This window comes from Streptomyces clavifer, assembly GCF_036345975.1.
GTDB lineage: Bacteria > Actinomycetota > Actinomycetes > Streptomycetales > Streptomycetaceae > Streptomyces > Streptomyces clavifer.
The window spans coordinates 6,929,952-7,045,294 of sequence record NZ_CP107793.1; the positions used below are offsets into that span (position 1 = coordinate 6,929,952).

At 72.0% G+C, this 115,343-nt stretch carries 88 protein-coding genes and 4 pseudogenes (1 of these 92 only partly in view); 41 read left to right on the plus strand and 51 right to left on the minus strand.

Annotated features, from left to right (window positions below):
* The 8 genes and pseudogenes from OG927_RS30065 to OG927_RS30100 form a co-directional block, all read right to left on the minus strand.
* Nucleotides 1-129, minus strand: the start of a protein-coding gene (locus OG927_RS30065) for a hypothetical protein (RefSeq protein WP_056800347.1). The gene continues 489 nt to the left of window position 1, outside the view; the window shows 129 of its 618 coding nt (coding positions 1-129); its start codon is at nucleotides 127-129; its stop codon lies off the left edge, out of view.
* A gap of 53 nt (nucleotides 130-182) precedes the next feature.
* A pseudogene (locus tag OG927_RS30070) lies at nucleotides 183-414 on the minus strand (RNA polymerase subunit sigma-24); the annotation flags it as partial.
* Nucleotides 415-456: 42 nt separating this feature from the next.
* Nucleotides 457-1,551: a hypothetical protein gene (locus OG927_RS30075; RefSeq protein WP_330321102.1), complete on the minus strand. Its 1,095-nt coding sequence runs from the start codon at nucleotides 1,549-1,551 to the stop codon at nucleotides 457-459.
* Nucleotides 1,552-1,626: 75 nt separating this feature from the next.
* Nucleotides 1,627-2,907, minus strand: coding sequence for a TRAP transporter large permease subunit (locus OG927_RS30080; RefSeq protein WP_124280389.1), 1,281 nt, complete (start codon nucleotides 2,905-2,907; stop codon nucleotides 1,627-1,629).
* 4 nt (nucleotides 2,908-2,911) lie between these two features.
* Entirely contained in the window at nucleotides 2,912-3,532 is a 621-nt protein-coding gene (locus tag OG927_RS30085; protein ID WP_330321103.1) for a hypothetical protein, read from the minus strand.
* Nucleotides 3,529-5,658: a hydantoinase/oxoprolinase family protein gene (locus OG927_RS30090; RefSeq protein WP_330321104.1), complete on the minus strand. Its 2,130-nt coding sequence runs from the start codon at nucleotides 5,656-5,658 to the stop codon at nucleotides 3,529-3,531. The genes OG927_RS30085 and OG927_RS30090 overlap by 4 nt, the downstream gene beginning before the upstream one ends.
* A gap of 190 nt (nucleotides 5,659-5,848) precedes the next feature.
* Nucleotides 5,849-7,462 carry an FAD-dependent oxidoreductase gene (locus OG927_RS30095; RefSeq protein WP_124280386.1) on the minus strand — a complete coding sequence of 538 codons (1,614 nt, stop codon included), beginning with the start codon at nucleotides 7,460-7,462 and terminating at the stop codon, nucleotides 5,849-5,851.
* A gap of 62 nt (nucleotides 7,463-7,524) precedes the next feature.
* Nucleotides 7,525-8,625, minus strand: coding sequence for a LacI family DNA-binding transcriptional regulator (locus OG927_RS30100; protein WP_124280385.1), 1,101 nt, complete (start codon nucleotides 8,623-8,625; stop codon nucleotides 7,525-7,527).
* A gap of 600 nt (nucleotides 8,626-9,225) precedes the next feature.
* On the opposite strand from OG927_RS30100, the gene OG927_RS30105 reads away from it, so the two are divergent.
* The 5 genes from OG927_RS30105 to OG927_RS30125 all read left to right on the plus strand — a co-directional run bounded on the left by OG927_RS30105 (nucleotide 9,226) and on the right by OG927_RS30125 (nucleotide 15,131).
* Nucleotides 9,226-9,900, plus strand: coding sequence for a Dps family protein (locus OG927_RS30105; RefSeq protein WP_056800326.1), 675 nt, complete (start codon nucleotides 9,226-9,228; stop codon nucleotides 9,898-9,900).
* 360 nt (nucleotides 9,901-10,260) lie between these two features.
* Nucleotides 10,261-11,553: a polyprenyl synthetase family protein gene (locus OG927_RS30110; protein WP_330321105.1), complete on the plus strand. Its 1,293-nt coding sequence runs from the start codon at nucleotides 10,261-10,263 to the stop codon at nucleotides 11,551-11,553.
* Between the two features lie 25 nt (nucleotides 11,554-11,578).
* Nucleotides 11,579-13,105, plus strand: a complete 1,527-nt coding sequence (locus OG927_RS30115) for a phytoene desaturase (protein ID WP_330321106.1) — start codon at nucleotides 11,579-11,581, stop codon at nucleotides 13,103-13,105.
* A complete protein-coding gene (locus tag OG927_RS30120) occupies nucleotides 13,102-14,133 on the plus strand; it encodes a phytoene/squalene synthase family protein (RefSeq protein ID WP_330321107.1) in 1,032 nt (343 codons plus the stop codon). The genes OG927_RS30115 and OG927_RS30120 overlap by 4 nt, the downstream gene beginning before the upstream one ends.
* A complete protein-coding gene (locus tag OG927_RS30125; protein ID WP_330321108.1) occupies nucleotides 14,130-15,131 on the plus strand; it encodes a DUF5914 domain-containing protein in 1,002 nt (333 codons plus the stop codon). Before OG927_RS30120 ends, OG927_RS30125 begins: the two co-directional genes overlap by 4 nt.
* A gap of 62 nt (nucleotides 15,132-15,193) precedes the next feature.
* Here the strand turns inward: OG927_RS30125 and OG927_RS30130 are convergent, their stop codons facing one another.
* The 9 genes from OG927_RS30130 to OG927_RS30170 form a co-directional block, all read right to left on the minus strand.
* Nucleotides 15,194-16,753, minus strand: coding sequence for an NAD(P)/FAD-dependent oxidoreductase (locus tag OG927_RS30130; protein WP_209471779.1), 1,560 nt, complete (start codon nucleotides 16,751-16,753; stop codon nucleotides 15,194-15,196).
* Entirely contained in the window at nucleotides 16,750-17,478 is a 729-nt protein-coding gene (locus OG927_RS30135; RefSeq protein ID WP_330321109.1) for a class I SAM-dependent methyltransferase, read from the minus strand. Before OG927_RS30135 ends, OG927_RS30130 begins: the two co-directional genes overlap by 4 nt.
* Nucleotides 17,475-18,716 carry a lycopene cyclase family protein gene (locus OG927_RS30140; protein WP_330321110.1) on the minus strand — a complete coding sequence of 414 codons (1,242 nt, stop codon included), beginning with the start codon at nucleotides 18,714-18,716 and terminating at the stop codon, nucleotides 17,475-17,477. The genes OG927_RS30135 and OG927_RS30140 overlap by 4 nt, the downstream gene beginning before the upstream one ends.
* A 156-nt stretch (nucleotides 18,717-18,872) precedes the next feature.
* Nucleotides 18,873-19,520, minus strand: a complete 648-nt coding sequence (locus OG927_RS30145) for a DedA family protein (protein ID WP_057573665.1) — start codon at nucleotides 19,518-19,520, stop codon at nucleotides 18,873-18,875.
* A gap of 211 nt (nucleotides 19,521-19,731) precedes the next feature.
* The gene (locus OG927_RS30150) at nucleotides 19,732-21,489 is read right to left on the minus strand and encodes a ThuA domain-containing protein (protein WP_330321111.1); all 1,758 of its coding nucleotides are present in this window, start codon (nucleotides 21,487-21,489) and stop codon (nucleotides 19,732-19,734) included.
* Nucleotides 21,486-24,308: a PQQ-dependent sugar dehydrogenase gene (locus OG927_RS30155; protein ID WP_330321112.1), complete on the minus strand. Its 2,823-nt coding sequence runs from the start codon at nucleotides 24,306-24,308 to the stop codon at nucleotides 21,486-21,488. The genes OG927_RS30150 and OG927_RS30155 overlap by 4 nt, the downstream gene beginning before the upstream one ends.
* A gap of 761 nt (nucleotides 24,309-25,069) precedes the next feature.
* Entirely contained in the window at nucleotides 25,070-25,336 is a 267-nt protein-coding gene (locus OG927_RS30160; RefSeq protein ID WP_056800306.1) for a DUF4235 domain-containing protein, read from the minus strand.
* Complete coding sequence (locus tag OG927_RS30165) at nucleotides 25,333-25,815, minus strand: DUF3618 domain-containing protein (protein ID WP_330321113.1); 483 nt, start codon at nucleotides 25,813-25,815, stop codon at nucleotides 25,333-25,335. Before OG927_RS30165 ends, OG927_RS30160 begins: the two co-directional genes overlap by 4 nt.
* Nucleotides 25,812-26,225: a phage holin family protein gene (locus OG927_RS30170; RefSeq protein ID WP_056800300.1), complete on the minus strand. Its 414-nt coding sequence runs from the start codon at nucleotides 26,223-26,225 to the stop codon at nucleotides 25,812-25,814. The genes OG927_RS30165 and OG927_RS30170 overlap by 4 nt, the downstream gene beginning before the upstream one ends.
* 532 nt (nucleotides 26,226-26,757) lie before the next feature.
* Between OG927_RS30170 and OG927_RS30175 the strand changes: the two genes are divergently transcribed.
* Nucleotides 26,758-27,909, plus strand: coding sequence for an AI-2E family transporter (locus tag OG927_RS30175; RefSeq protein ID WP_319109075.1), 1,152 nt, complete (start codon nucleotides 26,758-26,760; stop codon nucleotides 27,907-27,909).
* Nucleotides 27,910-28,202: 293 nt separating this feature from the next.
* Here the strand turns inward: OG927_RS30175 and OG927_RS30180 are convergent, their stop codons facing one another.
* Complete coding sequence (locus OG927_RS30180; RefSeq protein ID WP_330321114.1) at nucleotides 28,203-28,595, minus strand: ATP-binding protein; 393 nt, start codon at nucleotides 28,593-28,595, stop codon at nucleotides 28,203-28,205.
* Between the two features lie 697 nt (nucleotides 28,596-29,292).
* Nucleotides 29,293-41,511 (minus strand): non-ribosomal peptide synthetase/type I polyketide synthase, encoded by a 12,219-nt coding sequence (locus OG927_RS30185; protein ID WP_330321115.1) that lies wholly within the window; start codon nucleotides 41,509-41,511, stop codon nucleotides 29,293-29,295.
* A 345-nt stretch (nucleotides 41,512-41,856) separates the two neighbouring features.
* On the opposite strand from OG927_RS30185, the gene OG927_RS30190 reads away from it, so the two are divergent.
* The 3 genes from OG927_RS30190 to OG927_RS30200 all read left to right on the plus strand — a co-directional run bounded on the left by OG927_RS30190 (nucleotide 41,857) and on the right by OG927_RS30200 (nucleotide 45,574).
* Nucleotides 41,857-43,269, plus strand: a complete 1,413-nt coding sequence (locus OG927_RS30190; protein ID WP_056800290.1) for a family 2B encapsulin nanocompartment shell protein — start codon at nucleotides 41,857-41,859, stop codon at nucleotides 43,267-43,269.
* A gap of 105 nt (nucleotides 43,270-43,374) precedes the next feature.
* Nucleotides 43,375-44,676 carry a family 2 encapsulin nanocompartment cargo protein terpene cyclase gene (locus OG927_RS30195; RefSeq protein ID WP_330321116.1) on the plus strand — a complete coding sequence of 434 codons (1,302 nt, stop codon included), beginning with the start codon at nucleotides 43,375-43,377 and terminating at the stop codon, nucleotides 44,674-44,676.
* Nucleotides 44,677-44,692: 16 nt separating this feature from the next.
* Nucleotides 44,693-45,574, plus strand: coding sequence for a geranyl diphosphate 2-C-methyltransferase (locus OG927_RS30200; protein WP_079099432.1), 882 nt, complete (start codon nucleotides 44,693-44,695; stop codon nucleotides 45,572-45,574).
* A gap of 226 nt (nucleotides 45,575-45,800) precedes the next feature.
* Here OG927_RS30200 and OG927_RS30205 read toward each other — a convergent pair whose 3' ends face one another.
* A complete protein-coding gene (locus OG927_RS30205; RefSeq protein WP_056800280.1) occupies nucleotides 45,801-46,166 on the minus strand; it encodes a YybH family protein in 366 nt (121 codons plus the stop codon).
* A gap of 98 nt (nucleotides 46,167-46,264) precedes the next feature.
* Between OG927_RS30205 and OG927_RS30210 the strand changes: the two genes are divergently transcribed.
* Complete coding sequence (locus OG927_RS30210) at nucleotides 46,265-47,155, plus strand: LysR family transcriptional regulator (protein ID WP_319106517.1); 891 nt, start codon at nucleotides 46,265-46,267, stop codon at nucleotides 47,153-47,155.
* A gap of 152 nt (nucleotides 47,156-47,307) precedes the next feature.
* Complete coding sequence (locus OG927_RS30215) at nucleotides 47,308-47,691, plus strand: peptidoglycan-binding domain-containing protein (protein WP_056800274.1); 384 nt, start codon at nucleotides 47,308-47,310, stop codon at nucleotides 47,689-47,691.
* A 199-nt stretch (nucleotides 47,692-47,890) separates the two neighbouring features.
* On the opposite strand, the gene OG927_RS30220 is transcribed toward OG927_RS30215, so the two are convergent.
* Nucleotides 47,891-48,406 (minus strand): hypothetical protein, encoded by a 516-nt coding sequence (locus tag OG927_RS30220; RefSeq protein ID WP_124280371.1) that lies wholly within the window; start codon nucleotides 48,404-48,406, stop codon nucleotides 47,891-47,893.
* A gap of 872 nt (nucleotides 48,407-49,278) precedes the next feature.
* Here OG927_RS30220 and panD point away from each other — a divergent pair.
* Nucleotides 49,279-49,704 (plus strand): aspartate 1-decarboxylase, encoded by a 426-nt coding sequence (gene panD / locus OG927_RS30225; RefSeq protein ID WP_056800269.1) that lies wholly within the window; start codon nucleotides 49,279-49,281, stop codon nucleotides 49,702-49,704.
* 43 nt (nucleotides 49,705-49,747) lie between these two features.
* A complete protein-coding gene (locus tag OG927_RS30230) occupies nucleotides 49,748-50,104 on the plus strand; it encodes a GNAT family N-acetyltransferase (protein WP_209471762.1) in 357 nt (118 codons plus the stop codon).
* Between the two features lie 387 nt (nucleotides 50,105-50,491).
* On the opposite strand, the gene OG927_RS30235 is transcribed toward OG927_RS30230, so the two are convergent.
* From OG927_RS30235 to OG927_RS30265, 7 genes are all read right to left on the minus strand, one after another.
* Nucleotides 50,492-50,926 carry a hypothetical protein gene (locus tag OG927_RS30235; RefSeq protein WP_124280368.1) on the minus strand — a complete coding sequence of 145 codons (435 nt, stop codon included), beginning with the start codon at nucleotides 50,924-50,926 and terminating at the stop codon, nucleotides 50,492-50,494.
* Nucleotides 50,923-51,390, minus strand: a complete 468-nt coding sequence (locus OG927_RS30240; protein ID WP_330321368.1) for a MarR family winged helix-turn-helix transcriptional regulator — start codon at nucleotides 51,388-51,390, stop codon at nucleotides 50,923-50,925. Before OG927_RS30240 ends, OG927_RS30235 begins: the two co-directional genes overlap by 4 nt.
* A gap of 65 nt (nucleotides 51,391-51,455) precedes the next feature.
* The gene (locus OG927_RS30245) at nucleotides 51,456-52,838 is read right to left on the minus strand and encodes a type III PLP-dependent enzyme domain-containing protein (protein WP_330321117.1); all 1,383 of its coding nucleotides are present in this window, start codon (nucleotides 52,836-52,838) and stop codon (nucleotides 51,456-51,458) included.
* Between the two features lie 46 nt (nucleotides 52,839-52,884).
* The gene (locus OG927_RS30250) at nucleotides 52,885-53,682 is read right to left on the minus strand and encodes a family 1 encapsulin nanocompartment shell protein (RefSeq protein WP_056800248.1); all 798 of its coding nucleotides are present in this window, start codon (nucleotides 53,680-53,682) and stop codon (nucleotides 52,885-52,887) included.
* Nucleotides 53,679-54,734 (minus strand): Dyp-type peroxidase, encoded by a 1,056-nt coding sequence (locus OG927_RS30255; protein WP_056800244.1) that lies wholly within the window; start codon nucleotides 54,732-54,734, stop codon nucleotides 53,679-53,681. Before OG927_RS30255 ends, OG927_RS30250 begins: the two co-directional genes overlap by 4 nt.
* 178 nt (nucleotides 54,735-54,912) lie before the next feature.
* Entirely contained in the window at nucleotides 54,913-56,355 is a 1,443-nt protein-coding gene (gndA, locus tag OG927_RS30260) for an NADP-dependent phosphogluconate dehydrogenase (protein ID WP_056800241.1), read from the minus strand.
* Between the two features lie 75 nt (nucleotides 56,356-56,430).
* A complete protein-coding gene (locus tag OG927_RS30265; RefSeq protein WP_330321118.1) occupies nucleotides 56,431-56,904 on the minus strand; it encodes a DUF5709 domain-containing protein in 474 nt (157 codons plus the stop codon).
* A 271-nt stretch (nucleotides 56,905-57,175) separates the two neighbouring features.
* On the opposite strand from OG927_RS30265, the gene OG927_RS30270 reads away from it, so the two are divergent.
* The 11 genes from OG927_RS30270 to OG927_RS30320 all read left to right on the plus strand — a co-directional run bounded on the left by OG927_RS30270 (nucleotide 57,176) and on the right by OG927_RS30320 (nucleotide 70,334).
* Nucleotides 57,176-58,432 (plus strand): ATP-grasp domain-containing protein, encoded by a 1,257-nt coding sequence (locus OG927_RS30270; RefSeq protein WP_330321119.1) that lies wholly within the window; start codon nucleotides 57,176-57,178, stop codon nucleotides 58,430-58,432.
* Nucleotides 58,429-59,271, plus strand: a complete 843-nt coding sequence (locus tag OG927_RS30275; protein WP_056800230.1) for a hypothetical protein — start codon at nucleotides 58,429-58,431, stop codon at nucleotides 59,269-59,271. Before OG927_RS30270 ends, OG927_RS30275 begins: the two co-directional genes overlap by 4 nt.
* Nucleotides 59,268-60,353 (plus strand): PLP-dependent cysteine synthase family protein, encoded by a 1,086-nt coding sequence (locus OG927_RS30280; protein ID WP_330321120.1) that lies wholly within the window; start codon nucleotides 59,268-59,270, stop codon nucleotides 60,351-60,353. The genes OG927_RS30275 and OG927_RS30280 overlap by 4 nt, the downstream gene beginning before the upstream one ends.
* The gene (locus tag OG927_RS30285; RefSeq protein WP_209471754.1) at nucleotides 60,350-61,489 is read left to right on the plus strand and encodes an enolase C-terminal domain-like protein; all 1,140 of its coding nucleotides are present in this window, start codon (nucleotides 60,350-60,352) and stop codon (nucleotides 61,487-61,489) included. Before OG927_RS30280 ends, OG927_RS30285 begins: the two co-directional genes overlap by 4 nt.
* Nucleotides 61,486-62,763: an MFS transporter gene (locus tag OG927_RS30290; protein WP_056800221.1), complete on the plus strand. Its 1,278-nt coding sequence runs from the start codon at nucleotides 61,486-61,488 to the stop codon at nucleotides 62,761-62,763. The genes OG927_RS30285 and OG927_RS30290 overlap by 4 nt, the downstream gene beginning before the upstream one ends.
* Nucleotides 62,760-63,581, plus strand: a complete 822-nt coding sequence (locus OG927_RS30295; protein ID WP_330321121.1) for a class I SAM-dependent DNA methyltransferase — start codon at nucleotides 62,760-62,762, stop codon at nucleotides 63,579-63,581. Before OG927_RS30290 ends, OG927_RS30295 begins: the two co-directional genes overlap by 4 nt.
* Nucleotides 63,565-65,160, plus strand: coding sequence for an ABC transporter substrate-binding protein (locus OG927_RS30300; RefSeq protein WP_056800212.1), 1,596 nt, complete (start codon nucleotides 63,565-63,567; stop codon nucleotides 65,158-65,160). The genes OG927_RS30295 and OG927_RS30300 overlap by 17 nt, the downstream gene beginning before the upstream one ends.
* Nucleotides 65,157-66,110 carry an ABC transporter permease gene (locus tag OG927_RS30305; protein WP_056800209.1) on the plus strand — a complete coding sequence of 318 codons (954 nt, stop codon included), beginning with the start codon at nucleotides 65,157-65,159 and terminating at the stop codon, nucleotides 66,108-66,110. The genes OG927_RS30300 and OG927_RS30305 overlap by 4 nt, the downstream gene beginning before the upstream one ends.
* On the plus strand, nucleotides 66,107-66,976 hold the full coding sequence (locus tag OG927_RS30310) for an ABC transporter permease (protein WP_056800206.1): 870 nt from the start codon (nucleotides 66,107-66,109) through the stop codon (nucleotides 66,974-66,976). The genes OG927_RS30305 and OG927_RS30310 overlap by 4 nt, the downstream gene beginning before the upstream one ends.
* Nucleotides 66,973-68,517: an ABC transporter ATP-binding protein gene (locus tag OG927_RS30315; protein WP_330321122.1), complete on the plus strand. Its 1,545-nt coding sequence runs from the start codon at nucleotides 66,973-66,975 to the stop codon at nucleotides 68,515-68,517. Before OG927_RS30310 ends, OG927_RS30315 begins: the two co-directional genes overlap by 4 nt.
* Before the next feature lie 332 nt (nucleotides 68,518-68,849).
* Nucleotides 68,850-70,334: a UDP-N-acetylmuramoyl-L-alanyl-D-glutamate--2,6-diaminopimelate ligase gene (locus tag OG927_RS30320; RefSeq protein WP_330321123.1), complete on the plus strand. Its 1,485-nt coding sequence runs from the start codon at nucleotides 68,850-68,852 to the stop codon at nucleotides 70,332-70,334.
* A gap of 27 nt (nucleotides 70,335-70,361) precedes the next feature.
* Here OG927_RS30320 and OG927_RS30325 read toward each other — a convergent pair.
* Nucleotides 70,362-70,564, minus strand: a pseudogene (locus OG927_RS30325) (hypothetical protein); the annotation flags it as partial.
* Nucleotides 70,565-70,759: 195 nt separating this feature from the next.
* Between OG927_RS30325 and OG927_RS30330 the strand changes: the two are divergent.
* Complete coding sequence (locus OG927_RS30330) at nucleotides 70,760-72,271, plus strand: carboxylesterase/lipase family protein (protein WP_330321124.1); 1,512 nt, start codon at nucleotides 70,760-70,762, stop codon at nucleotides 72,269-72,271.
* 20 nt (nucleotides 72,272-72,291) lie between these two features.
* Here the strand turns inward: OG927_RS30330 and OG927_RS30335 are convergent, their stop codons facing one another.
* Entirely contained in the window at nucleotides 72,292-73,320 is a 1,029-nt protein-coding gene (locus OG927_RS30335) for an SCO7460 family lipoprotein (RefSeq protein ID WP_319103662.1), read from the minus strand.
* Between the two features lie 249 nt (nucleotides 73,321-73,569).
* On the opposite strand from OG927_RS30335, the gene OG927_RS30340 reads away from it, so the two are divergent.
* The 3 genes from OG927_RS30340 (at nucleotide 73,570) to OG927_RS30350 (ending at nucleotide 78,469) form a co-directional block, all read left to right on the plus strand.
* Nucleotides 73,570-74,703: a S1 family peptidase gene (locus OG927_RS30340; RefSeq protein ID WP_124281571.1), complete on the plus strand. Its 1,134-nt coding sequence runs from the start codon at nucleotides 73,570-73,572 to the stop codon at nucleotides 74,701-74,703.
* Nucleotides 74,704-75,483: 780 nt separating this feature from the next.
* Nucleotides 75,484-76,599: a DUF1996 domain-containing protein gene (locus tag OG927_RS30345; RefSeq protein ID WP_056800189.1), complete on the plus strand. Its 1,116-nt coding sequence runs from the start codon at nucleotides 75,484-75,486 to the stop codon at nucleotides 76,597-76,599.
* An 88-nt stretch (nucleotides 76,600-76,687) separates the two neighbouring features.
* On the plus strand, nucleotides 76,688-78,469 hold the full coding sequence (locus OG927_RS30350; protein WP_330321125.1) for a galactose-binding domain-containing protein: 1,782 nt from the start codon (nucleotides 76,688-76,690) through the stop codon (nucleotides 78,467-78,469).
* A 260-nt stretch (nucleotides 78,470-78,729) separates the two neighbouring features.
* On the opposite strand, the gene OG927_RS30355 is transcribed toward OG927_RS30350, so the two are convergent.
* From OG927_RS30355 to OG927_RS30380, 6 genes are all read right to left on the minus strand, one after another.
* Entirely contained in the window at nucleotides 78,730-79,029 is a 300-nt protein-coding gene (locus tag OG927_RS30355; protein ID WP_056800182.1) for a UBP-type zinc finger domain-containing protein, read from the minus strand.
* Nucleotides 79,030-79,532: 503 nt separating this feature from the next.
* Nucleotides 79,533-79,910 (minus strand): hypothetical protein, encoded by a 378-nt coding sequence (locus tag OG927_RS30360; RefSeq protein ID WP_056800178.1) that lies wholly within the window; start codon nucleotides 79,908-79,910, stop codon nucleotides 79,533-79,535.
* 131 nt (nucleotides 79,911-80,041) lie between these two features.
* Nucleotides 80,042-81,400 (minus strand): GH1 family beta-glucosidase, encoded by a 1,359-nt coding sequence (locus OG927_RS30365; protein ID WP_330321126.1) that lies wholly within the window; start codon nucleotides 81,398-81,400, stop codon nucleotides 80,042-80,044.
* 20 nt (nucleotides 81,401-81,420) lie between these two features.
* Entirely contained in the window at nucleotides 81,421-82,284 is an 864-nt protein-coding gene (locus OG927_RS30370; protein WP_079099429.1) for a carbohydrate ABC transporter permease, read from the minus strand.
* The gene (locus OG927_RS30375; protein WP_056800169.1) at nucleotides 82,277-83,284 is read right to left on the minus strand and encodes a carbohydrate ABC transporter permease; all 1,008 of its coding nucleotides are present in this window, start codon (nucleotides 83,282-83,284) and stop codon (nucleotides 82,277-82,279) included. The genes OG927_RS30370 and OG927_RS30375 overlap by 8 nt, the downstream gene beginning before the upstream one ends.
* Nucleotides 83,285-83,294: 10 nt before the next feature.
* On the minus strand, nucleotides 83,295-84,611 hold the full coding sequence (locus OG927_RS30380; RefSeq protein WP_330321127.1) for an ABC transporter substrate-binding protein: 1,317 nt from the start codon (nucleotides 84,609-84,611) through the stop codon (nucleotides 83,295-83,297).
* A 142-nt stretch (nucleotides 84,612-84,753) separates the two neighbouring features.
* Here OG927_RS30380 and OG927_RS30385 point away from each other — a divergent pair, with 142 nt between their 5' ends.
* On the plus strand, nucleotides 84,754-86,085 hold the full coding sequence (locus tag OG927_RS30385; RefSeq protein ID WP_199862786.1) for an ROK family transcriptional regulator: 1,332 nt from the start codon (nucleotides 84,754-84,756) through the stop codon (nucleotides 86,083-86,085).
* A 287-nt stretch (nucleotides 86,086-86,372) separates the two neighbouring features.
* Here the strand turns inward: OG927_RS30385 and OG927_RS30390 are convergent, their stop codons facing one another.
* From OG927_RS30390 to OG927_RS30405, 4 genes are all read right to left on the minus strand, one after another.
* Nucleotides 86,373-86,723: a cyclophilin-like fold protein gene (locus tag OG927_RS30390; RefSeq protein WP_319103947.1), complete on the minus strand. Its 351-nt coding sequence runs from the start codon at nucleotides 86,721-86,723 to the stop codon at nucleotides 86,373-86,375.
* A 164-nt stretch (nucleotides 86,724-86,887) separates the two neighbouring features.
* Nucleotides 86,888-87,553 carry an SDR family NAD(P)-dependent oxidoreductase gene (locus tag OG927_RS30395; RefSeq protein ID WP_124280361.1) on the minus strand — a complete coding sequence of 222 codons (666 nt, stop codon included), beginning with the start codon at nucleotides 87,551-87,553 and terminating at the stop codon, nucleotides 86,888-86,890.
* Nucleotides 87,554-87,628: 75 nt separating this feature from the next.
* Complete coding sequence (locus tag OG927_RS30400; RefSeq protein ID WP_056800158.1) at nucleotides 87,629-88,645, minus strand: zinc-dependent alcohol dehydrogenase family protein; 1,017 nt, start codon at nucleotides 88,643-88,645, stop codon at nucleotides 87,629-87,631.
* Nucleotides 88,646-88,835: 190 nt separating this feature from the next.
* Complete coding sequence (locus OG927_RS30405) at nucleotides 88,836-90,101, minus strand: MFS transporter (protein ID WP_056800155.1); 1,266 nt, start codon at nucleotides 90,099-90,101, stop codon at nucleotides 88,836-88,838.
* 137 nt (nucleotides 90,102-90,238) lie between these two features.
* Between OG927_RS30405 and OG927_RS30410 the strand changes: the two genes are divergently transcribed.
* Together OG927_RS30410 and OG927_RS30415 are read left to right on the plus strand one after the other, a co-directional pair.
* Complete coding sequence (locus OG927_RS30410) at nucleotides 90,239-91,165, plus strand: helix-turn-helix domain-containing protein (RefSeq protein WP_056800595.1); 927 nt, start codon at nucleotides 90,239-90,241, stop codon at nucleotides 91,163-91,165.
* A gap of 163 nt (nucleotides 91,166-91,328) precedes the next feature.
* Complete coding sequence (locus tag OG927_RS30415; protein ID WP_330321128.1) at nucleotides 91,329-92,855, plus strand: hypothetical protein; 1,527 nt, start codon at nucleotides 91,329-91,331, stop codon at nucleotides 92,853-92,855.
* A 321-nt stretch (nucleotides 92,856-93,176) separates the two neighbouring features.
* On the opposite strand, the gene OG927_RS30420 is transcribed toward OG927_RS30415, so the two are convergent.
* Nucleotides 93,177-94,274, minus strand: coding sequence for a LacI family DNA-binding transcriptional regulator (locus OG927_RS30420; RefSeq protein ID WP_124280357.1), 1,098 nt, complete (start codon nucleotides 94,272-94,274; stop codon nucleotides 93,177-93,179).
* Nucleotides 94,275-94,487: 213 nt separating this feature from the next.
* Between OG927_RS30420 and OG927_RS30425 the strand changes: the two genes are divergently transcribed.
* Entirely contained in the window at nucleotides 94,488-95,801 is a 1,314-nt protein-coding gene (locus tag OG927_RS30425; protein WP_124280356.1) for a peptidoglycan DD-metalloendopeptidase family protein, read from the plus strand.
* On the opposite strand, the gene OG927_RS30430 is transcribed toward OG927_RS30425, so the two are convergent.
* Nucleotides 95,771-96,910 (minus strand): DMT family transporter, encoded by a 1,140-nt coding sequence (locus OG927_RS30430; RefSeq protein WP_206431712.1) that lies wholly within the window; start codon nucleotides 96,908-96,910, stop codon nucleotides 95,771-95,773. The two genes, OG927_RS30425 and OG927_RS30430, sit on opposite strands and share 31 nt — an antisense overlap.
* A 251-nt stretch (nucleotides 96,911-97,161) precedes the next feature.
* On the opposite strand from OG927_RS30430, the pseudogene OG927_RS36060 reads away from it, so the two are divergent.
* Nucleotides 97,162-97,677 (plus strand): annotated as a pseudogene (locus OG927_RS36060) (DUF4158 domain-containing protein); the annotation flags it as partial.
* Nucleotides 97,678-97,695: 18 nt separating this feature from the next.
* Here the strand turns inward: OG927_RS36060 and OG927_RS30440 are convergent.
* Complete coding sequence (locus tag OG927_RS30440) at nucleotides 97,696-98,148, minus strand: Lrp/AsnC family transcriptional regulator (protein ID WP_330321369.1); 453 nt, start codon at nucleotides 98,146-98,148, stop codon at nucleotides 97,696-97,698.
* A 111-nt stretch (nucleotides 98,149-98,259) separates the two neighbouring features.
* Between OG927_RS30440 and OG927_RS30445 the strand changes: the two genes are divergently transcribed.
* Both OG927_RS30445 and OG927_RS30450 read left to right on the plus strand, forming a co-directional pair.
* Nucleotides 98,260-98,877 (plus strand): LysE family translocator, encoded by a 618-nt coding sequence (locus OG927_RS30445; RefSeq protein WP_330321129.1) that lies wholly within the window; start codon nucleotides 98,260-98,262, stop codon nucleotides 98,875-98,877.
* Nucleotides 98,878-98,966: 89 nt separating this feature from the next.
* Nucleotides 98,967-99,386: a PaaI family thioesterase gene (locus OG927_RS30450; protein ID WP_330321130.1), complete on the plus strand. Its 420-nt coding sequence runs from the start codon at nucleotides 98,967-98,969 to the stop codon at nucleotides 99,384-99,386.
* Nucleotides 99,387-99,477: 91 nt separating this feature from the next.
* On the opposite strand, the gene OG927_RS30455 is transcribed toward OG927_RS30450, so the two are convergent.
* A complete protein-coding gene (locus OG927_RS30455; RefSeq protein ID WP_330321131.1) occupies nucleotides 99,478-100,452 on the minus strand; it encodes a tyrosine-type recombinase/integrase in 975 nt (324 codons plus the stop codon).
* An 84-nt stretch (nucleotides 100,453-100,536) separates the two neighbouring features.
* Between OG927_RS30455 and OG927_RS30460 the strand changes: the two are divergent.
* Nucleotides 100,537-101,013: pseudogene (locus OG927_RS30460) on the plus strand (glycoside hydrolase domain-containing protein); the annotation flags it as partial.
* Between the two features lie 62 nt (nucleotides 101,014-101,075).
* Here the strand turns inward: OG927_RS30460 and OG927_RS30465 are convergent.
* The 5 genes from OG927_RS30465 to OG927_RS30485 all read right to left on the minus strand — a co-directional run bounded on the left by OG927_RS30465 (nucleotide 101,076) and on the right by OG927_RS30485 (nucleotide 105,976).
* Nucleotides 101,076-101,531 carry an ATP-binding protein gene (locus tag OG927_RS30465; protein ID WP_056800136.1) on the minus strand — a complete coding sequence of 152 codons (456 nt, stop codon included), beginning with the start codon at nucleotides 101,529-101,531 and terminating at the stop codon, nucleotides 101,076-101,078.
* A 101-nt stretch (nucleotides 101,532-101,632) separates the two neighbouring features.
* Nucleotides 101,633-102,076: a response regulator gene (locus OG927_RS30470; RefSeq protein ID WP_056800132.1), complete on the minus strand. Its 444-nt coding sequence runs from the start codon at nucleotides 102,074-102,076 to the stop codon at nucleotides 101,633-101,635.
* On the minus strand, nucleotides 102,073-103,707 hold the full coding sequence (locus OG927_RS30475) for a sensor histidine kinase (RefSeq protein WP_056800127.1): 1,635 nt from the start codon (nucleotides 103,705-103,707) through the stop codon (nucleotides 102,073-102,075). The genes OG927_RS30470 and OG927_RS30475 overlap by 4 nt, the downstream gene beginning before the upstream one ends.
* On the minus strand, nucleotides 103,704-104,924 hold the full coding sequence (locus OG927_RS30480) for a PP2C family protein-serine/threonine phosphatase (RefSeq protein WP_056800124.1): 1,221 nt from the start codon (nucleotides 104,922-104,924) through the stop codon (nucleotides 103,704-103,706). The genes OG927_RS30475 and OG927_RS30480 overlap by 4 nt, the downstream gene beginning before the upstream one ends.
* A 155-nt stretch (nucleotides 104,925-105,079) precedes the next feature.
* On the minus strand, nucleotides 105,080-105,976 hold the full coding sequence (locus OG927_RS30485; protein ID WP_056800591.1) for an RNA polymerase sigma factor SigF: 897 nt from the start codon (nucleotides 105,974-105,976) through the stop codon (nucleotides 105,080-105,082).
* A gap of 329 nt (nucleotides 105,977-106,305) precedes the next feature.
* On the opposite strand from OG927_RS30485, the gene OG927_RS30490 reads away from it, so the two are divergent.
* Together OG927_RS30490 and OG927_RS30495 are read left to right on the plus strand one after the other, a co-directional pair.
* Nucleotides 106,306-107,796, plus strand: coding sequence for an SDR family NAD(P)-dependent oxidoreductase (locus OG927_RS30490; protein ID WP_056800119.1), 1,491 nt, complete (start codon nucleotides 106,306-106,308; stop codon nucleotides 107,794-107,796).
* Between the two features lie 382 nt (nucleotides 107,797-108,178).
* Nucleotides 108,179-108,352 (plus strand): hypothetical protein, encoded by a 174-nt coding sequence (locus OG927_RS30495; RefSeq protein ID WP_164494063.1) that lies wholly within the window; start codon nucleotides 108,179-108,181, stop codon nucleotides 108,350-108,352.
* A gap of 74 nt (nucleotides 108,353-108,426) precedes the next feature.
* Here the strand turns inward: OG927_RS30495 and OG927_RS30500 are convergent, their stop codons facing one another.
* Nucleotides 108,427-109,863: a lipase maturation factor family protein gene (locus tag OG927_RS30500; RefSeq protein ID WP_056800116.1), complete on the minus strand. Its 1,437-nt coding sequence runs from the start codon at nucleotides 109,861-109,863 to the stop codon at nucleotides 108,427-108,429.
* Nucleotides 109,864-109,879: 16 nt separating this feature from the next.
* Nucleotides 109,880-110,392, minus strand: a complete 513-nt coding sequence (locus OG927_RS30505) for a DUF1990 family protein (RefSeq protein ID WP_056800113.1) — start codon at nucleotides 110,390-110,392, stop codon at nucleotides 109,880-109,882.
* Between the two features lie 223 nt (nucleotides 110,393-110,615).
* Between OG927_RS30505 and OG927_RS30510 the strand changes: the two genes are divergently transcribed.
* The 3 genes from OG927_RS30510 to OG927_RS30520 all read left to right on the plus strand — a co-directional run bounded on the left by OG927_RS30510 (nucleotide 110,616) and on the right by OG927_RS30520 (nucleotide 115,294).
* Nucleotides 110,616-112,682 (plus strand): SpoIIE family protein phosphatase, encoded by a 2,067-nt coding sequence (locus OG927_RS30510; protein WP_330321132.1) that lies wholly within the window; start codon nucleotides 110,616-110,618, stop codon nucleotides 112,680-112,682.
* Between the two features lie 122 nt (nucleotides 112,683-112,804).
* A complete protein-coding gene (locus OG927_RS30515; protein WP_124280353.1) occupies nucleotides 112,805-114,160 on the plus strand; it encodes a wax ester/triacylglycerol synthase family O-acyltransferase in 1,356 nt (451 codons plus the stop codon).
* Between the two features lie 138 nt (nucleotides 114,161-114,298).
* Nucleotides 114,299-115,294 (plus strand): aldo/keto reductase, encoded by a 996-nt coding sequence (locus OG927_RS30520; RefSeq protein WP_056800586.1) that lies wholly within the window; start codon nucleotides 114,299-114,301, stop codon nucleotides 115,292-115,294.
* Nucleotides 115,295-115,343: the final 49 nt, after the last annotated feature.

Genomic DNA, 115,343 nt, shown 5'->3' on the forward strand with positions numbered 1-115,343 from the left:
CAGGTCTCGGTTGACCGCGGCGAGCGCAGCCTCCAGCACGGGCCACCGGCCGGGCTCCGCGCGCCGGGGCTCCGGGAGATGCCGCCCGTCATGACCGGGGCCGATGCTGGAGTACGAGAAGAAGTTCACCGGGACATCGTCGCAGCCACGTACTCCTTCGCCGTCGGCCGAGGGCAGCCGTCTCACCCCCACGACCGCAGCTTCTGGGGATTGCGGACCGCCCAGATCCGGGTGACCCGGCCGTCGGCGACCGCGAACGAGGCCACCGTCATGACGGCGCCCGCACGCCGGGGCCACCAGGCCCGCCACACCGTTGACCGACCGCTCCTCCAGCTCGAGGCCGGGAGCCCTCCCGGCGACGGCGACCATGTACCGGGCGATGCGCGCGCCGCCTTCGACCGGGCGCAGGACGGCACGGGGTGCGACGGACCCGGACCGTCGCACCCCGCACCCTCGTCAGCCGCGTGCGACGGCGATGGAGCCCTGGAGCCGCTCGCCCGCCTCGTAGACCATGTACGGCACTCCCCGGTCCGTCCCGAAGCTCGGCGAGGCGCTGCGGCCGTTCTCCGGCGCGGCGGCGCCGGAGTCGTAGAAGACGCCGAGGTGGTCGCGGCGGGTGAAGTCGTTGCCGACCTCGGTGATCAGCAGATTGCCGCCGTTCTCCTTGCCGGTGTTGTAGACGACGTAGGTGCTCCCGTTCCGGCTCAGCAGGTGCGGGCCGCCGATGTTGTTCGAGCCGACGTCGGAATGGCGCACGAGCGGCTGCTGGTCGAAGGCCCAGTCGCGGCCGTCCTTCGACCAGCCCCAGGCGATGTCACGGTGGTTGGACTGGTTGTTGAGCATGAAGAGCATCACGTAGCGCGCGCCGCGCGAGGGCAGGTCGTGCCGGAAGACGCGGGCGTACGAGGTCTCGCTGCTGCCCGCCGGCATCATCGCCGTGGTGAGCACCACCTTGTCGTACGTGAAGGTGATGCCGTCCTTGGAACGGGCGAGCCGGGTCGTGCCGTTCTCGCCGTGGAAGTAGAGCCAGAGCTCCTTGACGTCCTCGTTCCAGAGGACGTGAGGGGACGCGACATGGCTGACCTTGTAGTGCGGCTGCCAGTTGTTGGAGACGATCGGATTCGCCCTGTACTCGGTGAACGGGCCCTCCAGGGAGTTGCCGTAGGCCAGGCAGATACCCCCGGGGGCGTCGTGCGGGCCGTAGTAGAGGTAGTAGCGGCCGAGCGGATTCGCCAGCTTGTCGTAGACGCCCCGGACGCACGGGAAGATGATCTCGCCGGTCGGGTTGTACTTCAACCGGGAAGGCGTCAGCAGCGTCTTCACGTAGCGGTAGTCGGGGAATCCTCCGGGGGCCGCCGCGACCGCTCCGGTACCTTCCCCGGCGAGGCCCGGGGCCGCGGCGGCACTGCCCGCGGCGCCGGTGGCGATCAGTCCGGCGGTGGCCGCGGCTCCGGCGACCGTGCCCCGCAGGAAGACCCTCCGGCTCGGCTGCCGCGCACCGGGAGCGGCCTGCGGGTCGTCGTGCTGTGCGTCGTGGTCGTGCTGTGTCATGTCGTGCTCCGTCCCGAGGAGTGAGAGATCACAGGTGACTGGGGGTGAGGCAGTGCAGGTGGCCGAGGGCGGAGGTCACAGGTAACTGGCGGCGGTGACACAGAATCCGCCCAGGGCGACGGCCCAGACGTACGGCAGGGTCCGCAGCATCACCTGCTGCGGGGTCACCCCGGCGTACTGGGCGCTCCAGACGGTCTGCGTGCTGGTGGGGTCCGACACCCCGAAGACCTGGTTGTACGAGGTGGCGAGGCCCAGTACGGCCACCGCCGGGTAGATGCCGGCCGCGATGAGGACACCGGCGATGCCCGCGCCGAGGCCGTAGACGTTCAGCGGTCCCCGGTACAGGCAGAGCGGTACGAGCAGGGTGAACACCACGACGAACAGCACCGGGTTCTGCGGGCTGACGGCCTTGACCAGCGGCTCCAGCGACTCCACGGCGCCCGGCAGCTTCACCGCGGCCAGCAGGATGCCGATGGCGATGAACAGCACGATGGGTGCCGCCGCGACCTCGAACGCGCCGTACAGCGTCCGCAGCAGCCGCTTGTTCATCTCGCGCGGCCGGGTGGTGGTGACCAGCGCGTACAGGACACCGGCCAGCATCGAGGGCAGGATCGCGACCTCGAAGCCGAGCGCGAGGACCAGGGGAACGAGCGGGGTGAGCAGTGCGTACCAGGGTGCGTCGCCCAACTGCCTGCGCCGCGACACGGGTGCGGCGGAAGCAGACCGCAGGGACCACGCGTGCTCCACTCCGCGTCGCCGCGTCTCGACGAGGACGAAGAGGACGGCGGCGGCCAACGCGAAGGGGAACAGCTTCATCATGAAGCCCCGCACCGTGTCGACGGGCAGTTCGAGAGCGGTGGAGAAGAACTGCCAGATGGGCAGCTCGAAGGGCATCCCGGCGGCGATGCCCATCAGGATCGTGCCGGCCGCGGTGACCTTGGGGATGCCGACGGCGATCATGGCGGGAATGCCGATGATGCCGGCGAGCATCGCGGCCGGGGCCGATCCGGTGACCGTTCCGACCAGGGTGGAGACGGCGAGGACGCCGAGGGCGACCACGACCGGCCGGTCCCCGCCGAACTCGACGATCTTGCGGACGAGGGTGCCCGCGATGCCGGTCTCGTCGAGGAGTCTGCCCAGCCAGGAACCGAGCAGGATCGCGATCATCGTGGCGGCGAGCATCGGCGCGCCGCCCTGGACGACCGTGTCCAGCACACTGTTCTCGCCGGTCAGTGGGGCACCCGCGACGAAGGCGATGACGACGGCGAGGATGACGAGCGCGAAGGCGGTGGGCAGTCTGCGGGTGAGCATCGCGGCGACTCCGGCCGCCATGACAAGAAGGATGACGACGCCCATGGCGTTACTTCTCTCTTCCGTGCGGGGATCCGTGCTGCGGCTCGGCAGCGGTGGCCAGGGCGGCCGTCAGCAGGAGCGGGCTGCGGCCCAGACCGCAGGCGGTACGGGCGTGGGAATGGGCGGCGATCTCGTCGGCGCCGGCGACATGGCCGTACAGGCGGTGACGGCCCGCGCGCAGCACGACATGGTCCAGAGCCAGCTTCAGGTCCTTCTTCGCCTGACCGTGGTGGAGCCGCTCGTGCACCGCCTCGTGCGCGATGGCCGCCGCCCGTACCGACCCGGCCGGGTACCAGTGGCGCCAGCCGAGCCGGTCCGTCAGCTCCTCGGCGAGAGCCAGGGTGTCCGTGAACAGTTCGACGGTCGGCACCGGCTTGGACGTGTAGCGCGCGAGGAGGCCCTTCGCCAGGCCGCCGTCGCTCTCCACCACCCGGGCCGTGGAGGCCGCGGGCGCGAGCGCCGAACCGTACGCGTCGGCCGCCCGCGCCCAGCGACGCAGCAGCTCCGGGTCGCGGCCCTCGTGCGTGGGGGTGTTCGCGAGCAGCCGCACACCGAACTCGACGTCGTCGAGAGCGGCGAGTTCCTCCATCGCCGCGCGTGCCCCCCGGCCGGGCGGGACGGCCGTCATGAGCGTATCTCCACGACGGCGACGACGGGCTCGTCGGCAGCGCGGGCGCGCAGTTCGCTGCGGGCGAGCGCGAGCAGCGGCTGAGGGTCCAGCACACCGGACAGGTCGGCGATCCGGGAGCCGAGCAGGAGTCGCAGTGCCGGGGCGCGGACACCGCCGTCGCCGTACGACGTGGCCTCCTTCACCAGACCGGCGAGGACTTCGGGGGCCCGCCCGACCGTGGTGGTCTCCACCCGGGCGTCCGGTGCGTGGAGCCGCACGACGCCGTCCGCGTCGACGACCCGCACCGGGTGGCGGTCCGGTCGGAACCGGCGGCGCACGTCGGTGCCGTACACGGTGTGGGCGGGGGTGCCCGCGAGTATCCGCACCGATGCCGGGTCTGCTCTCAGACTGTCGGCGGCGGCGCGCAGCCGGTCCGTCTCGTCGGCCCGGTGGGCGCGGTCCTGCGTACGCAGCTCGGTGGCGCCGGTCGCGACGGCCCGCACGGTGCTGGTCTGCGGATCGACCGTGACCTCCACCTCCACACCGTCGGCTGCGGCGCCCTGGGCGACGACAGCGGCCTCCGCCTCGGCGCGCACGGCCAGGATCTGCTCCTGGCCGGCCCCCGGGATGATGCGTTCGACCTGCTCCCGGATGAGGGCGAGGGCCACACCGATGGGGCTGATCACCTCGTTGTGACGGGCGATCCTGCCCTCCTGCCCGGTGACGGACGCGAGGTGGGGAGTGACGGAGGCAGCGCCTCCGCCTCCGCCGACGAGCACCGCGGTGTCCTTGTCCAGGCGGTAGTCGCGCATCATCGCGTCGACCACGGACCTGACCTGTGCGGTGCCCGCGTCCAGGATCCTCGCTGCCGCCGTGGCGACGTCCGTGCCGAGCAGGGCGGCCAGCGGGGCGATCGCGGCCTCGGCCACGGCCGGGTCGCACTGGGCGAAGTCCCCGTCCGGCACCCGTCCCAGGGCGTTGGCCGCGCAGGTCATGGTGACGGCGAAGCGCCCGCCTGCGGCGTCGATCACCGCGTAGTCGGCGGGGTCGTCGTCCATCGGGCGGATCGTGGTGACCTGCGCGTCGCGCAGGTCGTCCAAGCCGGCGAAGCAGGCGTACGACAGCCCCGCGATGTGCGCGCTGCGCGGTCCGACGCCGGTGATCCTGCCGCCCGCGACACGGACCATCGAGCCGCCGCCGACCCCGACGGTCCTGACGTCGAGCGCCGACAGGTACGACGTCCTGCCGAGAATGGTGGCGTGCCGGACGGCGACCTTGCCCCGCCGCACGACACTGATGTCCGTGGACGTGCCGCCGGTCTCCAGGAACAGGCCCTCGCTGATGCGCTCCTGCATGAGCGCGCCGGCGACCCCCGCCGCCGGCCCGGACAGCACGGTCAGCAGCGGTCTGCGCCGCATTTCGTCCAGCGACATCACTCCGCCGTCGCAGCGCATCACCATGAGCGGCGCGCTCACACCCGCCTTCGTGATGGAGGCGTCGACGAGGTCGGCGGTGGCGAGCATGCGCGGCAGGATCGCGGCGTTCACCACGGCGGTCCGGGTGCGCTTGTGGAGCCCGTACAGCGAGGTGATGTCGTGCGCGGCGGTCGTCGGCAGCCCCCGCTCCTCGGCCGCGGCGGCGACGGTGTCCTCTCCCTCGGGGCGGTCGACGCTGAACGGCTGGCTGGCGACGACGACTTCGGCGCCCTCCCGGACCAGCGCGTCGAGGGCGGCACCCACGGCGGGCGCGTCGTCCGGGTCGGCCACATGCCCGTAGACGAGCGGAAGCCGCTTGCCCGGGGTGAGTTCCAGCTTTCGGAACGCGGCCAGCCTGCGGGTGAGCGTCGCGCTCGGACCTGCGCCTATGCCGATCAGTCCGACAGTGGCGACGTCGCCCTCCAGGAGGGCGTTGGTAGCCTGTGTCGTGCCGTGGGCGAGGAAGGTCACGTCCTGCGGGGTGTGGCCGGTCTGTTCGAGCAGGCGGTCGAGAGCTTCGACGATGCCGTGGGCGACCCCGTCCTCGTGGTGGTGGCTGGTGGGAACCTTCACCTGCCCCAGCAGATTCAGGGTCGTGGCGTCTACGGCCACGGCGTCGGTGAAGGTTCCGCCCACGTCGATGCCGACGCGGATGCGGTGGGTGTTCATGGCTGGGCACCTCCTTGTGCGGGTGGGCAGGGGCGAGGGCGGCAGGGCCGGCCGTCGTGAGACGGCCGGGGCCCTGGGCCGGGCGGGTACAGGTGGAGCTGCGCCCGCCCGGCGCTCCGCCGTCACTCCGGGAGCCGTGCGGTGAAGCGGTGGTGTCGTCCGGGGCGGCGTGAGCCGCCCGGTGGTGGGATCAGTAGCCGCGGACGTCGGGCCAGTGGCGCTGTACGCCCTCGCGGTCCAGCACCCGGGCGAACGCGTCGAACCGCTTGTCCTCGGCCTGGACCCGGTGCGGCTCGACGTCCTCGGCGAGGCAGTGCGCGGCCAGTGCGCCCGCGACCTCGCCGATGTTCCATTCCACCGGGTGGAGCCGGTAGCAGCCGTTGGTGATGTGCGTGGTGCCGATGTTCTTCCCGGCGGGAAGCAGGTTGCGGACCCGGCGGGGTATCAGCGCACCGAGCGGGATCTCGAACGGCACGGAGCCGATGTCGATGTAGTTGTCGCCGCCGGTCGAGGGGTGCAGGTCGATGCGGTAGTTGCCGACGCCGACGGAGTCCGGGTACCGGGTGCCGCCGTACGGGCCGACGATGTCGATGGAGACGTCGTGTTCCGTGACGGTGGTGACCGCCTTGATCCGGCGCGACTCGCGTACGTACGGTGCTTTGGCCAGGCCGTCGGGGGTGCCGGTCACGTCCGGGCGCAGTCGCAGGCCCGGGAACCCCTGGCCGCCGTCCGCGCGCGGCGCCTCGGTCTGGAGCCAGTACAGGACCGACAGCGACAGCTGGCGGGCCTCGGCCAGGGCGGCGGCCGACGTCTCCTCGCCGCCGCCGATCAGGGGCTTCAGCCAGTAGTCGTTCAGCGGCCAGTTGACCAGGGTGATGTCTGAGTCGAAGGCGCCGGGCCGGTGGAGCTTGCGGGCCAGGATCCGGCGGAAGCCGAACAGTTCCTTGTCGCCGGCGTCGGCCGACTGGTCCGCGCTGACGTCGAGCGGATCGAGGTCCGGGTTGGGGACGAAGGTGCGCGGAACGGCTTCCAGACTGCGGGGATCGGGGGCGAGGAAGCCGAGCAGCGGGCCCGGCCAGAAGTCCGGCCGGTAGGAGCGCCAGAAGTCGTAGTCGGCAGGCCGGTCGATGGTGTGGTCCTCGCCCTCGTGGTGGGAGAGCGCGAAACACACCGTGATGCCCTGCTGGTTGAGGGGCTGGGCCTCCTCGGGGGCGTGCGGCTCGTCGAACTCGCTCCGCGCCTCGGCGCCGATCACGTGTTCGACCCCGGCCAGTTCGAGCAGCTCGCCCGTCTCGGTGGCGTCGATGACGTACCGGGCGCTGACCGTGCGACGTCCGCCGCCGCGGATGTCCGCCAGCGTGACAGACCGTACGGTGTCGTCCGCGCCCGCCTCCGCGGCGACGGGCCGGTGCTCCGTCAGGACTGTCAGACGGCCGGAGGAGCGGTGCGGTGCGAGCATCGCCTCCATGACGGCGAGCGCGACGCGCGGCTCGTGGCACAGCTTGCTGACGCGGCCGGCCCCCGGGTTCAGGGTGGTGAGGGCCAGGGCCTCGGAGCGCAGCGGATACCAGCGGCGGTAGTGGTCCCTGATGGACTCGCGCAGGGTGCGGTACGAGGCGGTGGTCCCGAACTCCTCGACCCACGGGTGCTCGTCCGGCGGGACCGCCTGCGAGGTGAGCTGGCCGCCGATCCAGTCCGTCTCCTCGGTGAGGACGACGGAGCGCCCCGCCCGGCAGGCGGCGAGGGCGGCGGCCACGCCGCCGAGGCCGGCGCCCACGATGAGGATGTCGGGTTCGGATGTCACGGTTCTCCTTGGAGTGCTGGATGTGCTTCGGTGCGGTGAAGCGATACCGGCCCGGGGCCGGGTCAGGGGCGGACGGGTGGCGGGCCCGCCGTCGAGCCGGGCCGGAAGGTGCAGGCCACGAGGGGTTCCCTCGTCTTCTCCCCGGACACCAGCGCGGCGAGCATGCGCACCGCGGCCGCGCCCAACTGGGGCCGGGGGACGTCGAATCCGGTGGGGGAGGGGCCGTCCGCCAGGTCCGGGGGCGGACTGCCGAGCAGTGCGAGCGAGGCGTCGCGCGGCGCGTCGATGCCGACGAAGTGCGCGGTGCCGTGCAGGGCCCGCCAGGCATCGCCGGTGTCGGTCTCCTCCGCGACGAACGCCGTCACCCCGTCGTCGAGCCAGCCGCGCAGACGCTCCGCGGTGAGGTCGCGCTCCGGGTCGGCGGAGCGGAAGACGGCCGCGGGGCCGCCGGGCAGCCCTGCCTCCTCGAGGCCCTTGAGGAAGCCGTGTTCACGGTCGGTGGACGCGGGGGCCTCGTCGTCCTCCCGTACGAGCACGATGCGCCGGTGTCCCAGGGCGGCGAGGTGCGCGACGACCTCCTGGCCGGCACTGATGTAGTCGGCCCCGACCCAGGCCAGCCCCTCCAGCTCGTCCCTGCGGCCCAGATGGACCACGGGGAAGCCGTCGGCGACCAGCCGCCGCAGCTCGTCGGCGGGCGCGTGGCGCCCCAGGAAGAGACAGCCGTCGGCGAGCCGCACCCGGTTGAGGGCGTGGGGCCCGGCTGCCCCGGCCCCGCCTGTGCTGGAACCGGTGAAGAGCACCAGGTCGTAGCCGCGGGCCGCCGCCTCCTGCTCGACGCCGACCAGGAACGGGTAGTACGAGTGCTGCACGTCGGTCGGGAAGGTGGAGGTGAAGCTGAAGACCCCGAGCAGGTTGTTGCGTGCGGCGGCCAGCCGGCTGGCCGCCGGATCGGGAACGTAGCCGAGGGTACGCACCGCGTCGAGGACCTTCTGCCGGGTCTCCTCGGAGATCGTGGCGCCCTGCTTCCGCGCCCCGAGCACCAGCGAGACCGTGGCCTGCGAGACCCCGGCGAGCCGCGCGACCTCGGCCTGCCGAGGCCGGGACGTGCGGCCCGCGGGTGCGGGCGTCCGGCCGGGCCTGGCCCGCTGCCTGGGTTCTTCCACGGTGTTCCTCCGGATCGTTAATGCGTATTACTAATGCGCATTAACGAGTACTGTGGACCTCCGGCCCGCAGCGGTCAAGAGATCGCGCAAGACTTCTTCCGGCCCTTCCGGGGACGGCAGTTCGGGGACTTCGGGAAGTGACCGCCGGACCCGGCACACGCGCGGTACCCGCCGCGCGGCACCTCTCCCGCCGCGGTGCGACCGGGGCCCAGGGGCCGCGCACGAGGACGCCACCACCCGTACGGGACGTGCCGGTAGGCCGCCGGCTCTCCACGGGGGGGCAGTCCCCGGGCACGCGCACGGCACCTGCCCGGGGGGCGCCCGAGGAGGAGCGGGCCACCTGTGCCGCGCTCCCGGCCGGCCGCACCCGCTGATCGCGTACGTCCCCGGGCCGCACCGACCACGTGCGGCCGACGGCACCCCGCGGCCCCACGTGCGGTCCACGGAGGGAGGTACCCGGGAGGACCGCACGTACCTCCCTGTGCCGCAGCCGTCCGAGGGTTACCGGGCGGGCAAGCGTGAGAGCGCGTCCGGGCAGGGCAGAAGAACGCTGAGAACCATCCCGGAGCACCATGAGCCGTTCATCGTTGAAGGAGCTATATGTCCCCCTCCGCTTCCGCCCCCCGCTACACCGTCCCCGGCCTCGGCCTCGACGAGGGGCGCCAGGTCATCGATCTGCTGACGCTGCGGCTGCACGCCCTCAACGACCTGGCACTCACCCTCAAGCACATCCACTGGAACGTGGTGGGCCCGCACTTCATCGCCGTCCACGAGATGCTCGACCCGCAGACCGCCGCCGTACGGGAGATGGCCGACTCGGCCGCCGAGCGCATCTCCGCGCTCGGCGGCGAACCGCACGGCACGCCCGGCGCCCTGGTCGCGGAGCGCACCTGGGACGACTACAGCGTGGGCCGCGCCGACGCCATCGCCCACCTCGGCGCGCTGGACCTGGTCTACACCGGCATCATCGAGGACCACCGCCGGGCCGTGCAGGAGGCGGGCGGGATCGACCCCATCACCGAGGACCTCCTCATCGAACACCTGAGGGGGCTTGAGCAGTTCCAGTGGTTCGTCCGGGCCCACCTGGAGAGCGGTTCCGGCTCGCTCTCGAACGCCGGTGCCACCACGGAGGAGCAGGCGGCCCGCCGTGCCGCGCCGCAGAAGGCCGCCGCGAAGCGCACGCCGGCCAAGAAGACGGCGCTGCCCCCGGCGGCGAAGAAGACCGTCAAGCGGGCGGCCAAGAAGACGACGGCGAGCAAGCGCACCACGCGCTGAGGGCCCGGCCCTCGCGATGCCCGGTGGCGGACCGCGTCCGGACACCTCCGGCTCCGGCTCCCTCCACGCCCGCGTGGAAGTGCTGCGTGGCTGAGCTCACCGCGGGGCACCGCCCCCGGTGGTACCCCCCGCCCGGTCCCGACGCGTACGCATGTTCCCGAGTGGGCCGAACGGGCGGGGGCGGCGGTCGCCCGGGTGTTTCACACTCGGGCGCGTCCTCTGCCGTGATCGTCTGTCAGCACCGGCCCCTCGTGTGCGTGTTCGCACCCCGCCCCGAACAGTCGATCCGTGCACCGCATCCGAAAGGCGTGCGGACGGCAAGGACGACGAACCGTTCGCGCCCCACCGGAAGGACGTGAGATGGCCCGTACCCAGGCCGTGGAGCACTCCTCCGACGAGCACCCCCCACCGGCGGGGCCCGTCGGCACCGGCCGGGTCGCTGCCCCGCACGCCTACGGCCCCGGACCGGACGACGGTCCGCCGCTCCACGAGGCCGGGGCCGTGGACGCCGATGTGGTCGGGGCCGTGCTGCGTACGGCCCGGACGATCCTGGGAGAACGGGTCAGGGAGGCCTCGGAGCTCGATCCCTCCTTCTCCGACGACCTTGCCCGGCGAGTGGCCGACTTCACGCTGGAGGGCGGCAAGCGGATCCGCCCCCGGCTCGTGTGGTGGGGGATGCGCGCCTGTGGCGGCGGGGACGCCGCGTCGGTCGAAGCCGCCCTGCGCATGGGGGTCGCGCTCGAACTCATCCAGACCTGCGCCCTCGTCCACGACGACGTGATGGACCGCTCGCGGCTGCGCCGGGGGCGGCCCGCCGTGCACATCGGTCTCGCCACCCGGGCGGGCCTCTCACCGGACTCCGAGTGGGGTGCGTCGTACGGCACCTCGGCCGCGGTACTGGTCGGGGACCTCGCGCTGGCCTGGGCCGACGACACCGTCGCCGACACCACGCCGGCCACCTCCGCGCACCACCGGATCCGGAGCATCTGGCGTGCGATGAGGACCGAGATGGTCGCCGGACAGTATCTGGACCTGCACGGCCAGGTCACCGGTGGTGGCTCCGCCGCCCGTGCCATACGGACTGCCTGCCTCAAGAGCGCCCTGTACTCGGTGGAGCGCCCGCTGGCGATCGGGGCGGCCCTCGCCGGTGCCGACGAGCGCACCACGGCAGCCCTGCGCTCGGCCGCCCGGGCCGCGGGCATCGCCTTCCAGCTCCGTGACGATCTCCTCGGGGTCTTCGGGGACCCGGCGCAGACCGGAAAGCCGTCCGGGGACGACATCCGCGAGGGCAAGCCGACCTACCTCCTGGCCGTCGCGCGGACCCGCGCCGCCGCCGCGGACGACAAGAAGGCGCTGGCCGTGCTCGACGGTGCGGTGGGCAACGGGGAACTTACCAGGGAAGGACTCGCCGCCGTACGCGGCGTGTTCGACGCGACCGGGGCGCGGGCCCATGTGGAGCGGAACGCGGACCGCCTCGGAGAGCACGCCGCGCGCCGGGTGGCCGAGACCGTCGACGTCCGTGCGCAGGGGGGCCGCCAACTGCTCGAGCTGCTGCGCACGATCTCCGCGGCCCCGGTCCACTCCGCCCCCGCCCCCGCCGCCTCCGGGGCCCGTGGCGGTGCGCCGCCGACCGGTCCGCCGCAAGGACCCTGACCACAGCAGAAGGAGGAGACGACAGGTGATCACGGTCAAGGGTCCCGTCGACCACGTGGTGGTGGTCGGCGCCGGGCTCGCGGGGCTGGCTGCGACGCTTCACCTCCTCGGCGCGGGCCGCCGGGTCACGGTGGTCGAACGGGAGGAGGTTCCCGGCGGCCGGGCGGGGCTCCTGGAGAAGGGCGGCTTCCGCATCGACACCGGCCCGACCGTGCTGACCATGCCGGACCTGGTGGAGGAGGCCTTCGCGGCGGTCGGCCACAGGATGGTCGACCGGCTGGACCTGGTCCGGCTCGACCCCGCGTACAGGGCCCGGTTCGCCGACGGGACACAGCTGGACGTCCACACCGACGGAGCCGCGATGGAAGCGGCGGTGGAGGAGTTCGCGGGGTCCGCGCAGGCGGCCGGCTACCGACGGCTGCGGATCTGGCTGGAGCGTCTCTACCGGGTGCAGATGCGGCGCTTCATCGACGCCAACTTCGACTCGCCGTTGCAGCTTCTGCACCCCGACCTGGTGCGGCTGGCCGCCCTCGGGGGCTTCGGCCGCCTCGACGCCCGGATCGGGCGCTTCGTGTCGGACGAACGGCTGCGCCGGGTCTTCTCGTTCCAGGCCCTGTACGCCGGTGTGCCGCCGGCCCGGGCACTGGCCGCCTACGCGGTCATCGCCTACATGGACACGATCGCCGGGGTGTACTTCCCGCGGGGCGGCATGCACGCCCTGCCCCGCGCGATGGCCGAGTCGGCGCGGGAGGCGGGCGCGGACCTCCGCTACGGCCGGACCGTCACCCGGCTCGAGCGCTCGGGCGAACGCGTCACCGCCGTGATCACCGACCAGGAGCGGATCCCCTGCGACGCCGTGGTGCTGACGCCCGACCTGCCCGTCAGCTACCGGCTGCTGGACCGCAGCCCGCGCCGGGCCCTGCCGCTGCGCCACTCGCCGTCGGCGGTGATCCTGCACGCGGGGACGGACCGCACCTGGCCGGACCTGGCGCATCACACGATCTCGTTCGGCGCGGCCTGGAAGGGCACCTTCCGTGAACTCACCCGGACCGGAAGGCTGATGTCGGATCCCTCGCTCCTCATCACCCGGCCCACCGCTGCCGACGCCTCGCTCGCCCCGCCGGGCAAGCACCTCCACTACGTGCTCGCGCCGTGCCCGAACACCGACATCGGACCGGGCGTCAGGCAGTGGGGTGAGCTGGCACCCCGCTACCGGGACGAGCTGCTGGCCGAACTCGAACGCCGGGAGATGCCCGGCCTCGGCGCGGCGATCGAGGAGGAAGCACTGATCACCCCCGCCGACTGGAGCGCCCAGGGCCACGCGGCGGGCACCCCGTTCTCCGTGGCCCACACCTTCCCCCAGACGGGCCCCTTCCGCCCGCGCAACCTGGTGCGCGGCACGGCCAACGCGGTCCTGGCGGGCTGCGGAACCACGCCGGGCGTCGGCGTACCGACCGTACTGATCTCCGGGAAGCTGGCCGCGGCGAGGATCACAGGGCCCCGCCCCACCCTCGACGCGGCGCGTTCCGTTCCGAAAGGGGCTCACGCATGACCGGCCGTGAACTCGACGCAGCGGGCATCCACGATCCCGCCCTCCGCGCGGCGTACACCCACTGCCGCGGGCTCAACGCGCGGCACGGCAGGACGTACTTCCTGGCGACGCGGCTGCTCCCCGTCGACCGCAGGCCGGCCGTCCACGCGCTGTACGGCTTCGCGCGGTGGGCGGACGACATCGTGGACGACCTGGAGAGCGGTGCCACCTCCGGAGAGCGGGCCCGCGCGCTGCTCGCTCTGGAGGCCCAGCTGGACGCGGGGCTGCGGCAGGGCGGGACCACCGAACCGGTGATCCTCGCGCTCGCCCACACCGCGGGCCGGTACGGCATCGACCACCGGCACTTCACCGAGTTCCTCTCGTCCATGCGCAGCGACCTGACGGTCGGCGGCTACGCCTCGTACGAGGAACTCGGGCGCTACATGCACGGGTCGGCCGCGGTCATCGGTCTGCAGATGCTGCCGGTGCTCGGCACGGTGGTGCCGAGGGAGGAGGCCGCGCCGCACGCGGCCGCGCTCGGCGTCGCGTTCCAGCTCACCAACTTCCTTCGGGACGTGGGTGAGGACCTCGACCGGGGCCGGCTGTACCTGCCCGCGGATCTGCTGACCGCGTACGGGGTGGACCGGCGGCGGTTCGAGTGGAGCCGCCGCACCGGGGCCCGGGACTCCCGGATCACCGACGTCCTGCGGGCCGCCGCGGCGCACAACCGCGCGGTGTACCGGCAGGCGCTGCCCGGACTGGCCATGCTGTCCCCGGTGTCGCGGCCCTGCATCCGCACGGCGTTCGTGCTCTACAGCGGCATCCTCGACGCGATCGAGGCAGACGGGTACGCCGTCCTGCACCGGCGGGCGGTGGTGTCCCGCGGCAGGCGGGCGACCGTGGCGTTCGACGGGCTGGTGCGCGCGGTCGCGTACCGCGTGTTGCACCGATCAGCGGGGGCGTCGTGGGGAGGGAGCGCGGAGACCGGCCGCGATGCCCGGTACCGGCCGCCCCGTGCGGTGCGGCCGGTGGAGGAGGGGGCGGCATGAGTGCTGCCGGCCGGTGGCGCGTCCCGCTGCGGCTGCGTCGCGACCCCGTCCCGTGGGAGCGGCAGGCCCCCACCTGGCGCGAGGCCCGGCCGGGGCTCATCGCCGACGCCCTGAAACGGGCCCGCGGCCGTCCGTCGGGAAACTGGTACGTGATCGGCGGCTCGCGCGCGCTCGCTCCCGGCAGTCCGGCCGGGGTCACCGTCGCGGGCACCGAAGTGGTCGCCTGGCGTGACGCCGGGGGCCGGCTCCGCGCGGGACCGGGTGCCTGCCCGCACCTGGGGGCGCCCCTGCGCGACAGCCCCGTGCGCTGCGGCACCCTGATCTGCCACTGGCACGGGATGGCCCTGGACGGCGGGCCGGTGGCGGGTTGGGAGCCCTACCCGGCCTTCGACGACGGCGTCCTGCTCTGGGTGCGGCTGGACGCGGTGGGCGGCGAGAGCCCGTCCGAACGGCCCTTCGTGCCGCCCCGCCCCGGGGTCCGGGAGGCCGTCGACGCCGTGTACGAGGGCGTGGGCAGGTGCGAGCCGGAGGACGTGGTGGCGAATCGCCTGGACCCGTGGCACGGGGCGTGGTTCCACCCCTATTCCTTCGTGGACCTGAAGGTGACCGGTACGCCCGGGGGCGGAGCGGACGACGACGGCTTCGCCGTCGACGTGTCGTTCAAGGTGGCCGGGCGGGTGGTGGTGCCGGTCCGGGCCCGCTTCACGGCGCCCGGGCCCCGTACGGTCGTGATGCACATCGTCGAGGGTGAGGGCGAGGGGTCGGTGGTGGAGACGCACGCCACGCCGCTCACCCCGGACGGCGACGGCAGGCCGCGCACCGCGGTGACCGAGGCACTGCTCGCCGCCTCCGACCGCAGGGGGTTCGCCGTCGCGCGGGCGACCGCGCGGCTGTGGCGCCCGCTGATGAGGGCCTCGGCCGGCCGGCTGTGGCGGGACGACCTGGCGTATGCGGAGAGGCGCTGGGAGCTGCGCGACAGCGGGCGGTTCCCTGGCTGACGGGGTGGGCCCGGGTGCGTGCGAACCCGGGCCGCCCGGCCGGCGGCTGCGGCCGGAACGCGTCAGCCGGCCTCCAGTGCGGCGAGCCGCCGCAGGACCGCGGAGCGGCCGGCCCGCGGTACGGTCCAGAGCGTCTGCCCGCGCACGCCCCAACGCTCCAGCAGGGCGCTCGCGGCGAGGAAACCACTTGTCGCGGCGCGTTCCATCAGGGCCACCGGCAGCTCCGTGCGGACCATGTCCCCGGCGACCGTGACGGCGGGGTCCGGGGTGCGTACGCCCGGCCGGTCGCGGTAGCCGCCGACCGGGAACATCGGGCAGTCCGCCCGCCATTCATGACGCTCGTCGACGATCCTGGCGCTCCGCGTCTCCGGGTAGACCTCGTACAGCCGCTGCAGCGCGGCCCTCTGTACGGCGGCGCGTTCGGCCTCCGGTGGCACGGCGTAGGCGTGCAGCTCGATGACCGAGCCCTTCGTACGGCGCGCCCACCGGGACGCCTCGCCCTCCCAGCGGTCCAGGACACTGACGTTGTCCAGCGGCCCGTAGCCGCTGGTCCCGAGGAAACCGGGCCGGTCGGCCGCCACCGGCCGGTCCAGCCACAGCCGCGAGACCAGGAACGGCGGGGCGGTGCGCAGCCGGCCGATCCGCGACCGCCACGCGGCGTCGCCCAGCCCGGGTGAGGCGGCGACGACCTGGCGCAGGCCGCCGCTGTCCAGGGCCAGGACGAGGGCGTCGTACCGCGTGGTGCGTGCGTCGGTGGCGATGTCGAGGCCGCCGTCGGCGCGCGGGGTCACCCGCCGGACCGGTGTCCCGGTACGCACGCGGGCGGCGTGGCCCTCCAGGTAGCGCCGCAGCGGGTCCCACAGCGCCGTCGGGAACGGCTCGTCGGGCACGTCGAAGAGCAGCCCTTCGCTGGAGCCGAGGAAGTAGATGTGGAACATCAGCACCAGCTCCGCCGCGGACAGTTCGCGCGGATCGGCGAAGAAGCTGCGAGAGAACACCTCGAAGGCCAGGTGGTGGGCCGCTTCCGGGAAGCGGATGCGCGTCAGGAGGTCGTGGGCGCTGATGCCGTCGAGCCGGTCGTAGACCCCGGGCACCCGGACGTCCAGCAGCGGCAGTGCGGCGCGGGGGTTCATGCGCAGAAGGTCCCGCAGGCCGAAGGTGGGACTCAGCGCGACGAACCCCAGGGCGCTGAGCGGAGGAGTGCGTGGCACCCGGGCGAAGCTGTCGCACAGCCCGGAGCTGTGCCACAGGGGGTAGTCCGGGAGCGGGGTCAGCGAGTCCAGCCCGGGATCCACCCGGCGCAGCAGGCCGCGCAGGTTGTAGTACTGCCGGAAGAACGCGTGGAAGCCGCGGCTCATGGTCACGGTCGTGCCGTCGGAGAGCCGCGTCGGCCAGCCCGACAGCCGTCCGCCGAGAGCCGGCTCGCGCTCGTACAGGGTGACGTGAGCGCCGCGCTCGGCGAGCAGCGTGGCCGCCGCGATCCCGGCGATCCCGCCGCCCACGACCGCCACCGCGGGCGCCTGCGCCGCGAACCGGGCTCGCCCTTGCGGCGCGTGCACGACGGCGGCCCGGCGGTCCCGGCCGCGCCGGTGGCCCGTACCCCTGGCCCGGAACTCTGTCATGCCCGTCCCTCCGCACTGCTGGTGGCCCGTGCGACGAAGGTGTGGGTGATCCCGGTCTGCCAGCCGGGCAGCGGGAGCACACGTACGGAGGAGAACCCGGCCCTGCGCAGGCGGCCCGCGAACGCGGGCGCCGTGTCGAAGCCGACGACGCTGCGCCGGAGGTGGTCGTAGAGCCCCGCGTCTCCGGCGAGACGTCCCGCGGGCAGCACGACGGCGCCGCAGACCGCGTGCCACACGAGGCGATGGACCGGCGAACCGCCGAGCGTGTACTCGTGCACGCCGAGCCGGCCGCCGGGGGTGAGCAGGCCGCTCACCGCGGCCAGCGTGGCGTCCGGGTCGGTGAGGTTGCGGAAGAGGTACCCCGCGAACACCGCGTCGAAGGAGCCCGGATCGAAGCGGCCGGCCAGCTCCTCCACCGGGGCGTGCAGGAACTCGACGGTGTCCGGCCAGCGCTTCCCGGCAGCCCGGTCCAGCATGCCCGCCGAGGCGTCGACGCCGGTGATCCGGGCGTGCGGGGCCGCGGCGAGGAGCGCGGCCGTGGAGGCGCCCGTACCGCACCCCAGGTCCAGCACACGCAGTCCGTCGCCGCCGTTCGGCAGCCCCAGACGGCGGGCGGAGCGGCGCAGATGGGCGTGGTAGCCGGGGCTGACCGCGACGAGGCGGTCGTAGGAGGCGGAGCCGCGATCGAAGGCGGCGGACAGTGCGGCGCCGCGCAACAGGGTCATGGGGTGCTCTCCTCGTGACCGGTTGGTCGGGGCGTGGGAGGGGCCGGATGTTCGGTGTCCGGTGCGCGTCTGGACCGGAAGGGGAGCTCGAGGGCGGTCCGCAGCATGGGGGCGACCGGTGTCCGCAGACCGATCAGGAGGTCTTCGTGGAGGCGGGTGCCGCCGTCCAGGAACCGGAGCAGCCGCTCACCGGGGACGTCTCGGAAGAGGCGGGTGAAGAACTCGGCGCCGTCGATGCGGCCGCTGTCCAGGGCACGCAGCATGACCGCGTCCATGGCGCGCGGCCGGGCACCGTGGGGCGCCGGCATCCGCAGGGCGCGGCCGGCCCGCACGGACGCGGCGACGGCCCGGCTCTGCCGCTGCACCGCCGCGAACGTGTAGCCGGTGGACGGGCGGGTGGCGCCTCCGGCGGTTCCGATGCGGAAGACCGACCGCCCGTCCTGGCGCGGGAAGCGGCCGTCCGTCATGGGGATGACGCCCCGCTCCTCGGCGATGATCCTGAACTCCCCGAGTCGCAGGACCTCTTGGGTGTAGTGGTCCAGCGCGCGCCGGTAGCCGTCGGGGTCCAGAGCGGCTCGTGAGAATTCGGTGTACTCGATCAGGGCGGTGTCGGGTCCCAGGGGCAGGACGTAGCCGAACGAGAGCCCTCGCGAGGGCTGGCGGGTGCGGAAGTCCATCAGGTCGGCGGTGGCCGGATCGAAGAGCGGACGCCCGGTGCGGACGAACCAGCCCGCGAAGTGCTGGAGCAGGACGGTGCGGGCCGGTGGCAGGCGGCTGGGCGGCCGTGAGTCGAAGACGCGGTGGGCGCGGAGAACCAGCTCGGCGCCCCGCCCGTCACGGGCGAGGACCTCGCCGCCGTCCGGCGTGCTGCGTACGGCGGTCACCGTCGCCTCCACCCTGCGGAACCCGGCCGCGCGGGAGAGCCGCCGGTGGACGTGCGCTTCGAAGGCGTCCGACCGCAGCATCTTGTACAGGAAGGGGGCGGGCCGGGTCTCGGTGGCCGTACCGTCGGCACCCCGCACCCGTAGCCGCTGCCAGGAGGCGGACAGAACGGAGTCGTACGCCCCGCCGGGAGGCTCCCAGAAGCACCAGGTCCGCGGGGCCGGGCGCAGGGGCCCGGGCGGGGCGTCGACCAGGACGACCGACAGGGGAGTGGCGGCGTCCGGCGCGCAGAGGCGGTACGCGAGGCTCAGTCCGGCCGCACCGCCACCCACGATGACGACTTCGGGGTCGGGCACGGCTCCCCTCTCGGTTGGCGGCTACCGATACTTCCGCACCGTGCGGCCCGTCGGAGGTGTACGACGCGCCGGTGTCCGGGGGGAATCACAGGGAACGGCCCCGGCGGACCGGGGCCGGGCAGGGGCGCAGGCCTTCGGCGGAGCCGACCGGTCGCGCTATTCGGTGCGTCCGGCCCTGACACCACCCTCCTGCTTGTGGGACCTTCGGGACACCCGGATCCAGACGAAGACCAGGAGCGCGATGACGGCTGCCGCGAGAACGACCTTGGAGTAGGCGGAGACGTAGGTGGAGACGACCTCCCACTGCGCTCCGAGGAAGTATCCGGCCAGCACGAAGGCCGTGTTCCACAGCGCGCTGCCCAGGGTGGTCAGCGTGAGGAAGATCGGCAGGGGCATGCGCTCGACGCCCGCCGGTACGGAGATCAGGCTGCGGAACACCGGGATCATCCGGCCGAAGAAGATCGCCTTGGTGCCGTGGCGTTCGAACCACGCCTCCGTCCTTTCGATGTCCGTGACCTTCACCAGCGGGATCTTGGCCGCGAGGGCGACCGTCCGGTCCCGGCCCAGTGCGGCGCCTATCCCGTACAGCGCGAGGGCGCCGACGACCGAACCGAGGGTCGTGAACACCAGGGCGGCGAGGAGGCTCATCCGGCCGGTGCTCGCGGCGAAGCCGGCCAGCGGGAGGATCACCTCGCTGGGCAACGGCGGAAAGAGGTTCTCCAGAGCGATGGCCAGTCCGGCTCCTGGAGCCCCGAGGGTGCCCATCAGGTCGTTCACCCACTGCGTCACGCCACTGTCGGTCATGCGGACCACGGTAGCGATCCCAACCTGAAGCGATCCTGAAGCGGCCGGGGGACCGCGACGCCGAGGTCGGGAAGCGGCACGGCGTGCCGCCTCCCTGGGAGAACGGCGGCGGGGCGCTTCGGCGTCGCGCCCCACCGCCGTCACCGGACCGCTGTCGCGGCCGGATCCGCCGGCACCGCCTCCCGAGGTGACGACGGAGTCGAGAGGCCGCTCAGCCGGGCAGGATCCACTTCTGGTTGGCGGCGGCGAGGCAGGTCCAGAGGTGGAGTCTGGTGCCGTCGGCCGAGGAGACGCCGGATGCGTCGAGGCATTTGCCGGACTGCGGGTTCTTCAGGGTTCCGTCGGGCTGCGGTACCCATTTCTGGGCGCCGGTGTTGTTGCAGCCGTAGAGCTGGACCTTGGTGCCGTCGGCGGTGGCGCCGCCGCTGATGTCCATGCACTTGCCGAGTGCGCGCAGTGTGTCGTCCGTGGCGTTCGTCCAGGTCTGGGCCGCCGACTGGTTGCAGGTCCAGAGCTGGATCTGTGTGCCGTCCGTGCTCGCCCCGTTGGCGACGTCGACGCACTTGCCGCCGAAGCCCGTGATGGCGCCGGCCTTCGGGCCGGTGGTACCTCCGAGTTCCTTGATGCGGATGTTGCGGAAGGACACGTCGTCGCCGTCGCCGTGGTTCTGCAGGCCGATATGTCCCTGTCGGAGGCTGCGGGTGGGGACGGTGTTGGTGAAGTCGTTGATCTCGACTCCGTTGAGGTACACCCGCAGGCGCTCGCCCTCGACCCGGATCTCGTAGGTGTTCCACTCGCCGGGAGGGTTCAGCGCCCTGTCGCGGGCGTTCGTTTCGGCGGACCTGAAGCCGTAGACGGAGCCTGTCGTGCGGTCCGGGGCGTCCGTGGCGTCGATCTGGATCTCGTACCCGTTGTCGACGGCCGACCAGGGGTCGTCCGAGGCCGGGAAGCCGACGAGGACACCGGAGTTGTCGTCACCGGCCTGCCGCCAGTCGAGCTTCAGTGAGTAGGAGGTGAACTCCTTGGCCTGGTACCACATCATTCCGAGACCGCCCTGTGAGGTGAGGGTGGAGTCGGCGTTCGCGAAGGAGCCCGGCCCGGCCTGCTTCCAGCCCGTCGTTCCCGCGGTCCCGAAGAGCGTGGTGTAGCCGGTCTCCGGGCGGCAGTCCGCCTCGGTCGTTCCGGCGGACCAGCGGATGCCGCCGAGCAGATGGCGGCGGAAGGACGGGTCGGCGTAGGACTCCTCGGTGTGGCCGCCACCGGTGTAGAAGGCGCGGCCGCCCTGATAGTCCTTGCACCAGGCGATGGGGTGGTCGCCGCCCATGGAACCGCCGCTGTAGCTGGACTCGTCGAGGGAGGCCAGCACATGGGCGGTGGTGCGCGGGTTGGTGCGGTAGTCGTACCACTCGTCGGTCCGCTGCCAGGCAGGGCCGAGATGGGCGGTGGCGTCGTGGGCGCGGTCCTCCACCTTCACCGTCGCGGGCTGGATCGCCGGATGCGACTGGAACAGGGAGCCTGCCAGCCCCGCGTACCAGCTCCAGTCGTATTCCGTGTCGGCTGCCGCGTGGATGCCGACGTAGCCTCCGCCCGCCGCGATGTAGCCCTCGAAAGCGGTCTGCTGGGCGGCGTTCAGCACGTCGCCCGTCGTGGAGAGGAAGACGACGCTCTCGTAGCCGTCCAGGTTGGCCGGGGTGAACGCGGTGGCGTCCTCCGTCGCCGTGACGGTGAAGTTGTTGGCGGTCCCCAGCGCGCGCAGGGCGGCGACGCCCTCGTCGATGGAGGAGTGGCGGAAACCGGCGGTCTTGGAGAAGACCAGCACGTCGTACGCGGGGTCGGCGACCGCAGGCGCCGGGCGGGCGGACGGGGCCGGTCCGGCCTCGGCTGCCGTGGAGGCGGTCGCGGGCAGAGCGGCTGCCGCGAGCAGGCCGCAGACGGCCCGGGCAGCGAGGTGTACGAGTCGTCCGCTCATGGCAGGATCCACTTCTGGTTGGCGGCGGCGAGGCAGGTCCAGAGGTGGAGCCTGGTGCCGTCGGCCGAGGAGACGCCGGATGCGTCGAGGCATTTGCCGGACTGCGGGTTCTTCAGGGTTCCGTCGGGCTGCGGTACCCATTTCTGGGCGCCGGTGTTGTTGCAGCCGTAGAGCTGGACCTTGGTGCCGTCGGCGGTGGCGCCGCCGCTGATGTCCATGCACTTGCCGAGTGCGCGCAGTGTGTCGTCCGTGGCGATCGTCCAGGTCTGGGCCGCCGACTGGTTGCAGGTCCAGAGCTGGATCTGTGTGCCGTCCGTGCTCGCCCCGTTGGCGACGTCGACGCACTTGCCGCCGAAGCCCGTGATCCGGCCGCTGCGTGCGGGCGTGTCACCGGTGCTGAACGTGAAGTCGTCGAGGTCGAAGAGGGATCCGCTGCCGCCCTTGAAGACGAGGTAGAGCGTGGTGGTGCCGGAAGGGCGGTCGGTGAGGTTCGCGGTCACGTTCCGGAACGTCTCCCAGCCGCCGGTGACGGGGACGGCCGCGGAGCCGATGAGGGTGCCGGTGGGGGAGCCGGTCCGGACCTCCAGGGTGCCCCCGCTGCCGCCGGAGGAGACCCTCGCGGTCAGCGAGGTGGCGTTGCCGAGGATGTACGGCTCGAAGGAGATCCAGTCACCGTTGTCGATGGTCCCGACCGTCTTCCCGCCGTTCGCCGCCGCTTTGTCGATGACCGTCACGCCGGCGGAGCCGCCGTAGTGCTCGGCCTGGCGCTTGCTGCCCTGGCTGATGTTCTGGTCGTGGGTGGTGAGGGCGGGCTGGCCGTTCGCCCCCTTGTCGGTGTATTCGGCGTCCCAGACGCCGAAGATGTTCGCGTTGGGGTCGTGTTCACCGTCGGCGATGGTCTGTACGGTGCCGGAGCAGCCGGTGGCGGAGGTCTGCGGGTGGCCGTGGCTGTCGTGGCCGACGATGAACGTGACCTTGACCCTGGAGCAGTCGATCGTGCCGTCCTCGGGGTCGGTGACGGTCACCTTGAAGGGGACGGCGGCGCCCGGGTCGATGATGGCGCCGTCGGCCGGAAGCTCCAGGCGGACCGTCGGCGCCGTGTTGCCGACGGTGACGACGACGGAGGCGGTCGCGGTGTTCCCGGTTCCGTCGGAGAGCGTCAGCTCCGCGGTGTAACGGCCGTTGGCGGTGTAGGTGTGCGCCGGGTTCGCCGCGGTCGAGGTGCCTCCGTCGCCGAACTTCCAGGCGTGGCCGAGGGGGTCGCCGTCGGGGTCGGAGCTGCCCGCGGAGGAGAACTGGACCGTGAGTGGGGCCTTGCCCGAGGTGCGGTCGGCGGTGGCCCTGGCGAGCGGTGAGCGCCCTCCGCTGACGTTCTCGATGCGGTAGAGCGCACTGTTGGCGTCACCGTTGAAGTACCCGGTGCCGTAGTCGAGGACGTACAGCGCACCGTCCGGACCGAACGCCATGTCCATGACCTGGGTGCCCTGCCAGGGGAACGCGTTGATCGACTGCACGGTTCCGTCGGCGCCCTGCTCGACGCGCTTGATCCACTTGCGGCCGAACTCACCGGCGAAGAAGTCGCCGTCGAAGCTCTCGGGGAACTTGACCGCGGAGGCCGACGCCGCGTCGTAGCGGTACACGGGGCCGCCCATGGGTGACTCCGAACCGCTGCCGAACTCGGGTACGGAGCCGCCGTCGTAGGGGATCCAGGCGGGCTGGGCCGGAGGCAGGTCGGTCAGGCCGGTGTTGTTCGGCGAGGTGTTCCTCGGCGCGGAACAGGAGAAGGCGGAGCCGGATGTGGAGGTGGCGAAGTCGTAGTCGACATAGGCGTTGTTCTTGCCGGTGCAGTAGGGCCAGCCGTAGTTGCCCGCTGTGGTGATCCGGTTGAACTCGACCTGGCCCGCGGGCCCCCGGGAGGCGTTGGCGGTCCCCGCGTCGGGGCCGTAGTCACCGACGTAGACGACACCGGTGGGCTTGTCGACGCTCATCCGGAACGGGTTGCGGAAGCCCATGGCGTAGATCTCCGGCCTGGTCCTCGCGGTGCCGGGAGCGAAGAGGTTGCCCGGCGGGACGGAGTAGCCGCCGTCCGCGCCGACCTTGATGCGCAGCACCTTGCCGCGCAGGTCGTTGGTGTTGCCCGACGAACGCTGGGCGTCGTAGGCGGGGTTGCGGTCGGACCGCTCGTCGAGGGGGGCGTAGCCGTCGGAGGCGAAGGGGTTGCTGTCGTCGCCGGTGGAGAGGTACAGGTTGCCCTGGGCGTCGAAGTCGATGTCGCCGCCGACGTGGCAGCACAGGCCGCGGCTCGCTGGAACGTCGAGGATCTTCTTCTCGGTGGCGGTGTCGAGCTTGCCGCTCGTCGTGAGGACGAAGCGTGAGAGCCGGTTGACGCCGTCGAACAGTGCGAAATCCGCCGCGGAGCCGTTCGCGGGGGCGTCCCCCGCGGGAGTCGAGAGCTTCGGGGCGTAGTAGAGGTAGACGAACCGGTTCGTGGCGAACCCCGGGTCCACTCCGACGCCCTGCAGGCCTTCCTCGTCGTGCGAGTAGACGTCCAGCTTGCCGGCGACCGCGGTGGCGCCGGCGGCGTCCGTGAGGCGGAGGGTGCCGTCCCGCGAGGTGTGGAGGACGGACCTGTCGGGCAGGACGGCGAGCGTCATCGGCTCACCGGTCTCGGCCACCCCCTTGGCGAGGGTGACCTGTTGGAATTCCTCTGCGGCCGCCGGTGCCGCTTCGGCCGGTGTCTGCTGTGCGGTGAGGGCGCCCGCGGCGATGAGCAGGGTGCAGACGAGCGCCGCGAGGGGTCGGGTGGGTCTCCTGTGCACGCGAATCCTCCGTATGGTGACGGGGTCGAGGTGGAGCACAGGCGCGCGCCGTCGCGCCGGGGAGGACCGGGTGCCCACAGGGGGAGGGGAGGGCACCCGGTCCTTGTCGTCCGGTTCAGATCAGGAAGGTAATGGCTTTTACACCGGCCAGATACCCCTTTGACGCGCCGGGTCGCAACTTTCTCTAGTAGCGGGACAAAGCTGCTGGGTGGGCTCCTGGGTCGCCGGAGGAATCCACGGCGATCCCACATGCCGGTCCACAGCATGGAGTCGGTGGTGCGACCACCGGGCCCGCCGACCTCTCGGGGCCGTCGCGACGCCCACCCATGGGTCGGCCGGACCGCCGGGGCGGGGCCTCGGCGGACGTGCAGCCGCGTGCAGCGCGCTCGCCTTCTCAGGTCAGCCGCGCGACCAGCCGTCCGGCTCGCCGGGTGCGCGTTCCGCGGCCGCTGCTGCAAGCTGTCGCCGGACGCGGTCACCTCGATACGGCTGCTGTGCACGGCAGTTGTCACGCCTCAGCGGCCCGGCGCCACCGTGCGGTCCCGTTCGCCGGGGCCGGGCCAAGGGCGGTGAGTCGTCGCCCCACGGTGTGAAGGCCTGCGGCTCGTGATCGGGAGGGCGGATCGGTGCCGAGCAGGCGTGTGGGGCGCGCGACGAGGTTCACGGGGCCGTCGACGAGATCGCCGGGGGAGCCGTCGGAGAGGCGGCAGCCGGGCGGCCCCGTGCCCCTCCCGGGGGCACGGGGCCGGCACTGCGGCGGGTCACCCCGGCCAGGTGCCCGTGAGTCGCCGCGTGGCCACGGCACCCGATCGATCGATCGAGGCCTTGACCACGGCGAAGATGGCGCCCTGGAGGGCGGCGGCGAGCATGATCTGCCGCCAGGAACGGTCTTCGTCCGTTGCGTCGGGGGCGTCGCCCTCACCCTCGATGACCTTCCACGCCTGCTTGAACACGGCGGTCGCGATCAGGCCGCCCGCCGCGCCGAGGGCCAGCCCGACCGGTTTGTACGCGATCGTGGACGCCTTCATCGATTTCCCCGGCTGTGGCGCACCAGCAGGAAGGCGGCGAGCAGCGCGCCGCCCAGGAGGAGCGGGGTGCGGTTGGCCCGCGCGAGCGACGCGGCCCGGTCGGCCTTCTCGAGCAGCGGATCGGGAGCCTTGTCCGCCACGTACTGTCCTGCCCGGGTCGCGGACTCCCGTACCTGGGCCGCTGCCTGGGCCGTCTTCTCCAGGACGGGATCGGGCGTCCTGTCCTTGACGAGTTGCGTGGCCTGCTCCGTCTTCCCGCGGATCTGGTCGGCCACCAGGGCGGCCTTCTCCGAGGCCTGTTCCCTCGCGGCGGCCGCCTTCTCCTTCGCCTGTGCCTTCACGTCGGCCTTGGCGGCCAGGGCCTCGACGGTGTGCCCGAGTTCGTCGCGGGTGTGCTCGACCTGCTCACGCAGCTTCTCGGGACTGGAGGCGTCGGGGACGGGAGTGCCTATGTTGGTCCGGGACTCTTCGTTGTTCATCGGTGTGCCCTTTCCTTGATCTCGGCCAGATCGGCCTTGACGCTGTCGACGGTCTGTTCGGGGGTGGGTGAGCCGGCCTCGGCGATCTGCTTCTTTCCGGCCAGGGCGGCCGTAGTCGCCACTGCCGCCAGTACCGCTGAGACGATCAGGGCGGACGCCCATACCGGCAGTACCAGCGCGAGGGCCGCGATACAGGTCACGATCAGAGCCTGGGCCGCCAGGATGCCGACGAGGCCGGCTGCGCCGAAGAGACCGCCGCCCTTCCCGAAGTGCCTGCCCTTCTCGGTCATCTCCGCCCGGGCCAGCTGCATCTCCTCGCGTACCAGCTCCGAAATCTGCTGCGAGGCCCGCGAAACCAGCACGCTCACCGGTTCGTCGGTGGCGTGTTTCTGCTGCTCTGCCGTACTCATCGCTGGGTCACCTTGCCTCACTCGATCTGTTGGAAACCTCGGCGGCCGGCTCGGAGCGTCCGACGGGCCGGTCAACCGGTTTGCCCCGTGTCGTCCGCCTCGAAGCGAGCCCTTCATGACGAAAGCTCCTCTTTGCGTCGTGTCTGCCGGTGTCTCGGCTCGACTACCCCGGGACCGGCTCAACACCCATGCCGCCGGGAAGAGCCTCGGCCCACGCCGTCGTAACCGCCCGGGGGCAGCCTTCACGGCCGTGCTCCGCATGGCCGGGGTGAGGGGACCGGCGGCCGGTCCGGGAGGGCCAGGAGTGCGAAAGTGAGGAAGAGCGGGGAAGTACCGGAACGGCATCGGATCGCGCGTGCCTGCCGGAGAGCGTGACATCAGGGTGCGCCCGTCTCCGGTCCGCTTACCGGGAGCCCGACGACACCCGCGCGGGTCACCTCCGGGGCCGGGCTGAACGGTCAACGCCCCGTGTCCGGTGGGCTCCTGGTGGGGGCGGTCGGCGGAGGGAGCGGCGGCCCATAGGGTGACCCCCATGTCTTTCACGTTGAGTTCCACCAAGACCCGCGCCGCCCTCCGCGTGTCGGCACGTGTCTCGGGGGAGTTGCTTCTCGTCCTTGTCATGGCCGCGGTGACGGTGTGGTTGTTGGGTCGCATGTGGTCGGTCATCTGGCCGCTCGTAGTCGGCTTGCTGCTGACCACGCTGACCTGGCCCATAACGCGGTACCTGCGCAGACTCGGATGGCCCCCCGCCCTCGCGGCTTCCGTGGTGACGGTGCTGTTTCTCCTGGTCGCCGTGGGGGTCGTAGCGCTGATCGCGGTGCCGGTGGCCTCCCAGTCGGGTGAGCTGGCCGATGGTGTGGTCGAAGGCATCCAGCGGCTGCGCGAATGGGCGTCCGGGCCGCCGCTGAACATCGGCGACGATCAGATCACCGGTGCGTTCGACTCCGCGACCGCCCGCATCCAGGACAGCGTCGGCAGCATGGTGACCACGGTCGTCACCGGGGTGAGCACGGTGGTCAACGGCGTGGTCACGGCCGTCCTGGCGGTCTTCCTCATGTTCTTCATGCTCAAGGACGGGCCCCGGTTCCTGCCCTGGCTCGCGCGTCAGCTGCCCGGCCGGCTCGCGACCGATGTTCCGACTGTCGCGGCCCGTGGCTGGGAGACCCTGGGCGGCTTCGTGCGGTCACAGGCGTACGTCGGCCTGCTCGACGCCGTCCTCATCGGGCTCGGCCTGTGGGTCGTGGGAGTGCCGCTCGTGCTCCCGCTGGCCGTGCTGACCTTCGTGTCCGCCTTCGTTCCGATCGTGGGCGCACTGTTCGCCGGTTTCGTCGCGGTGCTCATCGCCCTGGTGTCGAACGGTCCGACCGATGCGTTGATCGTGCTGGCGGTCATCATCGTGGTGCAGCAGCTCGAGGGCAATGTGTTCCAGCCCATGATCCAGAGTCGTGGGCTCGGGCTCCATGCCGCGGTGGTCCTGCTGGCTGTGACGTTGGGCGGCAGTCTCGCCGGCATCGTGGGCAGCCTGCTCGCCGTACCCGTTGCCGCGTTGTTCGCGGTGGCCTGGAACTACCTGCGCGAGCAGCTCAGCGTTCCCGGCCCGGACCCGCTGTCGGACCCCGGCCCGGAGCCGGACTCGGAGCCGGACCCGGATGCCGCACCGAGTGCCGTCGGCTCCTCGGCGTAGAAGGTCCTGGATCGTTCCTGCGGTCCGAGCCGGGTGGCGGTCGGAGCCGGCCGTCGCCCGGTCCGGCACATCGATTGCCGCGCCGCAGGGGCGATACGGCGGGCCGGCCCGCGCGCGGTCGTATCGATGCGCAGCGGCAGACCTCGGGCGTGCCCCCGGCGCCGACCGTGCCGTGTGCGGGCTCCCGCCCGTCGGGAGGGCCACGCGGCCACGGTCGGCGGGTGTCGGTTTCCGCGCTGGAGCGCGGGTGGTGGGGCGGTCGTCCGTGAAGCCGGCGCAGTGCCCCTCCGGCGCTACCTGGCGAGCACGGCGCTCACCGTCTTTCCCCCGGCCGCCAGGGGGGTCACGGCAGTGGCGCGAGCGAGACGGTTGATCATCGGCCAGCCGAAGCCGCCGCCGGTGCCGCGCAGGTCGGGGGTGCGTGTGCGGGGCGTGTGGGGGCTGGTGTCGTCAACGGCCACCTCGATCGTCTCGGGATGGGCTGTCAGGTGGAGCGTAAAGGTTCCGCCACCGTGACGGAGGGCGTTGGTGACGAGTTCGGAGACGACCAGGACGAGGGTGTCCGCCGCTCCAGGAGCGATTCCCGGCCGCCCAAGGGCCTTGAGGAACGCCCGGGCCGCATCGCGTGCGTCGGCGATCGAGGACGCCGAACGTCCGGCCGCGGCTCTGATGCTCATCGTGTCCATCAGTACTCCCGCTCTCTTCGTCGTCCGTTCCTGCTCGATCCGTCTATGGACACCTCCTGCCCGGTCCAGCTCTCCGCAATCTTTTGCCTGCCCAGTCCGAGGGTGACTACCTCCTTGTCGAACGCGCGAAAATCTATGCCGACGAGAGTAGACATTGGGTGGTGGGTGTGAGTACGGTTTCTCATGTAGTCGAGATCGAGCAAGGCCCGGCAGGGATGAACTGCCGGGTAGCGGTATCAGTAGGTGCAGTTCGCAGGACGGTGCGGTGGTGGAGTTCCGAAGCCAGGGTTGTTGCAGACGGCGACGGGACTGACGACCGGACCGGGTGGCCCGCAGTGATGAGGGGCCGCCACCGGCGGTACCAGCAGTACGCAGTACAGGTTCGGCTAATGATTGGGTTCAGAGGGAAAGAACGGAGGAGTTGAGCGCCATCAGGATCGCCCGGGCGGAAGCCTTGAGCCCGGGTACCGCAGGACATCGATAGTGAGGTGGTCTCCGGTCGAGCAACCGCGATCCCCGTACCCCCGACGCCTTTCAGGCCGGGGACACGGACACAGAGGGCCGACGCAGGACCAAGGTCGGCAGATGGTGTAGCAGTTCCTTCGGGGCCCTGGTGCCGTACGGCACCAGGGCCCCTCCACACGTTTCGCGGACGTGCGGGGCCGCACCGGTACACAGCCGCCCCCGCACCTCCACTTCAGGAGGCCGCCCGCACTCCGGCCAGTAGCTCCGTCCCCACTGCGTGACCCAGCAGGTGCAGCGGGCCCGCCGTGATCCCCGCGCGTTCGACACCCTCCCAGTAGGCGAGGGCCGCCCCGTCGACCAGTCCGTGCACCAGCGGCAGTCCGGGATCTGCCGCATGCAGCAGGGACTCGACCCGGCAGGAAGCCAGGGTGCCGTCGAGCCACGGCTGGGCCGTGTATCCGGCCGCTGCCGCCGCCGGCAGCCCTTCGGCTGTCTCCCGGGTGAGGTCGCCGAGATGCAGGAGCCCGCCGCCCACGAGGAGCACGTCCCGGCGTTCCCGCATACGGGCCAGGGCCCGGCCCGTGTCGAAACAGTGCGGGAAGGAGTCGTCGACGACCACGGCCCCCGGCGCCAGCCGGTCGACGTCCAGGAGGTCGCCGGAACTGCTCACCGCCGTCACCAGCAGACCGGCCCCGTACACCGCATCGGGCAGTGCGGGCCCGGACTCCGCGACCTCCACCTCACCGGCCGCACCGCGCTCCCGCAGCCGTCGGGCCAGCCGGCGCAGCCGGGGTGCGCTGCCGGGCGCATCGCACAGCAGCAGCCGCCGTGGCGGCCGGGAGGCCCGGGAGAGCAGCAGTTCCAGGGAGGAGGCGCCGATCGACCCCAGCCCGACGAACGCGACGTCGAGGTCCGCCAGTTCCCGCCCTGTGGCGTCGAGTGCCGCGTGTACCGTCCGGACCACCGAGACGACGGTCGCCGCGTGCCCGGTCGTCACGGCTGCCGGCCCCTCGGCGTACCTCAGCACGTCGAAGCCGTAACCGGTCAGCGACGGGATCATCCCGGCCAGCGAGACACAGCGCGCTCCGAGCGACGAAGCGAGGGACACCGCACGGGCGGCGTGTGCGGCGAGCCCGGGATCGCGGGCCAGTTCGTCGGCGAACAGGGGGACGCAGACGAAACCCGACGTGCCCAGGGGAGTCCGGACCGTCTCCAGCAGCCGTGGCGCGCCGTCCGGGAACAGCATCGCGCGCAGGTCGTCCCGTTGCCAGGCGTCCTCGGGCAGGCCCGCCACGCGAGCCAGGTGGCCGGGGGCCGGCAGATAGCCGACCAGGGCGGCGTCCATCGTCCCCCGCGGGGCTGCCGGACGGCTCGAGCCGTGGGGGGTCACCGCCCGCACGAGCCGTTCCCGGAGCGCCCGCGCGAAGTCCTTCACCGCGGACGGGGAGAACGCCGCGGCGGATCCCCGCACCGTCACGTGGAGCCCGGCACCTTCCGGCCGTACGGCCACGAACACGTCAGTCGCCGACGACGGAGGCGCGAACGCGCTGTCCCCGTCGTCCCACGACGCGGTCAGCACCTGCCCGTGTGCGGACGACAGGACGGAGAAGTCCAGGAAGGTGAAGAAGAACTGCGACGTCAGCGGAAGCCCGTCGGCGTTGCGCGGCACGATGTCCTCGTGCCTGCGGGCCTCCTCGGCCTCGGCGACGATCCGCCGCACGGCGTCAACGGAATCCTCCTCCGCCCGCCCGTCGCCCCGCGGGGCGACGGGTCGCACCGGGACGGCGGTGGCGAACGGACCGAGGATCCGGTGCACATCGGTGAGCGGACGGTCACGCCCGCTCACCGCGAGGCCGACGATCAGGTCCGCCCGGCCCGTGAGCTGCGCCAACTGCTGGTGATACGCCGCCAGCAGCGGAGCGTACAGCGTGGCACCCGCCCTCGCCGCGAGCGCCCGCAGCGCAGCCGTCCGCCCGGCGTCGAGCACGAAACCGGCCGGATGGAACGGGGCGGCGTCGGCTCCCGCACCGCCGCCCCCGCCGGTGGTGCGCAGCACCGGCGGCCGGTAGGTGGCCTCGACACGCGCCCGGCGCGCCACCGTGCCCGGCGCGTTGTCAGGTTCCGCGGCGGCCGAAGAGAGCGCGTGGTCACGGAAGGTGGCGCGTGGCGCGGGCAGATCGGCGGCGCGGCCCGCGGCCAGACGGTCGTAGACCGCCGTCAGCTCCTGTACGAGCAGTGCGGCGCTGTATCCGTCGCCGATGAGGTGATGGGCGTGCACCAGGAGGACGTGTTCGTGCTCCTCGAGCGTGAGGACGCGCAGCCGCAGCAGTGGCCAGGCCCACGGCTCGAAGCGCCGCTGCGCTTCGGCCGCCGCTCGTACGTCCACCTCGGCGGGGTCGCTGAGCGTCTCGAAGTCGACCCGCAGCCGGAGCGAGGGCGGCAACTCCTGCTGGATGGGCGGCCGGGCGCCGGCGGGGAAGACGGTACGCAGCATCCCGTGCCGCCCCACCAGCAGGTCCACCGATGCCTGGAACACCTCGGGGTCCAGGGGCCCGGACAGCCGCAGCCGCGCAGGCCAGGAACCACCCCCACCCGGTGCGAGGGCCTCCGCGAGGAGGAAACCGCGTTGGGCCGGTGTGAGAGGGAAGGGATCCGCGTGGTCCGTGGCGGCCCGGGTGGCCGCGGGTATGCCGTGCCGCTCCGAGGCCGGCGCGTCCACCGCCGTCGCGTCCACCGCCGCCGCGAGCTCGGCGAGGGTGCGGTGCTCGTAGATCACGGTCGGCCGGGGCAGGGGCGCCCTGACCTCGCCGAGCCGGGCGAACACCTGGAGGACCAGCATCGAGTCGCCGCCCAGGTCGAAGAAGTCGTCCTCCCGGGAGACGGCGTCGACATCCAGCAACGCGGCCCAGATGGAGGCGAGCTGTATCTCGGTCGGCGTGGTGGGGCGCGTGCTCCCGCCGGCGGCCACCGCCGTACCGGCCGCGGGCCCGGGCCGGGACTCCCGTCGGCCCGCCGGGGCGCGCTCGGACCGCGGCACGGCATCCCCGGCCGAGACGCCGCCCCTCTCCGTCGGTGCGGGAGGACCGACGAGCGCATGCCGGTCGACCTTGCCGGTGCCGGTGAGCGGCAGTTCGTCCAGCACGGTGATCCGCGGCGGGATCATGTAGGACGGCAGCATGGTCGCCAAGTGGCGCCGTACCGCGCGTGGTTCGGGGCGACCGGCCCCGGGTCGCGCGGTGACGAACGCCAGCAGCCGTCCCTCCCGCGCGACGACCGAGGCCTGGGCGATGCGCGGATACGCCTGGAGTGCCGCCTCCACCTCACCCGTCTCCACCCGGTTGCCGCGGATCTTCACCTGGCCGTCGACCCGGCCGAGGAACTCCAGGACCCCGTCCGCGCGGCGCCGGACGCGGTCGCCGCTGCGGTACCACCGCTGCCCGTCCCGCAGGGTGAAGGCCCGCGCGGTCAACTCGGGTTCACCCAGGTATCCGGGCGTCAGCCCGACACCCGCGATGAGCAGTTCACCCGGCTCGTCCGCCCGGCAGGCAACGCCGTCGGGGCCGACCACCGACAGGTCGGTACCGGTCAGCGGCCGCCCGATCGGCAGAGTCCGCACGTCGTCGGCCGGACGCGTCGTGATGACGTGGCAGGTGGCGTTGATGGTCGTCTCGGTGGGGCCGTACAGATTGGCGATGCGCTGCCCGTCGCCGAACAGGTCGAACCACCGGCGTACGTGCGCGGCCGGCAGGGCCTCACCGCCCACGTGCACCCAGCGCAACGCCGACAGGTCCGGCCGACCCGCTCCCCGCCGTTCCCGGTCCTCGGCAGCCGACAGCAACTGCTCCCACAGTGTCGGCACGGAACTCCACACGGTGATCCGCGTCCGTTCCGCGTAGGCCAGCAACAGCTCGGGGTCCCGCAGCAGGTCCCTCGGCACGGTCACCACCGTGCCACCGACAAGGAGCGGCGCGAGCAGTTGACGCACCGAGGCGTCGAAGCACGGCGACGCGGTCTGCGCGAGGCGGTCACCGGCGCCGTAGCCGAACGCTCCGAGCGCCCAGTCGAGGTAGTTCTCCATCGCCCCGTGCGTGATCGGCACCGCCTTGGGGCGGCCCGTGGAACCGGAGGTGAAGATGACGTACGCGATCGCTGTGGGGTCGGGTACGGGAACGTGCGCGAGGTCGTCCACCCGCACGTCCGGCGGGCCGTCCGCACGTACCGTCCGTACGTGGCCGAGCGAGCCCGCCGTGTCCAGGGTCGGTCCGTGACAGACCAGGGTGCGGACATGCGCTCGCTGCAGCTGGTCCGCGAGCCGGGCGGGCGGGTACGTCGGGTCCAGTGGAACCCAGCCCGCCCCGGCACGCAGGATGCCGACCACACCGATGACGGTGTCCGGCCCGGGCTCGGTGAGCAGCCCGACCAGCTCGCCCGCGCGTACACCGCCGTCGCGCAACCGCGTCGCCAGCAGGTGCGAGGCACGGTCGAGGTCCGCGTAGGCGAGCGTCGTCCCACCTGCCTCCACGGCAGTCGCGCCGGGGGTGGACAGGAACTGCCGGAGCAGCCGCGCGACCACACCGAGCGGGGCATCCGTCCCGCAGGGCGGCGCAGGTGCGGCCGGCAGCGGCAGGCGCTCCTCCGGGAGCGCGCCCAGGGCGGCCAGTTCGTCGCGGAACTCCCGGTCCAGCCGTGCCACCGTCCGCGGTGCGAACAGCGGCTGCGGGAAGTTCCACGACATCCGCAGCACGGGTCCGTCGGCCCAGCACAGCAGGCTCAGCCGGGTCGCGGCCGATCCGGTGCCGGCCGCGCCGGCCCGTACCTCCACGGGGCAGTCGTCAGCCGGACGCACCGGGAACCGGGCGAAGCTGAAGCCCGCCGGGCTCGCCGTGCGGCGGCCGTCGCCGGGCAGCAGCCCGGCGAGGTCCAGGCTGCTCAGCCCGGCGTGCCGTTCGCTCTCCAGCCAGATGCGGCGCAACCGCTGCGCCAGCGCCACGACCGGTTCACCGGGCTCCGCCTCGCACATAAGAGGGAGGGTGTCGGCGAGCGGACCGACGAGCCGGTCCATGTCCGGGAAGCGCTGCTCCCGCCCGGCTCGAGCCACGTTGACCGCGACGTCCGGCCGCCCGGCCCACCGGGCGAGGCAGCGCACGTAGGCGGCGAGCAGCAAGTGGAACAGGGACACGTCGTGCGCGGCGGCCGTGCGCTCGAGGCCGGCGGTGAGAGCGGCGTCGAGCGAGCCGTAGTGCTGCACGAGCGGGCCGGACGGAAGTGCGTCCGGATCGCCGTCGTAGGGCAGCCGCAGCGGTTCTTCGCCGTGTGCGGCCAGGCGTCCCGCCCAGTAGCGGCGGTCGGCGTCCGACGCGGTGCTGCCGGACGAGCGAGCGGTCGTCGCCGCGTACGCCGCGAAACGGGTCGCGTCCTGAGCCGGGGCGGGTCGCTCACCGCGCCACAGCGCGGTGTACGAGGACCACAGCTCCTCGGCCAGGACGTTGAGGCTGTATCCGTCGGCCGCCGCGTGATGGACCACGAGCAACAGATGCGCCAGACCCGGCTCCTGACGGAGCAGGACGGCGCGGACGGGCGGTTCCGAGGCCAGGTCGAAGGGCTGGTTGCACAGGGCCGTCTCGATGTCGGCCACCTGCCCGGCACCGCACGCGCGCACCTCGTACCAGGTCGACAGCGGCGCCGCCGGTGCCAGGCGCTGCACCGGTTCCGCGCCGGAGTCGTCGATGCGCAGGCGCAGCATGCCGTGCCGTTCGGCCAGGCCTGCGAGTGCCCGGCCGAGGACATGTGTGTCCAACGGGCCGTGGACCGTCATCCGCAGATGGCCGCGGGCGGGGACGCCGGGATGCAGCCGACTGCTGGTGTACAGCGCCAGTTGCACGGGGGTGAGGGGGAAGGAGGCCTGGTCTGCCGCGAGTACGGGGCTGAGCGCGGCCTCCACCTCTCCCGCTCGCGGGGCCGGGTCGGAAAGGGCCTCCGCATCCAGGCGGGCAGCCAGTTCGCTTACGGTCCGGTACTCGAAGAAGAGTGTGGCGGGCAGGGACCGGCCCGTCCGGCGTTCGAGTCGCTTGACCAGGTCGACCGCGCCCAGCGAGTCCAGGCCCAGGGACAGGAACGACACGTCGTCGTCGACCGAGGACGCCGGGACACCCAGGGACTGCGCCAGCAGTTCCCGCAGGACCGCGGCGGTGCCGGACGGGGACGTCACCTCGTCGCCCGCGGCGGAGGCGTCCCTCCCGGCCGCGAGGGACGTGTGCGCCACGCTGAGCCGGGGCGCGGGCAGTGGACCCTGCGGCAGGCGTGGTTGCGCGGACGTGCGATCCGGTCGGACCGTCCGATCCGGTCGGGGCGTCCGATCCGCGAGCACCCATTGGGTGGCCTCGCCGCCGCAGGCGGACCGCAGCGCTGCCAGTGCCGGTGCGGTCGCCAGTGGCCGGTCTCCGTCCCGGGCGTCGCGGGTGTGGGGACCGGCGGCGAGCGGGGCGGCCAGACCCGTCCGGGCGAACGGCCCGAAGTTCACCGACAGCCATGGCCGCCCCGCCTGCCGTTCGGCGGCCGCGAACGAGTCCAGAAAGGCGTTCGCGGCCGCGTAGGCACCAAGTGCCCCCGCGAGTCCCGGCAGTACCGAGGAGACGGAGGAGAACGCCACGCACACCCCGGGGCTGTGACCGTGCCTCCTCAGTGCCTCGGACAGCAGCACGGTGCCGAGCGTCTTCGCCCCCAGTGCCTCCGTCGTCTCCTCCGCCTTCGTCTCGCGGAGGCTGCCGGGGTGTACCACTCCGGCCGCGTGGAAGACGGCGTCGGGCGCGGGCAGTGCGGCGACCAGCTTCTCGACGTCGTCCCGTGAGGTCAGGTCGGCCCGGTGGTAGCGGGCGTCGGCGCCGAGTGCGGCCAGTTCCTCCAGCAGGCCCTCGGGCGGGTGCGGGGAACGGCCCGTGAGCCGGAGCACCGGCCGGCCACGGCCGGCGAGGTCCCGGGCCAGGGCGGAACCGAGCCCTCCGGCGCCGCCCGTGATCAGGAAGGTGCCGTCGGCGGGCAGCCGGTCCAGGACGCGGCTGTCCGGCGGGTCCGCCGCCTCCCCGGCGACGGTCCGCACCAGCCGCTGTCCGCTCCGCCAGGCGACGGCCCCGGCCGCCTGCGGTGCCGCGGCTTCGGCGAGGACGGCCCGAAGCCGCTGCCCGGCGTCGTCGAGGGAAGAGAGGTCGACCCAGTTGGCCACCACCCCCGCGGACTCCGACGGCACGGCCAGAGCCAGACCGCCCAGCACCGCCTGTACCGGATCCGGCCGTTCAGGGCCGTGCCCGGTGGCGTGCGCGTCCTCGGTCACGACCAGCAGACGGCGGGCCCCGGTCAGGTCCAGCAGGGCGAGAGCCTCGTTGAACGCGGAGACCAGCTCACCCTGGACGCGCTCGATATCGGCGGACGTGCCGCCCGTGGCGGGCCCGGCCAGCAGGACCACCGCCTGCGGACGTGTCCCCGGGGCCACGGTGGTCCCCACCCCCTGGTCCGCGAGGCGTCGGCCGAGCTCGTCCACGGCCGCCGGGTCCGGGCCGGTCACCAGCACCGGCCCTGCGGCCTTCTGCGGCAGGGGGGCCGGCTCCCAGCCCACCCGGTGCAGCAGCCCGTGGTGCGCGGCCCCCGGCCAGTGGCGGCGCCGCTGGTAGGGGTAGGGCGGCAGCGGTACCCGCCGCTGACCCGTGTCGGATCGGGTACGGTGCAGCACGGCACCGCGTACCCACAGACGCGCCACCGTCCCGAGCAGTTCGCGTCCCCCGCCCGCGCCACCCTCGGGGAGAGCGGCGGAAGACTCCGCCTCCGGGGGCGCGGGGAGGACGAGGACATCCCCGTCGGTGCTGTCCGCAGGCATGGTGGCACCGGACGCCGTACGCACCGGCCCCCGTGCGGCCGTCGACACCGAGCCGTCCGCGCCGGCGGTCCGGCGACGGGTGGCGGCCGCCCGGACGAGTCCGGCGAGGCTTCCGGGCGAACCGAGTTCCACGAACGTGTCGTAGCCCTCGTCGAGCAGTCGTGTCACGGCCCGCCCGAACAGCACCGGCCGCAGCGCGTGCTCGCGCCAGTGGTCCGGGCCGAGGCGCGGCAGCCAGTCGGCGGTGAGCGTGCTCATCACCGGAGGCCCGCCCGTCGCGCCTTCCAGAGCACGGGCCGCTTCGGCCAGGTCGTGGGCGATGGGCTGCATCAGCGGCGAGTGGAAGGCACGCGTCACGTCCAGCGCGCGTACGGCCGCTCCGCGTGCGGAGAGCCTCTCCACCGCCCGCGCGACCGCGTCGGGGCTGCCGGAGAGCACCAGTCTTCCCTCACCGTTGTACGCGGCGACCGCGAGTTCCCCGGCGGCCGCGGCGACCAGGGCCGCCACCTCCTCCTCGTCGGCTCCCCGTACCGCCACCATCGCGCCGGGAGGGGTCGAAACCCCCATGAGACGACCGCGTTCCACCGCGAACGCCAACGTGTCGGCCAACGTCAGCATCCCACCGGCACAGGCGGCGGCGAGCTCGCCGACGCTGTGCCCGACGAGTGCGTCCGGCCGTACGCCCCAGGCCAGCAACTGCCGGGCGAGCGCCACCCCGTGGGCCACCAGCAGCGGCTGCGCCACCTCCGTCGCGGCCTGGGCCCGCGCGTCCACGCCGGCGTCCACGCACCAGCTCGTCAGCTCCCGGCCGTGCACCGCGCCGACCTGGGCCGACGCCTCGTCGAGCGTGTCGCGGTAGACCGGCGCCGTCGCGTACAGCGCACGGCCCTGGGCGGGCCGGAGCGCACCCTGACCCGGGAACAGGAAGACGGTCCGCGGCCGGTTCGACACTCTCCCGTGGGCCACCCCCACAAGCCGGTCGTCTCCGGATGCGACGGCCGCGGCCAGGCGTTCCGGCAGGTCGCCGTCGGCCACGACGGCCAGGCGGTGGGAGCCCTCGTCCCGGGCGGTCGCCGCGGCCCGGGACACGTCACCTTCGTCCAGCTCCGGATGGTCGCGCAGGTGTGCGAGGAGACGGGAGGCCCAGGCGTCCAGGCCCGGCGCGCTGTCCGCCGACAGGGTCAGCAGGTGCGGTCCGCCGGCGTCGTCCCGCGGACCGTGGGCCGCGGGTCGTGCCGGCGCCTGTTCCACCACGGCGTGCGCGTTCGTGCCGCCGAAGCCGAATGCGTTGACACCCGCCCTGCGGGGCCCGTCGGACGGCCAGGCCTCCGTCTCGGTGACGAGAGCGAACCCGGCGCGACCGAGGGCGGGCGAGGGCGATGTGTGATGCAGGGAGGCGGGCAGCCGGCCGTGCCCGAGCGCCAGTACGACCTTCACCAGCGAGGGCAGGGCGGCCGCGTTGAGCAGGTGCCCGACATTCGTCTTGACCGAGCCGAGCAGCCGCGGACGGCCGTCCGGACGCGCAGGGAAGGCGTGGGCCAGGGACCGCAGCTCGATGGGATCACCGACGGCCGTGCCCGTGCCATGGGCCTCGACATACGTCACGGACGCCGGATCGACACCGCAGACCTCGTACGCGCGAGTGATCGCCTCGCGCTGCCGCAGCGGGTTGGGTGCCATCAGGCTCAACGACGTCCCGTCGTTGTTGACGGCTGTGCCCCGGACGACGGCGAGTACGTCGTCGCCGTCCCGACGAGTGTCGTTCAGGCGTCGCAGGACGAGGGCCGCCCCGCCCTCCCCGGGGACGAACCCGTCGGCGGCCGTGCTGAAGGCGCGGCTGCGGCCGGTGGGCGACAGGGCCTGCGCGGCTTCCAGGGCGCGGTATCCGTCCGCCGTGAGGTGGAGGTTGACCCCGCCGACGACCGCGATGTCGCACTCGCCGTCCGCGAGGCTGCGCCGGGCCAGGTGCAGCGCGACCAGGCCCGACGAGCACGCGGTGTCCACCGCGAGCGCCGGGCCGTCCAGGTCCAGGACGTGCGAGACCCGCGCGGCGATCAGATTGGGGAGGTTGCCCGTCAGTGCCGTCGCGGACGCCGCCAGTGCGGGGGAGTGGTCGGCGAGGACCTGGCGGTACCCGCTCTCGCCGACGGCGGCGAAGACCCCGATGCGCAGCCCGCGTCTGCGGGGCCCGGCGTAACCGGCCCGCTCCAGTGCCTCGTGGGCGAGTTCGAGGAAGATCCGGGCCTGGGGGTCCAGGGTGCGGGCCTCCTCGCCGCCGATGCCGAAGTGCGTGGCGTCGAAGGCGGCCGGGTCCTCGAGGAAGGCCCCCCACCGCCTGTCGGCCCCTTCGGAGGTGGCCGAAAGCGGTCCGTCGTCCGTCGAACCGGGGACCTGAGAACCCCAGCGGTCCGGTGGGACCTCGGTGACGAGGTCACGCCCGGCCGTCAGCAGCTCCCAGAACTCCTCCGGCGTGTTCGCGCCGGGGAACCGGCAGGCCATCGCGACGACAGCCGTCGCGGACGACGCGTCATCGGACGGGGGTGGAGCCGGCTCTCCGTCCGGCGCGGGCCTGTGCGGCGCGGTGACCTCGTCGACCTCGGTCAGCAGACGGCCGGTGAGCGCGGCGACGGTGTCGTGGCGCATCACGGAGGGCGCCAACGTGACCCCCAGGGCCTCCTCCAGTTCGGCAAGCACCTCCATGGCCTTCAGCGAGGTACCGCCCAGTGCGCGGAACCCGTCCCGGTCGGCGAAGGACTCGTCGGGCAGCCCCAGCACCCTGCTCCAGACGCCGCGCACCAACCGCCGCACGTCTTCGCGCGCGCGGGGTACGGCGGACCCCGGTTCCTCCGGCCCGGGCGGCGTCCGCCGCTCGCCGGGCCCGTCCGAGGGCAGCCCTGCCGCCGGACCACCGGGAACGAGCCCCGTCGCGGCAGTGGCGGCAGGCGTCCCGGACGACGCGACGGGCCGGTACACGCCCGCCTCGAAGCGGGCCCGCATCCGCTGCCGCTGCAGCTTGCCGCTGGTCGTGCGGGGGAAGGACGACGGCGGCAGTGCGAGCACGCGTACGTCGTCGTGCCCCAGCGCGGTGCGCACCCGCTGCGCCACCAGGTCGAGGACCGCGGTCGCGCCACGTGGGGGCCGGGCCCAGGGCACGAGGACCACCACCCGCTCACCGCCCGTCGCCGGGTCCGTCGAACCGACCACGACCGGGCTGCCCGGCGGCAGTCCCGGGCTCGCGCTCGCGACCTCCTCCATGTCGGGGGCGTGGAAGGTGCGGCCGTTGAGGAAGAGGACGTCCTTGTGGCGGCCGCTCACACACAGGCGGCCGTCCCGCAGGAACCCCATGTCCCCGGTCCGCAGCCAGCCGTCCGCGAAGGACTGGGCCGTCGCCTCCGGAAGACGGTGGTAGCCGCGGGCGACCTGCGGGCCACGCACCTCGATGTGACCCACGCGTCGGTCACCCAGCGGCCGGCGGGCGTCGTCGGTGACACGGACCGAGCAGCCGGGGACCGGCAGGCCGACGTCCATCACCTCCACGGCGTCACCGGCCGATGCGAGGTCCACGGCCACACCCCGGCCGAGTGCCGCGCGCTCCAGGCGGACGGGCACCGCCACCTCGCCCAGGGGCGGGAACGTGACGGCCAAGGTCGCCTCGGCCAGTCCGTACACGGGTGTCGCCGCTCGCGGGTCGAGCCGGGCGGGGCGCATCGCCGCGGCGAAGTCCCGCCACACCGTCGCCGATATCGGTTCGGCCCCCACCAGGATCAACCGCACCGCGCTCAGATCGAGTCCGGCGAGCACGTGGCCGGGGACGCGGCGGACGGTCAGCGCCAGTGCGAAGTTGGCGGCCGACAGGACCGTGGCCCGGTGCCGGTCAGCCACCTCCAGCCACAGGCGCGGGTTCTTCGCGAACGACAGCGGACCGATCTTCACCTGCCCGGCCCGCGCGGCCAGCGGTGCCAGGTGGGTGCCGATGAGGCCCATGTCGTGGAAGTACGGCATCCAGCTGACCAGGACGTCCTGCTCGCAGAGTGCCGAGGCGGCGTTTATCTGCCGAAGGTTGGCCACCACGGTGGCATGGGTCAACTCCACACCCTTGGGGGTGCCGGTGCTGCCGGACGAGAACTGGAGGAACGCCAGATCATCCGGGGCGGGCGTGACGGGCGCAGCCGGCGTACGGCACTCCCGCAAGACATCCAGCCGCAACACCGTGACAGGACCGGGCAGTTCCCCGGCCACGTCCGCGCAGGCGGCGTCCACCACGACGGGCGGGCATCCGAGGTGCTCCCACACCGGGCCGACGCGCCGTACGTCGGGCGCGAGAGGCACCGGTACCAGGCCGGCAGCCAGCGCACCCCAGAACATCGGCTGAAAGTCCTCGCTGCGCTCCGCGAGCAGCGGCACACAGGTACCGGGGGCGACACCGGCCGCGCGGAAGCCACCCGCGACACGCAGGGACTCGTCGAGGAGCTGCCGGAACGTCACGACCTCCTCGCTGCCGTCGCCGCGGACATGGACGACGACTTGCCCAGGTGCCCGGCGGGCAGCGTCCAGGAGTACGTCCAGCAACGTTTCAGGGGTCATGAGTCCGTTCGATCTTGCGTGGGCCGAATCGTTCGCGAGTGGTGCAGCGTTCGGGCGTGAGTGAACCGCGCGCGCGTGGCGGGACGAAGACGGCCCGCCCGGCCGCTCGCAGGAATGCACCGTCGGTCGCGGCCGGATCACGCCGGTACCCGGGCAAACATCGCGAGTGCATGATCATCGTATCGAGTTAATGTCCGCAACTTCCCTTGGTTCAGGGGGCGGAGGGGCCATTAGTGTTCCTCTGGATCTGGACGGGTTCCCGTTCATATACCCCCCTTTCCCTCCTGTTGCCCGGTGGCGTCCGCACAGGCCGCGTCACCGCCCTGACCAAGGAGAGCTTGTCCGATGACTGTTGAATCGAGCCCCGAAACCCGACTGGAGCTGCCCCGGCAGTCCAGCCTGGGCACCGCGGCCGCCCGCAACCTCGCCACCACGACCAAGTCCGCCCCGCAGATGCAGGAGATCTCCTCCCGCTGGCTGCTGCGCATGCTTCCCTGGGTGGAGACCCAGGGCGGGGCGTACAGGGTGAACCGCCGCCTGAGCTACACCGTCGGCGACGGGACCGTGGAGTTCGTCCAGGACGGCGCGGACGTGCGGGTGATCCCCCGAGAGCTCGGTGAACTGGCGCTGCTGCGCGGCTTCGACGACGTGGAGGTGCTGACCGCCCTCGCCGACCGGTGCGTCCAACACGACTTCCGTGCCGGCGAGACGCTGGTCGAGCGCGGAACGCCCGCGGACGCGCTGCACCTGGTCGCCCACGGCCGCATCGGTCAGACCTCCCTCGGCAGTTACGGCGAAGAGGTCGTCCTGGACGTCCTCGCCGACGGCGACCGCTTCGGCGAGAACGTCCTGCTGGACGAGGACGCCCGGTGGGAGCAGACCGCCACCGCCGAGACCTCGGGCACGCTGCTCACGCTGTCGCGCGCCGACTTCGCGGCCGTGCTGTCCGCCGCGCCGGGCCTTCGGAGCCATCTCGACGCGTTCTCGTCGCTCTCCCACCAGCGGCAGAACCACCGCGGTGAGGCGGAGATCGCGATGTCGGCCGGGCACGTCGGCGAGCACGAGCTGCCCGGCGCGTTCGTCGACTACGAACTGAAGCCGCGCGAATACGAACTCTCGGTCGCCCAGACCATTCTGCGGATCCACACCAGGGTCGCCGACCTCTACAACGGGCCGATGAACCAGACCGAGGAGCAGCTCAGGCTCACCATCGAGGCGCTGCGCGAGCGCCAGGAGCACGAGCTGATCAACAACCGGGAGTTCGGCCTTCTCCACAACGCCGACTTCAAGCAGCGCATCCAGCCGCACTCCGGCCCGCCGACCCCGGACGACATGGACGAGCTGCTCTGCCGGCGGCGCGGTTCCAAGTTCTTCCTGGCGCACCCCCGGACGATCGCGGCGATCGGGCGTGAGTTCAACGCGCGCGGTCTCTATCCGGACCACGTCGACCTCGGCGGCCAGCAGGTCCCGGCGTGGCGCGGGGTCCCGATCCTCCCCTGCAACAAGATCCCCGTCACGAAGGAGAAGACCAGCTCGATCCTCGTCATGCGGACCGGCGAGGAGAGCCAGGGCGTCGTCGGCCTGCGCCAGACCGGACTGCCGGACGAATACGAGCCGGGTCTGTCGGTTCGCTTCATGGGGATCGACGAGCAGGCGATCACGTCCTACCTCGTCAGCACCTACTACTCCGCCGCCATCCTCGTCCCGGACGCGGTCGGCGTGCTGGAGAACGTGCAGATCGCCCGCTGGCCCAAGTAGCGACCCGGCCCGATCGGCCAGGTGCGACACCCCGAGGCCCTCCGGGGCGGTCGCGCACGCCCCGAGGGCCTCGGGACAGCCGCCCACCCCACCAAGGAGCCATGGATGCCCGCGCCTGAGCTGCCACCGCCGCAGTCGAGCCTGCCAGAGACCGCCGCCCACTTCGGTGCGCACGTACTGGCTTCGGCCGCGGCCCGCGCCCGCGACATCACGGCCGCCACCGGCGGCCCGCCCTCCGTGCCCGCCCCGCACCCGATCTCCGCGTCCGTCCCGCCCCCGCTCCCCGCCCCGGCAGCCGGGTCGCCCGTACCGGGCGCCGGCCTGGAGCGGATCCTGCGCGGCCCCAGCGGTCTGGGGACGGCGGGGCTGCGCCTGGTTCCGCGGGAGGAGGCGCCGGCCTCCTCGGCCCCGCAGGCGGGTACGCCGGAGGGCAAGCCGGTCCCGGGCCTCTACCACCACCCGGTGCCGGAGCCCGACCCGGTGCGGGTCGAGGAGGTCAGCCGGAAGATCAAGGCCTGGGCGCTGGACGAGGTCGCCCTGTATCCGGATGACTGGGAGGAGCAGTTCGACGGCTTCTCCGTGGGCCGCTACATGGTCGGCTGCCATCCGGACGCGCCCACGGTCGACCACCTGATGCTCGCCACGCGCCTGATGGTGGCCGAGAACGCGGTGGACGACTGCTACTGCGAGGACCACGGCGGCTCTCCGATCGGCCTCGGTGAACGCCTTCTGCTGGCGCACACCGCCCTCGACCCCCTGCACACGACACAGGAGTACCAGCCGCATTGGGCGAAGTCGCTGCACGCGGATGCTCCTCGGCGCGCCTACCGCTCCGCCATGGAGTACTTCGTCCGGGCCGCCAGCCCCTCCCAGGCGGACCGGTTGCGGCACGACATGGCCCGGCTGCACCTGGGGTACCTCGCCGAAGCGGCCTGGGCCCAGCTGGACCACGTACCGGAGGTGTGGGAGTACCTGGCGATGCGCCAGTTCAACAACTTCCGCCCCTGCCCGACCATCACCGACACCGTCGGCGGCTACGAACTGCCGGCGGACCTGCACGCCCAGGCAGGGATGCAGAAGGTCATCGCTCTCGCGGGGAACGCGACGACCATCGTGAACGACCTGTACTCGTACACCAAGGAGCTCGACTCCCCAGGTCAGCACCTGAATCTGCCCGTGGTGATCGCCGAACGGGAAGGCCTCTCCGACCGGGACGCCTACCTGAAGTCGGTCGAGGTCCACAACGACCTCATGCGCGACTTCGAGTCCGAGTCCGCGGCCCTGGCCGTGGAATGCCCCGCCCCGCAGGTGAGCCGCTTCCTGAGAGGCGTGGCCGCCTGGGTCGACGGCAACCACGCCTGGCACCAGTCCAACACCTATCGCTACAGCCTGCCCGATTTCTGGTAAGAGAATGGACTCATCCGTGACCAACACCGAGCTCACCGCCACCTCCACCGCCCTGCGCATCCCCCGTCCGGCGTCGCCCTACCAGGGGGACATCGCCCGCTACTGGGACGGGGAGGCCAGGCCCGTGAACCTGCGTCTCGGGGATGTCGACGGCCTCTACCACCACCACTACGGCATCGGCGAGGTCGACCACGCCGCACTCGGCGACCCCGAGGACAGCACGAGCGAGAAGAAGCTGATCGCGGAGCTGCACCGCCTGGAGTCGGCGCAGGCCGACGTCCTCCTGGGGAACCTCGGCGAGATCGGAGCCGACGACACCCTGGTGGACGCCGGTTGCGGCCGCGGCGGCTCGATGGTGATGGCGCACCAGCGCTTCGGGTGCAAGGTCGAGGGCGTCACGCTGTCGGCCAAGCAGGCCGACTTCGCCAACGGCCGTGCCGCCGAGCTCGGCCTCCAGGACCACGTCCGCGCCCGCGTCTGCAACATGCTCGCCACACCCTTCGAGACCGGGTCGGTCGCGGCCTCGTGGAACAACGAGTCGAGCATGTACGTCGACCTGCACGACCTCTTCGCCGAACACTCCCGCATGCTGGAGGTCGGCGGTCGCTACGTGACCATCACCGGCTGCTGGAACCCGCGGTACGGCCAGCCCTCGAAGTGGGTCTCGCAGATCAACGCGCACTTCGAGTGCAACATCCACTCGCGCCGCGAGTACATGCGCGCCATGGCCGACAACCGCCTCGTGCCGCAGACGGTCATCGACCTCACCCCCGACACTCTGCCCTACTGGGAGCTGCGCGCCACGTCTTCGCTGGTCACGGGGATCGAGGAGGCGTTCATCAACTCCTACAGGGACGGGTCCTTCCAGTACGTCCTGATCGCTGCCGACCGCGTCTGACCCTCTGCCCCCGCTTACGGGGAGGGCTCGCCCCGACGGAACGAGCCCTCCCCGCAACAGTGCGGCGCGGCCGGCTTCCTGTCCACCGACCACAGGAGCCTGCGATCCGGCTCCGATCTGCGACGACTCATGAACTGCATGGTCCTGAGGGCGAGTTGTAGGGTCTCGCTGTGGCTCGTCCGGGTCTTCTCATCGGATGGTCCGCCCACCAGAGGGTGTACACGGTTCAGCGGGTGGGCACAACGAACTCGGGCTGGTCGAGCAGGCGCAACCAGCTTCCGTCAGGCTGGCGCCGGACGACCTGCGCCCGGGCGCCCGCCCCGTCCCTCGGCGGGGTCGAAGTGAGGGCGATGTCGCCGCTGATCAGCGTCGGAAGCGGTCGTTCCGGCTCGAAGCGGGGGTTGTTGGCCAGCACCTTCTCCCACAGCGCACGAATCGCTTCCCGGCCCACCGTCCGATCACCGGGCGGGTAGGCCATCACCGCATCCTCTTCGTACAGTGCGGCGACCCCATCCGCGTCACCGGCGTTGGATCGTGCGACAAACAGACGGGTGAGGTCTTCGGGGTGCATGGCCTTCTCGTACTGCGGCATGGGTTCCTCCTGACGTCGGGCTTCGGTGCTTCCCAGCGTGGTCGCCCACAATCCGGAAGTCCAACAGATGGTTCCACTAGTAACTAGAATTTCCAGTCATGGAACTGAGGCAGCTGGAATACTTCATCGCGGTCGCTGAAGAACGGAACTTCACCCGGGCGGCAGAGCGGGTGCACATCAGCCAGTCCGGTGTCAGTGCTCAGATCCGCCAGTTGGAACGTGAACTCGGTGCCGAGCTGTTCGACCGGTCGGCGCGCACTGCCACTCTTACCGCTGCCGGGCAGGCCGCCCTCGAACACGCCCGCGCGGCGCTCGCGGCGGCCGCGGCGTTCGGTCAGGCGGTGGATGAGGTGACCGACCTGATCCGGGGCCGGCTCCGGGTCGGGATGGTCATCGGCTGCACCCTGACGCCACTGTTCGACGCGCTCTCGGTGTTCCACCGGGCGCATCCCGGGGTGGAGATCTCACTGCTGGAGGACCATTCCGACCGGCTCGTCGAGGGGGTGCGCGCCGGCACCGTCGACCTTGCTCTCATCGGGACCGCAACTGCCACTCCTGACGGGCTGGAGGCGCTGACGATCATCAGTGAGCGGCTCGTCGTAGCGGTTCCGGCCGCGCACCCCTTGATGAGACTGCGGCGGGTCACTCTGCGCGACGTGGTCGCCCACCCGATCGTGTGCATGCCGCCCGGCACCGGCCTGCGTACCGTGTTCGACCGTGCCTGCGCCGCACAGGACCTCCGCCCCGCGATGTCGCTGCAAGCCAGTGCCGCTGATGCCATTGCCGACCTCGCCGCCCGCGGACTCGGGGTCGCCATTCTCAGCGACTCGATGGCCGCGAGCCATCGCGACCGGCTCACGGCCCGCGCCATCGACGATGTCGAAACACCCGCCCTGCTCGCCCTGGTCTGGAAGAGCACGCACAGCCCCGCGGTGCGTGAGTTGCTCGTGCACGCCCGGCGAGCATTCGCCGAGCCCGACCCCTGGTAGCAGGAAGCCTCTCGCTTCCGGCCCTTGGGCTACCCATTTCGACGCAGGCCGCTTCCGAACCGCCCTACCCTTTACGGTCGTTCAGGCACACAGACCCCACCCGTCCCCCGATAGTGGGTGGCGTATCGACCATCGATCGAAAGGAGCCGCTCATGCGGTGGGGAAAGACAGCAGTGACACTCGGCCTGGTCGGCGTGCTCTCCGTACCAGCGGTGGGCGTTGCGACGGCCGCGCCTGCAGCGCCCCAGGCGGCGGCCGCCGCCGTGTCGTGCAGGCTCTTGGACTTCATCGGGTACTACTGCGGCTACCACCTCAGTAACACCCGTGCGGACCGTGGCAACTCGGGTGCGAAGGTCCAGGAAATCCAGGCGCTGCTGATCTTCAAGGGCTTCTCCGTAGGCTCCACCGGCGTGGACGGCCAGTTCGGTGCCGCCACGGAATCCGCGGTGAAGCGCTTCCAGAGTTCCAGAGGGATCGGCGCCGACGGCATAGTCGGCCCGACCACCTGGCACTACCTTCGTACGCCCGGCCTGTAACCGCGACCAGGGCAGCCGGGCCCTTGTGCCCGGCTGCCCTGACCGGGTGGCCAAGGTCTGCTGCGGCCCTCACCTGTCCGAGGACGACTCCTGCGTATTCGTCCTCATCGACGGCACCGGAGACCTCAGCAGCGCGTTCGACGGACCGCTGGTTGCCATGGGACTGCGAGGGGTCGCTTTCTTCGGGCGCGCTCGCACATCAATGGTGTTCGGCCATGGAGTCGAAGGTCTCCCGCATCAGTTGGTCGATGGCGCCAGGTCGTTCGGTCAGGGAGTCGAAGAGGTCGGCGAGCAGCCACAGCACGAAACTGTGCACCAGGGCCTCCTCCGGCGGTACCTGTCCGAACCGGTCGCGCCACGCGACAGTGTCCATGCCCATCGCCGCAGCCATGAGGACACCGGTGGCCATCGGAACCTGAGCCGGGTCGGCCAACTCGAAGGTGGGAAGTCTGCGGATCACCGCGGGGATCAGATCACCGAGCGGATCCAAGCGGTCCTCCCGACCGTCCTGCTCGGCGATCAGGAATCCGGTCAGCACCCCTACCAGGAAGACCGTGCCCCGGGACACCTCCTCACGCCCGTAGGCGTCCACCGCAGCCTGAACCCGCTGCTGCGACTGCCGGCGCTCTTCAGGGGAAGTGCGCTTCTCCAGGACCCGGTACGAGTCCCACGCTGCACGGATGGCCTCATTCACGACCACACCCTCATTCGTCATGGGTCGACCCTAGTAAGAGGACGAGCTCCGCGAGCTCCCCCTCTGAGGAAACCGCGCCCCGCCCTTGAGGTCGGATGAGCGGTGCCCCCTGCGTACGGGCGTGCTGACGGCGGCAGGGGGGTGTTGCGGGTGTCAGCCGGCGTGACGCGCTGTGCCGCGTCGTCACGAGGGTGACGGGTCGTGTTGAAGCCAGGGCGGACGTCGACCTCGAACGACCTGTGGAAGACTCGGCGCCGATGTCCACACCCTCTGCGCCGAGCGGATCGACCCACCGTCCCTCATGGACGCCCTGAGTCGTTCGGAGGAGCAGGTAGCGGCGCTCCGCGCAGGGGGTGATGTCCCGAAGTGTCTGGGGGTTCGTCGCGGGTTGATCGCGGTCACTTCGTCGGCGGCCACAGGAGACGGGGAACTCCATGGCCACAGGAGACGGGGAACTCCATGTCCCGGCGGAAGGTGACAAGCCTTCCCTTGGGCCCGGGCACTGTCCAGGCGAAGATCACGCACACTGAAGCCGAAGCCGGTGGCCCGCTGGCTGCCGTCCGCCGCGCCATGTTGCTGCCGACCTCGGCCGGCGGGAACCACGTGCCGGTCATCGCCGAGCTGGGGCGGGCGAGCATACGGTGCGCAACGCCCCGGCGGGGCCCGCACCGCGGTTGCGTAGGCTGGTGTCGTCGTCGTGGCGGGACAGCTGCAGACGGTCAGTGGACGCCCTCGGGCCCGCCCGGCGACGCGTCAGTGCAGTCAGCGAGTGGTCGGCACCAGTCCTCGGAACGCAGGGGGAAGCTGACCGGGCCCGCGACTCGTTGTAAGGTAGGGAAACAGCACTTGACCTGCAAGAACGCAGGCAGGAAGCCTAGTCCGGGAGCCCCTCGATGATGCGTACTATGTTCAAATCCAAGATCCACCGAGCCACCGTCACCCAGGCCGACCTCCACTACGTCGGCTCCGTGACGGTCGACGCGGATCTGATGGATGCCGCCGACCTGCTGCCCGGCGAGCTCGTCCACATCGTCGACATCGACAACGGCGCCCGGCTCGAGACGTATGTGATCGAGGGTGAGCGCGGTTCCGGTGTCATCGGTATCAACGGCGCCGCCGCCCACCTCGTGCACCCCGGTGACCTGGTCATCTTGATCAGTTACGCCCAGGTCGACGACGCCGAGGCCCGTGCCCTCGTGCCGAGCATCGTGCACGTCGACGCGGGGAACCGCATCGTGGCGCTGGGCGCCGACGCGTCGGCGCCCGTGCCGGGCACCCGCACCGAGCGGAGCCCGCACGCGGTTCCCGCAGGCAGCTGAACCCACTCACCATCCGCGTCCACCCGGCAAGGGAGCACCCTCCATGGCAGCAGAGAAGACCGCGGTCGAGATCCGCGACGACCGCGAGCACGGCAAACTCGTGGCGTACGTGGACGGTGCGGCCGCCGGAGTCATCGCGTACTTCGTGATGGACCCCGAGCCCGGTGCGCTCGTCCCCGTGCACACCGTCGTGGAGCGGGCGCACGAGGGCAAGGGCATCGCGGGCTCCCTGGCCGGGGAGTTCTACCGCATGGCCGCGCGTGAGGGTGTTCCGGTCGTCCCGCTCTGCCCGTACGTCGCCAAGTGGGCCCAGCGCCACCCCGAGCAGGCCCCCGCGGTCTCCGAAGAGCTCGTGCAGGGAGCGCGTCGACAGCTCGAATCGCATCCCGAGCTGCTCTGAGGCGCCTGGCAGGTACCGACGGGCGGCGCACGGGTACCGGCGGGCGGTACGGCCGGACGTGTGGACTCGGCAGGCGCGGGCAGCCGCACGGGGAGACGGTGGAGATGAGATCCACGCGCACGTTTCGCCCGCTGTTGGAGGCTTGAGATGACGCACCCCTTCCCCGACCCCGTACCGCCCGCTCCGACGCCCCCGCCCGTTCCGGGCCCTCCGACGCCGGTGCCCTCCCCGCCGCCCGTGCCGCCGGGCCCCGTACCGCCCGGTCCGGCGCCGGACCCGATCCCGCAGCCGCCGGGCCCGAATCCGGACCCGGCGCCCGAGCCGGAACCCTCGCCCCAGCCGACGGGGTGAGCCGCCGGGTCGCGGGAAGGAGCCGCCGAGGCGGTCCTATCCCGCGGCCAGGGCCGCGTTCGCACGCTCCGTGACCGCTGTCAGGACCCGTCCGGCCGTGGCCAGGTCCTCGGCCGGCAGATCCGCGTAGAGCAGGGCGGTGATCCGGGACGTCCCGGCCCGGATCCCGTCCTGGAGTGCGCGCCCCGATGCTGTGAGCTCCACACGAGTCCCGGCGTGCGTCAGCAGACCCGCCGCGATCAGTGAATCGATCACCTCTCGGGCGGCCTCCGCGTCGATCTTCAGTGTGCCGGTCATAAGACCGGTGAGCAGCTCCCGCTCCATGGCTCCGTCGCCGTCCGCGGTCGCGTTGAGTGCCACGGCCTGGTGGAACGTGGTCCCGGACTCGGTCAGCAGACCGTCGAGCACGGCCCGGGTGGCGTAGTGCGCCCGGCCGATGATCTGGCCGTTGACGGTGGTGGTAGTGGTCATGGCTGCTCCTCGGGGTGCGATGGCTCGTTCAGCAGTGCGGTCAGTTCCTCGACGAGCGACTCGGTGCCCGCCCCGCCGGCCCCGCCCAGCGGCGCCAGCAGTCGGTCCATGAGCTCCCGCACGGCCGCGACAGCGCGCACGGCGACCGCCTCTCCCTCGTCGGTGAGGGCCAACCGGACCGCTCGGGAGTCGGCAGGGTCGGGCGCGCGCTCGACGAGGCCTGCCGACTCCAGGGAACGGGCCAGTTTCGACACGTACAGGGGCTCAAGGCCCGTGTGGTCCGCGAGCCGGCGCTGGCTGGGGTGCACGCCGGCGGTGTGCATGCCCAGGAGTGATCCGATCAGCGAGTACTGCGCATGGGTCAGACCCAGAGGTGCGAGTGCTCTGTCCACGGCGACGCGCCACTTCATGGAGAGGCGCCAGACGAGAAAGCCGGGCGACGGTCCTTCGGGGACGCTGCTCAGGGGTGGGCTGTCCATGGAAAATAAAGTACATGGATATTATGTACATGGCTACTAAATACGTACTCTTACATGGTTGCCGACCCCAATCCCGTGAGGGCGCCGGCGTGACCCAGCCCGCTCTCCTCCGCGACCGAGTCCAGCGACTGCGCGTCGCGCACCGGGACGAAACGCACATCGTCTCCGTCTCCGCCGTGGCCCCCCGCGAAGCCGTACACGGCGGGCCGGGGCAGGCTGTTGTAGGCCCAGTGGGTGGAGAAGTAGTACGCGCCGGTGTCGTACAGGACGACGTAGTCGCCCTCCCTCAGCTCGGGGAGCTCGCGTCCGTGCGCCACGACGTCGCCCGCGAAGCAGCAGGGCCCCGCGATGTCCTGGACCATGGCCGGACCGCTCCGCGGGCGTCCCTCCGCGTCGAACGCGCCGACCCGCAGCGGCCAGGCCTCGGGCATGAAGACCGTCCGGGTGGCGATCTGCGCGCCCGCGTGGGTGAGTGCGATGCGGGTTCCGCCCGCGTCCTTCGTGTACTCGACGCGCGCCCCGATGAAGCCGTTCTTGGCGAGCAGGGACCGGCCGAACTCGGTGACCAGGTCGTAGCGGCCGTCGAACAGCCCCGGAGCCGCAGTCCTGAGCGCGGCCACGTAGTCGCTGAACGAGGGGCGGACCTCGTCGTCGGCGAAGTTGACCGGCAGGCCGCCGCCGATGTCGAGGCTGGTGATCTGCCGGGCACCCACCGCCCCGTTGATCTCCTCGGCCAGCCGGTACGTCTCGGCGATGCCCTCCGCGATGAGCTCCAGCGGGCAGCCCTGGGAGCCGACATGGGCATGCAGCCGGGTCATCCAGGGCCGCTCGGCGAACGCCCGTACGACCTGCTCGCGGGCCCCCGGATCGCGCAGGGCCACGCCGAACTTCGAGGTGGGCGTGGCCGTGCTCATCGCTCCGATGGAGCCGCCCCCCACCTGGGGATTGATCCGCAGGCCGACGACCGACCCCGATCCGGCCGGGCGGAGCTCCTCGATGCGGCGGAGCTCGTCGAAATTGTCGGCGTTCACGGCCACGCCGAGGGCCAACGCCGTGCGCAGCTCCTCCCGGGTCTTGGCGGGGGAGTCCAGGACGATCCTCTCCGGCGCGAAACCCGCCTCGACGGCGAGCCGCAGCTCGCCCGGACTCGCCACCTCGCAGCCCATGCCGCAGTCGGCGAGCAGCCGGAGCACCGGCACGAGCGAGGCGGCCTTGGCGGCGAACGTGTGCAGAACCCGCACGCCCGGCACGGCCGCGAAGGCGTCGTGCAGCGCGGTGACGGAGCCACGCACCCCGTCGGCGTCCAGGAAACCGGCGACGGGCTGCTCCTCGCTGAGCAGTCCCTCCGCCACGGCCCGGCGGACCGTGGCGTCGAAACGGGTGGAGGCCGCGGAGGACGGGGACCCGATGGTGTTCGAGGGAAATGTAGTCATACGGCCATTGTCCGCGAGGGCGGCCGCGACGATCAGGAGGGTCCCTTCACGCGATGAGGGGGACCACGGCTTCCGGTGTCAGCATCCGGAAGGTGAATGCCTGCTGGAAGTAGAGCCGGATGCTCGTCGCGTCGTGATCGAGGTAGCCGATCGACAGGTCCTGGCCCAGGCACAGCTCGAAGTCGCCGCCACGGGTGGACAGCAGTACCCCGCCGGTGACCGCCGGAGCCCACAGGATCGGTTCGTCCAGGAGCCGGGCGAGGTGTGTGGCGACCGGGTAGCCGTGGTCGGAGGTCTCGGTGGCCTCGGTGTAGGCGTCCGCGCCCAGCAGCAGCCGGTACGGACCGTCGACACCGGCGAGCCGCAGCCGGGTCAGGGCCTGGCTCACCGCGGCCGGGTAGTCGCGCGCGTCGGCGGGCAGGGGCAGCGGCTCGTGCGAGGAGCCGTCCCGCAGACCGGTGATGCCCGCCGCGGCGTACCCGTCGATGAGCGCCATGTCCTCGGCGAACGCGCAGGTGCGGGCCGCGTCCTTGACGGGTTGCCAGTCGCTGTCCTCGGAGCCGCGCTCGACGTCGTCGACGGCCGCCCGCGTCACGGTGAACGGCACCCGCCACTCGATGACAGGCGACGCGGTACGGGCGCGTGCGAACACGTCGGGCGTCGGCGGGTCGATGTCGCGCAGGTGTCCGTCGCCGATCGCCGCCAGCCCGGGTCCCTGCGGGTCGCTGACGTCCACGACCCGGCGTCCGGCCACATGACGGCTGAAGGTCCGGGTCGCCTCCTCCTCGATCTCGTCCCAGGCGGCGGCGGTGACGGGAGCCAGTTCGCGGTGGAGGTTGTTCATCGCTGAGCGCTTTCTCGCAGGCTGCCGATCCGCAGCGAACCGTCGCTCACCACCGCCGGGACCGGGGCGCAGGGCTCCGGGACCGCGGTCGTTCCGGCAGGGGAGGGCGGAGGTGGAGGGGCGTCGAGGAAGTCGGCGCGGGGGGCGTGGAAGAGCGTGCCGGTGACCGCCGTGGAGAAGTCGAGAATGCGGTCGTGGGTGCCGGGCGGGCTGCCGAGGAACATGTTGCGCAGCATCTGCTCGGTCACCCCGGGGTCGGCCGCGTACCCGATGAAGTAGGTGCCGAACTCGCCTTTCCCGAAGGTGCCGAACGGCATGTTGGCCCGCAGGATGTCGTGTTCGGTCCCGTCGGGGTCGGTGATGGTGTTCAGGGCGACGTGGGAATCGGCGGGCTTGACGTCGTCGGCGAGCTCGGTGTCCGTGAACTTCGTACGGCCGATGACGCGTTCCTGCTCCTCGGTGGGGAGCCGGTTCCAGCCGCCCAGGTCGTGCAGGTACTTCTGCACGACGACGTAACTCCCGCCGGCGAACGCGGGATCGCCCTGCCCGACCAGGGCGGCGGCCCGGGCCCGGTCCCCGACCGGGTTCTCCGTCCCGTCGACGAACCCGAGCAGGTCCCGGTGGTCGAAGTAGCGGAAGCCGTGGACCTCGTCCACGATCCTCACCGCGTCGCCGAGCCGGCCGAGCAGCTGGGACGCCCACTCGTAGCAGACGTCCATCTGCTCGCCCCGGACATGGAACAGCAGATCGCCCGGGGTGGCCGGTGCATGGTGGCGCGGGCCCCGCAACTCCTGGAAGGGGTGGAGGCCGGCCGGACGAGGACCGGAGAACAGCCGGTCCCACGCCTCCGAGCCGAAACCCGTCACGCACGCCAGCCCGGCGCTCGGGACGCGGAAGCCGATCGAGCGGGCGAACGCCGCGATATCGGGCAGCACCTCACGCACGGCCGACTCGCCGCCCGGTTCGATCGTGGCGACCAGGACCAGTGCGGCGCTGGTCAGCGGGGCTACGACGGGCTGGACCGAGACGGGATCCGGGACGGCGTCGGGCATGCGCGCACTCCCTGTGTGGTGGCCGGGACTCCCTGCCAGTCATCCACACCCCTGCCCCGGACGCACTCCGGGCGGTCCGGCCGGGCGAGAGCCCCGCGCCTCGAACCGTGCGGGATTCCGTCGTCCGGCCGGGCGAGGGCCCCGCAGCGGCAGGCCGCGCGCGGGGCCCTCGCCGCCGTCAGCCGGCGGTGGTCTCCGACCGGTCGCCGCCCCAGAGCGTGTGGAACGAACCCTCGCGGTCGGTGCGCCGGTAGGTGTGGGCCCCGAAGAAGTCCCGCTGCCCCTGGGTGAGAGCCGCGGGCAGCCGGTCGGCACGCAGGCCGTCGTAGTACGAGAGTGCGGCGGCGAAGCCGGGCGTCGGCACCCCCTGCCGCACGGCCTCGGCGACCACCCCGCGCCAGTCGTCCTGTGTCGCGCCGATCTCCTGGGCGAACTGCTGGTCGGACAGGAGGCTCGTCAGATCGGGCCGGCTGTCGTACGCCGCCCTGATCCGGTCCAGGAACGCCGCGCGGATGATGCACCCGGCGCGCCAGATCGAGGCTACCGCGCCGAGGTCGATGCCCCAGTCGTACGCCTCGCTGCCGGCCCGGATCTGGTGGAAGCCCTGGGTGTACGACACGATCTTGGACGCGTACAGCGCCTGCTCCACCCGGTCGGCGAAAGCCGCGGCCTCCTTCTGGCCCAAGGGGGCGGGCGAGGGCCCGGGGAGGCCGCGGGCGGCCTCCCGCAGGTCCGCGTGCCCGGACAGGGAGCGGGCGAAGACGGCCTCGGCGATGCCCGACACCGGCACGCCCAGGTCGAGTGCGATCTGCACCGTCCACCGGCCGGTGCCCTTCTGCTCCGCCCGGTCCTGCACGATGTCGACGAAGGGCTTGCCGGTGGCCGCGTCCTGGTGGGCGAGCACCTCTGCGGTGATCTCGATCAGGTAGGAGTCGAGGCGGCCGGTGTTCCAGGAGCGGAACGTCTCGGCGATCTGTGCGGGGGAGTATCCCGCGACCGACCGCAGCAGGTCGTACGCCTCCGCGATGAGCTGCATGTCCGCGTACTCGATGCCGTTGTGGACCATCTTCACGAAGTGGCCGGCGGCATCCGGGCCGATGTGGGTGGTGCAGGGGGTGCCGTCCTCGGCCACGGCGGCGATCTTCTCCAGCATCGGGCCCAGTGAGGCGTACGACTGCTCGGAGCCGCCCGGCATGATGCTGGGCCCGTTCAGGGCGCCCTCCTCGCCGCCCGAGATGCCCACGCCGACGAAGTGGATACCGCGCTCGCGCAACTCCTTCTCGCGGCGGCGGGTGTCCTCGAAGTGGGCGTTGCCGCCGTCGATGATGACGTCGCCCTCCTCGAGGAGCGGGGCGAACTCCTTGATCACGGCATCGGTCGGCTCGCCCGCCTTCACCATGATCACCAGGCGGCGGGGGCGCTCCAGGGCGGCGACGAACTCCTGCGGCGTGTGTGCGGCGACGAAAGTGCCCTCGTCACCGAACTCCTTGACCAGGGCGTCCGTCTTTGCCGTGGTGCGGTTGTGCACGGCGACGGTGAAGCCGTTGCGGGCGAAGTTCCGGGCGAGGTTGCGGCCCATCACCGCGAGTCCTGTGACGCCGATCTGCGCAGTGCCGCTCATCTGTGTGCTCCTGCAATCTGTTCGGTGGTGACGGAGGGTGGCCGGTCAGGGATACGGGTGCCGGGAGTGGTGCGTTCAGTACGAAGGTTCTTCCCCGAAAAGGTCCTCCTCCTCGGGGATCACATGCATCGCCGCCTCCTCGGCGGACGCCGCCGCACCGTCGATCCCGACGTCCTGGGCGGTCAGCGTGGCCGGCACATGGCCGTCGCCACCCTGGGTGAGCCGTCCGGCCCGGTCGGTGCCCACTTCCGTGTCGTAGAGCTCTCCGTCGCCCTCCGCCAGATCCCCTGGTCCGTCGGCGGACGCGGCGTTCTCGGGGACTTCCCTGGTCAGACGGCTGTCCAGGGACTCGCCGGTGTGCTGTTCCGCTGCGGTGGTGCCCTCGTCGTCGACGGCCCACGGCCGGTCGGGCGGGGAGTACCCCTCGTCCAGGACGTCGGTGATTCCGGTGGTGTCGAGGGTGTCCTCCAGGTCGAGAAGATCAGCGGGGTCCGAGGCCTCCGGTTCCTGAGGCTGGTAGACGTCGTCCCCCCGGTCGGTGTCGGTCATGGCGTGTCCTTTCGGTCCGGGGGTGGACGAGGCTGTCGCCTCGTCGCGGACGCCGGGGTCGGTCGCGCCCGTTCCGGGTCCCTGTACGCAATTCCACTCCGGTCCTGCCGGTGGCGCAACGGAAGAAGGTCGTCAACGGTTGTGACGGGGTTTTAGATGACAATGAAAATGATTATCGATAGCGTGTGTCCGGTCGGGTCGGTCGGCCCCCTCCGCGGGGCCGGCCTCTGCCTGCCCGCATTCCCAACGGCACTGTGAGAAGGGGGAGCTCGTGGCTCACCTGTTGGTGGTCGAGAGCTGGGTCGGATCGATGAGCAGGTTGCTGCCCCGGGCCCTGGGGGAGGGGGGCCATCACTTCACCTTCCTCACCCGCGACCTGCAGCACTACCTCCGCTCCGCACCCGAGGGGACGGAGCATCCGCTGCTCACCGCACGCAACGTCGTCACGGCACCGACCAATGACGTCGGCACGCTCCTTCCGCAGGCGGAGCGCCTGCACGAGGCGCTCCGTTTCGACGGAGTGATCACCTCCTGCGACTACTACCTGCCGACGGCCGCCCGCATCGCCGCCCGGCTCGGCCTGCCCGGCCCCGCCGCCGAGGCGATGGAGAACGCCTGCCGCAAGGACGCCACCCGCCGCATCCTGGACGCCGCCGGGCTCCCGGGCCCCCGCTTCGCGGTCTGTGCGGACGCGGTCGCCGCCGCCGAGGCCGCGCGCGCCATCGGATACCCGCTGGTGGTCAAGCCGGTCGACCTCTGCGCGGGCATGCTCGTGCGCCGCGTGGACGACGAGACCGAGCTGGCCGCCGCCTGCGACGCCCTGGCGGGCTTCCCCGTGAACGCCCGGGGTCAGCTGCGCACCCCGCACATCCTGCTGGAGGAATTCCTCCGGGGGCCCGAGGTGAGCGTCGAGACCGTGTCGTACGCGGGCACCACCCACGTCGTCGGAGTGACCGACAAGAGTGTCGGAGGGGCACCCGCCTTCATCGAGACCGGCCACATGTTCCCGGCCGCCCTCGGCCCGGACGACCTCGCGGCCGCCACCGGAACAGCCCTGCGCGCCGGAGCCGCCCTCGGGCTCGACGACGTCGTGGCGCACACCGAGATCAAACTGACCCCCGACGGGCCCCGTGTGGTGGAGGTCAACCCGCGGCCCGCGGGCAACCGCATCACCGAGCTCGTCCGCCATGTCACCGGGATCGACCTCGCCGCGGCCTGCGTCGACGTGGCCCTCGGCCGGGAACCCGACCTCCGGCGGCGCGACACCGGGCTGCGCAGTGCGGCCATCGGATTCCTCGTCCCCGAGGCCGCGGGCACGCTCGCGTCCGTCGAGGGCGCCGCAGGGATGCGGGACGCCGACGGCGTGCTGGAGGTGCAGATGGCGGAGCCCGGACGGAAGGTCGGGGCGGCGGACAGCAACAACGCCTACCTGGGGCACGTCATGGCGGGCGACGCCGCCGGGCTGGGCGCCCGGGACCGTGTCGAGTCGCTGCTCGCCGCAGTGCGCCCCAGGCTGGTGCTGTCGTGAACGCCGGCGCGCGCACGGACGGCCGCACGCTCGACGGGCTCGTGGACCGGGCCCTCGCGGGGGAGCTGGGCCCCGACCCGCGGACCCGCCGCATCGCCGTCGCCTTCACGACGTCCCAGGCCGTCCGGCACGACGGGCGGAGCGGGGGATACCGCAACGAGGTCCTCAGCCTCCGCCTCGACCGGGCCGTCGGCTCCTGTTCCGTCGAACCCGGCTCCCTGCCCGCGGGGACGGTCGAGGACTGCGCCGGAGCGGAGGTGGCCGGGCTCCTCGACCACCCGCTGACGGCTGTGCGGGTCGCGGCGCTGGACGCCTATCTGATGGACGTCACGCCGCACGCCCCGGCCCACGGGGCGGAGCCGGTGACCGTCCCCGCCGGTACCTCGCTGGAGAGGTCCCGGGCGCGGGCGGCGGCCGTCGTCGAGCTGCTGGACGCGGTCGCGCCCGGTGGCACCGTACTCGTCGTCGGAGTCGTCAACTCCCTCCTCGCCGAGCTGCGTTCGCGCGGACACGTGGCCCTCCCGTGCGATCTGAAGGGTGGCACCACCGAGTGGGGCGAGGCCGTCGGCACGGATGCCCTGGCGGAGATGGGGCGGTGCGACGCCGTGCTGGCCTCGGGCATGACGCTCGGCAACGGGACCTTCGATCCGCTGCGGCAGCACGCCCTGGAGTACGGCAAACCGCTGGTCATGTTCGCCCAGACCGGCAGCGCGGTGCTGCCCCGCTTCCTCGGGGCCGGCGTGAGCGCCGTGTGCGCGGAGCCCTATCCCTTCTTCTGGCTCGACGGCGGACCCGGCACCATCCACCGCTACCGCGCGGACGACGGAGGCACCCCGTGACCACGGCATCGCTGCACAGCCTCGCCCCCAACCGCGAACTGCTCGCCCTGCTCGGCCGCACACCGCTGGCCAGGATCACGACCGGGCTCCCCGGCCCCCACCCCGGCTTCTGGGCCAAGCTGGAGGGGCACGCCGTCGGCGGCATGAAGGCACGGGCAGCCGTGTCCATGCTCCTGGGCGCCGAGGAACGCGGCGAACTGCTCCCCGGGGCACCGGTCGTTGAGTCGACCTCCGGCACCCTCGGGATAGGGCTCGCCTTCGCAGGACAGGCCCTCGGCCACCCCGTCGTCCTGGTCGGCGACAGCGAACTGGAGCCGTCCATGCGTCAGTTGCTGCGCGCCCACGGGGCCAGACTGGAGCTCGTGGACCGCCCGGCCCGCCGGGGAGGCTGGCAGGGCGCGCGGCTGGAACGCCTCCGCGACCTGCTCGGCCGGCTCCCCGGCGCGTACTGGCCGGACCAGTACAACAACCCCGACAACACCGCCGGTTACGCCTCGCTCGCCGCCGAACTGGCCACCCAGCTCGACCATCTGGACATCCTTGTGTGCAGCGTCGGCACCGGCGGACACAGTGCCGGAATCGCCGGACCGTTGCGCAGGCACTGGCCCGGCCTGCGCCTGATCGCCGTCGACTCCACCGGTTCCACCATCTTCGGCCAGCTGGCCGCACCCCGGCTGATGCGCGGACTCGGCAGCAGCATCCACCCGCGCAACGTCGCCTACGACGCCTTCGACGAGGTGCACTGGATCGGCCCCGCCGAGGCCGCGGACGCCTGCCGGCGCCTCGCCCGGGGCAACTTCGTCAGCGGCGGCTGGAGCACCGGCGCCGTCGCGCGCGTCGCCGCGTGGGCCGCCCGCACCCATCCGGGGGCCGCCGTCGCCACGGTCTTCCCCGACGGGCCGCACCGCTACCTCGGCACGGTCTACGACGACGACTTCGCCACCGCCCACGGACTGGACCCGGACCTCGCGGCGACCGGCCCCGTCGACCTCCCGCACCCGCGTGCCGCCCAAGCGGGCGGCTGGGCCAGGTGCACCACCGTCACCGACCCCCTCGCAGAACATCCGGAGAGGCAGCCGTGAAGGTCACCCAGCACACCGTGCGACTCGTCCTCACCGAGCCGCTCCGCATCTCGCGGTCGACCATGGCGGCCCGTGACGCCGTGCGGCTGACCGTCACGCACGAAGGGCTGAGCGGGCACGGGGAGGCCGTCACCAGCGTCTTCTACGGCCTCGACACGCCCGCCCTGCAACGGCTCCTCACGGGAGCCGCCGAGTGCCTCGCCCGCTTCCCCGGACCGGAGACCGCGCTGCACGCCCTGCGCGTCGGCGAACTCACCGCCCCGGACACCCCCGCGGCGGTGACCGCCGCCGTGGAGGCGGCGCTCCTCGACCTGGTCGGCAAGCGCACCGCCACCGCCGTCCACCGCTTCCTCGGTTCTGCCGTCGCCCCGCGGGTCGCCACGGCCCGCACCATCTCGCTGACCTCCCCGGGCCGGGCGGCTGCCCACGCCCGCCGACTGGCCGGGGCGGGATTCTCCGTCATCAAGATCAAGGCGGGCGACCGGGACGAGGAGGCCGACCTGGACCGGGTACGCGCCGTCCACGCGGCGGCGCCTGAGGCCCGCCTCCTCCTCGACCCGAACGGGGCCTGGACCGCCGGGCAGGCACGGGCACTGCTGCCCCGGTTCGCCGAACTGGGCGTCGAGGCCGTGGAACAGCCCCTCGCGCCCGGCGACCCGGAGGCCCTGGCGCGCCTCGCGGCCCGCTCGCCCCTGCCCGTCATCGCGGACGAGGACGCCGTCACCTACGAGGACGCGTGCCGGCTGGCCGGGCGCGTCCAGGGGATCAACGTCAAACTCGCCAAGTGCGGCGGAGTCCACGCCGCCCTAAGGATCGCCGCGCTGATCGAGGGCAGTGGCACCGATCTGATGCTCGGCTGCCTGACCGCCAGCACCCTCGGTATCGCACCGGCCGTCCACATCGCCGACCGTGCCCGCTGGACCGACCTCGACGGGCACCTCCTGCTCGCCCACGACCCCTGGTCGGGGATCGGCGGCGGTGACGGCTTCGTGAGCGCGTCCGCACAGCCGGGTCTCGGCGTACGACCCCGTACCGCCGCATCCGGACCCGGTACGGCGGGCGCCGGGCCACGTGCCGCCGAGGATGCCGAACAGACCGGACCTCGTGACACCGGGGCCTGGGACGTGGCGTCATGAGGACCTGGGACGAGATCCGCAGCTTCCCGCTCGCCATCCGCCTCCTGCTGGTCAACCAACTCGGCGTCAATACCGGCTTCTACCTGCTCATCCCCTACCTCGCCACCCACCTCGGCGACAACCTGGGCATGTCGGCCGTCGTCGTCGGCGTCGTGCTCGGCGTACGCAACCTCAGCCAGCAGGGCCTCTTCCTCATAGGGGGCTCCGCCGCCGACCGGCTCGGAGCCCGCGGCGTCATCATCGCCGGCTGCGCGGTACGCACCGTGGGATTCGCCCTGTTCGCCCTCGGTGACGGACTGCCGGTCCTGCTCGCCGCATCCGTGCTCAGCGGAGTGGCCGGGGCCCTGTTCAACCCCGCCGTCCGCACCTACCTGGCGCAGGAGGCGGGGGAGGAGCGCAGGGCCGAGGCGTTCGCGCTGTTCCAGGTCTTCGCGACCACCGGCGCCCTCATCGGCCCCCTCCTGGGCAGTGCCCTGCTCCTCGTCGACTTCCGTGCCTCCGCGCTCACCGCGGCCGGGATCTTCGCCGTTCTCACCGTCGCCCAGGCCCTGGTGCTGCCCGCCAGGGACGTGCCACCGGCCAGGGGCACGGTCGTCGCGGACTGGCGCGAGGTCGCCGGCAACCGTGCCTTCGTCCTGTTCGCGCTGGTCATGGTCGGCATGTTCACCCTCGAGAACCAGCTGTACCTGCTGCTCCCCGACGGAGCGCGGCAGGCCACCGGCTGGGACGGCGCGGCCGGACTCGTCTTCCTCGTCGGCACGCTCGCCGGCCTGACCCTCCAGATCCGTCTCACCCGCGCGCTGAAGCGGCGCGGCAGCCGGGCGTGCTGGATCGCCGCCGGACTGGCCCTGATGGCGCTGGCCTTCGTACCGCCCATGCTGGTCGCCGGGACCGGCGCGCCTCCGGCCGGGCCCCTGGACGCCGTGCTGCGCGCCCTGCCCGTACTGGCCGGTGCGCTCCTGCTCCACCTGGGGATCATGACCGCGCAGCCGTTCGTCATGGAGCTGATCCCGGGTTTCGGCCGGTCCGAGCTGACGGGCACGTACTTCGGCGTCTTCTACGCGGTCTCCGGCGTCGTGGCCGCCGTCGGCAACACGGCCGTGGGCTGGGCCATGGACGAGGCGCAACGCGGCGGGGCGGGCAGTGCCGTCGCGCTCCTGCCCTGGGCCTGCTGCCTGCTCCTCGGGCTCGCCTCCGCAGGCGGAGTGACCTGGCTGCACCGCGTCGGCACCCTTCCCCCGGCACACCGCGCACCCGTACCGGTGACGGCGTGAAGGGCAGGCAGGGAAACCTGCTGACCGACCGCCCCGAGCTGTACGAGGCCCGTTTCCCCGACCCCGCACAGCTCGCCGGGCGCTGGGCCGAGGACTGCCTGCGGCGGTACGGGAGCGGTCCCGCCGTCCTGGACCTCGGCTGCGGCACCGGACGCGACGCCGCGTTCCTCCACCGCGCCGGACGCCGGGTCACCGCCGTCGACCTCTCCGCGACGATGCTCGCCCATGCCCGCGTCCACCACCCCGGACCCGTCTACGCGCGGGCCGATCTCAGCGGGTTCGATTTCGGACAGCGGGCCTTCGACGCCGTGGTGTGCCTCGACAGTTCGCTGTTGTACTGCCACACGAACGAGCAGCTCGACGGATTCCTGACGTCCTGCCGCCGCGCCCTGGTGCCCGGCGGCCTGCTGGTCGCGGAGATGCGCAGCGGCGCGTACTTCCTCGGCCGGGACGAACCTTCCGCCACCCCCTCCGTCTCCGCCTTCACCTGGAACGGCACCACCTACCGCTCGACCACCGTCCTGCACCTGGACCGCGGCGCGCAGCTCCTGCGGCGCACCCGCAACTGGACCGCGGACGACGGCACCCCGCCCGTCGAGGAGCGGTCCGCGTGGCGGCTGCTCTTCCCCCAGGAACTGCGCCACTTCCTCGGCCGCCACGGCTTCGACGTCCTCGGTCTGTACGACGGCCCGGGGCCGCGCACCGAACCACCGTGGCAGCCCGGCGCCGTGCCGGGCAGCGAGGCCGACGGCGACCGGCTCCACCTCGTTGCCCGCTCCACCCATCAACAGGAGATCAACTGTGTCCGATCCGACTGACTCGTCGACGCGTTTCCCCGCCCTGCGCAGACGCGGCTTCCTCGCGGCGGCAGGAGGCGCGGCCGGCCTCGGCGCACTCGCACTCGCCGGGTGCTCCGGCTCCGGTCCGGCCACGAGGGACGCCGGCAAGGACGGCGGCGTCCCGAAGCGCGGAGGCCGGCTGCGCGCCGCGTTCGCCGGAGGCGGCGCGAGCGAGACCCTGGACCCGCACCTGGGCAACCTCTTCGCCGACGCGGCCCGGAGCAAGGCCCTCTTCGACAAGCTCGCCGACTACGGTGCCGACCTGTCCGCGGAGCCGCGGCTGGCCGAGAGGTGGGAGCCGAACGCCGCGCTCGACCGCTGGACGGTCACCCTGCGGAAGGCCGGCTTCCACGACGGGAAGCCGGTCACCGCCGCCGACGTGCTGTACAGCTACCGGCGCATCGCCGACCCGGCGAAGGCGTACCGCGCCCGCGCGTCCCTCGAACCCATCGACCTGAAGGCGAGCCGTGCCACCGGGGCGCGGTCCCTGGAGTTCGTACTGAAGCGGCCCACGGCCGAATTCCCCAACATCATGGCCGCGTTCGGCACCTACATCGTGCCGGAGGGCGCCACCGGGTTCGACAGCGGACCGGTCGGTTCGGGACCCTTCCGCTTCGTCTCCTTCACCCCCGGGCGCTCCACCGTCCTGCGCCGTCACGAGGAGTACTGGGACGGCGCACCGCACCTCGACGAGCTCGAATTCGTCATAGCCAACGAGGAGTCCGCCCGGATCAACGCCCTTCTCGGCGGGCAGGTCGAGTACGCGCACGAGCTCAACCCCGCCACCGGCCGAGCCCACGAGAAGGCCGGCAGCATCGAGATCGTCCGGCTGCCGAACAGCGCCATGCAGGCCTTCGCCATGAAGACCGACCGGCCGCCCTTCGACGACCCCCGGGTGCGCGAGGCGTTCTTCCACATCGCCGGACGCGAGGAACTCGTGGACGGCGCCCTCTCCGGCGCGGGAGAGATCGGCAACGACCTCTTCGGCAAGGGATACGAGTACTACGCGGACGAACTCCCGCAGCGCGAACAGGACATCGACCGTGCCCGCCACCTCCTGAAACAGGCCGGCGCGGAAGGCCTGAAGGTCACCCTGGACACCTCGGCCGTCGCGGCGGGCTTCACCGAGGCGGCCGGCATCTTCCGCGACCAGGCGGCCCGCGCCGGGGTCACCGTCGAGGTGCGGATGGGCAGCAAGGACTCCTACTGGAAGGACATCCTCGACTCCGGCACCCTGTGCTGCTACCGCTCCGGGGCCATGCCCATCGAGTCGCACATCTCCCAGCGACTCCTCACCGACTCCACGACCAACGCCACCAAGTGGCAGGACAAGGGCTTCGACACGCTCTACCAGCAGGCCCAGTCCACCAAGGACAAGGCAGAGCGGGGCGCGCTCTACGGCCGGATGCAGCGCCGGCTGCACGCCGAGGGCGGCTTCCTGGTCTGGGGCTTCGGGGACTGGATCCTGGGCGTCGCGCCCTCAGTCCGGGGCGTCGCACGCGAAGCGCCCGCCAACACCCTGGACTGGGCGCGCTTCGACAAGGTCTGGCTGGCGTGAGCGGACTGCGTTCCTGGATCGCCCGGCGGCTGCTCCTCGGCGTGGCACAGACCGTGGCGGTCGTGCTGCTGGTCTTCGTGCTCACCGAGGCGCTGCCGGGCGACGCCGCCGTGGCCTTCGCCGGCGACCAGCCCGACCCGGAACGCATCGCGGCCGTCCGTGAGGCGATGGGACTCGACCGGCCCGCCCACATCAGGCTGGGGGAGTGGGTCGGAGGGCTGCTGCACGGCGACTTCGGGACCTCCCTCGCCTCGGGCCGTCCCGTGTCCGGCTTCCTCGCGGACGGTTTCGGGCCCACCGTGCTCCTCGCGACCGTCACGGTGCTGCTCCTGGTACCCGTCGGGGTCGGCCTGGGGGTCCTCGCCGCCCGCCGGGAAGGGCGGTTCACGGACCGGCTGATCAGCTCGGCGACCCTGGGGGTCTACGCCGTCCCCGAATTCGCCCTCGGAGTCCTGCTGGTGACCGTCTTCGCCCTGCGGCTCGGCTGGTTCCCGCCGACCGCGGTCGGCTACGGAACCGACCTTCTCGCCCATCCGGCCGCACTCGTCCTGCCCGTCCTGGTGCTGCTGGCGCGGCCGGTCTGCTCCCTGTCACGGCTGGTGCGCGCCGGAATGATCGACGCGCTCGCCGCCCCGTACACCGCCCACGCACAGCGGTACGGGATCCCCGGCTTCCGCGTCCGTTACGCCCATGCCCTGCCCAACGCCCTCGCCCCCGCCACCCAGCAGCTCGCTCGCACCGTCGACTGGCTGCTGTGCGGCGTCGTCGTCGTGGAGGCACTCTTCGTGATCCCCGGACTCGGCACCGTCCTCATGAACGCGGTGGCGGACCGCGACATCCCCGTGGTGCAGGGGCTGGCCGTGGTCTTCGGCCTCGCCACCGTCGTCCTCAACCTCGGCGCCGACCTCGTCACCCACCGCCTCGCACCGAGGTCGGGGGTGGCGGCGTGAAGCGTCCGGGGAGGTATGCGGCCGGGGCGGCCGTCGCAGGGGTGCCGCTCGCCCTGGCCGTGCTCGGTCCCTTCTTCGTGGGCGAACCCGGGGCCCGCGCCGCCTCCTTCACCCCGGGCGGCGGCCACTGGCTCGGCACGGACTTCGTCGGCCGTGACGTCCTGGACCAGGTGCTGCTCGGCGGCCGGCCCGTGGTCCTGGTCGCGCTCGCCGCCACGGCCCTCGCCTATCTCGTCGCCCTGCCGGTCGGGCTCGTCAGCGCCCTCACCCACCGCAGGTGGCTGGAGGAAACCCTGATGCGGCCGCTGGACGTGCTGCTCGCCGTGCCCTCGCTGCTCATGCTCCTGCTGGTCGCCGCGGCCTTTCCGCCCGGTGCCGTCGGACTCGCTCTGCTCGTCGCCCTCGTCTCCGTCCCGGACGCCGCCCGCATCGTGCGCGCGGCGGCCGCGGAGGCCGCCTCCCGGCCGGCCGTGGAGGCGCTGCGGATGCAGGGCGAGAGCTGGTGGCGGCTGGCCGTCGGCTACGTAGGGCGGTCCATCCTGCGGACCCTGGCCGCCGACGCGGGGATCCGGCTGACCGGAGCGCTCTACCTGGTGGCCACCGCCGCGTTCCTCGGCATCGGGGTCGCCCCCGACGCCTCCGACTGGGCCGTGATGGTCGACCGCAACCGGGCCGGGCTGTTCATCCAGCCCTGGGCGGTCGTCGTGCCGGCCCTGCTCATTGTCGCGCTGACCATGGGCAGCAATCTGCTCGTCGACGCGGCCATGGAGCACCGTGCCCCGGCCGGCCGCACCCCGCGTGACCGCGTCCGGAGCGAACCGGCCCCGCGCGCCCCCGTACCGCCCCGGAAAGGCAGACGTCCATGAAGCAGGACCCCGTGCTCGCCGACATCGACGGGCTGACCGTCGAGGTCGACGGACAGGTGCTCGTCGACCGGGTCGGCCTCCGTATCCGGCCCGGCACCGTGACCGCGCTGGTCGGCGCCTCCGGCAGCGGCAAGACGACCACCGGTCTCGCCCTGCTCGGCGAGTACCCCGCGGGAGCCCGGGTCACGGGGGAGGTGGTGGTCCACGGCAGGATCGGCTTCATCCCCCAGCACCCCGCGTCCGTCCTCAACCCGGCCCGGCGCGTCGGCGCCCTGCTGCGCGACATGGCACGGCAGCAGGTGCGGGACCTGCCCCGCACGCGGCGTCGCGCGGCGGCTCGGCAGCGTGTGGCCGAGGCGCTCGCGGACGCGCAGCTTCCCGACGCCGCCGAACTGCTGCGCCGGTACCCGCACCAGCTGTCCGGTGGCCAGCAGCAGCGCGTCGTCCTCGCACAGGCCCTGCTGCTCGGTGCCCGCGTCCTCGTCGCGGACGAACCCACCACCGGGCAGGACGCCCTGACCAAGCGCCGTGTCGTCGACCAGCTGGCCTCGGTGGCGCGCAGGGGCATCGCCGTCCTCCTGCTGAGCCACGACCTCGACGTCGTACGGGAGCTCGCCGACGAGGTGGTGGTCATGCGCGGCGGGCGCGTGATGGAGAAGGGCCCCGCGCACAAGGTCCTGGAGAACCCCGTGCACCCGTGGACCCGGGAACTCCTCGCCGAGCCCCGGACCGTGCCGTACGCGGAGGAGGGGCGTGCCGGCACGGAGGTGCTGCGCGTCGACGGGCTCGTCGCCCACCACGGGGCCGGCGGCAGCCGGGTCCCCGTACTGCGGGTGGCCGGGCTCACCCTCCGTACGGGCGAATGCCTGGCCGTCGTAGGGCGCTCGGGCAGCGGCAAGACCACCCTCGCGCGGTGCCTCGCCGGACTCCACCGCGACCACCGGGGACAGGTCCTGCTCGACGGCGAACCGCTGCCCCGCAGCCTGCGCGACAGGAGCCGGGAGCAGCTCGCGGCCGTGCAGTACGTCTTCCAGGACGCCCGGGCCGCGTTCGACGGACACCGTCCGGTCCTGGACCAGGTGGCGCGCACAGCGGTGCGGCTGCGCGGTGCCGGCCGGGAGGAGGCGACGGCGGAGGCCCGGCGGACCCTGGCGGACCTCGGACTGGGCGACGACCTCGTCCGCAGGCTTCCCGGCCTGCTGTCCGGCGGCGAGCTCCAGCGTGCCGCCCTCGCCCGGGCCCTCCTGGCCCGCCCCCGGGTACTGGTGTGCGACGAGATCACCTCCGGGCTCGATCCGGTCACCCGGCGCTCCCTGCTGGATCTGCTCACCGTGCTGGTCCGGCAGCGGGACGGGCTCTGTGTCGTGCTGATCACGCACGACCTGGACACCGCCGCCCCGGCCACGCGCATCGCCGTCCTGGACGGCGGCGAGGTGGTGGAAGTGGGGGACAGGGAACAGATCCTGACCGCTCCGCGGCACCCGTTCACCGTCGCCCTGCTCAGGGCCTCCACGCGCCGGGGATCCGCCGTCCGCCCCTGAAGCGGAATCCGGACCACCCATACGGACGTACACTCGGCCCATGCGCCGCACCAGTGGTCCCGGGACCTGCCTGCACCAGGCAGTCCTCGGCGCGCCCGCGAACTGCCGCACCGCCCTGCACGGGCACGGCTAGCGATCTTCAGCGGTTCCCGTGACCGGGGCACTGCCCCGTCCCGCTGACACTGCCGCCGTCCGGCGCGCGGCACCTCCACGCATCACCCGGCACATCGGGCATCGCACGCGCTCCACTTCACCACCGCAGCCCCGGCGTACCGCCGGCGCTGTGCTCCGGCGACGGCCGCCCGCGGCCCCAGCCCTTCGAAGGGATCAACTTGAAGCTGAGCGAGCTGCTGACCGGGGAGGCCCACCACACCCTCCGGGGCGACCCGGACACGACGCGGATCACCGCGGGGACGACCTTCGACGCGGACCGGGTCGTACCGGGATCGCTGTTCATCGCGGTGCCCGGGCACCTGGAGGGCGGCCCCGACGCGGTGGCGCCGGCCATCGCCCGGGGTGCGGCCGCCGTCGTCGTGGACGACAGCTGCGTACTGCCCACGGTGCAGGAGGGCGTCTGTGTCGTTCGCGTCCCGGACACCCGTACGGCGGCCGCGGTCCTCGCCTCGCGCTACTTCGGCGAGCCGGGACGGCAGATGGACGTGGTGGCCGTCACCGGCACCAACGGGAAGACCTCGGTCTCGTACATGGTCGAGTCCGTGCTGCGGATCTCCGAGGGCGTGAAGGCCGGGGTGATCGGCACGGCCGGCAGCCGGATCGGCGACGAGCTGATTCCGATGCCGCAGTCGGTGCTGACCACACCGGAATCACCCGACCTGCAGTACCTGTTGGGGTGCATGCGGGACCGCGGCGTGGGCAGCGTGGTGCTGGAGGCCACGTCGATGGGCCTGCTGACGCACCGGGTGGACCGCACCTTCGTCGACGTCGGGGTGTTCACCAATCTGAGCCAGGACCACCTGGACGACCACGGCACCATGGAGCACTACCGCGACGCCAAGCTCCGGCTCTTCCAGGGGTTGTGCCGACACGCCGTCGTCAACGCGGACGATCCCGTGGGCGCCTCCATCCGGACGATGATGCCCGGCGCGGTGACCACGTACGCGCTCGACACCGAGGCCGACTACCGGGCCACCGACCTGACCGTTGACGCCTCGGGCACCCGGTTCACCCTGCACCACGAAGGCCGCAAGTACCCGGCGGCGATCCCCTCACCGGGCAGGTTCTCGGTGGCCAACGCCCTCGCCACGGTCGCGGCCTGCCACCGGCTGGGCCACGACCTGGCCGGACTCGTCGCCGCGCTCGAACGGATGCCGCAGATCCCCGGCAGGTTCGAACGCCTGACGACGGCGCAGGGCACCTCAGTGATCGTGGACTACGCCCACTCCCCGGACTCCCTGGACAAGGTCCTCAGTACCATCCGGGGCTTCGCACGAGGCCGGGTCATCACCGTCTTCGGCTGCGGAGGGGACAGGGACACCACCAAACGGGCCGAGATGGGAACGATCGCCGGTACCTACTCCGACCTGTGCGTCCTCACCTCGGACAATCCGCGCCACGAGGACCCCGAGGCCATCCTGGACGACGTCGCCCCGGGCATCGAGGCGACCGGCACCCCGTTCGAACGGTGTGCCGACCGCCGCCGGGCGATCGGCTACGCCCTGTCCGAGGCAGGCCCGGACGACATCGTGCTGATCGCAGGCAAGGGCAGTGAGCCGCATCAGATCGTCGGCGACGAGCTGCGCCCGTTCAGCGACATGGCCACGGTGCGTGAATGTGCCCGGTCGACGGGCCTGCTGTAGGTCCCGGAGGGGCACACGCCCTCAGACGTCCCCGCAGCCGATACCGAGCACGAAGTGCTCCACCCCGGCGGTCCCCGGCGCCACCTCGGGCTCCATGAGGGCGCGGACGCCCGGTGCGGTGTGCAGGGCGATGGCCGTCCACACCCGCCGGACGCTGTCCTCCGGCACCCGTGCGCCCGTGGGTAGCGGTGCGCCTCGTCCGCACCGTCCACCTCGAAACGGCACCCGCTCGGAAGGGAACCGCCCGCCGGGGCCCGGGTCGTGGCACAACGGATCCACAGACGCGGACGGTCGGGTTCAGTGCCCGATTCACATCGGAAGTGCGTCAACGGGCGGGATCTCGGTGTTGGCCGGGACCCACCGCCCGGTGAAAGGGTGACACGGGGCCGACCGGAGGGCGGCGGCGGAGGATACGGGGGAGCGGGATGACGGTGTTCAGGACGAAGTCCGGAGCGGTCCGGGGGCGGCGGGCGGCACGTGACCCCGGAGTCGTCGCGCTGCTCGGCATCCCCTACGCGGCGCCGCCGTTCGGCACCCGCCGGTTCCGGGCCCCGCGCCCTGCCACAGCCTGGGACGGCATCAGGGACTGTGACGCGTTCGGTCCCGTCGCCCCCCAGTCGGCCGAACTGCCCGGCGCACCGGTCTGGTCACCGGGCGACGAGGACGTCCTCAGCCTCAACATCTGGACCCGGGGCGGTGCCGGCGACGCGCTTCCGGTGCTCGTGTGGATCCACGGGGGTGCTCACGTCTTCGGCTCCTCCGCGCAGCCGGACTTCGACGGCACCGCCCTGGCCGGACAGGGCCTCGTCGTCGTCACGCTCAACTACCGCCTCGGCTTCGAGGGGTTCGGTCGTGTCCCACCGGGCGGGGGCGGGGAGCCCTGCCCCGACAACCGCGGTCTGCTCGACCAGATCGCCGCCCTGGAGTGGGTGCGGGACAACATCGCGGCTTTCGGCGGCGCCACCGACAACGTGACCGTGGCAGGACAATCCTCCGGAGCGACCTCGGTCGCCTGCCTGATGGCGATGGACCGCGCGCGCGGCTTCTTCCGCCGTGCCATCGCCCACAGTGCCGTGAACGCCTGCGCCTCACCGGAATCAGCCGCGCGCACCACGCGGGAGGTGGCCGCCGCGGCGGGAGTTCCGGCCACGTACGACGGGCTCCTGTCCGTAGCCCCGAGCGCCCTCGTGGCGGCCTCGGACGCGGTGGCCGACGGCTACCGCCACGACCCCGCGTCCGGCCCGCGCCACTACGACCCGGCCGTCTACGGGCCGGTGGCGGGCGGTGACACGCTTCCCCTGGATCCGCTCACGGCGTCCGCGGCCGGCGTCGCGGCCGACGTGGACCTGCTGGTCTGTCACACCACCGAGGAGTACTGGCTGCTGGACGCCGTCGGCAGCAGCGCGAAGATCACCACCGAGGAGCAGCTCGCCGTCTTCGCGGCGGACTTCCAGCTGTCTCCCTCGCTGATGCACGCCCACCGCACGTCGATGCCGGGCGCTCCCGTACTCGATGTGTTCCTCGCCGTGTACGGGGACCTGCTGTTCGGCGAGTACAGCAGCAGGCTCGCCGAATCCCATGCCCGTGCCGGCGGCCGGGCCTTCCTCTCACGGTTCGCCCGGCAGCGCGGTGGCTCGGGGGAGCGGGTCAGGGCCTGGCACTGCGCGGACATCCCGTTCGCCTTCGGCAACCTCCACGAGGAGAGCGTCCACTTCCTCGTCGGAGGCCCGCCGGCTCCCGACGACCACGCCCTCTCGCAGCGCATGATGCGCGCCTGGGCCGACTTCGCCGCCGGCGGCGAGCCGGGCTGGCCGGCGATCGGTGGTTCCGCCGGTGCGGTCAGGATCTGGGACACGTCCGGTGCGGACACCACCGGCGCGGAGGCCGCGTTCCGTGCGGGGTGGCGTGTCGCCGGGCTTCCGTTGCTGGAGCCCTGACCGAGGCCGACGGCCCCGGGCTACAGCGGCGGCAGCCTGAGCGCGCCGCCGTCCTCACGGACATCACGTACGATCCGCAGTCCACCGACCGGATTGCCCCGTACGTCCGTGGTCACGACCACCGCGTGGTCGCCGAGGCACCGCTTCTTCCCGTCCGGGCGCTCGCAGAAGAGCACGTAGCCGGTCTGCCGGTCGACCGTGCCGGGCTCGAGCATCCACACCCCGGCGAAGACGTTCGTCCGCACCTGCGGATACGTGGCGCGCAGCTCCTCCCGCACCGCCTTCTCGACGGTCCGGCCGAACTCCCGCCTCAGCTCGAGCGGCCGGACGATCCGGGCGCGGCCCTTCGTGTCGACCCGGCCTCCGGCGATGTCGTACCCCACGGAGTAGTACGGGCGCTCGCCCAGGGATGCCAGCAGGCCGGAGTGGCTCAGACGCATCGCCGTGGGCCAGGAGGCCTTTCCGGTCTCGCGGCGCTCCGCCACCCCCGGGGAGACGAGCTTCACCGCCGCGCCGTTCTTCCTCGCGAGAGGCGACCCCGCGCCGCTCGTCGTCACCCAGCGCTGGACGCACCCGCCCACCTCGGCGATCACCTCGGTGACCGTGGAGTTCGTGGGCCGGACGGCGATGTAGGGAGCGCCTCCCGCGGGGTCGACCGCGATGACTTCGTGCCCGCACTCCGCGAAGGCACTCCTCATGACGCGCGAGTCCGCAGCCTCCGCCCTTCCCCGCGCGATCGCGGCACCCATCGCCTGTTCGCACGCACCGTAGGCGCAGGTCCCCTTCTCGGAATCGACGCTCAGGCGCACCACGGCGTCGCGGTCGTCCGTCACCGAGAACGTGATCTCCGACCCACCGGTTCCGGGGAAGAGGGTGCGGGCCCCGATGACCTCCAGCTGGCCGGGGAAGTGCTTCTCCGCCAGCTCCGCGGCCAGTCCGCGGTCCTCCTCGGTGCCGAGCACCCCGCAGGCGCCGAGCAGCAGTGCGAGGGAACCGGCCAGGGCGCCGGTGATCCCGGCCTTCAGCTGCCTACGGCGTGATCCGGCCATGGTCTGCTCCTCACGGTGTCCGCGACGTGTGTTTCCTGTGACAGTAGGACCGCTGACGGCATGTGGGATGAGTACGCCTACTCAACTGGACCGTCATTGGCATGGACCTGCCTTGCGAACTGGACTACAGTCCGTTGCTACTCGTTTGAGAGCGCTCTCAACGACTCTTCCCACCGCTCTCGGACGCTTTCTGTTCCACCCCCACGAAGCTGGAACAACAGAAGGGCCACTCCCTTGAGACACACCACGATGGTGCGGACCGGTCTGTCCGCGCTGCTCATCATCGGCACCTGGGCAACCGCCGGCATCTCCCAGGCCTCGGCTGCCGATTCCCCCTCGAAGTCCGAACCGAAGGCTTCCGCGGGCCTGCTCGCGGCGATGCAGAAGGACCTGGGGCTGACGAAGCGCCAGGCCGAGGCGAGGCTCACCGCCGAGACGAAGGCGACGGCCCTGCAGGGCGCCGCGAAGGGCGCGGCGGGAGCCTCGTTCGGCGGCTCCTGGTTCGACGCCGGCAGTGGCAAGCTCACGGTCGCCGTGACCGACGGCGCGAAGGCCGCCTCCGTCCGGGCGACCGGTGCGGACGTCCGCCTGGTCGACCACACGGCCCGGCAGCTCGACGCCGCCAAGGCCCGGATAGACGCGCTCGACGCGCCCAGCGGGGTGAGCAGTTGGCACGTCGACCCCCGGGCGAACAGTGTCGTGGTCGGCGTGGTCGCCTCCGAGCAGGGTGACAACGATGTCCGCGCATTCGTCGCGAAGGCCCGCAAGGCGGGCCCGGTCACGGTGAAGCACACCTCCGAGGCCCCGCAGACCTTCGCCGCCGGAACGGTCGGCGGCGACCCGTACTACACCGGCAACGTCCGTTGCTCCATCGGCTTCTCGGTACACGGCGGCTTCGTCACGGCCGGGCACTGCGGTCAGACGGGCGGGGCGGTCAGGGGCTGGGACGGCTCCGCCATCGGCAACTTCCAGGGTTCGTCCTTCCCGGAGAACGACTACGCCTGGGTGAACGTGGGCAGCGGCTGGTGGACCGTCCCGGTCGTCCTCGGCTGGGGCACGACCTCCGACCGCCTCGTCCGCGGCTCCAACGAGGCTCCGATCGGTGCCTCGATCTGCCGCTCCGGTTCCACCACGCACTGGCACTGCGGCAACGTTCTGGCCAAGAACGAGACCGTGAACTACAGCCAGGGCGCCGTCCGCCAGATGACCAAGACCAGCGTGTGCGCGGAGGGTGGCGACTCGGGCGGCTCCTTCATCAGTGGTGACCAGGCGCAGGGCGTCACCTCGGGTGGCTGGGGCAACTGCAGCAGCGGTGGCGAGACCTGGTACCAGCCCATCAACGAGATCCTCAACCGCTATGGGCTGACGCTTCACACCGCCTGACGCTCGACGGCGCTTCGACGCTCGAAAGCTCCGCACCGCACCGCGTTCCACACGGCATGACGCGTGATGGCGTCGGATCCTCGGTGATCCGGTGATCCGGTGATCCGGTGATCCGGTGATCCGGTGATCCGGCGTCGTGCGACCGGTCTGCCGCGACAGAAGGGTGGCCCCCTGTCGCGGCAGACCTCGTTGCTTGTTCGTCTCCTTGCTTTCCGTCGCCCCGCCCTCCTGGCCGGCCGCGTCCGAGCCCCACGCCGGCGCCCGCCCCCAGTGACCGCCCCGTGGTGCCGGGCGCAACCCGAACCCGGCCCCGTCCCCGGCTTGTTCCCGGTCGGCGGGACACGCCTGAGTGTCGTCCTCCAGCCTCCCGCAGCGGGTCCGGGGCATCTCTGCCGATGGCCCCCGCGCCGGACGTGCCTCCCGCCCCCGCGGCGCGCGCACGCGCCTCGGCCGGTACCGGGCGCGACCATGAAGCACGCGCCGCCCTCCGGGGAAGTCGGTCCGGCGCGCACCAGCCCGTGTCCGGGCTCTCCGCCTCACCACGACGGGAACTGCCCATGCACGGGGCACCGTTCACCGGCTATTGACATGTTCTCGGCGGCGGCGCAACACTGACACCGCTTCGGAGAGCGCTCTCCCGTTGTGCTTCCGGGGATGCCCGCAAGGGCCCCGGGCTGCGCGCCGCACCGAGCGGGCGGCCTTCGTGGTGCACCATCCAGCTCCACTCTCCCCCCACCGCGCGCCCGATGCGCGCGGACGCAGAGCGGCATGGAGGTCCGCATGGCCGAAAGATCCAGCAGAATCACCCTGGTGTCCGCACTGATCGTCGCGACAGCTCTGGCCCTCGTGGTCATGGGGCTCACGGCGGTCACGAACGCCGGCGCCAGAACCGCCGAGGCCGCCCCGCGGGCGGCCGGCCAAGGCGCGGCGGCGTCACCTGTCATGCAGGGGCACGTCATGGCGGCGGCCGATCCCGTCCCGTCGGGTGACGACCCGGACGGTGACGGATACATTCCGGCGAACCCGCCGGTGACCGGGGTCGAGCCGTCCGCCAGGATTCCCGCGCCGCGGTACTTCCACGAGTTCCAGGCGAACTGCTCGGTCGGCCACACCGGTTCGGTGGACCCGATCGTCTACCCGGGCCAGACCGGGAAGTCCCACAACCACACCTTCATGGGCAACGACACCACGGACGAGAACAGCACCACCGCCTCGCTCGGCGCGGGCGGCACCGCCTGCAAGGCACCCGGTGACCTGTCCGCGTACTGGATGCCGACCCTCTACGACGGAGACCGGGAGGTGCGCCCGGTCGGCCCTCAGACCATCTACTACAAGGCGGGGGTGACCGACTACACGAGCGTCCGGCCGTTCCCCAAGGGGCTGCGGTTCGTCGTCGGCAGTCCTACCCAGACGGCGGAGCAGTTCCGCAACCATCCGGGCAAGGTCGAGGGATGGGAGTGCGGGGAGAGCTACAACAACTTCGATTTCCCCGCGAGTTGCCCGACCCGCCCGGACGTCCAGCTCAACCTCCGTATGCAGGCGCCGAGCTGCTGGGACGGGAAGTACCTGGACACCCCCGATCACCAGGCGCACATGGCCTACCCGCGGGCTCAGGGAGCCAATCAGAACGTGTGCCCGCCCAGCCATCCGGTCGCCCTGCCGATGATCGAGTTCAAGATGGCCTGGCCGGTCAACGGTGACATGTCGCAGGTGAGGCTGGCCAGCGGCACCGGTCACTCCTTCCACTACGACTTCTTCAACGCCTGGGACGACGCCACGCTGGGCGCCATGGTCGAGCACTGCGTGGTCGGCGGCCTCCAGTGCGACGCCCGGGGGTACGACCAGAACCACCCCGGAGAGGGCGCCGCCCTCGACGAGAACTACGAACTGCCCTGACCTCCTGCGTCTCTCCCTCATGGGTGCCGTGCGCCCATGAGGGAGAGCGCTCTCCATCCACGATCCCCCCACGAGGAGCTACCGCCCCATGAACATCCCACGTCTCGTCCCGTCGGTCGCCGGCGGTCGAAGTCGCGTCCGCGGACGTACCACCGCACGCCTCGCCGTTGCCGCCCTCGTCGTCGCCGGCGCGGCCGTCCTGCCCGCGCCCGCCGCCCAAGCTGCCGGAAGCGTGGTGAAGGTCGAGGGAACACAGGGCGCCTGGCGGCTGACCGTCGACGGGGCGCCGTACACGGTCAAAGGGCTGACCTGGGGTCCGGCCGTCGCCGACGCCGGCCGGTACATGCCGGACGTCAGATCGATGGGCGTCAACACCATCCGTACGTGGGGCACCGATGCCACGACGAAGCCGCTGCTCGACAGCGCCGCCGAACACGGGATCAAGGTCGTCGCCGGCTTCTGGCTCCAGCCCGGCGGTGGCCCGGGCAGCGGCGGGTGCGTCAACTACCTGACGGACACCGCGTACAAGAACAACATGCTCGCCGAGTTCCCCAAGTGGGTGGAGACCTACAAGGACCACCCGGGCGTCCTGATGTGGAACGTCGGCAACGAGTCCGTGCTCGGTCTGCAGAACTGCTACAGCGGCGAGGCCCTGGAGCAACAGCGCAACGCGTACACGACGTTCGTCAACGACATCACGAAGAAGATCCACGCGGTCGACTCCCACCACCCCGTCACCTCGACCGACGCCTGGACCGGTGCCTGGCCGTACTACAAGAGGAACGCCCCGGACCTCGACCTGTACGCCGTGAACTCCTACGGCGCCGTCTGCGACATCGAGCAGACGTGGAAGGACGGCGGCTTCGACAAGCCCTACATCGTGACCGAGGGCGGGCCCGCCGGTGAGTGGGAGGTCCCGGACGACGCCCACGGCGTACCGGACGAGCCGTCCGACGTGGCCAAGGCCGACGGCTACCGGCGGGCATGGCAGTGCGTCACGGGCCACGCCGGAGTGGCGCTGGGGGCGACACTCTTCCACTACGGCACCGAGTACGACTTCGGCGGCGTCTGGTTCAACCTGCTTCCGGCCGGCCAGAAGCGGCTGTCGTACTACGCGGTCAAGGAGGCCTACGGAGCGGACACCGCGCGCGACAACACACCACCCGTGATCTCGGGCATGACGGTCGACAACGACTCCGCGGTCCAGGCGGGCAAGCCGTTCACCTTCAGGGCGTCCGTCTCGGATCCGGACGGTGACGCGCTCACCCACCAGGTGCTCCTCGGCAGCAGGTACGTCGACGACAGCGGGCAGCTGACGGACGTCCGGTTCACGGACAGGGGAAGGGGCACCTTCGAGGTCACCGCACCGGACCGGCTCGGTGTCTGGAAGGTCTACCTCAAGACGTCGGACGGCAAGGGCAACGTCGGCATCGAGACGAAGTCCTTCGAGGTCGTGCCTCCGCAGGTCGGCGGAACCAACGTGGCAGCGGGGAAGCAGGCCGCCGCGTCCAGCTACCAGCCGGGCAGCGTCGGCTGCCCCTGCCCCGCGGGCAACGCCGTCGACGGCTCCTTCGACACCCGCTGGGCGAGCGACTGGTCCGACCGGCAGTGGCTGCAGGTGGACCTCGGAGCGAAGACCGCTTTCGACCACGTGCAGTTGGCCTGGGAGGCCGCGTACGCCAAGGGCTACACCGTGCAGACCTCGGACAACAGCCAGGACTGGACCACTGTGCACACCGTCACCGACGGCAACGGCGGAATCGATGACATCGACGTCGCGGGCAACGCGCGCTACGTGCGGGTGAGCACCTCGGTCCGCGGCACCCCCTGGGGCTACTCGCTCTACGAGTTCGGCGTCTACCGGCACTGACCGCTCGCAGGACCCGCCGCGCAGTCCCGCTCCCCGCTGTCGGTGCGACGGGAAGTCCGCGGCGGACCAGGGAAACCATGGTCCGCCGCGGACCCTCTCGTCGTGTAGTCGCTCTCCTGCCCGGGCACTCCGCAGGGACGGGGCATACCGGCTCCACTTCGCCTGTTGCACCGCACCGCACCGCACGGCGCAGTGCCGCACCGCACGTGTGAGCGACGGCTGAGCGGCGCTCCCGCTCAGCGAGGGCCACGCCGTCACATTCAGGGATTCCGGGCGGGCTGCGTCCCCTCGATCTCGAAGGAGACCTTGTCCTCGAAGCACCACCACCACGTCTCACCCGGCTCGTAGGAGCGGATGAGCGGGTGGCCGGTCGAGGTGTGGTGAGCGGTCGCGTGCTGGTTCAGGGAGGAGTCGCAGCAGCCGATGTGTCCGCAGGTCTGGCATTGCCGCAGATGTACCCAGGTGTCTCCCCGTGCGACGCATTCCGGGCAGGAGTCCGCACTGTCCGGGGTGACGCTCCGCACCTGGTCGAGGTGGCCGCAGATGGGCTCGCCCGTCATGGTGGACCCTCCTTCGAGTCGGTCACGGTCCCCGAGGGGATCCGCCCGGGGCCGCGTCGGTCCGGCAGCCGCCGCCGCTGCCGGAGTTCCCGCATCGACCGGCCGCGCCGGCGTCCACCGGGGCCCGTAACGGGCAGCGGCACCTCCTCCACCTTCCCACCGGGCAGCCGCCTGTCAACCGATGGCCGGCGCGGCCCCGTCGTTCCGGCAGGGACCCGTCCATCCGGACAGGGGCAGGGCCCTCGTCCATCCGGACAGCGGCCGCAAGGACGCCGGTGCGATCCGCGGGACGTCCCACGCCGGACTGCCACGGGGACACGCGTGTCCGCGACACCGGCGCGCCGCCCGTCCACCTCGGTCGCAACGCCGTCGCGCCGCTCGTGCCCGTCGGGCGCGCGACCACGCGGGGCCGGGTGAGCGCTCCACACCGCCCGCGCGGCCCACGGCCGCCGGGGGCCCCGTGCGATGTGGACCGGGCTCGTGCGCCCCGTTGCGCACCGACCCTAGAGCGAGTCTTCGGGGCCGTCGTCGTCGGCGCTCAGCTCCTCGGCGCGCAGCGCCAGGTCCTGGAGCACGTCGGAGGAGGTCACGTCCTGCTGCCCGGAGTCGTGGATCTGCGCGAGTGCGATGAAGGCCAGGGTGAACGCACCGACCAGTTGTTCGACGGCGCCGCCGACCTCCCGGCCCACGAGCGCGGCCATCTCCTCGACGGTCGCGTCACCGGGAATGGCGATGTGGGGCATCGTTTCATTGAGCAGACTCGTCACGATGCTGCCGTCCGCCTCCGCGGCGCCCCCGTCGTCCTCCACGGCCTGGCGCTGCATCTCGCTCGCCTCCGTGAGGATGCCGATCACTCGCTTGAGGACTTCGCTCTGCTCCATACGGTGAGCATATGTGCCGGGGCCCTCCCCTCCTGATCAATGCGGAGGGGACGTGCGACGGCAGGCGCCCCCGGACGCCGGCATGTGGGGATGCCGCGCCGGGGGTTCGGGCCGTCGCCCGGGGGAGGGGCTCAGGCCGCCTTGCGGGGCCTGCCGCCCGAGGTCTCACGGATCAGTTCCGCGTAGCGCCGGCCGCTGCTCTTGATGGTCCGGCGCTGGGTTGCGTAGTCGACGTGCACCAGGCCGAAGCGCTTGTCGTAGCCGTACGCCCACTCGAAGTTGTCCAGCAGCGACCAGGCGAAGTAGCCCGCCAGCGGCGCGCCCCCGCGGACCGCGCGGGCACAGGCGGCCAGGTGCTCCTCCAGGTACCGCGTGCGCTCCGGGTCGTGCACCGAACCGTCGTCCCGGACGACGTCCTGGTAGGCGGAGCCGTTCTCGGTGACGTAGATCCGCCGGGCGCCGTACTCCTCCGTGAGGCGCAGCAGCAGTTGCTCCATGCCGTCCGAGTGGACCTCCCAGTCCATGTGGGTGCGCCGGACGCCGGGCAGGTACACCTGCTTGGCGTGCGGGACGGGTCCGTGCGGGTCCGCGGTGACGACCTGCCGGAAGTAGTAGTTCAGCCCGAGCCAGTCGAGCGGAGCCGCGATGGCCTCCATGTCGCCATTTCGTACGGGCAGTTCGACCCCGTACAGGTCGACCATGTCCTGCGGGTACCCGCGGCCGTGGATCGGGTCCAGCCACCAGCGGTTGACATGTCCGTCGGCACGGACCGCGGCCGCGCGGTCGGCGTCGCTGGCGCTCGCCGGCTCGATCGGGCTGAGGTTGTTGACGATGCCGACACGGGCGTCCGGGGACTGGGCCCGGATGGCCCGCACCGCCAGACCGTGGCCGAGGTGGAGGTGGTACGAGGCACGGACGGCGGCCGTGAGGTCCGTCAGACCCGGTGCCATCCTCCCTTCCAGGTGGCCGATCCACGCGGAGCAGAGCGGCTCGTTGAGGGTGGCCCAGTCCTTCACCCGGTCGCCGAGACGCTCGACGACGACGGAGGCGTACGCCGCGAAGTGCTCGGCGGTCTCCCGCACGGTCCAGCCGCCGCGGTCCTGGAGCGCCTGCGGCAGGTCCCAGTGGTAGAGCGTCGCGAACGGGGTGATCCCGGCGTCCAGGAGGCCGTCCACGAGCCGGTCGTAGAAGTCGAGGCCCGCCTTGTTCACGGGGCCGTCGCCGCCCGGCACGATCCGCGGCCAGGCGACCGAGAAGCGGTAGGCGTCCGCGCCCAGTTGCCCGATCAGGCCGATGTCCTCGGGGACCCGGTGGTAGTGGTCGCAGGCCACGTCGCCGGTGTCGCCGTTGTCCACGGTGCCGGGGGTGTGCGAGAACGTGTCCCAGATCGAGGGGGAGCGGCCGTCCTCGGTCACGGCTCCCTCGATCTGGTACGCCGCCGTGGCGACCCCCCAGGTGAAATCGGCCGGGAGGGAGTTGAGGTCGTTCACTGACTGCCTTTCCTTGTCGGTCACTTGACGGCCCCCGCGGTGAGCCCGGCGACCAGGTAGCGCTGCAGGAGGAGGAATCCCGCGACGACGGGCACACTGACGACGAGCGAGGCGGCCATGACCTGGTTCCAGTACACGTCGTTCTGGGTGGCGTATCCCTGGAGCCCCACGGCCAGGGTGCGGGTGGCGTCGTTGGTCATCACGGAGGCGAAGAGCACCTCGCCCCAGGCCGTCATGAACGCGTACACGGACACGGCGACGATCCCCGGGACCGCGGCCGGCACGACGACCCGGAACAGGGCCCTGATCGGGCCGCAGCCGTCCACCATGGCGGCCTCGTCCAGGTCCTTCGGGATGGAGTCGAAGTAGCCGATCAGCATCCAGATGGAGAAGGGGAGGGAGAACGTCAGGTACGTGAGGATGAGCCCGCCGCGCGAGCCGTACAGGGCGAGGCCGGTGCTGTTGCCGATGTTGACGAAGATCAGGAACAGCGGGAGCAGGAAGAGGATCCCCGGGAACATCTGTGTGGAGAGCACCGTGACGGTGAAGACCCGCTTGCCGCGGAAGCTGTAGCGGCTCACGGCATAGGCCGAGAACACCGCGATGACCACCGAGAGGACCGTCGCGGAACCCGCCACGATCAGCGAGTTCACGAAGTACTCGGCGAGCGGGACGGTCTCCCAGATGTCGAAGTACGGCTGGACGGTCAGCCTGGTCGGGACCCACTGGAACTTCCCCGACACGTCCTGGAGCGGCTTCAGCGAACTGCTGATCATGACGTACACGGGCAGCAGGACGAAGCCGGCGAGCAGGGTCAGGACGACGCGGCGGGTCCAGAGGAAGGACTGCGGCGCGGCCATGGGGGACCGGGCGGGGCTAGGCATCGGCGCCCCTCCTTCCGCGTGAGGTGAGGAACAGGTAGACGGCCGTCACGACGAGCAGGAAGAGGAGCAGCAGGACGGACATCGCGGAGCCGCTGCCGAAGTTCCAGGTGACGAACGACGACTGGTAGATGTGGATCGAGATCAGGTCGGCGTTCTCCGGAGCCGACTTGCCGAACAGCACGTACGGCGTGTTGAAGTCGTTGAACGTCCAGAGGAACAGGACGAGCACCAGGACCTGGTTGACGGGCCGGAGTGAGGGCAGCGTGATCCTGCGGATCTGCTGCCAGATACCGGCGCCGTCGATGGAGGCGGCCTCGTACAGCTCGCGCGGGATGTTCTGCAGCGCGGCCATCAGCATGAGGAAGGCGAACGGCCAGCCCTTCCAGACCGACACGATGATCAGGGCGTAGATGCTGTTGTCGCCGATCAGCCAGAACGACGGCTGGTCGGTCAGCCCGAGCTGGTCATGGAGGACGTGGTTCACCAGCCCGTTGTCCCGCTGGAACATGAAGGCCCAGGTGATGACCGCCGCGTAGACCGGCAGGGCGTACGGGACGAGGAAGACCGCCCGCAGGAAGCCCCGGCCGCGGAAGTTCTCCTGCAGCATGATCGCCGCGGCGACGCCGAACAGCCAGGACAGGCCGACGGCGAAGAAGGTGAAGACACAGGTGACGAGGAACGAGTGGAGCAGCGCCTCGCCGATCGGGGCGTTGAAGTCGACGGCGATGCTGTAGTTGTCGAGGCCGGTCCAGGGCGCCCCGCCCCAGTTGTTGATGTAGAACTGCGTGAGCTGACGGAAGCTCATCACGATCCCGATGATCATCGGGATGAGGTGGATCAGGAGTTCGAGCAGTACGGCGGGGAGCAGCAGGAGATAGGGCAGTCCGCCGCGGCGGATCCGGTCGGGGATGCGCGGCAGTCTCCTGCGCGCACCCCCGGTGCCCGTGCTCCTCTCCCTGTCCGACTCGGCGGCCCGGGGATCGGTGGTCACGGCGGTCATGAAGAGTGCCTCACTGCTGCATCGTCTGCTGGGCCTTGTCCAGGCGCGCCTTGACGGTCTCGGTGGTGATCGGCTTCCCCGCGGCAGCCTCGGCCCACAACTCCTTGACCGCCGTTCCCACAGCCGTCTCGAACTGGGACTCGTTCGGGACCTGGGGGAGCGGGGCCGCGCTGGTGGAGAGCGTGTCGCGCAGGACCTTCAGGTCGGGTGCGGCGAACGCGGCGTCGGCCTGGGCCGCCTTGACCGGCGGAATCGAGCCGTAGGTCTTGTTGAGGAGCTTCTGCTCCGCGTCGCTCGTCATGAACTTCACGAACTTCTTGGCGCCGTCGATGTTCTTGGTGTTCTTGAACACCGCCATGTTGATTCCGGCGACCATCGAGTTGGTGTGCGTGCCCGTGCCGGGGGTGCCCGACCGCACGGGCACGGGGGCGACCCCCCAGTCCTCGGGCTTCATGCCCTGCGCGGCGAAGGTCGACGCGGCGGCCTGCCACAGCACCATCGCGGTCCTGCCCTTCGCGAAGTCCGTGAGCGACTGGTTCTGGGCGTACTCCGCGTTGCCCGGTGCGATGACCTTGTCCTCGGCCATCAGGTCGACGTACTGCTTGACGGCCGCGACCGCACCGTCGGAGGTGAAGGTGGCCTTGCCGGACTCGTCGAAGAAGTCGGCGGCGTGCTGCTTGCCGAGGACGAAGACCTGGTGGATGTTGTTCGAGAGGTTCGCGCCCTCGGCGCCCAGGCCCCACTTGCCGTCCTTCGACAGCTTCTTGCCGTCGGCGACCAGCTGGTCCCATGTGGCGGGCGGCTCGGTGATCCCGGCCTCGGCGAACATCGCCTTGTTGTAGTACAGCGCGTACGCCAGCGAGTACAGCGGTACCGCGGCGGGCGGCTCGCCCTCCTTGCCGGCCGAGGCGACGGCCGAGTCGACGAAGCGGTCACGGCCACCGATCGACTCGAAGTTCTTCTCGTCCCAGGGGAGCAGCGCGCCGGTGGCCTGCAGCGAGGCCGACCAGGTGTTGCCGATGTTCAGCACGTCCGGGCCCTGACCGGAGGTGGTGGCGGCGAGGATCCGGTTCAGCAGGTCGGCCCAGGGGACGACCTCCAGCTTCACCTTGATCCCGGTCTCCTCCTCGAACTTCTTCAGCTCGGGAGCGAGGATCTTCTTGTCGGCCTGGATGCTCGGGCCCTGGTTGGACGCCCAGTACGTCAGGGTCTTCGGTGACTCGTTGCTGCCGGCGCCGGAGGACGACGTACTGCCGCCGCACCCGGTGACTCCGGCGGCGACGGCTATGGCGAGGGTGACGGCTGCTGCGGCTCTGAGGTGACGCATGAAAGGTGGCCCCTTTCCGGGAGGGCGGCGTTCGGGGTCCGAACGGCCTTCCTTCACTTAATTTATGACGTGATTTAAGAGGTGAAGGAAGTGTGCGTCAAGAGCTGGGGCCGGGGTATGTTTCCGGAACGAAGGGAGCAACATGGCTGAGCGCAGCAGACGGACCGTGCGTGACCTGCGAAGGGGCAATCGGGCGAGGGTATTGCAACGGTTGTATTTCGACGGCCCGCTGAGCCGTCAGGAGCTCGGCCCCGCGACGGGGCTGAGTTCGGGTTCCATCAGCAACGTCGTCGCCGAGCTGGCCGCCGAGGGTCTCCTGGAGGAGGCGGGGATCGTCGACTCCGACGGCGGACGCCCGCGCACCCTGCTGCGGGTCGCCCCGGGCGGCGGTCTGTTCGTGGGCATCGACATCGGCGAGACCAGGGTCCGCGTCGAGCTGTTCGACCTCGCGCTCACGGAGCTGGCCCGCACCGACCGACTGCTCGCGCAGCACGGCTACGACGTCGAGCGCATCGTCAGCCATGTGCGTACGGGGGTCTCCGACGTCCTGCGCGACGCGGGCGCGGACCCCGCAGGGCTGCTGGGGATCGGGATCGGGGTGCCCGGAATCATCGAGAGAGACGGCCGGGGGACCGCCGGCGAACCCGGCGCGGTCGTGCACGGCCAGACCATCGGCTGGAGCGCCGTCCCCTTCGAGCGGATGCTGCGCGCCGCCGTGGACGTGCCGCCGGAGGTTCCGTTCTTCATCGACAACGGCGCCAAGACGCTGGGGCAGGCCGAGATGTGGTTCGGCGGCGGCCGGGGCGCGGCATCCGCCGCCGTCGCCCTCATCGGTTCCGGAGTCGGCGCGAGCGTCAACAGGGGCGACGTCCTCGACGAGGACCTCTCCAACGCGGCCCTGGAATGGGGTCACACGACGGTGCAGCTGCGGGGCCGCCGCTGCCGATGCGGCTCCATCGGCTGTCTGGAGGCGTACGCGGGCGCGGAGGCCATGCGTGAACGCTGGCACGAGGCGGGCGGCCCACTGCCCCCGGACGCCGACGACGAGACCGCCCTCGCCGCGCTCCTGGCCGCCGCCTACCCCGGCCCGGGAGGGCCCGCGCCGGACCCGGTGGCGGTGGCGATCATGGACGAGACCGCCGCGTGCCTCGGCGCCGCCCTGGCCGATCTGGTGAACCTCTTCCTCCCCGAGCGCATCCTGCTCGGCGGCTGGGCAGGTCTGCTGATCGGACCGCACCTGCTTCCGGAGATCCGCCGCTACGCCCAGGAGTACGCACTGAGGCACGCGATCGCCCGCACCACGATCGCGATGGGACACCTGGGCCCGGACGCGGTCACGGTCGGTGCGGCGACCCTGCCCCTCTCCGACTTCCTGGCCCGCGGCGGTACCCGGCCGGCACCGGCCCCCCGCCCGGACACCACGCCGGGCCCCGGCCGCGCACCCGCCCCGGCTGCCCGCACCCCGGCCGGGTGAGGGGCGCCCGGTCGCTTGACGCACGATGGGCCTGCGCCGCGCTGCCCCGAGGCCCCGCGGCGAACTCCGGCGCACGCCCGGCGCCGCCGCCGGTGTCTCGTATGTGCGGGGCGGGAGGCGGGAAGTCCGGCGGGTGCCGCGGAGAGCGGGTGCGATCAGCGCGCGACAGCGGGTGAGGACGGCGAAGAACGCGCCGACCGGGGTGGATCCGGCCGGGCCCCGGGGCCCGGCCGGTGACGGGGACGCGGGTGGTGCGGGCGAAAGTCTCGCGGACAGCACGCGGAAGGTCAGGAGACGCTTTCGACGCGGACGCGGCCGGCCGAGGCGAGGCGTCCGGTGTCACCGATGTCGTCGAGCCGGCCGAGGATGACCAGGCCCGGTGAATGCTCACCGTCGCGGTAGAAGAACGCCAGGTTGCCCCATGGCGCGTAGTAGGCCAGATCGCCGGCCTTGGGCTCCGACGCCTCCGGTGCGCCCGAGGTGTCCAGCCTGCGGGGCGGGTCGGCGATCCGCTCGGTGTGGTGGAAGTCCGCCATCCGCAGGGTGAGCGGCAGCAGGGCGGCGAAGTCCCGTGCGGTGGCGCTGTCGTTCAAGGTGGCGTCGACACCATGGCCGTCGATCGTCAGGCGGATGTCCACGTCGGTGCTCCTGTCGGGGGGCCGGCCCGTCGCAGAAGGCGACGGGCCGACTGAGGTCGTCTGTGGCGCGGCGGACGACGGGCGGTCGGAGCCGGCCGTCACGGTCGGCAGGAGGACGAGCACCGGGCGGCACGCCGGTGGCACGGGGCGCGCCCTCCTCCCGTTCACGCGGGCAGAGGCTCGGCGTAGTGCCGGAAGCCGCCGCGCCCGCTGTGCATGGCGTACAGCCGCTCGGCCAGGACGTCGGGGCTGCTGTGTTCGGAGGCGGGGTCGATCGCGCCGGGGATGATCAGCTGGGCGGCATGGATGTTCTCCGGGGCGAGCGCGTCGTGGAGCATCGCCGCGTAGGCGCTCTCGGCGGCGAAGGCGATGGAGGTACCGGCCACGCCTGGGTTCGGGCGCACCGCGCTGGAGCCGTTGACGAACAGCAGGGTCCCCCGGCCCAGCTCCCGCATGCCCGGCAGTACCGCGTTGACGGCGGCGATCGGACCCTTGACCGAGAAGGCCAGGGGGGCGTCCAGATCAGGGGCGCCGGTGTCCAGGACCGGCTTCATGAAGTCGGCGCGCGGTACGGGGCTGTACTGCAGGACCTCCACCGGCCCCGAAGCGGCGGCTGCCGCGTCGAGCGCCGTGGCGAGGGAGGCGGCATCGAGGACGTCGGCCGTGAAGCCGCGTGCGCTGATGCCGTCCCGGTCCAGTTCGGCACAGAGCTGGTCCAGGTGCTCGCTGCGGCGGGAGACGAGGGCGACGCTGTGGCCCGCGGCACCGAAGCGGCGGGCGGCGGCCAGGCCCAGGCCGGGGCCTGCACCGATGAGGGCGTACGTGGTCATGATCAGCTCCAGGAAGTAGCGAAGTCCGGCTGCCCGGCCCTGTGGCGGGCCGGGCAGCCGTCTGGGGAGGGTCGGTCACACGGTGAGCATGGCCTTGATGGCGCGGCGCTCATCCATGGCCTTGTACGCCTCGGCGGCCTCGTCGAGGGGGACGGCGAGGTCGAAGACCTTGCCCGGGCTGATCTTCCGCTGCCAGATCAGGTCGATCAGGTGGGGCAGGTACTGGCGCACCGGTGCCGGGCCGCCGTGCAGGTGGACCTGCGAGAAGAAGAGTTCCTCACCACTGAGGGTGACGTCGTGGTTGACGCCCACGAAGCCGACGTGCCCGCCAGGGCGGGCGGAGCGGATGGCCTGGTTCATGGACTCCTGGGTGCCGACCGCTTCCACCACGGAGTGGGCGCCCAGGCCGCCGGTCAGCTCCTTGATCTTCGCCACGCCCTCGTCACCGCGCTCGGTGACGATGTCGGTGGCACCGAACTCGCGGGCGAGCTTCTGGCGGGAGGCGTGACGGCTCATCGCGATGATGCGCTCCGCGCCGAGCTGCTCGGCGGCCAGGACGGCGAGGAGGCCGACGGCGCCGTCGCCGACCACCGCGACCGTCCTGCCGGGGCCCGCCTCGGCGGCGACGGCGCCGAACCAGCCGGTGCCCAGAACGTCGGAGGCGGCGAGCAGGTGGGGGATCAGGTCCGCGTCGGGCATCCCGGGAGTGGGGACCAGGGTGCCGTCGGCGTTGGCGATCAGGGCCCGCTCGGCCTGTGTGCCGGACTGGAAGACGCGGTGGACGCAGGAGGACGGGTAGCCGGAGAGGCAGATCTCGCAGGTGCCGTCCGAGGTGGCGAACGAGCCGACGACGAACTGGCCCGGCTTGACGTTCTTCACCTCGCTGCCGACCTCTTCCACCACGCCGACATATTCGTGCCCCATCGGCATCGGAGCGTCGATGGGCTCGATGCCGCGGTAGGGCCACAGGTCCGATCCGCAGACGCAGGCCGCGGACAGCCGGATGATCGCATCCGTCGGGGCGGTGATCGCGGGCTCGGCGATCTCTTCCACCCGGACGTCGCCGGGAGCGTGCAGTACTGCAGCGCGCATGAGGGGTACTCCTGATGTTTCCGGGCCGGCCGCGGAGGCGGCCGGATTCGTATGGGGCAATTGAAGGGAGCGGACCGGTGCGCGCCGGTGGTGCGTACGGGTGTCGCCGCCCTTGTCACCTGTGTGCCCGAGCGTCCGCTCCGGGCCAGGCCCCCCGCCGGCCGAGCGGCCTGCGGGGAAGTCTCGGGTCTCAGTCCTGGACTGCGGCGCGGGGTCCCGCGACGACGGTCGATGCGCCGCGGCGGCGTTGGACGAGGGCGATCGCGACCGTGGGGATCAGCGTCAGCGCGGCGATGGCGGTACCGACCACGGCCGGGCCCGTGACCCCCAGGGGGGAGACGAGAGCGCGACCGGCGGACCAGGAGCCGATGGCGGTGCCGAGGTTGAACGCCGAGACGGTGAGCGCCGAGCCCAGGGTGGGGGCCCGGCCCGCGAAGCGGACGCCCAGGGAGATCAGCACCGGGTTGGCGCCGAGTCCGAACAGCCCCAGCAGGACGACCAGCGCGATCGTGGGTGCGGCCCGCCCCGACAGCAGGCAGATCGCCAGCAGCAGGACCGTGGTCACCGCGGGGGCCACGATCGTCGTCATGTACGGACGGTGGTCTCCCAGACGGCCTCCCGCGAGGAAGCCAGCCAGAGCACCGACACCGAAACCGGCCAGGACCAGCGGCACGAGGCCGGCAGCCAGACCGGCCCGGCCGGTCAACAGGGGTGAGATGTAGGTGTAGGCCGACATCACACCGCCGGTCGTGGTCGCGCAGGCAGCCAGCACCAGCCAGAGGCGTCCCGAGCGCAGCGCGGACAGCTCGGTGCGGATCGACACCGCCTTGCCCGCGCGGCCCTCGTGCGGGACGTGGCGTGCGATCAGCGCCACGGCGGCCGCTCCGAGGACCGCGAGGGCCCAGAACGGTCCGCGCCAGCCCATGAGCTGCCCGGCGAAAGCACCCAGCGGCACACCGACGACGTTGGCGAGCATCGCTCCCGCGCCCACGACCCCCAGCGCGCGGGAACTCGCGGCCGGACCGACGGCACGGGCGGCCACCACGTTGGCCACCGCCCAGAACGCACCGGTCGCCAGCGCGGTCACGAACCGCGCGGCCACCAGCAGCGTGAAGCTGGAGCCCACCGCCACGACGACGTGCCCGGCCGCGAAAACGCCCAGAGCGATCATCAGCGTCAGCCGACTGGGCAGCCGCAGCGTGAGCATCGCCATCAGCGGGGCCCCGACGATCATCCCGACGGCGAACACCGTGATCAGCAGACCGGCGCGGGCCACGCCGACCTGCAGGTCTCCCGCGATCTCCGGCAGCAGGCCCGCCACCACGAACTCGGTCGTGCCCATCAGGAACGTGCCCATGGCCAGCACGTGAACGACGAGCGGAAGGCGGGTGCGCGAACGCGCATCGCCTTCGGCCCGCACGACTGACGGGGCCAGGGTCCCTCCTCGCGTACTCATACTTTCAACTCCGCAACGGCTTGAGATCGAGGTGCACACACCACGAAACCGCCCCGGCAGGGGGTGAGGAAGGCTGCGTTTATCGGGGGTACAAGCTCAACCTCCCTTTCCCGGTAACCGCCGCTAGCGTGGTGGACATGGACCACCGCCCCGCCGGCCCCGCCGACAACCGCTCCGAGATCCGGGATTTCCTCGCGCGCCGCCGCGCCCAGCTCACCCCCGAACAGGTCGGGCTGCCCACCGGCGGACGACGCCGGGTGCCCGGGCTACGCCGTGAGGAGGTCGCCGTCCTCGCCGGGGTGAGCACCGAGTGGTACACCCGGCTGGAGAAGGGCCACATCAGCGGCGTGTCCGAGGACGTCCTGGAAGCGGTGGCCCGCACCCTGCAGCTGAGCGCGGACGAGCGCACCTACCTGTTCGACCTGGCCAGGGCAGCTCAGCCCGGTCCCGCGTCCCGGCGCCGCCGCAAGGCTGTCGACGTCCCGCCCCGCGTCCAGTGGCTCCTCGACTCCATGACCCTGTCCGCGGCGTTCGTCAGCAACGGCCGCCGGGACATCGTGGCCGGCAACGCACTCACCCGCGCTCTGTTCGCCCCCATGTTCAACAGCTTCACCACGGACGAGCGCGGCCGTCCCAACTTCGCCCGGTACCACTTCCTCGACCGCGGCTCGCACGACTTCTTCGACGACTGGCAGAGCGCCGCCAAAACCACCGTCGCCGTGCTGCGCGCCGAAGCCGGCCGTTACCCCAACGACAAGGCGATGCGCGAACTGGTCGGCGAGCTGTCCACGGTCAGCACCGAGTTCCGTACGTTGTGGGCCGCCCACGACGTGCGTGTCCACCACGGCGGCGTCAAACGCTTCCAGCACCCGGACGCGGGCCCCCTGGAACTCACCTACCAACCGCTGGACCTGCCGATCTCCCCCCACGAAGCGCACTCCCTGACCATCTACACCGCAGAGCCGGGCACACCGGACGAAGACCGGCTCAAACTCCTCGCCAGCTGGGCAGCCACCCGGTCCAGGGAAACGGAGCCCGCCGATGAGAGGCATCCCGGAACCTGACCTCGACCGGAGCCACCCTCATCCGTCACGGCGAGAGCCGGGCCCGGCACGGTGCTCCCTTCGCGCGGACAACGGCACGGCCTCGCCGCCGAGCGACGGCGGCGGCCCGTAGCGGTCGAAATTCGTCGGCCGTTCGATCGCGGTCAGGGCAGGATGTCATCCCGTGAACCCTGTACTGTGCGGCCTCGCCGCCAACGAGGCTCTGCCCGTCGAGATGGTCGGGCACCTGATCACGGTCGCGGACGCGGACATCGCCTACGCCCTCGCCTGCCGTGCTGACCTCAACCGCGAGCAGGCGGTCGCCCTGGCCGCGCGGGACGAGGAGAGCACTGTGCGACTCGCGTACGAAGGCCGGTTGACCGCTGCCGACATCAACCCCCGTACACAGCCGCGAGCCGCGCTCGCCCTGCTCGACGAGTGTGCCGGCGACCCTGACTGGGCGCGGCTCTTCGCCCGGGACCCCGACGCCGGTCACCGGGCGCAGCTGGCGGCCTGCCCCGGACTCCCGGCCGATGTGAAGGAGACGCTCGCCGTCGACCCGGACGTACGGGTTGTCGCGGAACTCGCCATGTGGACGACAGCGGACCTGGCGGCCCGCCTCGCGCGCCACCCGCATGCCGAGGTCCGCCGCGCGGTGGCGGCCAACGAGGCGACGCCACCGCAGGTACTTGCCGCGCTGCTGACCGGCGAGGGGCTGCCACCGGTGGAGCGGTGCCTGGTCTGCGACAGCGAGGAGACCCCCTACACGCACGATCCGTACTGTGCGCGGCCCGACTGCGAGCTGCGCTCGGGTGCCTCGTGCACCGGCTCGCACGAGTCCACCCTCCACGAGCTGGCGGAGCAGGCACTGGGGAACCCCGCCACACCGGTCGGGGCCCTCCTCGGGTTCGCCGACCACCCCTCGGCGCTGCTGCGCCGGCAGCTCGCCGCCCGCCCCGACCTGCCGCTGGAACCTGCGGCGCGGCTCGCCGGCGACACCGTCCCGGGCATTCGAGCGGAGCTTGCGGAGAACCCGGCCATCGACGACACGCTGATCCGTGTGCTGGCCGCGGACCCCGACCACGACGTACAGCGCAGACTGGCACACCATCCCGGCGTGCCGCTCGACGTACTCTCCTGCCTGGTCACCACCACCAGGATCGGCTCGGCCCTGCCGCGGCGCACAGCCGCCGCCTCTCCCTCCGAGATCGAGAGCCTGTCCAGGTCGCCGAATCCGGTGGTGCGCATGCTCCTGGCCGAACGGCGCGATCTGCCGGCCGGTATCCGCGACCTGCTGGCCGATGACCCCGACGAGAAGGTGGTCAAGTCCCTCGCACGTCACCCCGGCCTCTCGGAGACGCAGCTGCGGTCCATGGTCGAACGCCACGGCGTCCGGGTCCTCGCAGGGGTGGCGGCCAACCCGGAGACCCCGCCCGCCCTGCTGGAGGACCTGACCAGACACCTACCGCCTGTGCGGAAGGCGCTGCGCGAGATCGCCCGGCACCCCGGTGCGACCGGGCCGGCACTGCTCGCCTGTCTGGCGGACACGAAGGCACGCCGAGTCGCCGCGGGGCACCCGGCCCTGCCGCCGGAGGCCATCGTCGAACTGCTCGCCGACGAAGACCCCCACGTGGTCGAAGCCGCTGCCGCCAACCCCTCCCTGCCACCGGCCGTCATGGCGCAGCTGATACCCGAGCCCATCGGGCGATAGGCCCGGCGCATCGCCACCGAGCCACCGAACAGGTCCTCCCACGCGAACAGCGAGGCGAAGCCGGGTTCGGGTCCACCCGCCAACCTCGACGCACGGCTGCGCCACCGAGACATCTCATCCGCCGGCCGAAGGGCCCAGTCGTCGCCGTTCCCGCGCTCTCCACCCGTGGGTGTCACGCGGGAGCATTCCCGGCCCCATGTGCGGTGGGGCCCGCTGATGACCGACACCAACGCTTGGCGTCCCGGCTGTTCCCGGGGCGGCCTGCCCGGTTCCGAGGATTCGCCCCTCAGGACCGGCGGAGGGCGGTAGCGCAAGGCCCGTCTACGCCGAATCCCTTACCACCAGCACCGGTTCGAAGATCACGGAGGTTGCCGGACGGTCCGGTGCGGCCAGCCGGTCCACCAGCAGCCGGGCCATCTCCGCCGCCATGTCCTCCACCGGCTGCCGCACCGTCGTCAGCGGCGGACGGCACGTGGAGGCGGCGCTGCTGTCGTCGAAGCCGATCACGGCCACGTCCTCCGGTACCCGTCTGCCGTGCTCCCGCAGGACGTGGCAGGCGCCCACCGCCATCAGATCGTTCGCCGCGAACACCCCGTCCAGACCGGGATGTTCGACCAGCAGCCGCTCCATCGCGGTTTCGCCGCTCTCCTGGGTGAACTGTCCCTCGACCGTCGGGACGTACGGGTGCCCGCGCCGCGCCATCGTGTCGCGGAACCCCTCCAGCCTCTCCTGTCCCGCCGGCACGTCCAGCGGGCCGCTGATCGTGGCGATCCGGCGGCAGCCACGCGCCAGCAGGTGTTCGGCTGCCAGTCCGGCACCGTCCCGGTGGGCCAGATCGACGTAACTGATCGGCACCGGCCGGGCAGGGCGCGCGTAGAGCACGGCGGGCAGTCCTGCCTCCGTGACCATTCCCGGCAGTGGGTCCTTCGCGTGGGTCGACACGATCAGGGCGCCGTCGGCACTGCCCTGCCGCAGGTAGGACACCACCTCCTCGCGCGCCGGCGACGTCTCCGCGAACATCAGTACCGGATGCATGCCCTGCGGCCGGAGGTGGTTGACGACACCGGTCACCACCCGGCCGAAGAACGGATCTGCGAAGACGCGGGAGGTGAAGGAGCCGGTGGCGGTGGAGCCCGTCCCGTCCTGTGCGACCGACCCGCCCCCCGGACCCTCCTCGACCCCCGCGCCCGACACCACGAGCACGATGGCGTCCGTGCGCCTGGTGACCAGGGAGCGGGCTGCGCGGTTGCCCGCGTAGCCGGTGACGGAGACCGCCTGCCGCACAGCTTCCTGGATCGCCGGGTCGACGTTGCGCACCCCGTTGATGACGCGCGACACGGTGGCGCGCGAGACCCCGGCCGCCCGCGCCACGTCTTCGAGGGTGGGTGCGGCACCGGCAGATCGCAGAGCATCCGTCATGAGCGCCTTTATAGCATCAGGGAAACGCTGGTGGAGAGCGCTCTCCACCCTCCCTCCGCAGAGCATCGACGGAAGGAGGTGCGCCGTCGCACTCGACGTGCACCGGGGGCGCATGGGTAGCACGCGTCAATTGTTCACTTGTCACCACCCTTTGTCTGCCAATAAGTTGGCCGCTTGGGACGTGTCCTACAGTCAGTGGGGGGAGCAACAGTCATGGCCGCCAACGGACGGCACCGCAGATATCAGCCCAGTCGGATCAACCGTGCATCGCTCACGGTCACGGCGGGCGGCGCGGGCATAGCGCTTCCGCTGCTCACCGCAGGGTCGGCAGGCGCCGCCTCGACCGATGTGTGGGAGAAGGTCGCCGCCTGCGAGTCGACCAGCAATTGGCACATCAACACGGGGAACGGCCACTACGGCGGCCTGCAGTTCACCGGCTCGACCTGGGCGGCGTACGGCGGTTCCGCCTACGCGGCGCGGGCCGATCTGGCGACCAAGGACCAGCAGATCGCCGTCGCCGAGAAGGTGCTGGAGGGGCAGGGCCCGGGCGCCTGGCCGACCTGTTCCGTGCGGGCCGGGCTGACGCGGGGCGGCGACGCACCCGACATCGCCCCGCAGGGGGAGCGCGGCACACCCCGCAAGGCCGCGACCGCAGCCCCCGAATCGAGCCCGTCGAGTAAGACCCGGGACACGAAGGCGGGCAAGGCGTCCGCCTCACCGACCTCCGTGCCCGGCGCACGCGATTCGTACACCGTGGCGCGCGGCGACTCGCTGTCCGGCATCGCGTCCACCGAGCAGGTCCGGGGCGGCTGGCAGAAGTTGTACGAGGCGAACCGCACGGTGGTCGGCGCCGACCCCGACCTCATCGTCCCCGGACAGCGCCTGAGCCTGGACGTGGCCGGGGCGCCGAGGACGGGCGCGGGCCCGAAGGCCACGCAGAAGAAGCCCAGCGAGCGGACCACTTCCGAGCGGACCGTCACGAAGCAGTCACCGAAGGCCTCGGCTCCGAAGCAGTCCGCGAAGGCGGACAGCAAGCCGGTGGTCAAGCAGGACACCAAGCCGGCGGCCAAGCGGGACACCAAGCCGGCGGCCAAGCGCGACAGCAAGCCGGCGGCCAAGCCGCAGTCCGGCTTCACCGCACCCGTCTCCGCCCGTACCGGTACGCCGTACCACCAGGCGGGATCATGGTCGAGCGGCTACCACACGGGCGTCGACTGGCCGGTCCCCACCGGAACCTCGGTCAAGGCGGTGGCGTCCGGAACGGTCGTCTCGGCCGGCTGGGCGGGGGCGTACGGCTACGAGGTCGTCATCAGGCACAGCGACGGCAAGTACAGCCAGTACGCACACCTCTCGTCGCTCCACGTGCGCGATGGCCAGCAGGTCGGCAGCGGCCAGCGGATCGCGCGTTCGGGTTCGACGGGCAACAGCACCGGTCCGCACCTGCACTTCGAGATCCGCACCAGCCCCGGCTACGGCTCCGACATCGACCCGCTCGCCTACCTCCGGGCCGGGGGTGCCAACGTCTGAACGGTCCCGTCCGGTCCGGTGCCCGGTGCGGCTAAGCCGCCCCGGCGCGCCGACCCGCCCGTGGGCCGCCCCTCGCCGAACTCCACGCGCCGCGCGCCGTGGCGCAGCGGTCCGGTCAGGGGCGGCGACAGCGAGGACGGCGCCGGAAACGGGTCCGAAGGATCCTTCCCGGACGGGGAGGACCGCGTCACCGGGCCGGGCAGCGTCACGGGCGGCCGGCCCGCACGGCCGGCGCTGTCGTCCCCGTCCGGCCCGGCGCCGAGCCGCTCTGCCGTACGCCGCTCCGCGCCCACCCGCTCCGTGGTCAGCAGGACCAGCCCGGCAGCCGCCAGCGCGCCGCAGGCGAGTGCGAGCAGTGTGCCCGTCAGGCCGTAGCGGAACTGCTCCCCGAACAGCGTGAGGCCCACCGCCGCGGCCACCACCGGGTTCACCACGGTGACCGTCGCCAGCGGCGCGGTCAGTCCGGCGCCCCGGTACGCGGCCTGGGACAGCAGCAGTCCCGCGGCGGCGAGGCCCGCGATCACCAGCAGGGTCGGCAGGCCCGAGGTCACCGCACCGGTCGTCCACTCCACCGCGACCGTCTTGGTGAACACCGAGGCGATGCCGAACGCGATTCCGGCGCCCGTGGCCAGCACGACGCTGCGCAGCATCGGCCGGTGCAGTCCCTTGGCGAGTACGAGCAGCGCTACCACGGCTCCCGCCGTCGTCGTCGCCAGCATCAGCTGTTCCGCCCCCGCCAGGGTGTGCGACCCGGCGCTCCCCGTGAGGGCCAGCAGCCCGGCCAGCCCGACCGTCGCCATGAGGGCGCCGCGCCAGGCGGTCCAGCCGGCCCGGCGGCGGACGAACAGGGCCGCCATCGGCAGTGCGAAGACGATCGTCAGGGCGCCGAGCGGCTGGACGAGGCTCAGCGGCCCGTACGCCAGTGCCACCACGTGCAGCACCGCTCCCACACCGTTGAGGGCCACGGCCACCCACCACACGCCGTTGCGCAGGGGTGCGTACGGGCGGCCGTCACCGGCTGCGGCCACGCGCTCCTGGACGATCGCCCCGGCCGCGTAGGCGACCGCGGAGACCAGCGAGAGAAGCACGGCGAGCGCGAGGGAACTCATGTACACCACGATGTCTCGTAGGAGCCGCCGTGTCGTCGTCCTTGAGGTGGCGATTCGGCGTACTGCTGCGGTAGTACGTACGTCACTCCTGGGTCCTCCTCCCGACGGTAGTCCTCCTTCCCTCAGGGCTCAGAAGATGACGGCGAGGGACACACTGTGCGCAGGTGCGGCTACGCCAAGCACCGGAAAGCGTGACGGACGCGGCGAACGAGCGCCTCGACTCCTTCTTCGCCTACGAGCAGGGGCTTGAGGACGCGCGGGCCTGGACGACGGGCGAGGGCCCGAAAGCGTTGTTCGACGCGGCGGCCGGCTGGCTGGGCGAGCGCCGGGTGCTGCTGCCCGGCGTGACGACGCTGGCCCGGCTGGTCGCCTCCGTGCGGGAGGCGGCGAACCAGCGGCTGTGGGACGCCTTGTACGGGCTGCTGAACACCGGGCAGCGGGCGGTACTGGACTCGCTGCTGACCGTGCCGCCCGGCGCCCGGGTCTCGGAGCTGGACCGGCTGCGCCGGGGCCCGGTGCGGGTGTCGGGGCCGCAGATGAAGTGGTCGCTTCAGCGGGCGGAGGAGATCGCCGACCTGGGCATGGGCGTGCTGGACGTCTCGGCGGTTCCGCCGCGGCGGCTGGCGGAGCTGTCGCGGTACGGGGTGGACGGCAAGGCGTCGCTGCTGCGGCGGCACGGCGATTCGCGGCGGCTGGCGACGCTGCTGGCCACCGCGGTCTACCTGACGACCCGGGCCGTGGACGACGCGCTGGACCTGCTGGAGGTGCGGGGCTCGGGGGTGCGGTTATTCGGGCAGCGGTCTGTCCTGGACGACGTTCTTCATGACGAGGGTGGAGGTCAGGCGTTGGACGCCGGGGAGCCGGGCCAGTTGCTGGTCGTAGAGCAGCTGAAACGCGGCCAGGTCGGCGGTTGCGACCCGCAGAAGGTAGTCGGGCTCGCCGAACAGGCGCTGCGCTTGCAGCACGTGCGGGACGGCGGTCACGGCCTCTTCGAAGGCGGTGACGGTGTCGGGGGTTTCCCAGCGCAGGGTGGCGAAGACGAGGGCCTCGAAGTTCAGGCCGACGGCGCCGGGGTCGACGACTGCCCGGTAGCCGCGGATGGCGCCCTCGCGTTCGAGGTCGCGCAGCCGGCGGTGGCAGGGCGAGACGCTGAGCTGCACGCGGGCGGCCAGCTCGGTGATGGTCAGGCGGCCGTCGAGCTGCAGCTCGGCAAGAATCTTCCGGTCCATGGCATCCATGAAGAAGATTCTTCCCCACAGCACGCGATCATGAGGTAAAGACGCAAACACTTTCGGGCATATCCACCCTAGCCTTCCCTCAAGGGCAAAACATGTGAGAGGGAACGAGCGATGGAAACGACGACGCTGGCGGCCTTCCTGGCGGTGGACCTGTTGCTGGTGTTCACCCCTGGCGCGGACTGGGCCTTTGCGATCTCCGCCGGAGTGCGGGGACGCTCAGTCGTCCCGGCCGTCACAGGGCTGATCGCCGGACACGCGGCCTATGCGCTGGTGGCCGTCGCGGGCCTGGCGGTGATTGTGGCGAGTTCCCCGGCCGCGCTCACCGCCCTGACCGTGGCGGGGGCCGGGTACCTGCTGTGGCTGGGCTGGGGCGTCCTGCGGCAGCCGGCCATTCCGGCAGCCGCAGGCGAGAGCACGGACGCCTCCCGGTTGCAGGTACTGCTCAAGGGAGCCGGGATCAGCGGCCTGAACCCGAAGGTGCTGCTGCTGTACTTCTCGCTGTTCCCGCAGTTCATCGACCCGGCCACGGGCTGGCCGGTCGCCGCGCAGACCGGGCTGCTCAGCACGATGCACCTGACCGCGTGCGCCGTCGTCTACCTCGCCGTCGGTGTCCTGGCCCGTACGGTCTTGAGCACCCGGCCCTCGGCCGCCCGGGTCGTCACCCGCATCAGCGGTGCCATGATGATCGCCATCGGAGCCTTCCTGCTGGTGGAGCGCCTGGCCGGCTGAGGAACCCGACCCGCTCCGCCCGACACGGACCCGAAGGAGAGCACGCACGTGGACGACCGGACGCAGCAGGAACAGGCGAGCCCCCCGCAGTGCACAAGCGCATCCAGGACAGCTTCGACCGGCAGGGCCTCATGGCCCACCTTGGCGCGCGTCTGGCTCACATCGGCCCCGGCCGGGTACACATCGTGCTCCCGGCTCGCCCTGAGGTGACCCAGCAGCACGGCTACGTCCACGCCGGCGCCACCAGCGCCATCGCGGACAGTGCCGGCGGCTACGCCGCGCTCACCCTGTTCGGCGAGGACTCCGAGGTCCTCACCGTCGAGTATAAGATCAACCTCCTCGCGCCTGCCGCCGGTGATCACCTGGAGGCGATCGGCACCGTCCTCAAGCCGGGCCGCACCCTGACCGTCTGCCAGCTGGAGGTCTACGGCGTCCAGGCCGACGGCGCCCGCAAGCTCGTTGCGAACGGCCAGCAGACCCTGATCCGCGTGGACAAAACCGCCGAATGAGCCCCCGCGGTCGAAACGGGCCCTGCCGTCTGGCCTTACCGTTCGGTGATCCGTGTCCAGCTCGCCGCTCTGCCTGAACAGCCCGAGGTCATCAGCGCCGGGCATCCCCCGGGGCGAGCAGGCTGGTCAGCTCGGCGATGGCCTCGGGGGAGGGCTTGAAGTACCGGCGGACGTTCTCCGGTTTCCTGTGCCTCGACATCGCCATCAGCATCAGCAGACTCGCCCCCGCCGCACCGAGGTGGGTCAGGGAGGAGTGCCGGTACTCGTGCAGATCCCAGCCCGTCCCGGTCCCGCGCATGGCGGTGTGCTCGTCCAGCAGCGCGCGGGCCTGCCCGTACGACAGCCGGGCGAAGCTGGTGTCCGGGCATACGTCGCGAGGGCTGACGGCCTTGCCCGGTCCCGGACGGCGGTGGGTGACGAACACCGGCCCCCGCGTGCGGCCCTTGAGCAGTCCCGGCAGCAGGCGGGCGGTGCCGGCGTCCCAGTAGACGGTCTCCAGCACGAAGTCCTCGCGGGCCTGGCCCCGGCGGCGGGACTTCGATTTCGCCCCCTTGGCCTTGACCGGGCAGCGGCGGCCGGCGAAGTCCAGATCCTCGATGTTCACGCCCAGGATCTCCTCCGAGCGCCCGGCGGTCTCGTAGAGCATCCGCCACAGCGTCTTCTCCCGCAGGTGCACCTCGCGCCGCGCGATCAGCCGGTCGATGGCCATGCGGGAGCGGGCGGGGGTCTCGGAGTCGGGCACCGCGAGTCGCTTCGCCCAGGCCGGGACGGCGGGGCCGTCGTAGCCGCGCTCGCGGCACCAGCTGAGCCAGGACAGAACCGCCGCGCGCCGGGAGTTCCAGGTGTTCACCGCGGAGGTGCCCCAGAGGAGTTCGAGGGCCTGGCCGATCTCGTCGTCCGCGACCGAGACCAGCGGTCGGGACTCGCCGAGCCGTTCGGCGGTCTTGTCGACCCCGATCCCGTAGTTGCGGATTGTGTTCGGGTTGCCGAGCGAGTCGAGGAACACGTCGGCCGCCGTCCGGACGGTGAGCGCCTTGCCGGTCGGCATCTGTACGACGGTGGGCACCGCTTCTCCCTTGCCACAGATAACAGGGCAGCTTCACGTACGGCCCGGAGAGCGTCACCGCAGGTGACGGATCAAGCTACCGCAGACCCGCAGAACGAGCCCGACCTGATCGCCCCGTACACCTACCTGTCGACCGGGCAGCCCTGGAAGACCACCGACGTGGTCCACGGCGCGCCCACCCTCTTCACCGACACCCCGACCGGGATGACGGGCAACGACGACGTGGGCGCCATGTCCGCCTGGGACGTGCTCTCCTCGATAGGGAGATCTTCCCGGTCCAGCCCGGCACCGACACGTGGGGCCTGTCCACGCCCGTCTTCGACCGGGTCGACCTGACCCTGGACCGCCGGTACTACCCACGGGGTTCGTTCACCGTACGGGCTCCCGGAACCTCGGACACCGACCGCTACATCCAGTCGGCCCGGCTCGACGGCGCGGAGCGCTCCCGGACGTACCTCACCACCGACGACATCCGCTCGGGCCGCTCGCTCCTTCGAGGTGGGCAGCGAACCCTCCGCGTGGGGCACGGCTCCCGCCGAAGCCCCGCCCGCCCTGCGCTGAACCGGGCACACGAGCGGCCCGTCCCGGACCACCTGGTCCGGGACGGGCCGCTCGTGTGCGGTTCAGGTACTGAGCTGGAACTCCGCCCGGATGCGCTTGCCGACCGGCACCCGCTCCGCCGTCAGCCGGTCGCACAGGGCCACCACGATCTCCATGCCGTGACCGCCGAGGCGGGCCGGATCGGGGGCGTAGAGCACCGGGAGTGCCGTGCTGCTGTCGTACACCGTGACGCTGATGCGCTCCGCGTTGCCCTCGAGCTCCAGCAGGTACGGGCCGTGGCTGTAGCGGTCCGCGTTGGTGACGAGCTCGCTGACCGCCAGCATCAGATCGCTGCGGGTGTGCTCGCCGAGGACCGCGAGCCACTCCGCCACCAGCCGCGCCAGAAAACGGTCGGCCAGCGCACGGGCCTGCGCGATGCAACCCTGTTCGCCGTCGAACACCTCGGCGGTGAGCAGGACCTCCGAGGACGGAGACCCCTGCCGGGGGTTGTCCGGCCGTGAGATGGCCTGATCGTTCATGTGCTCCAGCCAGGGCGCCGCAGGGTGAGGTCGAAACGACCTCTTTATCGCCGTTCGTCTACCCGTGTCGAGAGATCCCACTCCGGTAGATTCTCCTGATCTTACGCACGACCCGGCAACCGGACCACGCTCACGAAGAAGTCGTCGATCTGCCGGACCGCGCCGATGAACTGCTCCAGGTCGACCGGCTTGGTGACATAGGCGTTGGCGTGCAGTTTGTAACTGCGCAGGATGTCCTCCTCTGCCGAGGACGTGGTGAGGACCACAACGGGGATCAGGGCCAGTTCAGGGTCCGTCTTGATGCGCTCGAGCACCTGCCTGCCGTCGTACTTCGGCAGATTCAGGTCGAGCAGCACCAGATCCGGGCGAGGCGCACCGGCGTGCTCACCCCTGCGGTAGAGGAAGTCCAGCGCCTCCTTGCCGTCGCGCACGACGTGAAGGGTGTTGCGGATCTTGTTGTCCGCGAACGCCTCACGGGTCATCAGCTCGTCGCCGGGGTCGTCCTCCACGAGCAGGACCTCGATGGGCTGGGCGGAGTCGTTCACGGGGCGTCTCCCGACTGGGGGGTGAGCGGGGCGGGGGCGAGGAGCTCCGCCGTGGTGTGCGTGGGCGCATCGGTGACGACGGGCAGGGTGAAGTGGATGAGCGTACCTTCGGCGGGGCCGGGGTCCAGCCAGATCCTGCCGCCGTGGAATTCGATGATCTTGCGGCACAGGGCGAGGCCGATGCCCGTTCCCTCGTACTCGTCGCGGGCGTGCAGGCGCTGGAAGATGACGAACACCTTGTCCGCGAACTCCGGGGCGATCCCGATCCCGTTGTCCGCGACCGTCAGGTGCCACTCCTCGCCCTCGCGCACACATCCGACGGTGATCCGGCACGGCACGTCGGGCCGGCGGAACTTGACCGCGTTCCCGATGAGGTTCTGCCACACCATGGCCAGCGACGTCGCGTCACCCAGCAGCTCGGGCAGCGGGTCCGCGCGCACGACGGTGGTGCCCGACTCCTCGACGATCAGGGCCAGATTGGCGAGGGCCCGGTCCAGGGAGCGGTCGAGGTCGACGGGCTTCCAGCTCTCGTGCACCCGCCCCACCCGGGAGAAGGTGAGCAGGTCGTTGATGAGCACCTGCATCCGCTTGGCACCGTCGACCGCGAAGTCGATGTACTGCTTGCCGCGTGCGTCCAGCTCCGTGCCGTACCGCTTCTCGAGCAGCTGGCAGAAGGACGCCACCTTGCGCAACGGCTCCTGCAGGTCGTGCGAGGCGACGTACGCGAACTGCTCCAGTTCGGAGTTGGACCGGCGCAGCTCCCCGGTCTGCTCGGCCAGCAGCGTCTCGCGCTCCTGGGACTCGGCGAGCTCCGCCACGAGGCGCCGCCGCATGTCCTCGACCGCTGCGGCGACCGCCCGGACGTCGGACGGCCCGCGGACCACGATCCGGCTGCCGAAGGCGCCCGAACGCACCTTGTCCGACGCTGCGGTGAGCGCGTTCAGAGGCCGGCCCACCATCCGGTTCAGGAGCAGGGCGAGCGACACGACGGCCACCACGAAGCCGACCACCAGGGCGAGGAGCACCCGGTCGCGGGTGACGCGCGCGTCGTCGAGCTCGGCACGGGCCTGGTCACGCGCGGTGTCCAGATGCCCCTGCTGCACGGCGTACAGCCGCCGCAGCGTGTCGAACTCCGACTTGCTCCGCCGGATCGGGGCCGAGGACTCACCGGCCGGACCGTCCTTCCGGACCGAGGCGATCAGCGGCTCCGCCTGCTGCCGACGCCACACCCGGGCGGCTTCCTCGATCCGGTCCAGGTCCGCGGCGAACGGCTGCTCGTGCCCGACCAGTACGCGCACCCGGTCCAGCCTGAGCCGCTCGGCACGCATCCCGGCCTCGTACGGCTCCAGGAACGAGTCGTCACCGGTGAGCGCGAAGCCACGCACCCCCGTCTCCTGGTCGAGCAGCGAGTTCTGCAGCTGGAACGACGAGGAACGGGCGGGCTGGATGCGGTCCACCAGGTCCGTGGTCCGGTCGGAGATGCGGGAGAGGACGAGCCCGCCGACGACGAGGCAGCCACAGACCACCACGACGAAGCCGGCCAGGATCAGATGCACCCAGTTCTGCACCGAGAGCCGCGCGAACGGACCCGGCCGCCCGGCCGCCCCGTCACCGGTGTCTGCGGACCTCATGAGTCCCCTCGCCAGCCCAGGTGCAGGACGGCGACGTCATCGGCCAGCCCTCCGTACGGCGACGCGCTCTCGGTGGCCTCGGCGACCAGCGCGTCGACGAACGCCCGCGGTTCCTGCGCCGCGTGCTTGCGGGCCAGGGCGAGCAGACCCTCCTCACCGAGCCGGGACTGCGGCCCGGTCCGGCCCTCGAACAGGCCGTCGGTGAACAGGACGAGCTCACTGCCCGGAGCGAGGTCCAGGTCCGTGACCGTCCAGCGGCCGGACCCGGGCAGCAGTCCCAGGGCCATGCCCACGTCGGGCTCCACCCAGGTGACGTCCGTGCCGCGCCGCAGCAGGAGTCCCGGGTGGCCGGCCCGGGCGATGTGGACCCGGTCGCGGCCCGGCGGGAAGACCAGCATGGTGACGGTGGCGAAGACATGGGGATCGGAACGCTCCGCGACGAGTATCTCCTCCAGCAGAGCGACCTTCTCAAGCTGCGAGACGCCGGTCAGCACGGCCGTGCGCCAGGCCACCCGCAGGCAGACGCCCAGGGCGGCCTCTGCCGCGCCGTGCCCCGACACATCGCCGATCACCGCGTGCACCACTCCGTCGGCGGTCTGCACCACGTCGTAGAAGTCACCGCTCAGCAGCCCGTGGGCGCGGCCCGCCTCGTAGCGGGCGGCCACTCCGAAATTGTCGTCGAGCAGCAGCGGAATGGGCAGCAGGGCGCGTTCCAGCCGGGCGTTCTCCTGAGCTATCAGCCGGCTCGTCCGCATCGCCGCGGCCGAACGCTCCGCGTGCTTGCGCTGGAGCGCGTAGCGGACCGCCCGTCCCAGTGCCTCGGGGTCGATCCGGCCCTTGACGAGGTAGTCCTGGGCGCCGTGCGCCACCGCGGACAGTCCCGTCTCGGCCTCGGCCATACCCGTCAGCACGACGATGGCCGCGTCAGGCGCCGACTCGACGAGCTGCCTCACGACATCCAGACCGTGCACGTCGGGCAGGTGCAGATCCAGCAGGACACAGACCGGCGTGCGGCATTCCGCCAGGAACCGCCGCGCCTCGGCCAGCGTCTTGCACCACGTGAGCGAGGAGTCCAGCTCGCTGTCGGCCAGCATCTCCTCGACGAGCAGCGCGTCCCCGGAGTCGTCCTCGACCAGGAGAAGGGCCGCGTCCAGGTCCCAGACGGAAGCCTCGGCGGCGGGGCCCGCCAGCTGCTCCGGAATCCCGCTGGACTCCATCAGCTGCGCAGAGGCGCCCGACAACAACTCGTCCACGCTCCACCCCCTCGAACGGACGGCACGGAGGTCACCCCGCGCCATATCGCCAGGAAGCATATGCGACCGAGGTCCGGCGGCCTGCCGGACCTCGGTCATTTCGCTCGTGTTCCGCTTTCTCAGGCTTCGACGCACATGCCCGCACGGAGCCGCTGGACGATCCTGCTGAGCAGCCGCGAGACGTGCATCTGGGAAACGCCCAACTCCGCACCGATCTGCGCCTGCGTCATCTCCTGGCCGAAGCGCATCCGGACGATCTTCCGCTCACGCTCGTCCAGCTCACGCAGCAGCGGAGCCAGGGCGTGCAGATTCTCGACGCTCTCCATGGCCGGGTCCTCCTCGCCGAGCAGGTCGGCGTAGGCGCGCTGGTCGCTGCCGGAGTCGCTGTCGGCGTTCGGGGTGTCCAGCGAACCGGCCGAGTACCCGTTGGCCGCGACCAGACCCTCGATGATCTCCTCCTCGGGGAGATCCAGGTGGGCGGCGAGCTCGGCGACCGTCGGGTCGCGGTCGAGCTCGGCGGACAGCTGCTCCTTGGCCTTGGCCAGCTCGACACGCAGCTCCTGGAGCCGGCGCGGAACGTGGACGGACCAGGTGGTGTCGCGGAAGAACCGCTTGATCTCACCGACGATGTACGGGACCGCGAAGGTGGCGAACTCCACCTCGCGCGACAGGTCGAAGCGGTCGATCGCCTTGATCAGGCCGATCGTTCCCACCTGGATGATGTCCTCGGAGTCGTCGCCGCCCCGGTTGCGGAACCGCGAGGCGGCGAAGCGCACGAGTGAGAGGTTCATCTCGATCAGGGTGTTGCGGGCGTACTGGTACTCGCGGGTGCCCTCTTCCAGCACCTGCAGCCGGTCGAAGAACAGCTTCGACATGGCCCGCGCGTCCTGCGGGGCCACCTTGCCCGCGTCCTCGATCCAGGGCAGCGCGGACCCGTCGGAACCCGTAGCGGCCTCGTCGCACCGCGACGCCGTTGTGCCGGTCGCTCCGGTGGTTCGCACAGACATGGCCGTCATGATCTCGCCCTCCCTGGAATCCTGTGTGCCGACCGGCATCTGCCCGGCATTCCAGAAGTCATGCCTGCCAATTCCGAACTTTTTTTCGTCCACCCGTGCCGGGGCGCCGGACGCGGTCCGCGGGAGCACCCCGACAGCCCGTACGGCGGCCCGGTCACGGCCCCGGGGAGGCGCCGGTCACAGCCGCGCGGAGCGACGTCCGAACCATGGCAGACTTGACCGGGGCATTCGGCCCATGGCGCGCCGGCCCCCGCCGGCCCAGGGCCGGACATCCTCCCCACCACCGGAGCCCGGCAGCGGCGCGAGTGACGAGCAACAGAGGAACGGCAATGACGGTGACAGAGGACAGCCCGGAGTTCGCTCCCGTGATCGAGGAGTTCGGTCCCGGTATCGCCCCGGAGCGGCTGGCCGTCTGCCTGAGCGTGCTCGACGAGCTCGACTCCATCGAGGTCGACCACCCGGACGCGATCGCCGTACGCAGGGCGACCGCCGGCATCTACCGCACGGTGAAGCAGCGCCGCCGCCAGGAGCGCCGCGCAGCCAAGACCGCGCACGACAAGGCCGTCACCGAGGCCACCGCGACCGGCTCCGCCGAGCGCATCGACGACGAGACGCAGGGCGTGCTCCCGTCGTCCTCGGCCACCGCCGAGATCGCGGGCATACTCCAGCGCCCCAGGTCCTGCTACATCTGCAAGACCCGGTACGTGGAGGTGGACGCCTTCTACCACCAGCTCTGCCAGTCGTGCGCCAAGGAGAACCGGTCCCGGCGCGACGCCCGGACCGACCTCACCGGACGCCGGGCCCTGCTCACCGGCGGCCGGGCCAAGATTGGCATGTACATCGCGCTGCGGCTGCTGCGCGACGGGGCGCACACCACCATCACCACCCGCTTCCCCAACGACGCGATCCGCCGTTTCAAGGCGATGCCCGACAGCGACGAGTGGATCCACCGCCTCAAGATCGTGGGAATCGACCTGCGCGACCCCGCCCAGGTCGTCGCGCTCGCCGACTCCGTGGCCGCCGAGGGGCCGCTGGACATTCTGATCAACAACGCCGCGCAGACGGTCCGCCGCTCCGCACAGGCTTACAGCGAGCTCCTCGGAGCCGAGTCCGCCCCGCTGCCCGCGGGCGAGCTGCCCGTCGCCGAGGTGATCGGAACGTTCGGGAGCGGCACCGTCGACCGCGTCGCCGCGCTGCCCGCCGCCCGCAAGGAGGGCCAGGGGCTGACCGCCGACGACGTCACGAGCCTGGCCCTGGTCACCGGATCGGCGTCGCCGGCCCGCATCGCCGCGGGCACCGCGATCGACGCGGGCGGCCTCGTGCCCGACCTCCACGACACGAACAGCTGGATCCAGACGGTCGAGGAGGTCGAGCCGATCGAGCTCCTCGAGGTCCAGCTCTGCAACTCCACCGCGCCCTTCATCCTGATCAGCCGGCTCCGCCCGGCCATGGCCAGGACGGCGGCGAAGCGCGCCTACGTGGTGAACGTGTCCGCCATGGAGGGTGTTTTCGGCCGCGGTTACAAGGGTGCCGGCCACCCGCACACGAACATGGCCAAGGCCGCGCTGAACATGCTCACGCGCACCAGCGCCCAGGAGATGTTCGAGAAGGACGGCATTCTCATGACGGCCGTCGACACCGGCTGGATCACGGACGAACGTCCGCACCCCGACAAGATCCGCCTCGCCGAGGAGGGTTTCCACGCCCCGCTCGACCTCATCGACGGCGCCGCCCGGGTCTACGACCCGATCGTGCGCGGCGAAGAGGGCGACGAGCTGTACGGCTGCTTCCTGAAGGACTACGCCCCCGCGGGCTGGTGATCCCCGGCAGAACGCAGAACGCAGAACGCAGAACGGCGGCGACCCGTGCCCACGGGTTGCCGCCGTTCGTGTTCCGTTGTGTGATTCCTGGGGAACAGGAGGTGAACTCCGTTGGCTGAAAGTGACCCAGGCCATACGTTCTGTCGAGCGGGATCGCGCTCATTTGGTTAGTCTGAGGTCAACGGACGCCACCAAGGGATCCACGAAACTTCCTCGGCCGTCCTGGGACAGGTCTGTAAGCAGACCGCCGTCCCGCCCCGCATACCGGCGCCACCGCGACCGAACTGTTTCTGCCCCTGCCCCGCAGAGGGCGGCCGATACACGGTTCTCACAGCCGCAGCGTCGCCACCGCCCGGGGTTACGCGACACAAAGGAGTCCGCGGTGACACCTGAAATGACGAAGACCGAGCCGTGCCCCGCCGAACGGGCCGGAGCGCGCGCCCGTGGGCCCGAGAAGCTCCGCAACATCGAGGTCTGGGCCAGGTCGGCGCCGATCCGGCTGGCCGGTTACGAGGACGATCTCGCCGAGCCGCACATCCTGCCGGGCATCGACTGACCGCTCGCACCCTTCGCACAGAGCCGAGCCCCGGCCCCCGCAGCTGCAGCTGAGCCGCGGGGGCCGGGGCGTTCTCATGCCGGCCCCCGCGGCCGGAGCGGCACCGGCCGGGCCACGGGCCGCATGAAGTCCCGTACGAAGGTCCGGTGCCACCAGCATCCGGTGGCCCGCAGCTCGTGCCGGTCCGTGTACCGGTAGTGGAAGACCCTGGCCCGGACGTGGGCGGGCGGCGCCTCCGGGAACGGATTGTGGCGCAGCAGCCGCAGGGTCTCCCGGTCACCCCGCAGCAGCCGTTCGACGAACGGTCCGAACCAGGAGCGGGCGTACGCGGGCGAGAGCGCGGCGAACCACATCATCCAGTCGAGCCGCAGGTGGTACGGGGCGAACTGGCGCGGCAGCCTGCGTGGGTCGCCCGGTTTGCCGCGGAAGCCGTACTCGCGCCAGTGCGTCCCCTCGTGGATCACCGGTTCGTCGGTGCCCTCGACCACGACCTCGAGACGGACCCTGCTGATGCTGCCGAACGCTCCGTACGCGTTGACCAGGTGCAGCGGGTCGTAGGAGCGGTTCATCACCTGACGCCGGGAGATGAGATTGCGCGCCGGGCGGTGGCTGAGGGTCAGGACGAGTGCGGCGACGGCGATGACCAGCAGTTCGTACCAGAGGGGCGATGCGGGCTGCGCGGGCGGCGGCCCGGCGAGCGGTGACCAGTCGATCACGGAGAGCGCCAGGGCGATGGTCAGCCAGTTCAGCCAGGCGAAGTTGCCCGAGAGCACCAGCCACAGCTGGGTGGCGGCCATGAGCCCCGCCGCGACGCTCGCCACCGGCTGCGGGGTGAACAGCAGGAAGGGCACCACCAGCTGGGTCACATGGTTGGCGGCCGTCTCGACCCGGTGGGCCGGTTTCGGCAGGTGGTGGAAGAACCAGCTCAGCGGCCCCGGCATGGGCTGGGTCTCGTGGTGGAAGTCCAGGCAGGTCAGCCGCCGCCAGCACGCGTCGCCGCGGATCTTGATGAGTCCGGCGCCGAACTCCACCCGGAAGAGGAGCCAGCGCAGCAGCCACAGCACCAGGACCGGTGCCGCCGTGTCCCCGTTGCCCAGGAACACGGCGAGGAAGCCCGTCTCCAGCAGCAGCGACTCCCACCCGAAGCCGTACCAGACCTGTCCGACCTGCACGATCGAGAGGTACAGCACCCAGGGCGCCGCCCACAGCACCAGGGCCGCCCACAGGGGGACGTACCCGTCGAGGCCCGCCAGGAGAGCGAGCGAGAGCGCGCAGCCCGTCCAGGCGACGACGGCGAAGAAGCGGTCCGAGTAGTGCAGCCGGAACAGGCCGGGCGCGGCCCGCCAGGGAGTGCGCCGCAGCAGCTCCGGCACGGGGAGCATGCCCCGTTCCCCGATCAGCGCCCGGAACTGGAGGGCGGCCGAGAGGAAGGCGACCAGATAGACGGCGGCGAGGGCCCGCTGGAAGATCAGCCGGCTGAGCCAGTACCCGTCTGCGGTGAACCACTGCATCACCTCCAGTATCGGCTCATCGGCCCGTGGGCACGCTCCGGCGCAGCGTGTCGCCCAGCCGGCGCGCGTACCACCGCTGGAGCACCGGAACGAGCGGTCCGGCGAGGCGTGCGTACCAGGAGGCGGGTCGTGAGAAGGCCATGACGGTGAACCAGACCGTCCCGTCGTCCGCCAGGTCGACCACGAAGCACTCCTCGCCCAGCTCCGGGTGCCGGGCCGTGGTGCCGTAGCCGAAGCCGATGCGCCTCTCGTCGTACGCGGTCCAGACGATCTCGCAGTGTGCGGTGATGCGGAGCGGTCCCAGGCCCAGCGACACCGCGACCCGCTCTCCGGGCGCCGCCCGCTCGGCGGAGGCGTTCACCCGGGTTCCGGCCGCGCGGTGCATCCGCCACTCGGTGACGGCGGCGCCCGCGGCCTCGAAGTCGGCCCGGCCCCGGCCGACGGCGGTCCGGTGGTGCAGGTGGTGGTACCCGTCGGGGAGCGGCCCCAGCCGGGTGGCTCCGACCTCGGGGTACGTCAGGTGGGTCATGCGGTCCTGCCTTCCGGGTGGGCGCGGTCCCCGACGACGTGGCCGACCAGGACGAGCAGGGTGTCCGGGGAGCGGTCGGAGCCGACCAGTACGGACAGGGCGCCACCCCCCCAGACTTGAACGTGTTCAATCGGTGTCGCGCCGAGCGTAGAGGTTTTCTTGAACGCGTTCAAGGTGGCTGGTTCGGTCGAGGAATCGGACAAATAATGGCAGAGTGACGCACATGGATGATCGGGTAGCGGGCACCCCGTCACTCCCGGACGACTGGCCCGCCCACCCGGACCTCAGCCTCGCCCTGAACCGAATGGGCAGCTTCGACTGGGATCTGGACAGCGGGCGCATGCACATGGACCAGCCCGCCCTCGACGTGTTCGACCTGCGTCCCGACGAGTACGACGACCGGCCCGCGTCCCTCGCCCCGCGCGTACCCGCCGAGGAGGCGATCCGGCTCGACGGCATGGTCTCGCAGGCCCTCAAGAGCGGCCGCAGCAACTACGGCGCCTACTTCCGCAGGACCCGGCGCGACGGTTCCCTGCGCTGGACCCACACCCAGGGATTCATCCGCAGGGACGGCACCGGGCGGCCCCGGCGCATCATCGGGATCGTCCGCGACGCCACCCAGGAGCTGGCGGATTCGACCGCCCGCAGGTCGGTGGACGAGGAGCGGCGCCGCCGCACCAGTCTGGTCGAGGGCACCACCGCGGCGCTGGCCCACGCGCGGACCGTCAAGGACGTCACCGACGTGCTGAAGAACTCCCAGGGCCTGGCGAACCTGGGCGCCACCAGCCTCGTCATGGGCCTGCTGGAGTCCGGACGCATCCACCTGGTGGCCGACGGACCCGAGGGCGCGTACGTGCCCGGGACCCGCTACACCCGGACGGACGAGCCGTACCCGATGAGCGAAGTGATCCGCACGCTCACTCCACGGTTCATCGAGTCCTCCGAGGACTTCGCGACCTCGTACCCGATCCTCTGGCCTCACATCAGCCACCTCGGCATCACCGCCGCGGCCTATCTGCCCCTCATCGCCCAGGCCCGTCCCATCGGCGCGCTCGGGCTCCTCTACGGCAACAAGGCGGGCTTCACCGGTGACGAGAGGAACCTGCTGGTCGCCCTCGGCAGCTCGATCGCCCAGAGCCTCCAGCGGGCCATGCTCTACGAGCAGGAGCACGACCTCGCCGAAGGCCTCCAGCAGGCGATGCTGCCCCGCCGGATCCCCGACGTGCCCGGCGCCCAGGTCGCCGTCCGCTACCGCTCCGCGCGGCTCGGCCGGGACATCGGCGGCGACTGGTACGACATCATTCCGCTGCCGGGCGGCCGGGTCGGCGCCGTCATCGGCGATGTGCAGGGCCATGACACACATGCCGCCGCGGTCATGGGGCAGCTCCGCATCGTGCTGCGCGCCTACGCCGCCGAGGGCCACAGCCCCGCCACCGTCATGGCGCGGGCGTCGGTCTTCCTCCACGAGCTGGACACCGACCGCTTCGCCACCTGCTCCTACGCCGAGGCCGACCTGACCACCGGTGTGGTGCAGCTGGTGCGGGCGGGGCACATGGACCCGCTCGTACGCGATGTCGACGGGAGCTGCCGCAAGCTGCCCGCCGAGGGCGGACTGCCGCTCGGGCTCTCGGCGGAGTTCGGTCAGCTGGACTACCCGGTCAGCGCCGTCGAGCTGGACCCCGGCCAGACCCTGGTCCTCTACACCGACGGCCTGGTGGAGCTTCCCGGCGTCGACCTCGACGAGGGCATGCGGCTGCTGACGTCGATGGTGCGCGACGGGCCGCAGGACCTGCAGCGACTCGCCGACCGGCTCTGCGAGGTCGTCGACGAACGGGGCGGCGAGGACGACGTGGCCGTGCTCCTGCTGCGCCGCGACGCCGCCCACGCGCCCCACCCCGGCGGCCGTCTCCAGCAGCACGTGGCGCAGAACGACCCCGAGGCGCTGAGCTCCGCCCGCCACATGATCCGGGCGGCGGTGCGCGCCTGGGGTGCCAGGGACCGGGCGGACGAGGTCGAACTGGCCGCCGACGAGCTGATCACCAACGCGCTCATGCACACCGACGGAGGCGCGATCGTCACCATCCGGGTGCTCACCGGCCCCGAGCGCCGGCTCCGTGTCGACGTGGAGGACCGTTCCAGCGCGCTGCCCCGCCGCAGGGACGCGGGGGAGTCGGGGGTGTCCGGCCGCGGGCTGATGCTGGTGGACCGGCTGGCCGACGTCTGGGGCGTGGAGTCGCGCGGCAACGGCAAATGCGTGTGGTGCGAGTTCATCGTCCCCGAGCACCGGTAACGCGGAGGAGTCCGGACGGCGCGAGACCGTAACAGTACGTAATATGGCGATGCTTGACCGTAACCGGCCATCAGGGATTGACTGCGATCCCGCAGTTCTGCTGTAGATGACGCGAGGCCCCGTTGAGTACCGAGCTACTGGCACCTCTTGATCTGGCTTTCTGGCATCTCGAAACCGATGCCCACCCGATGCACCTCGGCGCGCTCGCCGTCTTCGCCCCGGCGCCCGGGATCTCGCCGCAGCACCTTCTCGACCTGCTCGGTGCCCGCGCCGCCGCGATCCCCCGCCTGCGGATGCGGGTGCGGGACGTCCTGCTGCCGGTCGGCGGTGCGGCCTGGTTCACCGACAAGGACTTCGACGTCCATCGGCACGTCAGGCAGGTGGTGCTCCCCGAGGGCGACTTCATGGCGGAGGCGACCCGGCTCGCCGGCGAGCTCATGGAGCGGCCGCTGGGGCGGGGGCTGCCGCCCTGGCAGATGTACCTCCTCCACGGAGCCGGCGACGGAACCTTCGCCGTCCTGGTGAAGCTGCACCACGCGCTGGCCGACGGGATGCGGGCCGTGGCCATCGGGGCCGGCATCTTCGACCAGATCGCCGCCGCCGGGGCAGGGCGGGGCGCCGTTCGCCGCCGGCCGGTTCCGCCGCGCTCCTGGCTGCCCGGCCCGTACGAGGCGGCGGGCATGGCGCTCGACCGGATCGGGGACGTCGGCCGGGCGCTGGGGGTCGGCGCCTCCGTCGTGCGGGCCAGCCGCCTGGACCTGCGCGGGTCGACCGCCCTCACCGCGATCTCCAGCGGCACCCGGCGGCTGGCCGTCGCCGAGATGGACGCCGAGGCGGTCCGGCGGATCCGGCGGGCCGAGGGCGGTACGGCCAACGACGTCCTGCTCGCCGTGGTCGCGGGGGCGCTGCGGCGCTGGATGCTGGAGCGGGGTGAGGTGCTCCCCGGCGCCGACCCGCGCGCCCTCATCCCCGTCTCCCGGCGCAGGCCCGGCGGCGCGGCCGACGGCAACAGGCTCTCCGCCTACCTCCTCGGCCTCCCTGTCGGTGAACCCGACGCCCGGGAGCGGCTGCGCCTGGTGCGTGCGGGCATGGTGCGCAACAAGGCCGCGGGGCCGATGCGCGGTGCGGGTGCCGTCGCGGTGCTGGCCGACCAGCTGCCCGCGCTGGCGCACCGGTTCGGGGCACCGCTGGCGGGGAACGCGGCCCGGATGCTCTTCGACATCCTGGTCACCAGCGTGCCCCTCCCGCGCTCCGCGCTGTCGCTCGGCGGATGCCCGCTGCGTGCCGTCTACCCGATGGCCCCGCTGGCCCGCGGGCAGTCGCTGGCCGTCGCCCTGTCCACGTACGGCGGGCGGGTGCAGGTGGGCCTGGTGGCCGACGGCAAGGCGCTGCCCGACCTCGACCGCCTTGTGTCGGCGGTCGGGGACGAACTCCGTGACCTGCGGGCGCTCTTCCCCGTCGTGCCCGCTCCCGCATAGGGCCCCGCCCATCCATAGGTCGGACAGATAGCGGAGAATCCGCCGCCTCAGAGCGGTCACAGGTGTTGACGCACCCCAGTGATCCGATGAATATTCGCTGTGGGACCACAGGCGATCATCAGCGGGGGCGGTACGGACATGCGGCGCATCAGGCTCGGAAGCAGCGCTGTCGAGATCACCGAGCTCTCCTTCGGAGCGGCGGCCATCGGCAACCTCTTCACCGAGGTCGCGCCCGAGCAGGCCGCCGCCGCCGTGGACGCCGCCTGGGACGAGGGCGTCCGCTGCTTCGACACCGCACCGCACTACGGCCTCGGCCTCTCGGAGCGCCGCCTCGGCGAGGCGCTGCGGACGCGACCCCGTGACGCGTACACGGTGTCCACCAAGGCCGGCCGGGTGCTCGACCCGCTGCCGGCGGCGGAGGCGGCCGCCACCGAAGGACTGTCGGACGGGTTCGCCGTGCCGCACACCCACCGCCGCCGCTGGGACTTCAGCGCCGACGGCATTCGCCGGAGCATCGAGGACAGCCTCGGACGTCTCGGCCTCGACCGCGTCGACATCGTCTACCTCCACGACCCCGACGACCACGAGGAAGCGGCCTTCCGCGAGGGCTACCCGGCCCTGGAGCAACTGCGCGCGGAGGGAATGGTCGGGGCGATCGGCGCCGGCATGAACCAGACGGCCATGCTCACCCGCTTCCTGCGCGACACCGACGTCGACGCCGTCCTCTGCGCAGGCCGCTACACCCTCCTCGACCGGAGCGCCCTCGACGCACTCCTGCCGGAGGCCGCCGCACGGGGCCGCAGCGTCGTCGTCGGCGGCGTCTTCAACTCGGGGCTCCTCGCCGCCCCGCGCCCGGATGCGACGTACGACTACGCCGCCGCCCCCGCGCCCCTCGTCGACCGGGCGCTGCGCATGGAGGCCGTCGCCGCGCGGCACGGTGTCCCGCTGCGCGCCGCGGCGCTGCACCACCCGCTGGGCCACCCCGCCGTCGCGGGCGTGCTCGTCGGCTTCCGCTCCCCGCACGAGGTGCGCGACGCCGCCGCCCTGCTGCGCACCCCGGTCCCGGACGCCCTCTGGGACGACCTGCGCGCCGAAGGTCTCCTGAGTGAGGCCGAGCCGCCGGGGCCGGCATGACGGCCACGGCCGGGCGTACGGTCCCGCACACCGCGAAGTCCCCCACGGA

Coding starts and splice junctions, on each gene's coding strand:
- OG927_RS30075 (WP_330321102.1), bottom strand. CDS start 1,551: ATGACACAGCACGACCACGACGCACAGCACGACGACCCGCAGGCCGCT.
- OG927_RS30080 (WP_124280389.1), bottom strand. CDS start 2,907: ATGGGCGTCGTCATCCTTCTTGTCATGGCGGCCGGAGTCGCCGCGATG.
- OG927_RS30085 (WP_330321103.1), bottom strand. CDS start 3,532: ATGACGGCCGTCCCGCCCGGCCGGGGGGCACGCGCGGCGATGGAGGAA.
- OG927_RS30090 (WP_330321104.1), bottom strand. CDS start 5,658: ATGAACACCCACCGCATCCGCGTCGGCATCGACGTGGGCGGAACCTTC.
- OG927_RS30105 (WP_056800326.1), top strand. CDS start 9,226: ATGTCCCCCTCCGCTTCCGCCCCCCGCTACACCGTCCCCGGCCTCGGC.
- OG927_RS30110 (WP_330321105.1), top strand. CDS start 10,261: ATGGCCCGTACCCAGGCCGTGGAGCACTCCTCCGACGAGCACCCCCCA.
- OG927_RS30120 (WP_330321107.1), top strand. CDS start 13,102: ATGACCGGCCGTGAACTCGACGCAGCGGGCATCCACGATCCCGCCCTC.
- OG927_RS30125 (WP_330321108.1), top strand. CDS start 14,130: ATGAGTGCTGCCGGCCGGTGGCGCGTCCCGCTGCGGCTGCGTCGCGAC.
- OG927_RS30130 (WP_209471779.1), bottom strand. CDS start 16,753: ATGACAGAGTTCCGGGCCAGGGGTACGGGCCACCGGCGCGGCCGGGAC.
- OG927_RS30135 (WP_330321109.1), bottom strand. CDS start 17,478: ATGACCCTGTTGCGCGGCGCCGCACTGTCCGCCGCCTTCGATCGCGGC.
- OG927_RS30145 (WP_057573665.1), bottom strand. CDS start 19,520: ATGACCGACAGTGGCGTGACGCAGTGGGTGAACGACCTGATGGGCACC.
- OG927_RS30150 (WP_330321111.1), bottom strand. CDS start 21,489: ATGAGCGGACGACTCGTACACCTCGCTGCCCGGGCCGTCTGCGGCCTG.
- OG927_RS30160 (WP_056800306.1), bottom strand. CDS start 25,336: ATGAAGGCGTCCACGATCGCGTACAAACCGGTCGGGCTGGCCCTCGGC.
- OG927_RS30165 (WP_330321113.1), bottom strand. CDS start 25,815: ATGAACAACGAAGAGTCCCGGACCAACATAGGCACTCCCGTCCCCGAC.
- OG927_RS30170 (WP_056800300.1), bottom strand. CDS start 26,225: ATGAGTACGGCAGAGCAGCAGAAACACGCCACCGACGAACCGGTGAGC.
- OG927_RS30175 (WP_319109075.1), top strand. CDS start 26,758: ATGTCTTTCACGTTGAGTTCCACCAAGACCCGCGCCGCCCTCCGCGTG.
- OG927_RS30180 (WP_330321114.1), bottom strand. CDS start 28,595: ATGGACACGATGAGCATCAGAGCCGCGGCCGGACGTTCGGCGTCCTCG.
- OG927_RS30185 (WP_330321115.1), bottom strand. CDS start 41,511: ATGACCCCTGAAACGTTGCTGGACGTACTCCTGGACGCTGCCCGCCGG.
- OG927_RS30190 (WP_056800290.1), top strand. CDS start 41,857: ATGACTGTTGAATCGAGCCCCGAAACCCGACTGGAGCTGCCCCGGCAG.
- OG927_RS30195 (WP_330321116.1), top strand. CDS start 43,375: ATGCCCGCGCCTGAGCTGCCACCGCCGCAGTCGAGCCTGCCAGAGACC.
- OG927_RS30205 (WP_056800280.1), bottom strand. CDS start 46,166: ATGCCGCAGTACGAGAAGGCCATGCACCCCGAAGACCTCACCCGTCTG.
- OG927_RS30210 (WP_319106517.1), top strand. CDS start 46,265: ATGGAACTGAGGCAGCTGGAATACTTCATCGCGGTCGCTGAAGAACGG.
- OG927_RS30215 (WP_056800274.1), top strand. CDS start 47,308: ATGCGGTGGGGAAAGACAGCAGTGACACTCGGCCTGGTCGGCGTGCTC.
- OG927_RS30220 (WP_124280371.1), bottom strand. CDS start 48,406: ATGACGAATGAGGGTGTGGTCGTGAATGAGGCCATCCGTGCAGCGTGG.
- panD (WP_056800269.1), top strand. CDS start 49,279: ATGATGCGTACTATGTTCAAATCCAAGATCCACCGAGCCACCGTCACC.
- OG927_RS30230 (WP_209471762.1), top strand. CDS start 49,748: ATGGCAGCAGAGAAGACCGCGGTCGAGATCCGCGACGACCGCGAGCAC.
- OG927_RS30235 (WP_124280368.1), bottom strand. CDS start 50,926: ATGACCACTACCACCACCGTCAACGGCCAGATCATCGGCCGGGCGCAC.
- OG927_RS30245 (WP_330321117.1), bottom strand. CDS start 52,838: ATGACTACATTTCCCTCGAACACCATCGGGTCCCCGTCCTCCGCGGCC.
- OG927_RS30250 (WP_056800248.1), bottom strand. CDS start 53,682: ATGAACAACCTCCACCGCGAACTGGCTCCCGTCACCGCCGCCGCCTGG.
- OG927_RS30255 (WP_056800244.1), bottom strand. CDS start 54,734: ATGCCCGACGCCGTCCCGGATCCCGTCTCGGTCCAGCCCGTCGTAGCC.
- gndA (WP_056800241.1), bottom strand. CDS start 56,355: ATGAGCGGCACTGCGCAGATCGGCGTCACAGGACTCGCGGTGATGGGC.
- OG927_RS30265 (WP_330321118.1), bottom strand. CDS start 56,904: ATGACCGACACCGACCGGGGGGACGACGTCTACCAGCCTCAGGAACCG.
- OG927_RS30290 (WP_056800221.1), top strand. CDS start 61,486: ATGAGGACCTGGGACGAGATCCGCAGCTTCCCGCTCGCCATCCGCCTC.
- OG927_RS30315 (WP_330321122.1), top strand. CDS start 66,973: ATGAAGCAGGACCCCGTGCTCGCCGACATCGACGGGCTGACCGTCGAG.
- OG927_RS30330 (WP_330321124.1), top strand. CDS start 70,760: ATGACGGTGTTCAGGACGAAGTCCGGAGCGGTCCGGGGGCGGCGGGCG.
- OG927_RS30335 (WP_319103662.1), bottom strand. CDS start 73,320: ATGGCCGGATCACGCCGTAGGCAGCTGAAGGCCGGGATCACCGGCGCC.
- OG927_RS30340 (WP_124281571.1), top strand. CDS start 73,570: ATGGTGCGGACCGGTCTGTCCGCGCTGCTCATCATCGGCACCTGGGCA.
- OG927_RS30345 (WP_056800189.1), top strand. CDS start 75,484: ATGGCCGAAAGATCCAGCAGAATCACCCTGGTGTCCGCACTGATCGTC.
- OG927_RS30350 (WP_330321125.1), top strand. CDS start 76,688: ATGAACATCCCACGTCTCGTCCCGTCGGTCGCCGGCGGTCGAAGTCGC.
- OG927_RS30355 (WP_056800182.1), bottom strand. CDS start 79,029: ATGACGGGCGAGCCCATCTGCGGCCACCTCGACCAGGTGCGGAGCGTC.
- OG927_RS30360 (WP_056800178.1), bottom strand. CDS start 79,910: ATGGAGCAGAGCGAAGTCCTCAAGCGAGTGATCGGCATCCTCACGGAG.
- OG927_RS30370 (WP_079099429.1), bottom strand. CDS start 82,284: ATGCCTAGCCCCGCCCGGTCCCCCATGGCCGCGCCGCAGTCCTTCCTC.
- OG927_RS30375 (WP_056800169.1), bottom strand. CDS start 83,284: ATGACCGCCGTGACCACCGATCCCCGGGCCGCCGAGTCGGACAGGGAG.
- OG927_RS30380 (WP_330321127.1), bottom strand. CDS start 84,611: ATGCGTCACCTCAGAGCCGCAGCAGCCGTCACCCTCGCCATAGCCGTC.
- OG927_RS30385 (WP_199862786.1), top strand. CDS start 84,754: ATGGCTGAGCGCAGCAGACGGACCGTGCGTGACCTGCGAAGGGGCAAT.
- OG927_RS30395 (WP_124280361.1), bottom strand. CDS start 87,553: ATGACCACGTACGCCCTCATCGGTGCAGGCCCCGGCCTGGGCCTGGCC.
- OG927_RS30400 (WP_056800158.1), bottom strand. CDS start 88,645: ATGCGCGCTGCAGTACTGCACGCTCCCGGCGACGTCCGGGTGGAAGAG.
- OG927_RS30405 (WP_056800155.1), bottom strand. CDS start 90,101: ATGAGTACGCGAGGAGGGACCCTGGCCCCGTCAGTCGTGCGGGCCGAA.
- OG927_RS30410 (WP_056800595.1), top strand. CDS start 90,239: ATGGACCACCGCCCCGCCGGCCCCGCCGACAACCGCTCCGAGATCCGG.
- OG927_RS30420 (WP_124280357.1), bottom strand. CDS start 94,274: ATGACGGATGCTCTGCGATCTGCCGGTGCCGCACCCACCCTCGAAGAC.
- OG927_RS30425 (WP_124280356.1), top strand. CDS start 94,488: ATGGCCGCCAACGGACGGCACCGCAGATATCAGCCCAGTCGGATCAAC.
- OG927_RS30430 (WP_206431712.1), bottom strand. CDS start 96,910: ATGAGTTCCCTCGCGCTCGCCGTGCTTCTCTCGCTGGTCTCCGCGGTC.
- OG927_RS30440 (WP_330321369.1), bottom strand. CDS start 98,148: ATGGATGCCATGGACCGGAAGATTCTTGCCGAGCTGCAGCTCGACGGC.
- OG927_RS30445 (WP_330321129.1), top strand. CDS start 98,260: ATGGAAACGACGACGCTGGCGGCCTTCCTGGCGGTGGACCTGTTGCTG.
- OG927_RS30465 (WP_056800136.1), bottom strand. CDS start 101,531: ATGAACGATCAGGCCATCTCACGGCCGGACAACCCCCGGCAGGGGTCT.
- OG927_RS30475 (WP_056800127.1), bottom strand. CDS start 103,707: ATGAGGTCCGCAGACACCGGTGACGGGGCGGCCGGGCGGCCGGGTCCG.
- OG927_RS30480 (WP_056800124.1), bottom strand. CDS start 104,924: ATGGAGTCCAGCGGGATTCCGGAGCAGCTGGCGGGCCCCGCCGCCGAG.
- OG927_RS30485 (WP_056800591.1), bottom strand. CDS start 105,976: ATGACGGCCATGTCTGTGCGAACCACCGGAGCGACCGGCACAACGGCG.
- OG927_RS30490 (WP_056800119.1), top strand. CDS start 106,306: ATGACGGTGACAGAGGACAGCCCGGAGTTCGCTCCCGTGATCGAGGAG.
- OG927_RS30500 (WP_056800116.1), bottom strand. CDS start 109,863: ATGCAGTGGTTCACCGCAGACGGGTACTGGCTCAGCCGGCTGATCTTC.
- OG927_RS30505 (WP_056800113.1), bottom strand. CDS start 110,392: ATGACCCACCTGACGTACCCCGAGGTCGGAGCCACCCGGCTGGGGCCG.
- OG927_RS30510 (WP_330321132.1), top strand. CDS start 110,616: ATGGATGATCGGGTAGCGGGCACCCCGTCACTCCCGGACGACTGGCCC.
- OG927_RS30520 (WP_056800586.1), top strand. CDS start 114,299: ATGCGGCGCATCAGGCTCGGAAGCAGCGCTGTCGAGATCACCGAGCTC.